107 protein-coding genes, 1 pseudogene and 1 riboswitch (1 of these 109 running past the window's edge) are annotated in these 113,867 nt (G+C 68.4%); of the genes and pseudogenes, 46 read left to right on the forward strand and 62 right to left on the reverse strand.

Translation table 11 applies throughout. From position 1 onward, the window contains the following. Positions 1-467 precede the first annotated feature (467 nt). Positions 468-605, forward strand: coding sequence for a hypothetical protein (locus tag ING98_18770; GenBank protein MCA3103915.1), 138 nt, complete (start codon positions 468-470; stop codon positions 603-605). 16 nt (positions 606-621) lie between these two features. Here ING98_18770 and ING98_18775 read toward each other — a convergent pair whose 3' ends face one another. Continuing rightward, complete coding sequence (locus ING98_18775; GenBank protein MCA3103916.1) at positions 622-1,626, reverse strand: aldo/keto reductase; 1,005 nt, start codon at positions 1,624-1,626, stop codon at positions 622-624. Positions 1,627-1,696: 70 nt separating this feature from the next. Here ING98_18775 and ING98_18780 point away from each other — a divergent pair, with 70 nt between their 5' ends. Further along, positions 1,697-2,140 carry a group II truncated hemoglobin gene (locus ING98_18780; GenBank protein MCA3103917.1) on the forward strand — a complete coding sequence of 148 codons (444 nt, stop codon included), beginning with the start codon at positions 1,697-1,699 and terminating at the stop codon, positions 2,138-2,140. Between the two features lie 108 nt (positions 2,141-2,248). On the opposite strand, the gene ING98_18785 is transcribed toward ING98_18780, so the two are convergent. From ING98_18785 to ING98_18800, 4 genes are all read right to left on the reverse strand, one after another. Beyond that, on the reverse strand, positions 2,249-3,409 hold the full coding sequence (locus tag ING98_18785; protein ID MCA3103918.1) for a hypothetical protein: 1,161 nt from the start codon (positions 3,407-3,409) through the stop codon (positions 2,249-2,251). A gap of 84 nt (positions 3,410-3,493) precedes the next feature. Beyond that, positions 3,494-4,525 (reverse strand): tripartite tricarboxylate transporter substrate binding protein, encoded by a 1,032-nt coding sequence (locus ING98_18790; protein MCA3103919.1) that lies wholly within the window; start codon positions 4,523-4,525, stop codon positions 3,494-3,496. 143 nt (positions 4,526-4,668) lie between these two features. Further along, on the reverse strand, positions 4,669-6,153 hold the full coding sequence (locus ING98_18795; protein ID MCA3103920.1) for a tripartite tricarboxylate transporter permease: 1,485 nt from the start codon (positions 6,151-6,153) through the stop codon (positions 4,669-4,671). Between the two features lie 40 nt (positions 6,154-6,193). Then, positions 6,194-6,730 (reverse strand): tripartite tricarboxylate transporter TctB family protein, encoded by a 537-nt coding sequence (locus tag ING98_18800; protein MCA3103921.1) that lies wholly within the window; start codon positions 6,728-6,730, stop codon positions 6,194-6,196. A gap of 817 nt (positions 6,731-7,547) precedes the next feature. Between ING98_18800 and ING98_18805 the strand changes: the two genes are divergently transcribed. Next, the gene (locus tag ING98_18805; GenBank protein ID MCA3103922.1) at positions 7,548-8,174 is read left to right on the forward strand and encodes a cysteine dioxygenase; all 627 of its coding nucleotides are present in this window, start codon (positions 7,548-7,550) and stop codon (positions 8,172-8,174) included. A gap of 42 nt (positions 8,175-8,216) precedes the next feature. Next, positions 8,217-9,230 (forward strand): NAD(P)H-quinone oxidoreductase, encoded by a 1,014-nt coding sequence (locus ING98_18810; protein MCA3103923.1) that lies wholly within the window; start codon positions 8,217-8,219, stop codon positions 9,228-9,230. A 7-nt stretch (positions 9,231-9,237) separates the two neighbouring features. Here ING98_18810 and ING98_18815 read toward each other — a convergent pair whose 3' ends face one another. Further along, complete coding sequence (locus ING98_18815; protein ID MCA3103924.1) at positions 9,238-10,074, reverse strand: DUF3025 domain-containing protein; 837 nt, start codon at positions 10,072-10,074, stop codon at positions 9,238-9,240. A gap of 55 nt (positions 10,075-10,129) precedes the next feature. Between ING98_18815 and ING98_18820 the strand changes: the two genes are divergently transcribed. After that, positions 10,130-11,272 (forward strand): NAD(P)/FAD-dependent oxidoreductase, encoded by a 1,143-nt coding sequence (locus tag ING98_18820; protein ID MCA3103925.1) that lies wholly within the window; start codon positions 10,130-10,132, stop codon positions 11,270-11,272. 8 nt (positions 11,273-11,280) lie between these two features. Here the strand turns inward: ING98_18820 and ING98_18825 are convergent, their stop codons facing one another. The 6 genes from ING98_18825 to ING98_18850 form a co-directional block, all read right to left on the reverse strand. Beyond that, the gene (locus ING98_18825; GenBank protein MCA3103926.1) at positions 11,281-12,645 is read right to left on the reverse strand and encodes a trypsin-like peptidase domain-containing protein; all 1,365 of its coding nucleotides are present in this window, start codon (positions 12,643-12,645) and stop codon (positions 11,281-11,283) included. 145 nt (positions 12,646-12,790) lie between these two features. Continuing rightward, a complete protein-coding gene (locus ING98_18830; protein MCA3103927.1) occupies positions 12,791-13,945 on the reverse strand; it encodes a hypothetical protein in 1,155 nt (384 codons plus the stop codon). A gap of 66 nt (positions 13,946-14,011) precedes the next feature. Next, positions 14,012-15,361 (reverse strand): MmgE/PrpD family protein, encoded by a 1,350-nt coding sequence (locus tag ING98_18835; protein ID MCA3103928.1) that lies wholly within the window; start codon positions 15,359-15,361, stop codon positions 14,012-14,014. Positions 15,362-15,382: 21 nt separating this feature from the next. Beyond that, positions 15,383-16,291 (reverse strand): DnaJ domain-containing protein, encoded by a 909-nt coding sequence (locus ING98_18840; GenBank protein MCA3103929.1) that lies wholly within the window; start codon positions 16,289-16,291, stop codon positions 15,383-15,385. Positions 16,292-16,354: 63 nt separating this feature from the next. Further along, positions 16,355-17,500 carry an FIST C-terminal domain-containing protein gene (locus ING98_18845; GenBank protein ID MCA3103930.1) on the reverse strand — a complete coding sequence of 382 codons (1,146 nt, stop codon included), beginning with the start codon at positions 17,498-17,500 and terminating at the stop codon, positions 16,355-16,357. A gap of 13 nt (positions 17,501-17,513) precedes the next feature. Further along, positions 17,514-18,107: a glutathione S-transferase family protein gene (locus ING98_18850; GenBank protein MCA3103931.1), complete on the reverse strand. Its 594-nt coding sequence runs from the start codon at positions 18,105-18,107 to the stop codon at positions 17,514-17,516. Between the two features lie 164 nt (positions 18,108-18,271). On the opposite strand from ING98_18850, the gene ING98_18855 reads away from it, so the two are divergent. Further along, positions 18,272-18,889, forward strand: coding sequence for a histidine phosphatase family protein (locus tag ING98_18855; GenBank protein MCA3103932.1), 618 nt, complete (start codon positions 18,272-18,274; stop codon positions 18,887-18,889). 75 nt (positions 18,890-18,964) lie between these two features. Here the strand turns inward: ING98_18855 and htpG are convergent, their stop codons facing one another. Genes htpG through ING98_18870 form a run of 3 tightly spaced genes read right to left on the reverse strand, consistent with a single transcriptional unit; the run spans position 18,965 to position 23,170 of the window. Continuing rightward, the gene (gene htpG / locus ING98_18860) at positions 18,965-20,938 is read right to left on the reverse strand and encodes a molecular chaperone HtpG (protein MCA3103933.1); all 1,974 of its coding nucleotides are present in this window, start codon (positions 20,936-20,938) and stop codon (positions 18,965-18,967) included. A 59-nt stretch (positions 20,939-20,997) separates the two neighbouring features. Continuing rightward, the gene (locus ING98_18865; protein MCA3103934.1) at positions 20,998-22,494 is read right to left on the reverse strand and encodes a sensor histidine kinase N-terminal domain-containing protein; all 1,497 of its coding nucleotides are present in this window, start codon (positions 22,492-22,494) and stop codon (positions 20,998-21,000) included. Further along, positions 22,484-23,170, reverse strand: coding sequence for a response regulator (locus ING98_18870; protein ID MCA3103935.1), 687 nt, complete (start codon positions 23,168-23,170; stop codon positions 22,484-22,486). Before ING98_18870 ends, ING98_18865 begins: the two co-directional genes overlap by 11 nt. 302 nt (positions 23,171-23,472) lie before the next feature. Between ING98_18870 and ING98_18875 the strand changes: the two genes are divergently transcribed. The 6 genes from ING98_18875 (at position 23,473) to ING98_18900 (ending at position 30,924) form a co-directional block, all read left to right on the forward strand. Further along, entirely contained in the window at positions 23,473-24,693 is a 1,221-nt protein-coding gene (locus ING98_18875) for an MFS transporter (GenBank protein MCA3103936.1), read from the forward strand. Then, positions 24,690-25,259, forward strand: coding sequence for a transcription elongation factor GreB (greB, locus tag ING98_18880; protein MCA3103937.1), 570 nt, complete (start codon positions 24,690-24,692; stop codon positions 25,257-25,259). Before ING98_18875 ends, greB begins: the two co-directional genes overlap by 4 nt. A gap of 177 nt (positions 25,260-25,436) precedes the next feature. Further along, a complete protein-coding gene (locus ING98_18885) occupies positions 25,437-26,618 on the forward strand; it encodes an MFS transporter (protein ID MCA3103938.1) in 1,182 nt (393 codons plus the stop codon). 78 nt (positions 26,619-26,696) lie between these two features. Beyond that, on the forward strand, positions 26,697-27,710 hold the full coding sequence (locus ING98_18890) for a tripartite tricarboxylate transporter substrate binding protein (protein ID MCA3103939.1): 1,014 nt from the start codon (positions 26,697-26,699) through the stop codon (positions 27,708-27,710). Next, on the forward strand, positions 27,707-29,254 hold the full coding sequence (locus ING98_18895) for a sulfatase-like hydrolase/transferase (protein MCA3103940.1): 1,548 nt from the start codon (positions 27,707-27,709) through the stop codon (positions 29,252-29,254). Before ING98_18890 ends, ING98_18895 begins: the two co-directional genes overlap by 4 nt. 174 nt (positions 29,255-29,428) lie before the next feature. Beyond that, a riboswitch (glycine riboswitch) is annotated at positions 29,429-29,576 on the forward strand. Positions 29,577-29,625: 49 nt separating this feature from the next. Further along, positions 29,626-30,924 (forward strand): D-amino acid dehydrogenase, encoded by a 1,299-nt coding sequence (locus tag ING98_18900; protein MCA3103941.1) that lies wholly within the window; start codon positions 29,626-29,628, stop codon positions 30,922-30,924. 107 nt (positions 30,925-31,031) lie between these two features. On the opposite strand, the gene ING98_18905 is transcribed toward ING98_18900, so the two are convergent. Beyond that, a complete protein-coding gene (locus ING98_18905) occupies positions 31,032-32,024 on the reverse strand; it encodes a tripartite tricarboxylate transporter substrate binding protein (GenBank protein MCA3103942.1) in 993 nt (330 codons plus the stop codon). A gap of 171 nt (positions 32,025-32,195) precedes the next feature. After that, a complete protein-coding gene (locus ING98_18910) occupies positions 32,196-33,650 on the reverse strand; it encodes a YdiU family protein (GenBank protein ID MCA3103943.1) in 1,455 nt (484 codons plus the stop codon). Between the two features lie 166 nt (positions 33,651-33,816). Here ING98_18910 and katG point away from each other — a divergent pair, with 166 nt between their 5' ends. Further along, positions 33,817-36,012: a catalase/peroxidase HPI gene (katG, locus tag ING98_18915; GenBank protein MCA3103944.1), complete on the forward strand. Its 2,196-nt coding sequence runs from the start codon at positions 33,817-33,819 to the stop codon at positions 36,010-36,012. Positions 36,013-36,067: 55 nt separating this feature from the next. On the opposite strand, the gene ING98_18920 is transcribed toward katG, so the two are convergent. From ING98_18920 to ING98_18930, 3 genes are all read right to left on the reverse strand, one after another. Further along, positions 36,068-36,826, reverse strand: a complete 759-nt coding sequence (locus ING98_18920) for an SDR family oxidoreductase (GenBank protein MCA3103945.1) — start codon at positions 36,824-36,826, stop codon at positions 36,068-36,070. A 10-nt stretch (positions 36,827-36,836) separates the two neighbouring features. Then, a complete protein-coding gene (locus ING98_18925) occupies positions 36,837-37,829 on the reverse strand; it encodes a tripartite tricarboxylate transporter substrate binding protein (protein MCA3103946.1) in 993 nt (330 codons plus the stop codon). A gap of 81 nt (positions 37,830-37,910) precedes the next feature. Beyond that, entirely contained in the window at positions 37,911-38,582 is a 672-nt protein-coding gene (locus ING98_18930) for a gamma-glutamylcyclotransferase (protein MCA3103947.1), read from the reverse strand. Positions 38,583-38,674: 92 nt separating this feature from the next. Here ING98_18930 and ING98_18935 point away from each other — a divergent pair, with 92 nt between their 5' ends. After that, positions 38,675-39,316, forward strand: coding sequence for a glutathione S-transferase N-terminal domain-containing protein (locus ING98_18935; protein ID MCA3103948.1), 642 nt, complete (start codon positions 38,675-38,677; stop codon positions 39,314-39,316). A gap of 62 nt (positions 39,317-39,378) precedes the next feature. On the opposite strand, the gene ING98_18940 is transcribed toward ING98_18935, so the two are convergent. Continuing rightward, positions 39,379-40,635, reverse strand: coding sequence for a Coenzyme F420 hydrogenase/dehydrogenase, beta subunit C-terminal domain (locus ING98_18940; protein ID MCA3103949.1), 1,257 nt, complete (start codon positions 40,633-40,635; stop codon positions 39,379-39,381). A 137-nt stretch (positions 40,636-40,772) separates the two neighbouring features. Between ING98_18940 and ING98_18945 the strand changes: the two genes are divergently transcribed. Further along, a complete protein-coding gene (locus tag ING98_18945; GenBank protein MCA3103950.1) occupies positions 40,773-41,789 on the forward strand; it encodes a tripartite tricarboxylate transporter substrate binding protein in 1,017 nt (338 codons plus the stop codon). A gap of 18 nt (positions 41,790-41,807) precedes the next feature. Here ING98_18945 and ING98_18950 read toward each other — a convergent pair whose 3' ends face one another. The 4 genes from ING98_18950 to ING98_18965 form a co-directional block, all read right to left on the reverse strand. Continuing rightward, positions 41,808-42,587 (reverse strand): SDR family oxidoreductase, encoded by a 780-nt coding sequence (locus tag ING98_18950; protein ID MCA3103951.1) that lies wholly within the window; start codon positions 42,585-42,587, stop codon positions 41,808-41,810. 4 nt (positions 42,588-42,591) lie between these two features. Next, a complete protein-coding gene (locus tag ING98_18955) occupies positions 42,592-43,530 on the reverse strand; it encodes a dihydrodipicolinate synthase family protein (protein MCA3103952.1) in 939 nt (312 codons plus the stop codon). Positions 43,531-43,535: 5 nt separating this feature from the next. Further along, entirely contained in the window at positions 43,536-44,450 is a 915-nt protein-coding gene (locus tag ING98_18960; GenBank protein MCA3103953.1) for a dihydrodipicolinate synthase family protein, read from the reverse strand. 87 nt (positions 44,451-44,537) lie between these two features. Continuing rightward, a complete protein-coding gene (locus ING98_18965) occupies positions 44,538-45,260 on the reverse strand; it encodes a glutathione S-transferase (GenBank protein ID MCA3103954.1) in 723 nt (240 codons plus the stop codon). 71 nt (positions 45,261-45,331) lie between these two features. On the opposite strand from ING98_18965, the gene ING98_18970 reads away from it, so the two are divergent. Beyond that, positions 45,332-45,694: a nucleotide pyrophosphohydrolase gene (locus ING98_18970; GenBank protein ID MCA3103955.1), complete on the forward strand. Its 363-nt coding sequence runs from the start codon at positions 45,332-45,334 to the stop codon at positions 45,692-45,694. A gap of 104 nt (positions 45,695-45,798) precedes the next feature. Here ING98_18970 and ING98_18975 read toward each other — a convergent pair whose 3' ends face one another. After that, positions 45,799-47,142, reverse strand: coding sequence for an amidase (locus ING98_18975; GenBank protein MCA3103956.1), 1,344 nt, complete (start codon positions 47,140-47,142; stop codon positions 45,799-45,801). Between the two features lie 214 nt (positions 47,143-47,356). On the opposite strand from ING98_18975, the gene ING98_18980 reads away from it, so the two are divergent. Then, a complete protein-coding gene (locus tag ING98_18980) occupies positions 47,357-48,469 on the forward strand; it encodes an S-(hydroxymethyl)glutathione dehydrogenase/class III alcohol dehydrogenase (GenBank protein MCA3103957.1) in 1,113 nt (370 codons plus the stop codon). 152 nt (positions 48,470-48,621) lie between these two features. Continuing rightward, positions 48,622-49,083, forward strand: coding sequence for a hypothetical protein (locus ING98_18985; protein MCA3103958.1), 462 nt, complete (start codon positions 48,622-48,624; stop codon positions 49,081-49,083). Positions 49,084-49,102: 19 nt separating this feature from the next. On the opposite strand, the gene ING98_18990 is transcribed toward ING98_18985, so the two are convergent. From ING98_18990 to ING98_19000, 3 genes are all read right to left on the reverse strand, one after another. Beyond that, positions 49,103-49,717, reverse strand: coding sequence for an SCO family protein (locus ING98_18990; GenBank protein MCA3103959.1), 615 nt, complete (start codon positions 49,715-49,717; stop codon positions 49,103-49,105). A gap of 24 nt (positions 49,718-49,741) precedes the next feature. Beyond that, on the reverse strand, positions 49,742-50,260 hold the full coding sequence (locus tag ING98_18995) for a copper chaperone PCu(A)C (protein MCA3103960.1): 519 nt from the start codon (positions 50,258-50,260) through the stop codon (positions 49,742-49,744). A gap of 144 nt (positions 50,261-50,404) precedes the next feature. Further along, the gene (locus ING98_19000) at positions 50,405-50,809 is read right to left on the reverse strand and encodes a hypothetical protein (GenBank protein MCA3103961.1); all 405 of its coding nucleotides are present in this window, start codon (positions 50,807-50,809) and stop codon (positions 50,405-50,407) included. Positions 50,810-50,862: 53 nt separating this feature from the next. Between ING98_19000 and ING98_19005 the strand changes: the two genes are divergently transcribed. The 3 genes from ING98_19005 to ING98_19015 all read left to right on the forward strand — a co-directional run bounded on the left by ING98_19005 (position 50,863) and on the right by ING98_19015 (position 53,619). Beyond that, entirely contained in the window at positions 50,863-51,228 is a 366-nt protein-coding gene (locus ING98_19005) for a CbiX/SirB N-terminal domain-containing protein (GenBank protein ID MCA3103962.1), read from the forward strand. Positions 51,229-51,305: 77 nt separating this feature from the next. Beyond that, entirely contained in the window at positions 51,306-52,373 is a 1,068-nt protein-coding gene (locus tag ING98_19010) for a tartrate dehydrogenase (protein MCA3103963.1), read from the forward strand. A 10-nt stretch (positions 52,374-52,383) separates the two neighbouring features. Next, entirely contained in the window at positions 52,384-53,619 is a 1,236-nt protein-coding gene (locus tag ING98_19015; protein MCA3103964.1) for an MFS transporter, read from the forward strand. A 67-nt stretch (positions 53,620-53,686) separates the two neighbouring features. Here the strand turns inward: ING98_19015 and ING98_19020 are convergent, their stop codons facing one another. The 4 genes from ING98_19020 to ING98_19035 form a co-directional block, all read right to left on the reverse strand. Next, positions 53,687-55,429, reverse strand: a complete 1,743-nt coding sequence (locus tag ING98_19020) for an MBL fold metallo-hydrolase (protein ID MCA3103965.1) — start codon at positions 55,427-55,429, stop codon at positions 53,687-53,689. A gap of 70 nt (positions 55,430-55,499) precedes the next feature. Beyond that, the gene (locus ING98_19025; GenBank protein MCA3103966.1) at positions 55,500-56,474 is read right to left on the reverse strand and encodes a tripartite tricarboxylate transporter substrate binding protein; all 975 of its coding nucleotides are present in this window, start codon (positions 56,472-56,474) and stop codon (positions 55,500-55,502) included. Between the two features lie 11 nt (positions 56,475-56,485). Continuing rightward, positions 56,486-58,135 (reverse strand): acetolactate synthase, encoded by a 1,650-nt coding sequence (locus tag ING98_19030; protein MCA3103967.1) that lies wholly within the window; start codon positions 58,133-58,135, stop codon positions 56,486-56,488. A gap of 40 nt (positions 58,136-58,175) precedes the next feature. Further along, entirely contained in the window at positions 58,176-58,415 is a 240-nt protein-coding gene (locus ING98_19035; GenBank protein ID MCA3103968.1) for a hypothetical protein, read from the reverse strand. Positions 58,416-58,551: 136 nt separating this feature from the next. Between ING98_19035 and ING98_19040 the strand changes: the two genes are divergently transcribed. After that, a complete protein-coding gene (locus ING98_19040; GenBank protein ID MCA3103969.1) occupies positions 58,552-59,286 on the forward strand; it encodes an aldolase in 735 nt (244 codons plus the stop codon). 59 nt (positions 59,287-59,345) lie between these two features. Here ING98_19040 and ING98_19045 read toward each other — a convergent pair whose 3' ends face one another. Together ING98_19045 and ING98_19050 are read right to left on the reverse strand one after the other, a co-directional pair. Beyond that, the gene (locus ING98_19045; GenBank protein ID MCA3103970.1) at positions 59,346-59,555 is read right to left on the reverse strand and encodes a DUF3460 family protein; all 210 of its coding nucleotides are present in this window, start codon (positions 59,553-59,555) and stop codon (positions 59,346-59,348) included. Between the two features lie 95 nt (positions 59,556-59,650). Beyond that, positions 59,651-60,421, reverse strand: a complete 771-nt coding sequence (locus ING98_19050) for a hypothetical protein (GenBank protein ID MCA3103971.1) — start codon at positions 60,419-60,421, stop codon at positions 59,651-59,653. A gap of 175 nt (positions 60,422-60,596) precedes the next feature. On the opposite strand from ING98_19050, the gene ING98_19055 reads away from it, so the two are divergent. Further along, positions 60,597-61,565 (forward strand): isocitrate lyase/PEP mutase family protein, encoded by a 969-nt coding sequence (locus ING98_19055; protein MCA3103972.1) that lies wholly within the window; start codon positions 60,597-60,599, stop codon positions 61,563-61,565. A gap of 13 nt (positions 61,566-61,578) precedes the next feature. On the opposite strand, the gene ING98_19060 is transcribed toward ING98_19055, so the two are convergent. The 3 genes from ING98_19060 to ING98_19070 all read right to left on the reverse strand — a co-directional run bounded on the left by ING98_19060 (position 61,579) and on the right by ING98_19070 (position 64,239). Beyond that, entirely contained in the window at positions 61,579-62,367 is a 789-nt protein-coding gene (locus tag ING98_19060; GenBank protein ID MCA3103973.1) for a hypothetical protein, read from the reverse strand. A gap of 175 nt (positions 62,368-62,542) precedes the next feature. After that, entirely contained in the window at positions 62,543-63,913 is a 1,371-nt protein-coding gene (locus ING98_19065) for an acyclic terpene utilization AtuA family protein (protein ID MCA3103974.1), read from the reverse strand. A 23-nt stretch (positions 63,914-63,936) separates the two neighbouring features. Further along, on the reverse strand, positions 63,937-64,239 hold the full coding sequence (locus tag ING98_19070; protein MCA3103975.1) for a DUF4387 domain-containing protein: 303 nt from the start codon (positions 64,237-64,239) through the stop codon (positions 63,937-63,939). A gap of 177 nt (positions 64,240-64,416) precedes the next feature. On the opposite strand from ING98_19070, the gene ING98_19075 reads away from it, so the two are divergent. The 4 genes from ING98_19075 (at position 64,417) to ING98_19090 (ending at position 68,747) form a co-directional block, all read left to right on the forward strand. Beyond that, entirely contained in the window at positions 64,417-65,109 is a 693-nt protein-coding gene (locus ING98_19075; GenBank protein ID MCA3103976.1) for a glutathione S-transferase N-terminal domain-containing protein, read from the forward strand. 105 nt (positions 65,110-65,214) lie between these two features. Next, positions 65,215-66,078 (forward strand): aldo/keto reductase, encoded by an 864-nt coding sequence (locus ING98_19080; protein ID MCA3103977.1) that lies wholly within the window; start codon positions 65,215-65,217, stop codon positions 66,076-66,078. Then, positions 66,075-67,010 carry a hypothetical protein gene (locus tag ING98_19085; protein MCA3103978.1) on the forward strand — a complete coding sequence of 312 codons (936 nt, stop codon included), beginning with the start codon at positions 66,075-66,077 and terminating at the stop codon, positions 67,008-67,010. Before ING98_19080 ends, ING98_19085 begins: the two co-directional genes overlap by 4 nt. Before the next feature lie 129 nt (positions 67,011-67,139). Beyond that, positions 67,140-68,747 carry a gamma-glutamyltransferase family protein gene (locus ING98_19090; protein MCA3103979.1) on the forward strand — a complete coding sequence of 536 codons (1,608 nt, stop codon included), beginning with the start codon at positions 67,140-67,142 and terminating at the stop codon, positions 68,745-68,747. A 98-nt stretch (positions 68,748-68,845) separates the two neighbouring features. Here ING98_19090 and ING98_19095 read toward each other — a convergent pair. The 14 genes and pseudogenes from ING98_19095 to ING98_19160 all read right to left on the reverse strand — a co-directional run bounded on the left by ING98_19095 (position 68,846) and on the right by ING98_19160 (position 83,430). Continuing rightward, positions 68,846-69,244: pseudogene (locus tag ING98_19095) on the reverse strand (GNAT family N-acetyltransferase). Between the two features lie 23 nt (positions 69,245-69,267). After that, a complete protein-coding gene (locus tag ING98_19100) occupies positions 69,268-70,389 on the reverse strand; it encodes a GTP-binding protein (GenBank protein MCA3103980.1) in 1,122 nt (373 codons plus the stop codon). Between the two features lie 10 nt (positions 70,390-70,399). Then, positions 70,400-71,590: a hypothetical protein gene (locus ING98_19105; protein MCA3103981.1), complete on the reverse strand. Its 1,191-nt coding sequence runs from the start codon at positions 71,588-71,590 to the stop codon at positions 70,400-70,402. 575 nt (positions 71,591-72,165) lie between these two features. After that, the gene (gene ppa, locus ING98_19110; protein ID MCA3103982.1) at positions 72,166-72,714 is read right to left on the reverse strand and encodes an inorganic diphosphatase; all 549 of its coding nucleotides are present in this window, start codon (positions 72,712-72,714) and stop codon (positions 72,166-72,168) included. Positions 72,715-72,718: 4 nt separating this feature from the next. Beyond that, positions 72,719-72,907: a 2-hydroxymuconate tautomerase family protein gene (locus ING98_19115; protein ID MCA3103983.1), complete on the reverse strand. Its 189-nt coding sequence runs from the start codon at positions 72,905-72,907 to the stop codon at positions 72,719-72,721. 64 nt (positions 72,908-72,971) lie between these two features. After that, positions 72,972-74,000, reverse strand: a complete 1,029-nt coding sequence (locus ING98_19120) for a tripartite tricarboxylate transporter substrate binding protein (GenBank protein MCA3103984.1) — start codon at positions 73,998-74,000, stop codon at positions 72,972-72,974. Next, the gene (locus ING98_19125) at positions 73,984-75,741 is read right to left on the reverse strand and encodes a gamma-glutamyltransferase (GenBank protein ID MCA3103985.1); all 1,758 of its coding nucleotides are present in this window, start codon (positions 75,739-75,741) and stop codon (positions 73,984-73,986) included. Before ING98_19125 ends, ING98_19120 begins: the two co-directional genes overlap by 17 nt. Before the next feature lie 37 nt (positions 75,742-75,778). After that, positions 75,779-77,098, reverse strand: coding sequence for an aspartate aminotransferase family protein (locus ING98_19130; GenBank protein ID MCA3103986.1), 1,320 nt, complete (start codon positions 77,096-77,098; stop codon positions 75,779-75,781). Positions 77,099-77,186: 88 nt separating this feature from the next. Further along, a complete protein-coding gene (locus ING98_19135; GenBank protein ID MCA3103987.1) occupies positions 77,187-78,182 on the reverse strand; it encodes a tripartite tricarboxylate transporter substrate binding protein in 996 nt (331 codons plus the stop codon). Positions 78,183-78,211: 29 nt separating this feature from the next. Further along, positions 78,212-79,057 carry a polysaccharide deacetylase gene (locus tag ING98_19140; GenBank protein ID MCA3103988.1) on the reverse strand — a complete coding sequence of 282 codons (846 nt, stop codon included), beginning with the start codon at positions 79,055-79,057 and terminating at the stop codon, positions 78,212-78,214. Positions 79,058-79,152: 95 nt separating this feature from the next. Continuing rightward, positions 79,153-80,145 carry a tripartite tricarboxylate transporter substrate binding protein gene (locus tag ING98_19145; GenBank protein ID MCA3103989.1) on the reverse strand — a complete coding sequence of 331 codons (993 nt, stop codon included), beginning with the start codon at positions 80,143-80,145 and terminating at the stop codon, positions 79,153-79,155. Positions 80,146-80,200: 55 nt separating this feature from the next. Further along, positions 80,201-81,052, reverse strand: a complete 852-nt coding sequence (locus tag ING98_19150) for a tripartite tricarboxylate transporter substrate binding protein (protein MCA3103990.1) — start codon at positions 81,050-81,052, stop codon at positions 80,201-80,203. A gap of 139 nt (positions 81,053-81,191) precedes the next feature. Continuing rightward, positions 81,192-82,370 carry an alpha-hydroxy-acid oxidizing protein gene (locus ING98_19155; protein ID MCA3103991.1) on the reverse strand — a complete coding sequence of 393 codons (1,179 nt, stop codon included), beginning with the start codon at positions 82,368-82,370 and terminating at the stop codon, positions 81,192-81,194. Positions 82,371-82,392: 22 nt separating this feature from the next. Further along, a complete protein-coding gene (locus tag ING98_19160; protein ID MCA3103992.1) occupies positions 82,393-83,430 on the reverse strand; it encodes a tripartite tricarboxylate transporter substrate binding protein in 1,038 nt (345 codons plus the stop codon). Between the two features lie 153 nt (positions 83,431-83,583). Here ING98_19160 and ING98_19165 point away from each other — a divergent pair, with 153 nt between their 5' ends. Further along, positions 83,584-84,645 (forward strand): isocitrate/isopropylmalate dehydrogenase family protein, encoded by a 1,062-nt coding sequence (locus ING98_19165; protein ID MCA3103993.1) that lies wholly within the window; start codon positions 83,584-83,586, stop codon positions 84,643-84,645. Positions 84,646-84,680: 35 nt separating this feature from the next. Here ING98_19165 and ING98_19170 read toward each other — a convergent pair whose 3' ends face one another. From ING98_19170 to ING98_19185, 4 genes are read right to left on the reverse strand one after another with little or no spacing between them, the layout of a single operon-like run. Beyond that, positions 84,681-86,012 carry an aspartate aminotransferase family protein gene (locus ING98_19170; protein MCA3103994.1) on the reverse strand — a complete coding sequence of 444 codons (1,332 nt, stop codon included), beginning with the start codon at positions 86,010-86,012 and terminating at the stop codon, positions 84,681-84,683. 10 nt (positions 86,013-86,022) lie between these two features. Next, complete coding sequence (locus ING98_19175; protein MCA3103995.1) at positions 86,023-87,204, reverse strand: amidohydrolase; 1,182 nt, start codon at positions 87,202-87,204, stop codon at positions 86,023-86,025. Between the two features lie 11 nt (positions 87,205-87,215). Next, on the reverse strand, positions 87,216-88,745 hold the full coding sequence (locus ING98_19180; GenBank protein ID MCA3103996.1) for a methylmalonyl-CoA carboxyltransferase: 1,530 nt from the start codon (positions 88,743-88,745) through the stop codon (positions 87,216-87,218). Positions 88,746-88,747: 2 nt separating this feature from the next. Next, a complete protein-coding gene (locus ING98_19185) occupies positions 88,748-89,899 on the reverse strand; it encodes a mandelate racemase/muconate lactonizing enzyme family protein (GenBank protein ID MCA3103997.1) in 1,152 nt (383 codons plus the stop codon). Between the two features lie 1,055 nt (positions 89,900-90,954). Between ING98_19185 and ING98_19190 the strand changes: the two genes are divergently transcribed. From ING98_19190 to ING98_19210, 5 genes are all read left to right on the forward strand, one after another. After that, positions 90,955-91,959 (forward strand): alpha/beta fold hydrolase, encoded by a 1,005-nt coding sequence (locus ING98_19190; protein MCA3103998.1) that lies wholly within the window; start codon positions 90,955-90,957, stop codon positions 91,957-91,959. Continuing rightward, positions 91,956-92,927, forward strand: coding sequence for a tripartite tricarboxylate transporter substrate binding protein (locus ING98_19195; GenBank protein MCA3103999.1), 972 nt, complete (start codon positions 91,956-91,958; stop codon positions 92,925-92,927). Before ING98_19190 ends, ING98_19195 begins: the two co-directional genes overlap by 4 nt. Before the next feature lie 88 nt (positions 92,928-93,015). After that, positions 93,016-94,299, forward strand: a complete 1,284-nt coding sequence (locus tag ING98_19200) for a 3-isopropylmalate dehydratase (protein ID MCA3104000.1) — start codon at positions 93,016-93,018, stop codon at positions 94,297-94,299. Between the two features lie 55 nt (positions 94,300-94,354). Next, positions 94,355-94,927: a hypothetical protein gene (locus tag ING98_19205; protein MCA3104001.1), complete on the forward strand. Its 573-nt coding sequence runs from the start codon at positions 94,355-94,357 to the stop codon at positions 94,925-94,927. A gap of 28 nt (positions 94,928-94,955) precedes the next feature. After that, positions 94,956-95,327: a hypothetical protein gene (locus tag ING98_19210; protein ID MCA3104002.1), complete on the forward strand. Its 372-nt coding sequence runs from the start codon at positions 94,956-94,958 to the stop codon at positions 95,325-95,327. 42 nt (positions 95,328-95,369) lie between these two features. Here the strand turns inward: ING98_19210 and ING98_19215 are convergent, their stop codons facing one another. Next, a complete protein-coding gene (locus ING98_19215) occupies positions 95,370-96,368 on the reverse strand; it encodes a tripartite tricarboxylate transporter substrate binding protein (protein MCA3104003.1) in 999 nt (332 codons plus the stop codon). Between the two features lie 262 nt (positions 96,369-96,630). Between ING98_19215 and ING98_19220 the strand changes: the two genes are divergently transcribed. After that, entirely contained in the window at positions 96,631-97,860 is a 1,230-nt protein-coding gene (locus ING98_19220) for an FAD-dependent monooxygenase (protein ID MCA3104004.1), read from the forward strand. A gap of 71 nt (positions 97,861-97,931) precedes the next feature. On the opposite strand, the gene ING98_19225 is transcribed toward ING98_19220, so the two are convergent. The 4 genes from ING98_19225 to ING98_19240 all read right to left on the reverse strand — a co-directional run bounded on the left by ING98_19225 (position 97,932) and on the right by ING98_19240 (position 102,284). Then, positions 97,932-98,417, reverse strand: coding sequence for a VOC family protein (locus tag ING98_19225; protein MCA3104005.1), 486 nt, complete (start codon positions 98,415-98,417; stop codon positions 97,932-97,934). A 110-nt stretch (positions 98,418-98,527) separates the two neighbouring features. Further along, positions 98,528-99,004, reverse strand: a complete 477-nt coding sequence (locus tag ING98_19230) for a (2Fe-2S)-binding protein (GenBank protein ID MCA3104006.1) — start codon at positions 99,002-99,004, stop codon at positions 98,528-98,530. Continuing rightward, on the reverse strand, positions 99,004-99,867 hold the full coding sequence (locus ING98_19235; protein MCA3104007.1) for an FAD binding domain-containing protein: 864 nt from the start codon (positions 99,865-99,867) through the stop codon (positions 99,004-99,006). Before ING98_19235 ends, ING98_19230 begins: the two co-directional genes overlap by 1 nt. After that, entirely contained in the window at positions 99,864-102,284 is a 2,421-nt protein-coding gene (locus tag ING98_19240) for a xanthine dehydrogenase family protein (protein MCA3104008.1), read from the reverse strand. Before ING98_19240 ends, ING98_19235 begins: the two co-directional genes overlap by 4 nt. A 45-nt stretch (positions 102,285-102,329) precedes the next feature. Between ING98_19240 and ING98_19245 the strand changes: the two genes are divergently transcribed. Then, entirely contained in the window at positions 102,330-103,595 is a 1,266-nt protein-coding gene (locus ING98_19245) for an amidase (GenBank protein ID MCA3104009.1), read from the forward strand. 119 nt (positions 103,596-103,714) lie between these two features. Here the strand turns inward: ING98_19245 and ING98_19250 are convergent, their stop codons facing one another. Continuing rightward, positions 103,715-104,710 (reverse strand): tripartite tricarboxylate transporter substrate binding protein, encoded by a 996-nt coding sequence (locus tag ING98_19250; GenBank protein MCA3104010.1) that lies wholly within the window; start codon positions 104,708-104,710, stop codon positions 103,715-103,717. A 343-nt stretch (positions 104,711-105,053) separates the two neighbouring features. On the opposite strand from ING98_19250, the gene ING98_19255 reads away from it, so the two are divergent. The 11 genes from ING98_19255 to ING98_19305 all read left to right on the forward strand — a co-directional run. Continuing rightward, the gene (locus ING98_19255; protein MCA3104011.1) at positions 105,054-105,677 is read left to right on the forward strand and encodes a GntR family transcriptional regulator; all 624 of its coding nucleotides are present in this window, start codon (positions 105,054-105,056) and stop codon (positions 105,675-105,677) included. After that, complete coding sequence (locus tag ING98_19260) at positions 105,674-106,183, forward strand: cysteine dioxygenase family protein (protein ID MCA3104012.1); 510 nt, start codon at positions 105,674-105,676, stop codon at positions 106,181-106,183. The genes ING98_19255 and ING98_19260 overlap by 4 nt, the downstream gene beginning before the upstream one ends. Positions 106,184-106,252: 69 nt before the next feature. Beyond that, the gene (locus tag ING98_19265) at positions 106,253-107,257 is read left to right on the forward strand and encodes a zinc-binding dehydrogenase (GenBank protein MCA3104013.1); all 1,005 of its coding nucleotides are present in this window, start codon (positions 106,253-106,255) and stop codon (positions 107,255-107,257) included. 69 nt (positions 107,258-107,326) lie between these two features. Beyond that, a complete protein-coding gene (locus ING98_19270; protein ID MCA3104014.1) occupies positions 107,327-107,758 on the forward strand; it encodes a PaaI family thioesterase in 432 nt (143 codons plus the stop codon). Positions 107,759-107,765: 7 nt separating this feature from the next. Continuing rightward, entirely contained in the window at positions 107,766-109,382 is a 1,617-nt protein-coding gene (locus ING98_19275; protein ID MCA3104015.1) for a UbiD family decarboxylase, read from the forward strand. 94 nt (positions 109,383-109,476) lie between these two features. Further along, positions 109,477-109,944, forward strand: coding sequence for a RidA family protein (locus ING98_19280; protein MCA3104016.1), 468 nt, complete (start codon positions 109,477-109,479; stop codon positions 109,942-109,944). A 22-nt stretch (positions 109,945-109,966) separates the two neighbouring features. Beyond that, positions 109,967-111,226: a Rieske 2Fe-2S domain-containing protein gene (locus ING98_19285; GenBank protein MCA3104017.1), complete on the forward strand. Its 1,260-nt coding sequence runs from the start codon at positions 109,967-109,969 to the stop codon at positions 111,224-111,226. Between the two features lie 2 nt (positions 111,227-111,228). After that, positions 111,229-111,771 (forward strand): aromatic-ring-hydroxylating dioxygenase subunit beta, encoded by a 543-nt coding sequence (locus ING98_19290; GenBank protein MCA3104018.1) that lies wholly within the window; start codon positions 111,229-111,231, stop codon positions 111,769-111,771. A gap of 10 nt (positions 111,772-111,781) precedes the next feature. Further along, complete coding sequence (locus tag ING98_19295) at positions 111,782-112,804, forward strand: D-2-hydroxyacid dehydrogenase (protein ID MCA3104019.1); 1,023 nt, start codon at positions 111,782-111,784, stop codon at positions 112,802-112,804. A gap of 38 nt (positions 112,805-112,842) precedes the next feature. Then, complete coding sequence (locus tag ING98_19300; GenBank protein MCA3104020.1) at positions 112,843-113,238, forward strand: RidA family protein; 396 nt, start codon at positions 112,843-112,845, stop codon at positions 113,236-113,238. After that, on the forward strand, positions 113,238-113,867 hold the 5' portion of the coding sequence (locus ING98_19305) for a VOC family protein (protein MCA3104021.1). 306 nt of this gene lie beyond the right edge of the window; 630 of the gene's 936 nt are visible here — the first part of the coding sequence; it begins with the start codon at positions 113,238-113,240; its stop codon lies off the right edge, out of view. Before ING98_19300 ends, ING98_19305 begins: the two co-directional genes overlap by 1 nt.

Below are 113,867 nucleotides of genomic sequence, written 5' to 3' on the forward strand. Positions count from 1 at the left end.
CCTCCGGGCGCTGCCGCGCCCGGAGGCTCCTCCTTTACCTCGCTCCGCCAGGTAGCCCCTCGCCTCGATCCGCGCAGGTGCTGTGGTGAGAGAGGAACCGCACAACCGCCCGGCGGCACCAGACCGCCGTGTCGTCGCACCAGCCCATCCTCACCTCTCAACAAGGCACGGTGGTGGAGCAGACACGCGCACCGGGCTGCCGGTGGAGCGAGGTAAAGGAGGAGCCGTCGGGCGCACGCGCGCCCGGCGGCGGGGGACACGAGCGGAACCGGCAGCCCGGTGCGTGTGTCCGGGCACCATCGTCGAAGATCCCGGCAGCCCGGTGCATGTATCCGGGCACGTTCCGCGCAAAGTAACGATTCGACATTACCGCGAGGTGATGCAACAATTCGCGAATCTCGACGTCGGCATTGCATCCCATCCGCGCCTGCCGGCCATCCCCACGCGAACCGGGACCGCCTCACGCAATGGCCTTCGCCCTCTTCTACGTCTTCGCGATCATCGTACTGGTACTCCATTTCACCGGATGGCTGGCGCGCAACAACCTCCAGTGGCTGGTACTCGTGCTGGCGGTGGCGGTGTTCCCGGCGGTGCTGTACCTCTGAGCGGCGCCTGCGCCAGTCAACCGAGGCGCCTGCCTCCGACCGGGAATTTCGGATCGGTGAAGCCCGGCGTCGACGGATGGCCTGGTTTCACGTACTGGTCGATCAGCGCCTCGTCCTCGGCCGACCAGCGATAGTCGAGCGCGGCAAGGTAGTCCTCCCAGTGCTCGAGCGTGCGCGGGCCGGCCAGCACCGACGACACGCAGCGGTTGGCGAGTACCCAGTTCACCGCGTACTGCGCTGCATTGATCCCGCGCGACTGCGCATGCGCCACCACCTGCTGAGCGATCTCGACCGATTCCTTCCGGTACTCGGTCTGCATGATCCGCGCATCGTTGCGGCCAACGCGGGAATCGGCGGGCACCGGCTGTCCGGGTGCATAGCGGCCGGACAGCACACCACGTGCGATCGGGCTATACGGCACGACGCCCAGGCCGGCATCGACGCAGGCCGGGATCAGTTCCACCTCGGCCATGCGGTTCATCGCGTTGTAGTACGGCGAACACACCACCGGCCGCGGCACGCCCAGTTTCTCGCAATGGTGGATGAAGCGGAGCATGCGCCATACCGACAGGTTAGAGAGGCCGATGTAGCGCACCTTGCCCGAACGGATCACGTCGCCCAGCGCGAGGATGGTCTCCTCCTGTGGCGTCTCCGGGTCGTCACGGTGCAGGTACCAGACGTCGACATAGTCGGTCTTCAGGCGTCCGAGGCTGTCGTCGATCGCACGAAGGATCCACTTGCGCGACAGCCCACGCCGGTTCGGGTCGTTGCCCCAGGCGTTGCCGAACTTGGTGGCGAGCACGAACTCGTCGCGCCGCGTACCCAGCAGCCGTCCGACCATTCGCTCGGACTCGCCGGCTGCATAGCTGTCGGCGGTGTCGATGAAGTTGACGCCGGCCTCGCGCGCGGATTCGAAGATGCGCGTCGCGGTCGCCATGTCGGTCTGTTCGCCGAAGTTCATCGCGCCCAGGCAGAGGGCGGAGACGCTCAGGCCGCTGCGGCCCAGCCTGCGGTATTCCATCGGGACTCTCCTGCGGGTACGCCAGCGGCGATAATAAGCGTTCCGCAATCCGACCCGCTCATCGACCACCGTGGCCAGCAACGACAGCAACACAAGCGACGCGAAACCGCAGGGCGACGAAGGTACCGACGGGCAGCCGAGCGCCTGGGACCTGCTCGGCGGCGAACCGGTGGTGCGCCGGATCACCGACCGCTTCTACGACCTGATGGACTCGGATCCGGATTTCTTCGCTATCCGCAAGCTTCATCCAGACGATCTGTCCGGCTCGCGCGAGAAGCTGTTCCTGTTCCTCTGCGGCTGGCTCGGCGGTCCGCAGTACTACATCGAGAAGCACGGCCATCCGATGCTGCGCGCGCGTCACCTGCCCTACGCGATCGCCACACCCGAGCGCGACCAGTGGCTGGTCTGCATGGGACGGGCGATGCTCGATTCCGGCCTCGAGGACGCACTGATGGAACGCCTGCTGCAGGCGTTCTTCACCACCGCTGACTGGATGCGCAACCGGGAAGGCTGAGGCGCACCGCCCCACGACCCTGGGGTCTGACCCTGGGGTCTGACCCTGGGGTCAGACCCCAGAGTCGTGGGGCGGACCTCGGTATGTGATCCGCTCGTCTGACTCTGGTCAGGTGCGTTCGAGGATGTGCAGTCCGCGCACCCGGTCGATCAGGAACATCAGCCCGCGTTCGTCGACGTAGATGTCGTTCGAGCTGATGCGGTCGACGCCCGGCGCCGGATCCGGCACGAAGTACGCGACTTCCTTCATTGCGTGCGGGCGCGAGATGTCGATGATGCGCAGGCCGTTGGCGAACCAGGTGCAGGGCACCTCGGTGCCGGTGATCTTCTCGACCGGCTGGTGGCAGCCGGTCATCTGCGGCTGCTCGCCCGGCGGCATGTCGTCGAGCTGGAAGCTCGAGAACTGTACCGGATGCTTCTCGTCGGTGACATCCACCATCCAGAGGAAGGCCGCCGGGTAAGGCGGGCAGCCCGGCATGCGCGAGACGTCCTCGTCGGCGACGACCAGCATGTCGCGGCCGTCGATCTTGAACGGTACCTTCACCGCGCTGTGCGTCGGCCACGGGAACGGCGGGCTCCAGTCGAGGCCGGAGATGAACGTCGGCTTCGACAGGTCGTCCACGTCGAGGATCGCGAAGCCGCCATGCCACAGGCTCGTGTACAGGCGGTTATCGTAGCGAAGCGAATGATGGATGCGGTGCGCCCAGCCGTCCCAGGTCGGGGTCTCGCCGCCCGCGGCCCATTGGCCTGGCACCCACCAGCGCCCTGCTTCCACTGGCTTCGCAGGGTCCGCCAGATCGAGCGCGACCATGATGTTGCCGACATAGCCATCCATCGTCGGCGACAGGTAGGCGTAGCGACCGTCGAAGTCGAAGCGATGCACGCCACTGGCCGGCCCGCCGTCGGGCACGTGGGTGCAATCCCAGTCGAGGATGTGCTTCGGCTTCGCCGGATCACTGATGTCATGGATGCTGACGCCGCCGCGGTAACCCTCAGGCAGCTTCTCGTCGCGCACTGCCCGGTTCGACAGCGTCTCACGGTTGGTGATCATGATGCCGTTGCCGACGCGCACCTTGTGCGAGTGGGTGGCGGGCGGCATCTTCAGTTCGGCCAGCAGCTTCGGATGGCGCGGGTCACGCACGTCGACGATCGAGGTGCCGTGCGGGTTGCGCATATGCCCGATGTAGGCGATGCCGCGTTCGACAACCACCTGCCCGCCGCCGGCGCAGTCATGCCAGGCCACCTGCCGGATACCCTTTGCTCTTGCCACGTGTACTTCCCCTTCGCGCTGTCTTCCTGGTTTCTCGAAGCCGCCCGATGCGGCCGTAGCTGCACGCCGTGTTGCGCGCAGCCGCTAGTCTGCCTTGATGCCGGCCTGCCGGATCACCTTCGCCCACTTTGCCTGTTCGCTCTTCAGGTAGGCGCCGAAGGCCTCAGGCGTGCTGCCGACGAGTTCCGCGCCCTGGTTGCCCAGGCGCTCCTGCAATTCCGGCATACGCACCGACTGCACCACCGCCGCATTGAGTCGCTGCACGACGCTGCGTGGTGTCTTCACCGGGGCCACGAAGCCGAACCAGCCGGTGACCTCGTAGCCCTTGAAGCCGGATTCCGAGATGGTCGGCAGGTCGGGGAACGCCGACAGCCGCTTCAGGCTGGTGACCCCGAGCGGCCGCACCCGCCCGGCCTTGATGATCGGATGCGAGGTGACCGAGATGCTGAAGATCGCCTGGGTCTGACCGCCCATCACGTCGGCCAGCGCAGGACCACCGCCCTTGAACGGGACGTGGATCATCTCAGTGCCCGACAGCTGCTGGAACAGCGCCAGTGCCAGGTGTCCGGAACTGCCGCCGCCGGCCGACGCGACCGCGATCGTCCCCGGCTTCGCCTTCGCCAGCGCGACCAGGTCGGCGACCGTCTTCGCCGCGACGTTCGGATGCACCACCAGGATGTTCGGTACCGAGACCGCGAGCGAGATCGGCGTGAACTCGCGGATGGGGTCGTACGGCACCTTCGTGTAGAGCACGCTGTTGATCACGAAGCCGGCATTGGCCAGCAGGAAGGTGTGGCCATCGGGATCGGATTTCGCGGTGAGCTCGCCGGCGATCATGCCGTTCGCCCCGGAGCGATGGTCGATCACCACCGGCTGGCCAGATGCCTCGGTGAGCTGTGGTCCGACCAGCCGGGCGATGAGGTCAGACGGCCCGCCCGGAGCGGAGGCTACGATCATGCGCAGCGGCCGGGTGGGCCAGGCTGCGCCTTCCCCTGCAGGCTTTGCCGTCGACTGCGCCAGCACCGGCGACACTGGCAGCACCAGCGCCGTGCACAGGCATGCGCGGCCCAGGATCACCGCGCGCGAGGACGAGGCGCGTGGCTTGGATGTGTTCATGGTTGCTCCTCCGGTAAAGCGGGCATTCTTCGAATGCCGCTATTGTCGCCGCAGGCGCGCCGGATCGAAAGACCGCGCGGACGACAGGCAAGAAAAAACCCGGAGGCCTTTCGGGCTCCGGGTTGTTTCCGCCAGGGACGCTGTTACTCGTCGCCCTGGAATGCCTCGTCGCGTTTCTTCCGGACCGCGGGAAGGACGACGATCAGCAGCGATGCGGCGGCCAGCACCAGGAACGCCAGGCTGATCGGACGCGTTAAGAAGACCGTCGGGTCGCCACGCGAGATCAGCAGGGCGCGGCGCAGGTTCTCTTCCATCAGCGGCCCGAGGATGAAGCCCAGCAGCATCGGTGCCGGCTCGCAGCCGAACTTCATGAACGCGTAGCCGACCACCCCGAAGAACGCCATCAGCAGCGGATCCTGGATGCTGTTGTTCAGGCTGTAGGTACCGATGCACATGAACAGCAGGATCGCCGGGAACAGCATGCGGTAAGGCACTTTCAACAGCTGCACCCACATGCCGATCAGCGGCAGGTTCAGGATCACCAGCATCAGGTTGCCGACCCACATCGAGGCGATCAGACCCCAGAACAGGTCAGGACGCGCAGTCATCACCTGCGGACCCGGGGCGATACCCTGGATCATCAGCGCGCCGAGCATCAGTGCCATCGTGCCGGAACCCGGGATACCCAGGGTCAGGGTCGGGATGAACGCGGTCTGGGCGGCGGCGTTGTTCGCCGACTCCGGACCTGCAACCCCACGGATGTCACCATGGCCGAACTGCGAGTTGTCCTTGGCGACCTTCTTCTCGACCGCATAGCTGGCGAACGAAGCCACCACAGGACCGGTGCCGGGCAGCGTGCCGAAGAACGCTCCGATTGCGGTGCCACGCACGATCGCACCCGACGAGTCCTTGATGTCGACCCATCGCGGCATCAGACCACTCACCTTGTCGGTGAACACCTGCCGCTGGTCGTCCGGCGTCTCGAGGTTCTTGATGATCTCGCCCAGGCCGAAGAAGGCCATTGCGATCACCACGAAGCCGATACCGTCGGACAGGCCCGGCAGGCCGAAGGTGAAGCGCGACATGCCCGAGTTCACGTCGGTGCCGATGATGCCGAACAGCAGGCCGACGACGATCATGCCCAGGGCCTTGAGCAGCGAACCGCGCGCAAGCACCGCCGAGGCGATCAGGCCGAACACCATCAGCGAGAAGTACTCGGGCGCCCCGAACTTCAGTGCGATCTCGGCCAGCGGCGGTGCGGCGAACGCGATGATCAGCGTGCAGACCGTGCCAGCGAAGAACGAACCGATCGCCGAGACCGCGAGCGCATGACCCGCACGCCCGTTCTTGGCCATCGCGTGGCCATCGAGACAGGTCACCACGGACGACGACTCGCCAGGCAGGTTGACCAGCACTGCGGTGGTCGAGCCACCGTAGGCCGCGCCGTAGTAGATGCCGGCCAGCATGATCATCGCGCCGACCGGCGGCAGCGAGAACGTGGTGGGCAGCAGCAGCGCGATGGCCGCAACGGGGCCGATACCCGGAAGCACGCCCACCAGCGTGCCCAGCAGGCAGCCGACGAAGCAGTACAGCAGGTTCTCGAGGCTCACGGCAACCCCGAAACCCATGATCAGGTTGCCGAAAATGTCGTTGAAGAATTCCATTCGATCAGCTCCCGAACATGAGGCGAAGCGGGTGAATAATCAGGCTGAACAGTTCGCCGAGTGCCTTGCCCAGACTTTCCTCCCAGAACGTATGGAACGGGACGCCAAGGCCCTTCTGGAACACGAAGATCGCGATGCACAGCAGCACGACGAAGTTGACGGTGAACTCGATCGGGCGGAAGTTCCTGATCGATGCGTTGGCCAGGACCAGCATCGACAGCACCGCGATCACCAGGCCTACCGTGTCGATCAGCAGCGCGAATACGGCTACCGAGGCGGGCATCAGGGCCAGCGGGACGACTGCCCACTTGGTGGTGACGTCTTCGGGGCCGGGATCCTTGAAGAAGGAGCGGCCGCCGACGATCCCACCGATGATGATCATTGCCCAGCCGAGGTAGGTCGGGAAGTAACCCGGTCCCATGCGCATCGCCCGGCCGAGCGGATAGTCCTTCGACAGGTAGACGGCCAGGATACCCAGGCCGAGAAACATGACGCCGGCCCAGAAATCCTGGTGGTTGGACCGGAATTTGAACGCACCCATTTGATCCCTCCGTTACATGATTTGCCGCGAATCGTTCGGAAAGGCGATTGTGACTGCATCGCTCTGATCTTGAATCCTCCACCTTCGGCCATACCTTCTGAACCGTTGGCGTACTCACCTTTCGGCCGTACTGGAACATCCCGCTGCGGAAGCGTCCGGCAGCCGCCGCGCAGGGCACGGCCCGAGCGAAAAGTGCGCAACGTTACCACAGGTGTACCGGCCTCCGGCTAGGGGTCTTCCCACCTTTCGATGCTGCGCCGCAGCGTGCCTGCCGCACCCGGAAAAACCGTCACCCACCAGTATCCCGGTTGCACCTTTCCCCTACCTTACCTCACCTTTCCAGCCCGCCGGATGCACACACGCATGCCAGCATCCGGTCGACGATGAACGGTGCGAGGCCGATGCAGGTCGTCCAGGCTCGAGCGCAGCCGCCTGACGTCGACCACCAGCCCCGCGAGCACGGTCTTCATCTGGTCCAGCATGGCGCCGACGCCCATGCAGATCTCGGGCAACCCCTTCCATTCGACCTTCCAGGTCGCGCCGGAAAAGGGCGCGCGCCTCGCGCAAATGCAGCTCCGTGCCGGTGTCGAGCGTATCCTGCGCCGTCGGCCGGCAACGCAGCCGTTTGCCTTGATCCGGAAGTCACGGATGCTGCAGCGCACGCAGCTCCGGCAAGAGCGGATGCCGTGTCGTCCGGATGCCCTGGGCGACCGCTTCGATGTCGAGCGACTCGACCCTGGCATGCGCCTCGATGTCATCGGCCGCCGCCCGGCGTTACCATTCGGGCCCTTCCGCCCAGACGCATGCGAGTCGATCGATGAAGAATCACCAGCGGTTCCGCACCTTCGTTGCGGACTTCACCCGGCTGTTCGACACCGGCGCCGGTACCGCGATTCCCGATGAAGACCTGCTGCTCGACCGTGGCGCGGTCCTGCTCGCCCGCCTGATCGGCACCGACGACTGGCTGCCCGAAGAAGCGGCACGTCCGCACCCGAAGTACTACCAGCAGTACCTCCTGCACTGCGATGCGCTAGAGCGCTTTTCGGTGGTCAGCTTCGTGTGGGGGCCCGGCCAACGCACGCCGGTCCATGACCACGGGACCTGGGGCATGGTCGGCGTGCTGCGCGGTGCCGAGCATTCGCGCCGCTATGCACGGGCGGGCGCCGGCGAACCGCTGATCGTCGGCGACAGCCAACGGCTGGAGCAGGGACACATAGACCTGCTGTCGCCGCGCGAGGGCGACATCCATGAAGTGAGCAACGCCCTGCCAGACCGTCCGTCGATCAGCATCCATGTGTACGGTGCGAACATCGGCGGCGTGAGACGCCATGTGTACGAACCCGAGACCGGCGTCGAGAAGCCCTTCGTGTCGGGCTACTCCAGCGCGCAGATTCCGAACTTCTGGGACCGGTCGGACGAGGTGCGCGCACACCTGGTCCGGTAGCCTCCCTCCACCTCTCCCCGATCCCCACCGAGCCATACCGCCATGACTGCACAGACACCCTCCCTGCCGGCCGAGTTCGACTGCATCGAGATCACGACGCCGGGCGCCCCCGACGTACTGAAGCCGGCACGCCGCCCGATGCCGGTGCCCGCCTCCGGCGAAGTGCTGATCCAGGTCCATGCCGCCGGGGTCAACCGGCCCGACGTGCTGCAACGGATCGGCCGCTATCCGGTACCACCGGGGGCCAGTGACCTGCCAGGCCTGGAAGTAGCCGGCGTAGTCGCCGCGGTCGCCGCGGACGTCACCCGCTGGAAGGTGGGCGATAGCGTCTGTGCGCTGACAAACGGTGGCGGCTATGCCACCTACTGCCTGGCACCGGCGGGCAGCGTACTGCCAGTGCCGGCCGGGCTGTCGATGGTGGAAGCGGCTGCGATCCCCGAGACCTTCTTCACCGTCTGGAGCAACGTGTTCGACCGGGGCCAGTTGTCGCCGGGCGAGTCGTTCATGGTTCAGGGCGGCTCGAGCGGCATCGGCACCACGGCGATCCAGATCGCCGCGGCGCGCGGCCACCAGGTGTTCGCGACCGCAGGCAGCGCCGAGAAATGCGCGGCCTGCGAGCAGATCGGCGCGTCCCGGGCGATCAACTACCGCACCGAGGACTTCGAGGCGGTGGTCAAGGAGGTCACCGGCGGACGCGGGGTGGATGTCATCCTCGACATGGTCGGCGGCGACTACGTCGGCAAGGAACTGAAGTCGCTCGCAGATGGCGGCAGGCTGGTGTTCATCGCCTTCCTGGGCGGGATGAAGGCGACGGTCGACCTGAACGAACTGATGCGGCGCCGGCTGACGATGACCGGCTCCACGCTGCGCCCGCGCGACAACGCCTTCAAGGCCTCGGTCGCCGCCGCGCTCGAGCGCGAAGTGTGGCCGCTGGTCGCTGCCGGGCGGGTGAAGCCGGTGATCCACGCGACGTTCCCGCTGGCACGCGCCTGCGACGCCCATGCGCTGATGGAAACCAGCGCGCACATCGGCAAGATCGTGCTGGAAGTCGCCTGATACCGCCTCAGGTCCGGCGCCCGGGACGAAAGTACCGGGCGTCGTCGTAGAACGCCGGTGCATCGTTGGCCGGCCACCAGCCCGGAATGCCCAGCACCGGCAGCGGCGCCAGGTCGCGCGGGCTGGCCAGCCCGTCGATAGCGAGTGCAAGCTCGCTATCGAGGGCAGCGGCGATGGCGGGCGTTGGCTGCCCCAGCAGCGCCTCGGGTGCATCCAGCACCCATGCATGCGCGGTCAGCCCGATGAATGGCGATCGTGCCTTGTCGAGCAGACCGTGGCCGAACACCAGGAAGCGCAGCGATCGCCTGACGTCGGCGCGGCGCTCGACGAACAGTTCGCGCCAGCGGAAGCCGCGCAGCAACTCGACCAGCGACGGGTCGGCGCTGGCCACCAGCAGCCCGTTCTCGTCGAACAGCGTCAGGGCATCGCGCCGGGCGTTGCGCAGCGGCGCGGAGGCAGTACCAGCCTCCCCCGCACCGGCGATACCGGCGCCTTCCGCCACATGGCCGGCGTTCAGGCGCGCCTTCGTCGTCGGGAACACGCACCACACCAGCAGGTTCATCAGGTCGTGCCAGTCCTGCGCGCGCAGCCCGAGCACGCCCTCGGCCCAGACCGAACGCTCGTAGGCGAGCGCACCACCGTCCTCAGGTACGCTGCCGGCAACCAGCACCCGTCCGGATGCATTGGCTACGGGCCCTGCCGCCGAGAGGGCTGCGGCCATTGCGTCGCGCGTGGGGAAGGCGGGGTATCCGTGCCAGCGGGCTGCCACCGGCCGATAGGGCTCGAACATCGGCGAACGGGTCGCGAAGCGGTCGTCCCAGGCGGATCCGGGTGCGGAAGTCATCAGCGGATTTTGCCTTACACTCGTTCGATCGCAGGCAGAGCCGGAGACAGGGCGGATGGCGGAGCGGGTCGATTGCGTGGTGGTCGGGGCCGGAGTGGTCGGGTTGGCGATCGCACGCCGGCTGGCGATGGCGGGGCGAGACGTGCTGGTGCTGGAGGCCACCGACGGCATCGGCAACGGCGCGAGTTCGCGCAATTCCGAAGTCATCCACGCGGGCATCTATTACCCGCCGGGCTCGCTGAAGGCGAAGGTCTGCGTGCAGGGGCGCCACAAGCTGTACCGCTATTGCCGTGAGCGCGGGATCCCGCACCAGCGCATCGGCAAGCTGATCGTCGCCACCCACGAAGACCAGGCGCCGCAGCTCGCGAAGTACAAGGCGCAGGCCGAACAGAACGGGGTCGACGACCTGCGCTGGGTGTCGGTCGAGGAAGCGCGCGAGATGGAGCCCGAGGTGATCTTCGCGGCGGCCGTGCACTCGCCGTCCTCCGGCATCATCGACAGCCACTCGCTGATGCTCGCGCTGCAGGGCGACGCCGAGAACGCGGGGGCGACCTGCGTGTTCAACAGCCCGGTCGAGGGCGGCCGGGCGAACGGCGATTTCATCACCCTCGATGTCGGCGGCAGCGAGCCGATGTCGATCGACTGCGGCACGGTGATCAACGCCGCCGGCCTGACCGCACCGCAACTGGCCGCGCGCATCACCGGCGTACCGGCGCACACGGTGCCGCCGACGCACTATGCGATCGGCCACTACTTCGCGCTCTCGGGCAAGGCACCCTTCTCGCGGCTGGTGTATCCGGTCGCGCGCAGCGACTGGCTCGGCGTGCATGTCACCGTCGACCTCAGCGGCCGGGTCAAGTTCGGGCCCGACTTCAACTGGATCGACGGCATCGACTACCGGTTCGACCATTCGCTCGAACCGGCGTTCTACGAGGCGATCCGCCGCTACTATCCGGGGCTGAAGGACGGCGCACTGACGCCAGACTACACCGGCATCCGCGCAAAGATCACCGGGCCGGGTGAGCCGCCCGCCGACTTCGTGGTCCACGGCGTCGAAACCCACGGCATCCCGGGCCTGGTCAACCTGTTCGGCATCGAGTCACCCGGGCTGACCTCGTCGATGGCCCTGGCCGACCATGTTGCAGCGTTGATCGGCATCCAGCAGCCCGACGACATCCCCGCGACCCCTGGGGTCTGACCCCGAGCTCAGTCGTCGCGGGCGAGGTCGACCAGCTGCATGCCGGCCAGCGGCATCGGTCGCTCCAGAAAGCTGAAGTAGGCGCGCTGGCCACCGCCGAGGCGGCGCAGCACCACAGGCGCCACCCGGCGCGTCTTGCCATGCTCGACGAGTGCGCTGGCCAGTTCGTCCAGAGAACGCACAGGCCGACCGGCAACCGCCTCGATCAGGTCACCCGGTCCGATTTCCGCCGACTGGCCGGGCGACCCGGGTTCGACATGGTGCACGACCAGCAGCGGCGCGCCGACATCCGGGCCATCGCGATAGCGCGACTCGGAAATCAGCACGCCGCCGACCAGGATGCCGCGCCGCTCCATCACCCGCGCCGCCGGCGACAGCCGGCCGGCCAGTTCGATCTCCTTGCCGCCGCGCACGACGTTCAGCCGGAAGCCGTCGAGGCGGCCGCGCAGCGCATGCACCAGTTGCGTGTCGTTGTCGATACGCTCCATCACACCGACCACGCCACGCACCACGTCGCCGGGCTCCAGGGCCAGCCCGGCCGGTGCGAAGTTGCGCGCAATGCGCAGCAGCCGCCGCTCGTCCACGTCGCGGAAGGTGACCCAGGTCATCTCGGGCGGGCTCGGGTCGCTCCCCTGCTGCAGCAGGCGCAGGATGCGGCAGGCATACACCGAGGAAATCGCGAAGTTGGTGTTCTGCGCGCCGCGGATCGTCATCGTGTTGATGGCGACGATGCGGCCGTTCTCCATGCTGATCAGCGGACCGCCGGAATTGCCCTGGTTGATCGGCGCATCGGTCTGCAGCACCTCGAACTCGAAACGCGCGGTGATGCCAGAGATGATGCCGCGCGTACCCGTGTAGCGCAGCCCCCACGGGTGGCCGAAGGCGCCGACCGGGTGACCGACCTGCGGCATGCGGTCGCACTCGAGCGCAGGCACCGGGATACCCTTCGTGCGCGCCGGATCGACCTGCACGATGGCAAGGTCGAGGAACGGGTCGACATACACGCGGCGCGCATCCATGAACTCGTTGTCGGCAAAGGCGACCTGTACCAGCGCCTGCGAGCCGGACACCACGTGCGAGTTGGTCATGATCCAGCCACGCTCGGCGTCGACCAGGAAGCCGGCCCCGCGCATCGCGCCCTTGCGGTCGCCTTCGAACGGCAGCGTGACCACCGTGCGCAGTTGAGCGGTGTACTGGAGCGCGCGCTTGAAGTAACCCTCGGACGTCTCCGGCTGCGCGATGGCAGGCGGCGTGCCCAGCGACAGCAGGACAGACAGCGCCGCCAGCATCGGCACGGCTGCACGCCGCACCGGCTTTCCGGGCGCGCGGACCGCGTTCAGGATGCGATCGAGGAGGCTGTTTCGTTCAGGCACGGTACGACTCCGGCAGACTTGCTGCATTGGACACGTGAAGGACGTCGGGTGGAAGTATGCGCGACCAACGCGCCGGATGTGCGCGCGCGGCTTCGTCCGCGATCCTGCCGGGCGTTCCCGCCCGGTGGCAAGACCGCACCGACACTCAGTGACTGCTGGTGCGCGCCTGTGCGGACCCGCCATCGCCGGCATCGAGGTGGGCATGCGTGAGCAGCAGCCGCTCGTGCGGCCGCGCCGGATGACGATCCGGTTGCACCTCGGGCACCAGCACCACGCCGTCGACCCGGCATTCGGCGAGCAGCCCGGTGATCGCCGTGGAGATCGCGCCGATGTCATCGGCAGGACCGAGTGGCCAGCGCCATGCCTCGCACATCGCGTCGTCGAACGGCGAGGAGAATGTCACCCGCACCTCGCCCGTCGCGCCCGCCACGGAATCGTCGGCACGATGGGCGGCCACGATCACCGTCGGCTCGCCGACGCCAGCGCGTGCGCGGCGCAGGGCACCGCCGACGAACAGCTGGAAGGCGATCTCGGCCGCCGCGGCACGCCCGGCCGCCGCTGCCTGTGCGAGCGGCAGCGGCGGCCGGGGGAGCGGCAGCACGGTGACATTCGGTTGTGCCATCTGGGCGGCGACCGCATGGGTGAGCGGCACCGCCCACTTGCCGACAGGATCGCGCGGGCCGATCCATCGCTTCGCCTCGCTGCTAACCCAGGCGACCCCGACCAGGAAACGCAGGTGCACCGATTCGTCCGCCGAGGGCAGCACGATCGGTGCCGGCTCGAAACCCGGTGCGAGCCGGGCCAGCGTGTCGACATCGGCACGCGCCAGTTCGGCCGGTGCAATGGCCTCGATGCGCTCGACCGCGCACAGGGCGTTGCCGAGCGAGTAGCGCTGGACATCGCCCAGCGCCGAATGCTCGGACAGCAGCGCGGTGACCGCATCGATGTCAGGCAGCGCGCCACCGAGGGTCGCGCCCTCTCGGCCGCCGGCCACCACCACCAGCGGCAGCGCGAACAGGCGCGCGCCGATCTCGCCAGTCGTCAGCGGTACCTCGGCCGCCTCGGCCGCGCGCTGCGCCAGGCATGCGTACTCTTCGGCCGAACTGGCCGCCGCCAGTGCGGTGGCCACGACGGCCTCGTCGCCGGCCGCGTGGCAGGCGCGGATCGCCGACAGCAGCACGTCGTTGTGCACCGACCGGGCGATCGGGTCGCCGGTGGCCAGCGAGGACCGGGCAAGCTCCAGCAGACGGTCGGGTGCTCCGCGGGGCGGGTAGCGCCGCGGATCGGGCAGCGTGTTCATTCGTATCGGGCGCCGCGTTGAGGGGACGCGATTATAGGGTCCGCAACGGGTCGCGGCACCGTGCGATCAAATGCCCGGGCTGCCGGCGAAGCCACGCATGTCGGCAGTCTCGTCCACTGCGAGCGCCGCTGCATGGATGCGCCCGGCCATCGCCTCGCCCCAGATCGGCGTACCGATCGCCATGAACTTCGCGTGGAACTCGGCGCGGTCGACCGGGTTCGATGGCTCGCCGCGCATCACCTCGCAATGGCCGGCGAGCCGGCTGCCGTCGTTCATCACCAGCACCACGTCGCACGGCTGCCGCCTCGGCCAGGCCGCGGTGTAGCCGGCGTCTTCGGTGAGGTCGACCCGACGCGCGAGGTCGAGGATCACCGGGTTGGCGGCGGCCGCCTCGTCGAAGCACTCGAGGCCGTGGCTGCCATGGAACAGCACGCTGGCCAGCGCGAATGGCGTCGAGAAGCGCGTCGCGAACGCATTGCGGATGTCGGTGCGGTTGAGGAAGGCCGCGAACTGGAACGCGCGCACCTCGATGCGCGCGACATCGGCAGGCAGCACCGGCCGCGGCGCCCGGGCCAGCGCATCGCGCAGCGCGTCGATCGCGGCATGCACCGGACGCCCGCACGGATAGAGCTTGATGTACCCGTCGCCCAGCAGCCAGCGCCGTCCCAGCCCGGCGACCACGGTGTCGGGCCGGAAATTGTCGAACAGGATCTGGTTGCAGGTCGGTGCCAGGCCATCGTAGGGCGCCGTGAATCCGGCCTCAATCAGGCGCACCGCCATCTGGCCCATCTGCGCACTGTGCGCGGCGTACCAGTTGCGCAGCGTGGCACCGTCCTTCATCGTCATCCGGTTGCCGGCCAGCGGCGACGACCCGGCGAGGCTGATCAGTTCGCGCATCCGCGCGCGCGGCAGCCCGCACAGTTTCGCCACCGCCACCGCCGCGCCGACCACCCCGTAGGTGCCGTGCGGATGCACGATCATGCGCTGGTCGCAGGCGCTGCCGATGCGCCCGGCCACTTCGTAGCCGATCGCGCAGGCTTCGAGGAAGGCCCTGCCCGAGGCGCCGCGCTGCTGCGCCACCGCCAGGGCGGCCGGCAGCACCTGGATGCCGGGGTGGCCGTTCGCCTCGAGGTTGCCTTCGTCGATCTCCAGCCAGCAGCCAGCCGTGGCATTGAGCGCCGCCGCCTCGATCGGACCGCAGCGCTGGCCGGTGCCTACGATCATCGCGTGCCCGCCACCGCTCTCGGCCAGTTGCCGCGCAGCCAGCGCCTTCATCTCGGGCTGCTGCATGCCGGCGGCGAATGCGACCAGCGTGTCAGCGAAGATCGCATGCAGGTGCGCGCGGGCAGCCGCCGGCACGTCGTCGAGGCGGGTGCTGTCGACGAAGTCGACCAGCGCATCGAGGTAATCGCTCATCGGGGCCATCCCTGTACTCGCTCAGCGCACCGCGCGCGGATCGAACGTCGACACACGCGCCAGTTGCTCGTAGGCCTCGCGCTCGGCCTCGGTCAGTTCGACCGGAACCTTGACCAGCACCAGCGCATACAGGTTGCCGGGCTCGCCGCTGGGGTTCGGCAGGCCTCGGCCGGTGAGCCGCAGCCGCTGTCCGCTGCAAGTACCGGGCTTCACCTTCAGCCGCACCGCACCCGCCGGCGTGGGCACCTCGACCGCCGCACCCAGCGCGGCCTCGCTCGGGGTCAGCGCCAGTTCCACCTGCAGGTCCCGGCCATCGATGGTGTAGACCGGATGCGCGGCGATGCGCACCGTGAGCATGATGTCGCCGGCAATGCCCCGGGTCGGCACACGCATGCGAGTGCCCGGTGCCGCGCCCTTCGGGATGCGAACGGTCACCGGATACTGGGTGCCGTCGCCGGCGGAAATCTGGAACGTACGCTCGGTGCCTTCGAGCGCCTCTTCCAGCGTGATGTTCACCTCGGCCTCGATCGGCGCGCGCGGCGGCGCGCTGCGCGCCCGCCCGCGGCCGGGGCCGCCACCAGCGGCCCTGCCGGCACCGAACAGGCCGCCAAAGAGATCACCGAGGTCGAGTCCGTCCGTGTCTCCGCCGCGGAAGCCGCCGCCGCGCCCGTACTGCTGCTCCCAGCCGGGCGGCGGGCGGAAGTCCTGGCCGGGCTGGTAGGTGCCCAGCCGGTCGTAGGCGGCGCGCTTTTCCTTGTCCTTCAGGACTTCATAGGCCTCGCCGACCGCCTTGAACTGCTCCTCGGCGTTCTTCTCCTTCGACACGTCCGGGTGGTACTTGCGCGCGAGCCTGCGATACGCCTTGCGGATGTCGTCGTCGCTGGCGCTGCGTTCCACGCCCAGGGTCTTGTAGTAGTCCTTGAATTGCATGTGCGGCGCGCCGTCCTCGTCAAAGAGCCGTTATGGGGTTTCCAGCGGCTTTACTCAAGCGCATCAGGGGAACAGCAACAGCACGCCGGTGTAGCCGTACAGCCGGTCGTGCGACACCTCGCCGTTGCCGAAGAAGCCGGCGAGCGGGAATTCGCCGAGGTGCCGGGCGATCAGTCGGAGTTCGGCCGACCCCGGTCCGAACAGGCTCTCGCCACGCCCCAGGCAGGAAAAATAGAGCCCGCCGCGGGGAACGCCGCCGATCGCCTCGCGTGCCTCGATCAGTACGCGCTCGAGGTCTTCGGTCGCGCTCTTCGCATCGCGCCGGCAGAACATGAGTTCACTGCCGGGCTCGAGCCAGTCGCCGATCGCGACCCACTGCTGCTGCGGATCGATGCCGACCAGGTTGCGTACCATGTAGTCGCCGGTATCGCTGCCGCGGATGGTGATGGCGGCGAACACTTCGGCTGCAGCCTGCCGGTAGTCGGCCGCGAGCCGCGGCCCGACATCGGCGTCGAACACCGCCAGGGCGGGCTTGCCGTCGAGCGTCATCGCCACGTTGCGGTGGCACTCGGTCACCCGATGGCGCGGGCCGATCGGCACGCATCCCTGGCTCAGCCGGGTCAGCACCGGTACGTTCTCGCCGAACAGCACGCCGGACAGCCCGCCGGCGGACAGGCCTTCGGCGACCTGCCAGACCGCACTGCGCGAACTGGTGAGTCCTCCGATCACGAAGCCGCTCGATACGCGCTGCGCGACCCCGCGGATCAGTTCCAGCAGGTGACGGCTGGACGGATCGCCGTGCAGGACTGCGAGGTTCACATCCTGCCCGCCACAGGCATACAGGCCCTCGGGCAACGCCGACGGCTCGAGCAGCGCCGGCAGCATCCGGAAGCCGTCTTCGGGGAAGGCCCCCGCCAGGGTGACGATGCCCGGCTGGTCGAGGTACTCGATCCCGGTCGAACACACGCCGATGCCGATGGTGCCGACCCAGTGCGCCACGCCGCTGCGCGAGCGCAGCAGGTCGACGATCGCCTGCAGGTTTTCCGCATGGGCATCGGTCACGTAGACAAAGCCCAGGTTCGCCCCGATGCCCGATTCGGCAATGGTGCGCGCACAGGCCTCCGCGCCCTCCTGCCAGCTGGGCGCGGGACTGTGCGCATGCACGAAAACCGGCCCCGGGCCGACGGCAGGCAGCGGCGGCAGGCTCATCGTGCGGCCGCGCTCACTGTACCCGGCTCACCCAGCCCGGCAGGCCTTCGATCCGCTTGAGCCAGGCCTTCGTGTTCGGATAGGCATCCATGTCGATGCCCGCCTCGTGCGCGACACCCACATAGGCCTGGCAGGCGACGTCGGCGACCGTCGGGCGGCCGAGCGCGAGCCAGGGCGAGCCGGCCAGCTGCTGCTCGATCGCATCGAGCGCGACGCGGCCGCGCGCCTGCGCCTCCGCGAGGTTGCCTTCGCGGCCCATGCGCAGCATGCCGCGCGCCGCCTGGATGCCGAACTGGATCTCGTTCGAGGCCACCGCCAGCCATTGCGCGACTTCCGCCATGCCGAGCGGATCGGTCGGCAGCCATGACTCCCCGCCGTACTTGCGCGCGACGTAGATCATGCAGGCGGTGGAATCCCAGAACACCCGGCCCTCGGCCTCGATCACCGGCACCTGCCCGCGCGGGTTGAGCTTCAGAAACGCCGGCGACTTGTGTTCCTTGCCTTCGAAATCGATGAATACCTGTTCGCAGGGCGCACCGACCATCGCGGCGAGCAGGCGCACCTTGTAGCCGTTGCCGGAACTTCTTGTCGTGTAGAGCTTGATCATCGGCCATCCTCCTCGGGTTTCGCGGGTTGCATCAGGCTGGACGCGATGATAGTGCGGCGCAGGTCCGGGTGGGCAATCGATGGACGGGTTCGCAGCGCACGCGCGGCCGCTAGACTGACACGATGCGATCTCTCCTGCGCCGCGCCACGCGGCACGCCCGGCTAATGCCGACCCTGCTGCCGGCCCTGCTGCCAGCCCTGTTGCTGGCCCTGGCCTGGTTGGCGGCCGCGCCCGCCCACGCGCAGGGCAGCGCACCGGCCGATACGGCCTGGGCAGCACTGCGCGCCGGCGGCGCGGTCGTGGTGCTGCGCCATGCGCAGACCGTGCCCGGCATCGGCGATCCGCCCGGGTACCGGCTCGATGACTGCGTGACGCAGCGCAACCTGTCCGACGAAGGCCGGCAGCAGGCACGCCGCCTCGGCGCGACCTTGCGCGGGGCCGGCGTGGCGATCGGCGAGGTGCTGTCGAGCCGGTGGTGCCGCTGCGTCGACACGGCCACCGAAGCCTTCGGCCGGGTCACGCCGTGGCCCACAGCCGATTCGTTCTTCGATCGCCGGGGCACCGACGGCCAGGAAGACCCATCGGCGCGGCAGACGGCCGACCTGCGTCGGCGTATCGCCGCCCATCGGAGCCCGGACACGCTGGTCATCGTGACCCACCAGGTCAACATCACCGCGCTCACCGGCATCGTGCCGGCGATGGGCGAACTCGTGGTGCTGAAGCCCGCCGGCGGACGCGCCACGACCGGCTTCACCATCGCCGGCCGCTTGACCGTGCCCTGAACGCAGACGGAACGGCGGTTGCAGGCGATCACTGCCGCCCGCAGCCACCGTGGTTGTAGCCGTAGCCTCAGCCGATCAGGGCGTGATGATCCGCGAAGGCTCCTTCGCCGCCCCGGCCAGAGCGAGCATCAGCCCGTTCAGCCGGCGCACGAACGAACCCGGATCTTCGAGCTGCCCGCCTTCGGCCAGCATGGCCTGTTCGAACAGCAGGTTCGCCCAGTCGGCGAAGCGCGCCTCGTCCGTCTCGGCACCCAGCCGCTCGACCAGTGCATGGTGCGGGTTCACCTCGAGGATCGGCTTGCTGCCCGGTCCGACGCTCTGGCCGGCCGCCTTGAGCAGGCGCTCGAGGTTCATCCCCATGTCGCCCTCCTCGACCACCAGGCAGGCCGGCGAATCGGTCAGGCGCAGCGTCACGCGCACGTCCTTCGCACGCTCGCCCAGCGCGGCCTTGACGCGCTCGACCAGCGGCTTGAATTCTTCCGCAGTCTTCGTCTGCTCGGCCTTCTCGGCTTCGTCCTCGAGAGCGCCGAGGTCGAGTTGCCCCTTGGCCACCGACACCAGCGCCTTGCCCTCGTACTCGGGCAGGTTCGACACCATCCACTCGTCGACCCGGTCGGCAAGCAGCAGTACCTCGATGCCCTTCTTGCGGAACACCTCGAGGTGCGGACTGTTGCTGGCGGCCGCATGGGTGTCGGCGGTGATGTGATAGATCTTTTCCTGGCCCGGCTTCATCCGGCCGATGTAGTCGTCGAGCGACACGTCCTGCGTCGGGCTTCCGGAATGCGTGGTCGAGAACCGGCACAGCTTCGCGACACGGTCGCGGTTGCCGAAGTCTTCGCCGACGCCTTCCTTCAGCACCTTGCCGAACTCGGTCCAGAAGGTCGTGTACTTCTCCTTCGCGTTATCGGCCAGGTCGTCGAGCATCGACAGCACGCGCTTGGTGCAGCCGGCGCGGATCGCGTCGATGTCGCGGCTCTGCTGCAGGATCTCGCGCGAGACGTTCAGGGGCAGGTCGCTCGAGTCGACCACTCCGCGCACGAAGCGCAGATAGGCCGGCAGCAGCTGTTCGGCGTCGTCCATGATGAACACGCGCCGCACGTACAGCTTGAGCCCGCGCTTGTGCTGCCGGTCGTACAGGTCGAACGGCGCGCGCGACGGCAGGTACAGCAGCTGGGTGTATTCCTGCTTGCCCTCCACCCGCGCATGCGCCCAGGCGAGCGGATCCTGGAAGTCGTGCGCGACATGCTTGTAGAACTCGTTGTACTGCTCGTCGGTGACCTGCGACTTCGGCCGGGACCACAGCGCCGAGGCCTGGTTCACCGTCTCGCGCTCGGACTCGGTCACGTAGGCGGACTTCTCCGCATCCCAGCGTTCCTTGTGCATGCGCACCGGCAGGGTGATGTGGTCGGAGTACTTGCGGATCACGTTGCGCAGGCGCATTGCGTTGAGGAAATCGTCCTCGCCCTCGCGCAGGTGCAGCGTGACCTCGGTGCCGCGCACCGGCCGGTCGATCGCTTCCAGCGTGTATTCGCCATCACCGGTCGATTCCCAGCGCACGCCCTGCGCCGCAGGCACGCCGGCACGGCGCGTGGCCACCGTGACCCGGTCGGCGATGATGAAGGCCGAATAGAAGCCGACGCCGAACTGCCCGATCAGGTTCGCGTCCTTCGCCTGGTCGCCCGAGAGCCGGGACAGGAACTCGCGCGTGCCGGATTTCGCGATCGTGCCCAGGTTGTCGATCACCTCCTGGCGGGTCATGCCGACGCCGTTGTCGGCGATGGTGATGGTGCGCGCTGCCGGGTCGAAGCCGACGTCGATGGCGAGGTCGGAATCGCCCTCGAACAGCGAGCCGTCGCCGAGCGCCTCGAAGCGCAGCTTGTCACAGGCGTCCGACGCATTCGAGATCAGCTCGCGCAGGAAGATTTCCTTGTTGCTGTACAGCGAATGCACCATGAGGTGCAGAAGCTGCTTCACCTCGGCCTGGAAACCCAGGGTCTGGCGGCCGCCCGCGGCGGGTGCGGCATCGGGAGTCGTTGCTGTGTCGGTCATGGCATCGTGCTCTGTCGAAATGGCGGAAAGAGGGGGTTATGGGGACGCCCTGGCGGATTTCAACCCGCCGATGCCGGCAGCACGACCGTGAATCGGGCACCGGCGCCGCCAGCGGCCGGCGCCAGCTCGACCCGCCCGGCATGGGCACGCGCGATCTCGCGCACGATGGCCAGGCCCAGCCCGGCGCCCTCGGTGCCGGTGCCCAGCACGCGGTGGAATCGCTCGAACACGCGTTCGCGCTCCGCTTCCGGGATCCCGGGGCCGTTGTCCTCGACCGACAGCAGGACGGCCGGACGCCCGCCCTCGACCGCGCGGGCGACGCCGACCGTGACCGTACCGCCCGGCTGCGTGTAGCGCAGGGCGTTGTCGATCAGGTTGCCGAGCATCTCGGTGAGCATCAGTGCATCGCCGGACACCGCCGCCGGCCCGTCGGTGCGCTGGCAGCCACCCTCGAAGCCGAGGTCGATCGCGCGCGCGATCGCCTGCGGCACCCAGTGCTCGGTTGCCGCGCGCGCGATGGCGACGACGTCGACCGGGCGCCGGGCCATCGGTTCGGTACGCCCCGGCTCGGCGCGAGCCAGCGACAGCAGCTGGTTGACGAGACGGCCGTTGCGGTCGGCAGCGGCATGGATCTGCGCCAGCCGCTCGCGCGTCTCGACCGGGTCGGTTGCACGCTGCGCCAGTTCGACCTGGGTTTTCAGTGCCGCGGTCGGCGTGCGCAGCTGGTGCGCTGCATCGGCGATGAAGCGCTGCTGCGCCGCCAGCGTCGCCGACATGCGCCCGAGCAGATCGTTCAGCGAACGCACCAGCCGGCGAACCTCTGGCGGCGCGCGGTCTTCCTTGACCGGCGCGAGGTCGCGGATGGAACGGTTCTCGATCTCGCGGCGCAGTGCCTCGAGCGGGGCCACGCCACGCCCGATGCCCACGTAGACGATGCCGGTCATCAGCAGCATCAGCGCGAGCTGCGGCAGCAGCGTCGCGATCAGCACATCTCGCGCCATCTCGCGCCGCTCGACCAGGGTCTCGCCGACCTGCACCAGCGCATGCCCATCGACCCGCCCGGCGGACAGGGACTCCAGCGGCACGCGCATCGCCGCAATGCGCATCGGCTGGCTGCGATACTCGGCCTGGTAGAAGCGCGGCGGCGGCAGTTCGATGTCAGGGCCGGACCCGGCATCGGTGTCCTCGACCGGATCGGGCGGTGCCACGGCACGGCGCACCTGCGGCCAGCCGTCCGGCGGCGGCGGCATGCCGCTGTAACCCATGACGAACTCGCCCTTGGGTCCGGATACGGCGTAGTAGACCCGGTCGCGCAGGTCCGAGACCAGCACCTTCTGCGCGATCTGCGGCAGATCGACCACCACGTGCCCGGCGCGGTCGATCCGCAGTTGCCCCGCCAGCGCCAGCGCCGAGTCGTGCAATGCCCGGTCGTACGCACTGGTCGCAAAGCTGTAGGCGAGCGTGTAGGTAAGCCAGGCGCTCGCAGACCAGAGCACGATGATCGGTGGCAGCAACCAGATCAGCAGTTGCCTGCGCAGCGGGGCTTCAGCCAGCATCGGGTGCTGCCGCCGGTTCCTCGAGCAGATAACCGAGCCCGCGGATGGTACGGATGCCCACGACAGCCGGGGCGAGCTTTTTCCGCAGCCGATGGATGTACACCTCGATCGCGTTCGGCCCGGCCTCCTCGCCGAAGCTGTACAGGCGCTCGGACAGCTGCGATTTGCCCACCACGCGGCCAGCCCTGAGCATCAGGATCTCGAGGACGGCGAACTCGCGCGCCGAGAGTTCCACCGCGGTGCCGGACACCGTCGCGCGCTTGCCGACGGTGTCCAGGCTCAGGCCGCCGACAACGATGTCGGCACTGGCCGAACCCTGGGCGCGCCGGATCAGTGCCCGCACGCGGGCCTCGAGTTCGGGCAGGTCGAACGGCTTGCTCATGTAGTCGTCGGCCCCGAGATCGAGGCCATCGACACGATCGGTCAGGCGGTCGCGAGCGGTGAGAATCAGCACAGGGGTACGCCCGCCGCGCTTGCGCATCCGGGCGAGCACCTGCAAGCCGTCCATCCGCGGCAGGCCGAGATCCAGGATCACGCAGTCGTACTGCTCGGACAGCAGCATCGTATCGGCAGACTGACCGTCGTCGAGACAGTCGACCGCATAGCCCGCCAGTTTCAGCGAGCGCGACAGTCCGTCGGCAAGCAAAGGTTCGTCTTCGACGATCAGGATACGCATGAAGTCAGGAAAAGGAGCGCGCGCACGGCGCAGCAATGCATTCGGACACGGCGTCGGGCACCCGGTACCGACGCGCTCGCGAGCCAGCGCCATAGGCTGCTCACGCGACCACAGGATAGCGCGCCCGGCTCGCGCGCGGGCTCCTGGCAGGCTCGACGGCCGGGCAGGCCTCGCGCACGCACCTTCCGATGAATCGCCGGGGCATTCACTGCTCGGGACTGACATCGACGTCGACGCCGCCCCCCCCCCGAGGCCCGCGGAGCAGCGCGATATACTCGCCCGCCCATGCCCTGCCCAAGCACGTGAGCGTCCAACCCTCCGCCGTCGCGGTCATCGCGCTCGCCTCGGCAACGCAGGCACTGATCGCGATCTGCAGCGCGGCCCTGCCCGCGCTCGCGCCCGCGATCGCCCGTGGTCTGGGTGTGGACGCTTCGCTGATCGGCTACCAGGCCAGCATCGTGTATGGGTGCGCCCTGTGCGCGACCTTCATCACCGGCACGCTGATCCGGCGGCTCGGCGCCGCACGCACGATCCAGTGCACGCTGGGCGCGAGCGCCCTTGGGCTGCTGCTGGCCAGCGCCGGCAGCCTGCCGATGATCATCGCCGGCTCGATCTGCATCGGCACCGCGCTCGGCATCACCACGCCGGCCACCGCGCATGCGCTCGCCCGGTTCACGCCCATCGAGCGCCAGAACGTCGTGTTCTCGCTGAAGCAGGCGGGGGTACCGCTGGGCGGCATGCTCGCGGCGATCATCGGGCCGCTGGTCGCCGTGGTGTTCGGCTGGCAGAGCGCACTGGTGCTGTTCGCCGCCTGCTGCCTGGCGCTGGTCGCCGCGCTGCAGCCCCACCGCGCCCGCTGGGACGACGACCGCGATCCGCGCGCGCGCTGGCTGCAGCATCCGTTCGGCGGCATCCCGGCCGTCTGGTCGGACGTGCCGATCCGCTACCTCGTGCTGGCCGGCGCCTCGTTCAACGTGACGCATGTCGCACTGACCGCCTTCACCGTCAACCTGATGGTGAAGGACATCGGCTACTCGCTGGTGGTGGCAGGCATGATCGCAGGGGCTGCCCAGCTCGGCGGCACACTGGGCCGGGTGTCGCTCGGCTTCCTCGCCGACCGGTTGCGCGACAGCCTGACCATCCTCACCGTGGCTGGCGGGCTGATGACGCTGATGTGCCTCATCACCGGCCTGCTCGATGAACGCTGGCCGCGCTTCGCGGTGGTCGCCGTGTTCCTGCTGTTCGGCTTCATCGGCATCGGCTGGAACGGTGTGTTCCACGGCCAGCTCGCACGGCTGTCGCCGCCGGGGCGCGTCGGGCTCACCTCGAGCGGCGCGGGGTTCTTCCTGTTCGTGACCGCGTTCGCCGGCCCATCGCTGTTCACGACGCTGTACGGCTGGGCCAGCTCCTACACTACGACGTTCGCGCTGCTCGCCTGCACGCCCATGGCAGGCATGCTGCTCGCGCTGCGTGCACAATCGCACATCCGCCGCGCGCGCCGCACCAGCCAGGACATCCATTGAACAAGGCCTTCACCCGCGAATCGGACGGCAGCAACGACGGCGATGGCGACGATGAACTCGAAGCGCCCTCGCCACTGCCCGCAGGCAGCCGCAACTACATCACCCCGGCCGGCTACACGCGGCTGAAGACGGAGCTGAAGCACCTGCTCGACCGGGAACGCCCCGACGTGGTGAAGGCAGTGTCCTGGGCCGCGTCGAACGGCGACCGCTCCGAGAATGCCGACTACATCTACGGCAAGCGGCGGCTGCGCGAGATCGACCGCCGCATCCGTTTCCTCACGCGGCGCCTGGACCTCGCCGAGATCGTCGACCCGGCCGCGCGCGAGTGGACCGACCAGGTGTTCTTCGGCGCGACCGTACGCATTGCCCGCGCGGATGGCGCCGAGCAGGTACTGGCGATCGTCGGCATCGACGAGATCGACACCGAGCGCGGGCGAATCTCGTGGGTGTCGCCGATGGCGCGTGCGCTCACCAAGGCTCGCGAAGGCGACACCGTGACGCTGCACACGCCGGCGGGCGTCGAGGACGTGGACATCCTCGAGGTGAACTACCTGCCGATCGACTGACACAGCGACCGGCCAGGACCGTACCGCCGGCCTTGCGGTCCAGGGGCGCTATGATCGGAATACAGTCGATCACGCAACGGGCGCCCGGGTGCCCGTTTCTTCTTCCTGGAGCGTCACACGATCCAACCGGCCGCGACACCACTGCCCGCCAGCGACGACCCGCGCGCCTCCGCCTGGGTGGCCGTCATCCTCATCACGCTCGTGCAGTCGGTGTCCGCCTGCGCCAACGTGACACTGCCGACGGTCGCACCGAAGATCGCGCAGACGCTGGGCATCGACGCCTCCTGGATCGGCTACCAGGTGAGCCTGCTGTTCGGCTGCGCGGTGCTCAGCGCGACCTTCGGTGGCGGTCTGGTGAGCCGGCTCGGGCCCGCGCGCGCCGGCCAGGTCGCGGCGCTGCTGAGCATGGCCGGCATGGCACTGGCGGCCGTGCCGATGCTGCTGACGATGGCGCTGTCGACGGTGCTGTGCGGCTTCGCGCTCGGGCTGGTCAACCCCGGTGCGGCGCAGGTGATCGTCCGGTTCACGCCGCTCAGGCACCGCAACCTGATCTTCTCGATCAAGCAGAGCGGCGTGCCAGCCGGCGGCGTGGTGGTCGGACTGACCGCGCCATTGATCGCAGTCAGCCTCGGCTGGCAGTGGTCGGTGCTGCCGGCGATCGCCGTGGCGTTCTGCGTGCTGCTTCTGATGCAGTGGGTGCACCCGGTCTGGGACAGCGAACGCAACCGCGGGGCGAAGCTGCTGGGCACGCGCAGCGGCGGCATCGGCATGGTGTGGGCGCGGCCCGCGCTGCGCTGGCTGGCGCTGTCGGGCTTCTGGTTCGCGTTCATCCAGCGCAGCCTGCTCACCTTCCTGGTGTCCTACCTCTACCTGGTGGCCGGCTACTCGCTGATCGAAGCCGGTGCGCTGCTCGCCCTGTACCAGGCCGCGGGCGGCCTGGCGCGGCCGATGTGGGGCATCGTCGCCGACCGGCTGTCGGGGCCGCCGGTGCTGATCGGCCTGTCACTGTGCACGATCACCACCTGCCTGGCGCTGTTCTGGCTCGACGCCACCTGGCCGCCGGCCGTGGTCTCGGCGATCATCGCGGTGCTGGGCGCGACCTCATACGGATGGAACGGCGTCTACCACGCCGAGGCCACGCGCATCTCGCCGCCGCGCGAGATCGCGACGCTGACCGCGGGCACGTCTTCGTTCGCCTACTCGGGCGTGCTCGCCGGGCCCGCGCTGTTCGCGCTCGGCTACCAGGCGTTCGGCAGTTATCCGGCGATGTTCGGATCGCTGGCGGGCGCGGGCGCGCTCGGGCTCGGCTGCCTGCTGCTGGCGATCCGCCATGCGCGGCTCGCACCGCCGGTGGCCTGATCACACGCGTCTGGCGTACGATCGGCAGGACAGGGCCCGGCATGGCAAGGCCGTCCCGGCAACCCAGGGAAGTCGACGATGTCCGAACACGGCAAGTCAAGGGTCTGGTCAGTCGCACCCGCGCTGGCACTGTTGCTGGCGCTGCAGGCCGCGCTGGTATCCGCACAGCCGGCGCCGCAGGGCTGGCGCCCGCAGCGCCCGGTGGAACTGCTGGTCGGCGCCGCCCCGGGGGGCAGCATCGACCTCACTGCGCGCGTACTGCAACGGGCGCTCGATGAGCGAAAGCTCGCCGGCGTGTCGACGCTGGTGGTCAACCGGCCCGGCGCCGGCCAGGGGCTGGCCTGGGCGCAGATGATCGAGCGCTCGAAGGCGGTGCCGGCGATCGCGATGGGCGGGCCGAACCTGGTCTCGAATCCGGTCACCGGGCTGCATCCGATAGATCACACGCAGGTGACCACGCTCGCCGTGCTGTTCGACGACTACATGGCGATCGCGGTGCGCGCCGACTCGCCGATCCGGTCGATGCGGGAGGCCATCGAGCGGCTGCGCAAGGATCCCGGCGCGCTGTCGATCGGCGTCGCGCCATCGCTGGGCGCAGGCGCGCACACCGGCGGCGTAGTGGCCCTGCGCGCGGGTGGCGTCGACGTGAAGAACGCGCGTTTCGTGGTGTACAAATCGGCCGGGGAAGCCATCCTCGCGGTGATCTCGGGCGACCTCGACATGGCGGTCGGCACCGTGGCCAACTTCCCGCCGCACCTGCAGTCCGGACGCATCCGGCTGGTCGCGGTCACCTCGGGCAGGCGCCTGGGCGGCGTGATGGCGAACGTGCCGACCCTGCGCGAACAGGGCATCGACGGCGTCTACACCAACTGGCGCAGCGTCATCGGTCCGAAGTCGATGCCTCGCGAACAGGTCGCCTTCTGGGAAGAGGCGCTCGGGACGATCGTGAAGAGCGACGAATGGCAGCGCGACCTAGAACGCAACTTCTGGACTGGCAACTTCCTCGTCGGCGAGGCGGCTGCCCGCTATGTCGACGAGCAGGCCCGGCAGTTTCGCGATATCTACAGCGTACTCGGAAAGAATGCACCATGACCGCCAAGACGAACCGACCCAACATCCTGTTCATCACGTCCGACCAGCAGCGCGGAGACTGCTACGGCTTCGAGCGGCCGGAAATACTGACGCCCCACCTCGACCGGCTCGCACGCGACGGCACCCGGTTCAAGGCCGCGATCACGCCCAACCTGGTCTGCCAACCCTCGCGCGCCTCGATACTGACCGGCATGCTGCCGCTCACGCACGGCGTCTGGGACAACGGCGTCGACCTCGATCCGGCAGTGGGCGAACAGGGCTTTGCCGGCGCACTCGCCCAGGCCGGCTACTCGACCGCGTTCATCGGCAAGGCACACTTCGCGACCAAGGCCACCTTCGCGCCGACCGGCACGCCCGAGGACCGCTTCAACGGCGAACTGTACGACCGCGGCTGGCTCGGCCCGTACATGGGGTTCGAACATGCGGAACTGATGGTGCTCGGACACATGCATCGAGCGCGCCCGCCGCAGCGTCCGATCGTCGGCCATTACGAGCGCTGGCTGCGCACCCGGGGCCGCGACGAGGAAGCGGCTGCGCTCTGGGCGGCCGAGACCCGTGCAGGCACGGGGGCGGCACAGACCTGGCATTCGGCCCTGCCGGTGGCCTGGCATACCTCCACCTGGTGCGCCGACCGGACGATCGAATGGATCGGGCGCCAGGCGCGCAGCAAGCCGTTCTGCGCCTGGGTGTCGTTCCCCGACCCGCACCATCCGTTCGATGCGCCGGCGCCGTGGTCGGCCCTGTACGACCCGCGTTCGCTCTCGTTGCCACCGCACCGCACGAAAGACCTCGAGCGCCGCCCGTGGTGGCATCGCGCGGTGCTCGAAGGCAAGCCCGACCTGAGCGACCCGGTTATGCTGAAGTTCCGTACCGAAGGGTCGCGCTGCCCGGACCAGACCGACGAGCAGCTCGCCGAGATGACCGCGAACTACTACGCGATGATCTCGCTGATCGACCACAACGTCGGCCGGCTGATGGAGTCGCTCGAGGCCCAGGGCCTCGCGCAGGACACGCTCGTGGTCTACAGCACCGACCACGGCGACATGCTCGGCAACCATGGCCTCTACCTGAAGCATCCGATCCCGTACGAAGACCTGCTGCGCATCGGGATGATCGCGCGCGGGCCAGGCATCCAGGCCGGGCAGGTGGTCGACAAGCCGGTGTCCACGGTCGACCTCGCGGCCACCTTCTGCGAGGCGGGTGGCGCCCGGCTGGCCGAGGGCGCGCAGAGCCGCAGCCTGCTGCCGCTGATGCGCGGCGAGCCCGAGGAGCGGCCGGTCGCGTACAGCGAGTGGCATGTGCATGCCTCCCGCTGCGGCGTGGCGCTCAAGCTGCGCACGGTACGCACCCGCGATGCCAAGTGCACCTTCGAGCTGGACAGCGGCGCGGGCGAACTCTACGACCTGCGCGACGACCCGGGCGAGATGGTGAATCGCTTCGACGACCCGGCATACAAGGGGCTGCGGGACGAACTCGAGCAGATGATGCACGACCGTCCGGGCGAGGTACGCGATCCGCTGGCCGAGCCGATCGGCATGGCCTGAAGCGGCGACGAAGGCCCATCGAAGACCCATCGGTTGACCACGGCCGATCCACGGGCTTAGACTGGACTCGTATTCAGGAGAGTGTCGGTCGTGCAGTTGAAGGCACAGTTGGCCACGACCGGCCGCCGAAGGCGCAACCCGCCCGGGATCGCTCAGGCCCATATACTGGATACGGTTTGGCAGACTGGAGAGCGACCCGGCTGCACTGCGGACGGCAGTTCGAACGCAGGCAGGATGGGGTCCACCGAAGGGGCAACGTGATTGCAGGCGCCTGAGCGCCGGCACCACGCAATCTCTCAGGTAAACGGACAGTCGGGCGGTGTCGGGTTCATCGACGCTGCCTCCCTGTCCGCACAACCCTGGAGAAAGCGATGAGAGTCATCGTGCTCGGTGCCGGCGTCGTCGGCACCACTGCGGCATGGTTCCTGAACAAGTCGGGCCATGAAGTCACCGTGATCGACCGCCAGCCGGTCGCCGGCAACGAAACCAGCTTCGCCAACGGCGGGCAGATCTCGGTCAGCCATGCCGAGCCCTGGGCCAACCCGTCGGCACCGCTGAAGGTGCTGAAGTGGCTCGCCCGCGAAGATGCGCCGCTGCTGTTCCGGCTGCGCATGGACCCGGCGCAGTGGCGCTGGTGCGCGCGCTTCATGCTCGAGTGCCTGCCTTCGCGCACTCGCCACAACATCGCGCAGATCGTGCGCCTCGGCCTCTACAGCCGGGCGACGCTGCAGGCCCTGCGTGCCGAGACCGGCCTCGAATACGACCACCTGACGCGCGGCATCCTCCACTTCTACACCGACCCGAAGGAGTTCGATGCCGCACTCGCACCGGCACAGGTGATGCGCGACCACGGCTGCGAGATCGACATGATCGACGCCGACGCCTGCGTGCGCATCGAGCCGGCGCTCGACTCGGCCCGCCAGCGGCTGGTCGGCGGCAGCTTCACGCCCAGCGACGAATCGGGCGACGCGCACAAGTTCAGCGTCGAACTGGCGAAGCTGGCCGCAGCGCGCGGCGTGACCTTCCTGAACGAAACGCGCATCCTCGGGCTCGACCCGGCGGGCGGCAAGATCGCCTCGGTGCGGGTGGTCGATGCCAACGGCACGCCCTCGACGCTGCGCGCGGACGCGTTCGTGATGGCGATGGGCAGCTACAGCGCGCGGATGCTCGGCAGCGTCGGCGTCGACGTGCCGGTGTATCCGGCCAAGGGCTATTCGGTGACGCTGCCGGTCGGCCCGCAGCATGTCGCACCGCAGGTCAGCCTCACCGACGACGAATACAAGATCGTGTTCTCGCGGCTGGGCGACCGGCTGCGCTGCGCCGGCACGGCCGAGCTGAACGGCTACGACACCGAACTCAACGAGACCCGCTGCCGTGCGATCGTCGAGCGCCTGTTCGAACTGTTCCCGGAGGCCGGCGACCGCTCGCAGGTGCGCTACTGGACCGGGCTGCGGCCGGCCACGCCGTCGAACGTGCCACTGATCGGCCAGAGCCGTATCCCGAACCTGTACCTCGACACCGGCCACGGCACGCTCGGCTGGACCCACGCCTGCGGCTCGGGCCAGGCGATCGCCGACATCGTCAGCGGGCGCGCACCAGAGGTCGATTTCGCGTTCATCGGCGCACCGAAGCCCCGCACGGCGCAGGTACGGGGCCTCGCACGCGCCTGAAAGGCTCCTGACCTCCGGGTCTGACCCCGGGGTCAGACCCCGCAGTCCGGCAGCCGACGTTGGGGTCTGACCCTGGGGTCAGACCCCGATTTGTCTACTTGTCTCGGTTACTCGGCTTTGACGCCTGCCTGCGCGACGATCTTCTTCCACAACTCGATCTCGCGCGCGATGCGGGCTCCGAAGGCTTCCGGCGTGCCACCGGCCGGCTCGACGCCGTCGGCGTTCAGTCGGGTGATCATCTCCTTGTTCGACAGCGCCTTCTGCAGGTCTGCGTTGATGCGGTCGACGATCGGGCGCGGCGTGTTGCGCGGCACGAGGATGCCGTGCCAGTTGGTGACGTCATAGCCGGCAACCGTCTCGCCGATCGACGGGATGTTCGGCTCGGCGCCGATGCGCTTGGCGGTGGTCACCGCGATCGGACGCAGCTTGCCGGAGCGCACGAACGGCAGCGTCGAGGCGATGCTGCCGAAGATCAGCTGGGTATGGCCGCCGATGGTGTCGGTCAGCGCCGGGCCCGTACCCTTGTACGGGATGTGGGTCATCTTGATCCCGGCCATGCTGGCGAAGTGCTCGGTGGCCAGATGCACGATGCTGCCCTGCCCGCTGGTGGCGTAGTTAAGACCACCCGGATTCTTCCTGGCGAGGGCGATCAGGTCCTTCACCGTCTTCGCAGGCAGCGTCGGATGCACCGCCACCAGGAACGGACCCTGGGACATCTGGATCACCGGCTGGATGTCCTTCACCGGATCGAAGTTGAGCTTGTACAGCGCCGGGTTCACCGGATAGCTGGCGGCGATCAGCGTCAGCGTGTAGCCGTCGGGTGCCGCCTTCATGCCAACCTCGACGCCGAGCGATCCGCCGGCACCACCGCGGTTCTCGACGACGACCTGATGGCCGAGCGAGTCGGACAGTTGCTGCGCAGCGATGCGGCCGATGAAGTCGCTGCCGCCACCCGGTGCGAACGGGATGACCATGCGAAGCGGCTTGGTCGGATAGGCCTGAGCCATCGCGGCGGGCGCGAGCGCCACCGAGAAGGCAGCGAGGGAAGCGGCGGCAAGCGCGCGCTGCGGGCGCGGCAGGGTAGCTGCACGAGTGGTCATTGGAAACCTCCGATGGACGGCAAATGAAGCGGGTGATCCCTGCGCTGGGGAGCCGGGCGCTCGGGCAACAGCCCGGCGGCGGATGATACCGCGACCGCACAGGCCCGCCACGGGAAGAAACGCCCGGTTGACAGCAACACGACAAACCAACGCAACGCCTCGTCCCGCAGCTCAGGTCCCGCAGAACGTCTGGTACACCCGCCCGTCCGGCACCGCCGGCTGCGCGTACTCGTCGAGACCGTCGCGCGCTGCATACGGGTCGGCCAGCACCTCGAGCAACCGGTGCATCGGCGCGAGGTCGCCTGCCGAACCGGCGGCCAGCGCCGCCTCGACCTGGTGGTTGCGCGGGATGTAGGCCGGGTTGGCCGCGCGCATCCGTTCGAACACGGCCGGCAGTGCATCGCCCTGCCGCCCGAGCCGGGCCCGCCAGCGCGCATGCCATTGGCCGAACGCCGGGTCGTCGAAGACGGCGCCATAGGGCAGTGCGTCGACCGCCAGCGCGCGGAAGGTGTTGGTATGGTCGGCCCTGGCCAGCGTCATCCACGAAAGCAGATCGTCGCAGAGCGCCCGGTCGTCTGGCTCGCTGCCCGACAGCCCGAGCTTGCGGCCCATCATCGCGAGCCAGCCGGCTTCGAAGATGTCGGCGAGCGCATGCAGCGATGCGGTCGCGAGTTCGACCGCCTTTTCGCCGTCCGCGTCGATCGACGGCAACAGCGACTCCGCGAAACGGGCCAGGTTCCACAGCATGATGCGCGGCTGGTTGCCGAACGCATAGCGGCCCTGGTGGTCGATGGAACTGAACACGGTGGTCGGATCATGGGCGTCCATGAACGCGCACGGCCCGTAGTCGATCGTCTCGCCGGCAATGGTGACGTTGTCGGTGTTCATCACGCCGTGGATGAAGCCCACCCGCAGCCACTCGACCACCAGCGCCAGCTGCCGCTCGCCCACCGCCTGCAGCAGCGCGAGGCCGGGGCTGACTGCATCCTTCAGGTGCGGGTAGTGGCGATCGATCGCGTAGTCGACCAGTTGCGCAACCAGCGCCGGGTCGCCCTGCGCGGCCGCGTACTGGAACGTGCCCACCCGCAGGTGGCTGGCAGCGACCCGGGTCAGCACCGCGCCCGGCAGCGGACGCTCGCGATACACCGGCTGCCCGGTCGCGACCACCGCGAGCGAGCGGGTGGTCGGGATGCCGAGCGCCTGCATCGCCTCGCTGATCACGTACTCGCGCAACATCGGGCCCAGCGCGGCACGGCCGTCGCCACTGCGCGAATAGCGCGTCGGGCCGGAACCCTTGAACTGGATGTCCACGCGTCGGCCATCCGGCGCGACGTGTTCGCCGAGCACCAGCGCGCGGCCGTCCCCAAGCAGCGAGAAGCCGCCGAACTGATGGCCGGCATAGGCCTGGGCGAACGGCTCGGCGCCTTCGGGCAGGACGTTGCCGGAGAACAGGGCCGCGAGTGCGGCGTCGTCCGTGCCGGAGAAATCGAGGCCGAGGTCGCGCGCCAGGGCGTGGTTGAGCAGCACCAGCTTCGGCGCCGGTGCGGCCGTGGCGCCCTGCTTCGAATAGAAGAGGCGGGGCAGGCGGGTGTAGGTGTTGTCGAAACGCCACTGGACGACTGGCATGTTGCACGCATCCTTCCTGGACAAGGCAACACTGTACAGCGACCTCGCGGGAACCGCCTGCATGGCCTGGCGACTATCGTCCCCATTGCAAAATCCAATTTGCCCCGCGCCACCCATGCTCCCATAGTGCGTCGAGCCACCCGCGTGAAACACCAAGGAGAGAACCATGTCCGAACAGAAATGCCCGTTCGCAGGCCATACCCCCGCCAGCCCGGTCGCCGCCCCCAGCAAGAACACAAACTGGTGGCCCGGGCAGCTCGACCTGAAGGTCCTGCACCAGCACTCCGCCCTGTCCGACCCGATGGGCGAGGGTTTCGACTATGCGCAGGCCTTCAGCGGCCTCGACCTCGATGCGGTCGTGCGCGACCTGCATGCGCTGATGACCGACTCGCAGGACTGGTGGCCGGCCGACTACGGTCACTACGGCCCGTTCTTCATCCGCATGGCCTGGCACAGCGCCGGCACCTACCGCATCGCGGACGGCCGCGGCGGCGCGGGCGCCGGCGCGCAGCGCTTCGCGCCGCTGAACAGCTGGCCGGACAACGGCAATCTCGACAAGGCGCGCCGGCTGCTCTGGCCGATCAAGCAGAAGTACGGCCGCGCGCTCTCGTGGGCCGACCTGATGATCCTCGCCGGCAACGTCGCGCTCGAGTCGATGGGGTTCAGGACGTTTGGCTTCGCCGGCGGCCGTGCCGACATCTGGGAGCCGGAGGAAGACATCTACTGGGGCCCCGAGGGCAAGTGGCTGGCCGACGAGCGCTACAGCGGTGAGCGCGAACTGGCCAATCCGCTCGCCGCGGTGCAGATGGGCCTGATCTACGTGAACCCGGAAGGCCCGAACGGCAAGCCCGACCCGGTTGCCTCGGCGCGCGACATCCGCGAGACCTTCGCCCGGATGGCCATGAACGATGAAGAGACGGTGGCGCTGGTGGCCGGTGGCCACACGTTCGGCAAGTGCCATGGTGCCGCGGACCCGTCGATCCATGTCGGCCCCGAGCCGGAAGGGGCGTCCATCGAAGAGCAGGGCCTGGGCTGGAAGAACACCTTCGGCAGCGGCAAGGGCTTGCATGCGATCACCAGCGGCCTCGAGGGCGCATGGACACCCACGCCGACCACCTGGGACAACAGCTACTTCGAGACGCTGTTCGGCTTCGAGTGGGAACTCACGAAGAGCCCGGCCGGTGCGCACCAGTGGACGCCGAAGGGCGGCGCCGGTGCCGGCAGCGTGCCCGATGCGCATGACGCGTCGAAGCGACATGCACCGATGATGTCCACCGCCGACCTCGCGCTGCGCATGGACCCGGCCTACGAACGGATCTCGCGTCGGTTCCTCGCCGATCCGAAGCAGTTCGCCGACGCCTTCGCCCGCGCCTGGTTCAAGCTGACCCATCGCGACATGGGCCCGGCAACGCGCTACCTCGGCGCGCTGGCGCCGAAGGAAGAACTGATCTGGCAAGACCCGGTGCCGGCGGTCGACCATCCGCTGGTCGATGCAGCCGACGTCGCGGCGCTGAAGGCGGCGATCCTCGCATCCGGCCTGTCGATCGCGCGGCTGGTCGCGACCGCCTGGGCGTCGGCCTCAACCTTCCGAGGCAGCGACAAGCGCGGCGGCGCCAACGGCGCGCGTGTCCGGCTCGCGCCGCAGAACGGCTGGGAGGTCAACGAACCCGCGGAACTGGCGAAGGCCCTCGCGGCGCTGGAGGGCGTACAGCGCAACTTCAATGCCGCACAGGCTGGCGGCAAGCGCATCTCGATGGCCGACCTGATCGTGCTCGGAGGCTGCGCGGCGGTCGAGGCGGCGGCGAAGGCGGCTGGCCACGACATCATCGTCCCGTTCACTCCCGGCCGTACCGATGCCTCGCAGGAACGCACCGATGTCGACTCGTTCGCGCCGCTCGAGCCGGTCGCGGACGGCTTCCGCAACTACGTCCGCCAGGGCTTCGAGGCGGTGGTTGCCGAGAAGCTGGTCGACCGTGCGCAGTTGCTCACCCTCACTGCGCCCGAGATGACGGTGCTGATCGGTGGCCTGCGCGTGCTCGGCGCGAACGTCGGACAGTCCGCGCACGGGGTATTCACCCGACGGCCCGGCACGCTGACCAACGACTTCTTCGTCAACCTGCTCGACATGGGCATTGACTGGCAGAAGTCGTCGACCGCGCAGCACGTGTTCGTGGGTCGCGACCGCGCGACAGGCGAGCTGCGCTGGACAGGCACCGTTGTCGACCTGGTGTTCGGCTCGAACTCGCAATTGCGTGCACTGGCCGAGGTGCATGCCTGCAGCGATTCGCAAGCCGCGTTCGTGCGTGCTTTCGTCGCGGCCTGGTCGAAGGTGATGGAACTGGACCGCTTCGACCTCGCCTGACTGCAAAACTCAAGACCTGACCCCAGCCGGTGCAGAGGCTGGGTCAGCCGGTGGCTCAGCCGCGTCCGGCAAACGGCATCTTGGTCGCCATGATGGTCACGGTGAACAGGTTCACGTTCAGCGGCTGGTTGGCCATGTGCAGCACGGTGCGGCCGACGTCCTCGACGTCGATCATCGGCTCGGCCTTGATCTCGCCGTTGGCCTGCTTCACGCCCTTGGACATGCGCGCGGCCAGTTCGGTCATGGCGTTGCCGACATCGATCTGGCAGCAGGCGATGTCGTACTTGCGCCCGTCGAGCGCGGTGGTCCTGGTGAGGCCGGTGATGCCGTGCTTGCTCGCCGTGTAGGGTGCGGAGTCGGGCCGCGGCACGTGTGCCGAGATCGAGCCGTTGTTGATGATGCGCCCACCCATCGGCACCTGGTCCTTCATCATCCGGAACGCCTGCTGGGTGCACAGGAAAGCGCCGGTCAGGTTGGTGTTGACCACCGCCAGCCACTTCTCGACTGGCAGGTCTTCCAGCGGCACCCCGGGTGCGTTCAGGCCGGCGTTGTTGAACACCAGGTCGAGCCGGCCCCAGGCCTGCTTCACCGCGGCGAACAGTGCGGCGACCGATTCCGGCGAGGTGATGTCGGTGGGCACCGCGAGCGCACGCGCGCCGGCACCCGATTCAGCCGCCACGGCCTGCAGCACGTCGGGGCGGCGCCCGGCCAGCGCGACATGCCAGCCGTCGCGCAGCAGCGCGAGCGCCGAGGCGCGGCCGATGCCGCTGCCGGCACCGGTGACGATGGCTACCCGGGTCGATTGTCCAGCCATGTTCTCTCCCTTACTGCGGCTTGATGCCGGCGACCTTCACCAGTTTCGCCCATTTCGCCAGTTCGGCGCGCACGAATTGCTCCGCCTCGGCCTGCGAATTGCCCACCGGTTCGTTGCCGACCTTGGCCAGCGCGGCGCGCAGCTCGGCCGTGGCCAGCGCCTTCACCGTCTCGGCATGCAGCCGGGCGACGGTGTCTTTCGGCGTGGCCGAGGGCACGAACAGCCCCTGCCACAGTTCGACCTCGAAGCCGGCGAAGCCGGCCTCGATCATCGTCGGCAGGTCGGACAGCGCGGCGACGCGCTTCGCGCCGGTGGTCGCCAGCCCGACGAGGCGGCCGTCCTTGAAGAACGGGATGGCGGCTGCGATCGACGAGAACGTCATCTGCACGTTGCCGGCGATCAGGTCGGTCATCGCGGGGCCGCTGCCCTTGTACGGTACGTGGACGATGTCCTGCGCGATGCGCGACTTGAAGAACTCGCCCGCCATGTGCGGCGTGGTACCGATGCCGGCCGAGGCGAACGACAGCGTGCCCGGCTTCGCCTTGGCGATGGCGGTGAGTTCGGCGACGCTGCGTGCGCCGACCTTGGGGTTGATCGCCAGCACCAGCGGCGACGAGGTCGCGATCGTGATGGTGCGGAAATCCTTCAACACGTCGTAGGGTACCTGCGGCTGCAGGCCCTGGTTGATCACGATCGCCGGGTCCATCACCAGCAGCGTGTAGCCGTCGGCGCCGGCGCGCGCGGCGACCTCGACGCCGACGATGCCGCCCGCCCCGCCGCGGTTGTCGATCACCACCGACTGGCCGAGCTGCTCCGACAGCTTCTGCCCGAGGGTGCGGCCGACATAGTCGACCACGCCGCCCGGGGCGTAGGGCACGACGATGCGCAGGCTCTTGGACGGGAACGGCTGGGCGCCGGCCGGCAGTGCCGCCAGCGCGAGGGCCGGCAGCAGCGCCGCGACCATCGGCACGGGGCATCGGAAGGGTCGGATCTCGAACGGCATCGGAGCGCTCCTGAGTCGGGTGTCAGAGGCCGCCGATCGTACGCGAGAAGGGTCTTCCTGTTGCACCGGGGTGGCCGGGGCTCAGGGCGCAAGCGGCGCCCGGAGCCGGGCCACCTGCTTGGCGAGCGCGAACAGCCGCGCATCCTGCACGCCGTTGGTGCGCAGGCAGTCGACCGTCTGGAACAGGTAGTCGGCCGCCGAGCCGAGCCGCCCGCGTGCATGCGCGAGCACCTGCACCACCTCGTCGGCCGGCAGCTTGCCCGCGTACTGCCAGCCCTTGCGGTTGACCACGAACGCGAGCGAGCGCACCGGCTGGCCGCGCACGACCGCATTCACCCAGCGCGCCTGGTAGGCACCCATCACCATCTCGCGCCGCCAGATCAGCGTGAGTTCGGTGCGCAGCAGGTGCGCCGGGATGCGGAACGCGAAGCCGTGGCAGCGGCCGCCGTGTTCGAGCGCGAGCATCAGCCCCGGCCGGTCGGGTGACCCGCGGCCCATCCGCGACCAGAGGCAGAAGCGACGGTGCAACCCGTGCACCAGCGCGGGGTGCCGTTCCTCGAAGTGGAACAGCGGGTTCCAGATCAGGGACCCGTAGGCGAACAGCCACAGGTCTCGGCCTTCGCCGACCGCCTCGAGCACGCAGTCGAGCGAAGCGTCGAACGCCTGCTGCGGCACGATCGGCAGTTCGGGATGGAACTGTTCGTACTGCCTGCGCAGCAGGTCGGCTTCGAGGTCGGCGCGGGAAAGAGCCATGGCAGTCATCCTAACGCGCGCACCCGGCCGGCTGTTGACCGATCGAGGGCCCGTGCGGGTACGATCAACGTCCCGACATGGAGGAGACACCGATGGACCTGACGCTCTGCTACGCCCCGATGGCCTGCTCGCTGGTGGCCTACGTGAACCTGACCGAGGCCGGTGCGCCGTTCACGGTGCGCACGGTCAACACCGGCGCCAGGGAGCAGAAGAGCGCCGAGTACCTCGCGGTGAACCCCAAGGGCAAGGTCCCGGTGCTGCTGGTCGACGGCTACCCGCTGACCGAGAACGTGGCGATCCAGCAGTTCATCGCGCGCAGCTTCCCGGCGGCGAAACTGCTGCCGGCGGGCTTCGACGAGTTCAAGGCAATCTCGCTGATGTCATGGTTCACCTCGACCATCCATCCGCACCTGACGCCGAACGCCCGACCCGAGAACTACTGCGACATGCCGGAGGCCTTCGATGGCGTGAAGCGGGTCGCGCAGAAGCTGCTGTTCGAGGACCTGAAGATCGCCGAAGGCCTGCTCGAGGGGCGCGAATGGTTCTTCGACCACTTCACCGCGGTGGATTCGTATTTCTTCTGGTGCTTTCGCCGCGCAACCCAGTTCAAGCTGGACCTGTCCGCCTTCCCGAACTGCCTGGCGCACATGGCGCGCATGCGCGAGCGGCCCAGCGTGCAGAAGGTCGAGGCCTACGAGAAGGACGTCGTGGCGCAGTTCGCCAGGGCGGCCTGACCGGCACGCTCGCCGATGCTGGCGCCGATGCTGGGGTCTGACCCTGGGGTCAGACCCCAGGGTCAGACCCCAGGGTCGCCTGGCGGACGCGGCGGTGCGCCGGGGCGCTCCTCTTCCCGCGGCAAGAGACCGTAGGGCGCGACCAGCGCCCAGAGGTGGGCCGGCACCATGTGCCGCAGGCGCCTGGGCCGCTCGCGGCGCAGGTGGACCACCGATTCGAGCGCCTTCATCTCGACCCGGGTGCGCGCGAACTCCAGCCCGCGCGGGCCGATCCGCGGCATCAGGAAGTTCACGATCGGACGCAGCCAGCCAGGCATCTGGCGCAGCGGCAGGCCGCCGGCGGCGCGCTCGACGTTGGCCAGGAAGCCCTTCACCGGGCCCTGCCGCTTGCCGGCGGAACCGGGGGCTGCGGTTCGTACGTCGTCGCCGAGCAGCCCGAGCAGTTCCTCGCCGCGCTCGTTGCGCACCAGCAACCACTGCTCGCCCTGCCCGCCCATGTAGCCGACGGTGATGTCGGCCAGCACGTTGGTGTAGTCGACGCAGGTGCGGCAGGTCAGCGGGAAGAAGTCCGGCGGCAGCTTCGAGATCGGCAGGTCGAGGAAAGGGATCAGCTTCGTGCGCCCGTCGGTGAAGCGCAGCTCGACCCGGTAGTCGGCGCGGAACTCGAGGTAGGTGATGGTCGACGGATCGTCGGCCAGAAGGTCGAGAAACGCATGGAAGTTGTCGGTCGTGGTGTTGTCCGAGCACGGCGTGCCGATCACGTAGAGGCGCTCGAAACCCAGTTCCTTCTCGAGCGCACGCAGCGCGTACACCTGGCAGGGAATACCGATCACCGCAAGGCGCCGGTGGCCGGCCGCCAGGGCAGGCTCGAGCAGCGAGAGCAGCGGCGCATAGCCCATCCGCATGCCGCGGCAGGCGGCCATGTCGGCGGCCGAGGTGACCAGCACTGGCACCGGGCGCCAGCGGTCGTCCGGGTCGGGAGCCATGGTAAGCACCGCATCGACCAGCCCGCGCGCGAGCAGCCGCTCGGCGATGCCGGTGGTGATACCGGTCCACTGTGCCCCGGGCGTGGGCTGCTTCATCGATGCGCGCAGCATGCGGCGGAACGGTCCGAAGTACAATTCGTCGACCCGCGCCGGATCGCGGCTGCGCCCGTGCACCTGCGCCTCCAGCGCGGGATAGTCGGGCCGGATGAACTGGCAGGCGCGGCCGCAGCGCTTCGGGTCGGACGAGCGCGAGATGCCGCAGTCGGTGCAGAGGTCGCGTGCGGGTGCGGGCGACGGCCCGGGTACAGCTGCCCGCGCTTCGGGTGAGGGCATCGGCGGTATATCCAAGGTGATCTGGATTCTACCCGCGGGCCGGCACTGCGCTAAGCTTCGTGCACGGAGCGGCTGTCGAACGGCCCGACGCAACCACGCGATCGGCCGCAGGACGCTTCGGGCACGGAGGAGCGAGGATGTCCACAGGTTCCGGTCTGGTCACGGTCAGGGTCCGCCCCCGTTCATGGCATGGCTGCGCAGGATTCGCTGCGGGCGCCGCTGCGCTTGCCGCAGGGCCATGGTCGATGGCGGCGCTGGCCGCCTATCCCGACAAGCCGGTGCGGATCGTGATCCCGTCGCCACCGGGGGGCGGTACCGACACCTCGACCCGCATCCTGGGACCAAGGATGTCCGACCTGCTGGGGCAGCCGTTCGTGCTCGAGAACCGTCCGGGCGCCAGCGGAAACATCGGCGCGGAAGTGGTCGCGCGAGCCACGCCGGACGGCTACACACTGTTGGCCGCGATCGCATCGCACACCAGCAATCCCGCGATGATGAAGACATCGTATGACCTCGCGCGCGATTTCGCACCGGTCTCGATGACAGTGACGCTGCCGAACGTGCTGGTCGCCAATCCGGCCCTGCCCGCTCGCACCGTGAAGGAACTCGTCGCACTGGCCCGCACGCGGCCGGGCCAGCTTCAGTTCGCCACCGGCGGCATCGGTGCCAACCAGCACCTGTCGATGGAACTGTTCCTGCTCACGACGGGCACGAAGATGGTCCATGTTCCGTACAAGGGCGTTGGGCCGGCGCTGGGCGATGTCGTGGGCGGCCATGTGCCGCTCATGATGTCGAACATCCTGGTCGCGCTGCCGCAGATCCGCGCAGGCCGGGTACGCGCCTACGGAGTGACCAGCGCCCGGCGGGTGAGCGGTGCGCCCGACATCCCGACGATCGCGGAGTCCGGTGTCCCGGGCTTCGATGCCGTGCAGTGGTACGGCCTGCTCGCGCCGGCGGCCACGCCCCGCGACGTCGTAGGCATCCTGCATGCCACCGTGGTCAAGGTGCTGCAGGAACCGGCGATCCGCGACCGCTTCCTGCGCGACGGTGCCGAACCGACACCCAGCGCCTCGCCCGAAGAATTCGCGGCGCTGATCAAGGTCGAGCTTGCGCGCTGGATGAAGGTGGTGAAGGAAGCCGGGATCCAGCCGTGACGCACGCCGCGGCCCGGCTCACTGCGCGGTGACGCCCCCGTCCAGCACGAGGGTCTGCCCGGTCATGTAAGCGGCCGCCGGCTGCGCCAGGTAGGCCACCGCGGCAGCCACCTCCTCCGGCAGGCCAAGGCGGCCGAGCGGGATCCGTCCCAGTGCAGACTCGAGGTAGCCCGGCTGCTTGAACGAACCTGCGCGGGCAGCCGTGTCGATGCGCCCTGGCGCGACTGCATTGACGCGGATGCCCAGCGGCGCCCATTCGATGGCGAGCATTCGCGTCATCTGCAGGATGCCGGCCTTCGCGATGCCATACACCGTTCGGTCGGCCATGCCGACGAGCGCATGCGTGGAGGCGATGCTGATGATGCAGCCGGGCCGATGTTCGCGTGCCAGACACGCGCCGAACTTCTGGGTCAGGAAGAAGGTGCCGGTGAGGTTGGTCGCCATCACCGTCTCCCAGGCTTCGGGCGTCACGTCGAGCGCAGGCACCTTGAGCGGGACACCTGCATTGTTCACCAGTACGTCCAGCCGTCCGAAAGCCCCGGCGGCACGCCCGATCGCCGCCTCGAGATCGCCGATCTCGCGCAGGTCGAGCGCGATCGCAACCGCGCGTCGTCCCATTGCCCGGATCGCCGCGCAGACCGGCTCCAGCCTGGAAGGCTGCATCGAGGACACCACGAGGTCGTGCCCGGTGCGGGCCAGTTCAACCGCTATGGCTGCACCGATGCCCTGTGCGGCACCTGTCACCAGGGCCACGGGCACGTCGCGCAGGACCGCTTCCGGTCGCTCGTCGTCCGCCACGACGCTACCAGCCCTGCGGTTCGTCGCCGAGCATGCCGATCTTCGACAGCGCCAGCGAAAGCGCCGTGCCCTGTGCCGCGGACAGCGGGGTCAGCGGTGGTCGGACATCGCCGCAATCGCGCGCCATCGCACGCGACGCAGCCTTGAGGCCGGCGACACCGCCCGGCTTGATCGCCATCCGCAGGGCAGCAACCGCGTTCTGCAGCGGGCGCGCTTCTTCGTAGCGCTCGGCAACGCACAGTTCATGCAGGCGCCGAACCGCCCTGGGCGCAATGCCGGCCAGGGCACAGAAGGACCCGGTGGCACCGATCGCATGCGCCGAAATGAGGTACTCCGATCCGGACAGCAGTGCGAACGACGGACGGACTCGGCGCGCCAGCATGAGCAGCTCGATCATGTACTGCCAGTCGAGGCTGGAATCGACCAGACCGATGAAGTTCGGGGAGCGCTCGACCAGTTCGATGGCCGAGGTTGCGTTGAACTTCACACCGCCCATCTCATCGGGAAAATTGTGGACGAACATCGGCAGGTCGACCACGGCCGCGATCTGAGCGAAGTGTTCGACCAGCATCGACTGCGGTGGCGTCCAGTAGTAGGGCACGTTGGCCACGATGGCCTTCGCGCCGGCGTGCTGCGCATGCTGCGCGAGCGCGGCGGCCATTGCAGTGCCCGACTCGCTGACGTGGGCGATCACCGGCACGCGCCCCGCCACCTTGTCGAGGACGAACTCGAGCACCCGGTGGCGCTCGGCGGTGGGCAGGCTGACCGACTCGCCCGCATGCATCGGCACCGCGATCGAATCGGCACCGTTGCGCAGGTGGAACTCGATGAGCTGCGCATGGCGTGCGCAATCGATCGCGCCGTCGGGCGTGAACGGGGTGAGCGGGGTATGGACGAGCCCGGGCATGAACACCGGGGAGGCGACAGCGGGGGCAGAGGACATGGACTTCACCAGCCGTGGGGTTCGGTGTCGAGGATGCCCAGTTCGCCGAGTTGCTCGGCGATGAAGGCGATCCGCTTCTCGCTTGCGGTGGGCAGCGGCGGACGGGTCGGCCCGACCGGGCGACCCATGATCACCATGCCGCCCTTGAGCGATGACGGGTACTGGTCACGGAACAGCTGCCACAGCTGGGACAACTTGTACTGGCAGTCGCGGGCTTCGTCCCAGCGGCCTTCCACGCATGAGGCGTACAGGCGGGTGCAGAGGTTCGGGCAGATGGCGCCGGCAGACGAATAGGACCCCTTGCCGCCGAGCGGGATCGAGGGCAGGAGGAACTCGACTCCGGCAACGAGCGAGAAATCGGGGCGCACTGCCAGCGCCGCACGGGAGATCTCGAGGAACTTCTCGGAGTCGAAACTGGCCTCCTTCATGGCAACCAGGTTCGGCAGTTTCTCGAGCAGGCTCGTGATCAGTTCGCCGGTGAACTCGACGCCGTCTAGGTAGGACGGTGAGTTGTAGGCGATGATCGGCAGGTCGACCTCGCGACCCAGCCGCATGAACCAGTCGTGGATGGCCGCCGGCGACGGGTTCCAGAAGTACGGCGTGATCGCGATGATCGCGTCTGCCCCGACCGCCTGCGCATGCCGTGCCAGGTCGATCGAATCCTCCACCGCCAGGGCACTGACGTGGATGGACACGGGGACACGGCCCGCTACCGTCTTCACCGCGACCTCGGCGAAGCGCTTGCGCTCGGCGATGGTGAGGTTCAGCGATTCGCCCTTGTGGTGCGGCCAGGAGATCGCGGTGGCACCGGTGCGGACGTGGAAATCGAGCAGGCGCTCGAAGGTCTCTAGATCGGGGCTGAAGTCTGCCTTCAGCGGCGTGACCGGGCTCTGCATCACGCCCTTGAGAATGAGGGGCACGGGGTCCTCTGCGGGTATCGGTCGAAAGTCTGTTCTTCTGGTTGGCCCGACTCTACTCGACCAGGCATCGCCCTGCCAGCGCCCCCCTCAACGATCCAGCTCCGGGTAATGCCGGAAGATCCCGCTCTGATTGAACGGTATGCGCCGCTTCGACTTCAGGTAGCGCGCGACCCGGGGCAGTTTCGCGACACGTGCGTGCAGTGCCACCAGGTTGGGGTGTTCCGGCTCGAGGCGCGACATCGCCTTCGGGAACGCGTAGCGCAGGCCCGCGATCGACTGGAACACCGACAGGTCGACATAGGACAGTTCGCTGCCGACCAGCCAGGACGGCCCCTTGGGGTTGCGCTCGAGCACGGCCTCGAAGTAGCCGAGGAACTTCGGCATGCGCAGCTCGACGAAGGCCTTCGCCCGCTTGCGCGCCGCGGGCTTCTGCTCTTCGTAGTAGAGATGCTTGGCGATCGGATGATGGGTGTCGTGCGCTTCGACGATGAAGTCCGCGACCACCAGCTGCAGCTGGTTCGCCCAGCGGCGCGAAGCGGCATCCTTCGGCACCAGCCCGAGCCGCGGGCCGAGGAAGGCGAGGATGTTGGCCGTCTGCGAGATCCACTCGCCGTCGACCTCGAGGATCGGCGGCGCGAACGGTGCGCGCGGGTCGGTGCCCTGCAGGATCGACAGCACCGCCGCGCGACCGCCGCCCTTCTTCTCGGATTGGCGCACGACGTCGACGTAGTCCGCGCCTGCGGCCTCGAGCGCGAGGCGGATGAATTCGCCGCGGCCCTGGATGTGCGACCAGTAGTAGAGGTTGTACATGCGTGCTCCCTGCCTGAGGTTGGTTGGCTGCGTCAGTGTAGCGCTAGACTCGGCACACCTATCTCCGGAGGATGGCAGCGATGACCGATGACAGCCTTGCCGGGCTCACCGAACGCCTGCGCCACTTCGCGGCCGAGCGCGACTGGGAGCAGTTCCACTCGCCGAAGAACCTCGCCATCGGCGTCGCCGCGGAGGCAGGCGAACTGGCGGCCGAGTTCCAGTGGATCGACGGCGCGGACAGCTACACGCCGGAGGCCGCCCACCTCGACCGCATCCGCCATGAATCGGCCGACGTGCTGCTCTACCTGGTGCGCCTCGCCGACCGGCTGCAGTTCGACCTCCTCGCGGCCGCGAACGAGAAGATCGGCCTGAACGCGCGCAAGTACCCGGTCGAGCAGTTCAAGGGGTCGTCGCGGAAGTACTCCGAGGACTGACGCCGGCACGCCAGCAGCCGAGGCGACCTTCGCGATCGGAATGCTCAGGCCGAGCATCACGCCAGCGCCGATCAGCACCGGCCATACACCGGCCGGGGTGCGGTCTACCGCAACACCTGGTCGATCCACCCCGCCGACTCGAACAGCTCGGCATCGCGGTCCGGGAAGCCGATCGCCTGAATGCCCAGCGGCAAGCCCTGCACGGTCAGCAGCGGCAGGCTCAGTGCCGGCGCGCCCAGGTAGGACGCAGGGATGTTGAACACCGTGTCGCCAGTGGCATCGATGCCCACCGGCGCGGCGCCGGGCGCCGACAGGGTCAGCAGCACGTCGCACTCGCCCAGCAGCATCGCCTGCGCGGCGCGCGCCGCGGCCCGCGTCGCCAGCAGCTTGCGGTAATCGGCCTGGGTCATCTTCTCGGCCTCGACCAGCCGCTCGCGCAGGAAGTCGCTGAGCCTGGACGGATCGCGGTCGCGGTAGGTGTTCAGCGGCCACACCGACTCGTAGTTGACCAGCGCATGCGATATGCGGCCGGCATCCTCGAGTGCGACCTCGAGCAGCGCAACCCGGGCGTCGTCGGCACGCCGGTGCACGCGCACGCCCTGCGCGCTCAGGCGCGCGACGGCGGCCTCGAAGGCAGCCTTCGCATCGGCATCGGCGATCTTCCAGCCGGCGGTCTCGATCACCACGATACGCGCCGGGCGCACCGGCGCCGGCGTCTCCGACGGGCCGTACAGCCCGGGATAGCCGGGATCGCCACCGGCGCGGTCGGAGATCTCGCGCGCGACGATCCAGGCGTCCTGCAGCGTGGCAGCGATCGGGCCATGCACCGACTGCGACAGGCCGTCATGCGAGCCGCCGCGGTTGATCGCGCCGAAGGTGGGCTTGAACGCATAGGCGCCGCAGAAGCTGGCCGGCCGCAGCATCGAGCCGATCACCTGCGTGCCCAGGCCGACGGCGATCATCCCGCAGCCCACGCCCGCGGCCGAGCCGCTGCTCGAGCCGCCGGGCGTGCGCGACGGATCCCACGGATTGCGCGTACCGCGCGGCACGCGCGCGGCGAATTCGGTGGTGACCGTCTTGCCGAGGATGATCGCACCGGCCTGGCGCAGCGCGACCACGCTCGCGGCGTCACGATGCGACTGATAGCCCTCGAACACCGGCGAGCCGCACTGGGTCGGCATGTCCGCGGTCTCGATCAGGTCCTTGATGCCCACCGGCATGCCGTCGATCCGCGACAGCGGTCGGCCCTCGCGCCAGCGCGCAGTCGAGGCGGCCGCCGCGGCCCGTGCCTTCTCGATCTCGATATGGACGAACGCGCCGACGGTCGGCTCGAACGTATCCACATTGGCGAGGCAGCGCTCGAGGAAGGCGGTCGGGCTGTCCTTGCCCGAGGCGAAGTCGGCCAGGTGGACGGTGTAGGGCAGGGGTTTCGGCGTCGGCAAGGGCATCAGGACGTCTCCAGGAAGCAGTGAGCGCAGACAGGGGCACACGGCGCGGCGGCAAGGCCGCGAGTCTATCGCTGTTGTGGCGATCGCCACACCGCTCGATGTCATGAGGCCTGGCGCTTGCATGTTGGAGGTCGGGCGGGCCAGGCCGGACCACAGACCATTCCGCGCCCGCAGCGGTTACAGGATAATCGCCGCTTCTGAACCGGAGGCCGCCATGAAAACGCAAGCAGCCGTCTGCTACGCCGCAGGTCAACCGCTGGTCATCGAGACCGTCGACCTCGAGGGGCCGAAGGCCGGTGAGGTCATGGTCGAGCTCAAGGCCACCGGCGTCTGCCATACCGACGAGTTCACCCGCTCGGGTGGCGACCCGGAAGGACTGTTCCCGGCGATCTTCGGCCACGAGGGCGCGGGCATCGTGGTCGAGGTCGGCCCCGGCGTCACCGGCCTGAAGAAGGGCGACCATGTGATCCCGCTCTACACGCCCGAGTGCCGCCAGTGCAAGTCGTGCCTGTCGCGCAAGACCAACCTGTGCACCGCGATCCGCACCACCCAGGGCAAGGGCGTGATGCCCGACGGTACCAGCCGATTCTCGATCGGCGGGAAGATGGTCCATCACTACATGGGCTGCTCGACGTTCTCCAACTACACCGTGCTGCCCGAGATCGCGTTGGCGAAGATCCGGGAAGACGCGCCGTTCGACAAGGTCTGCTACATCGGCTGCGGCGTCACCACCGGCATCGGTGCAGTGATCAACACCGCGCAGGTCGAGCCGGGCGCGAACGTGGTGGTGTTCGGGCTGGGCGGCATCGGCCTGAACGTGGTGCAGGGCGCACGCCTGGCCGGCGCAAACATGATCATCGGCGTCGACGTCAACCCGGCGCGCGAGGCCCTGGGCCGGCAGTACGGCATGACCCACTTCGTGAACCCGAAGGAAGTCGAGGGCGATCTCGTGCCCTATCTGGTCGCGCTGACCGACGGTGGCGCCGACTACAGCTTCGAGTGCGTCGGCAACGTAGACCTGATGCGCCAGGCGCTCGAGTGCTGCCATCGCGGCTGGGGCGAGTCGATCATCATCGGCGTGGCCGGTGCCGGCCAGGAGATCCGCACCCGGCCGTTCCAGCTGGTCACCGGCCGCGTCTGGAAGGGCACGGCATTCGGTGGCGCGCGCGGCCGCACCGACGTGCCGAAGATCGTCGACTGGTACATGGACGGCAGGATCCGGATCGACGACCTGATCACGCATACGATGCCGCTGTCGGACATAAACCGCGCGATCGACCTTATGCACTCGGGCGAATCGATCCGCAGCGTGGTCGTGTACGACTGACGCGATACCTGCGCGCGGCGAAGTTTGCCGCGCTACAGGCCGCAACCCTCGTTCGCCAACGGGAAGACGCGCGCAGAGACTCGCGTGCAGGGGCAGGACGCGTACCGGTCCGGTACCGCGCCGACCGCCCCGCCACCTTTCCCGGAGAGCACATGGAACGCAGAACGAAGGACATCACCCGCAACACCTCGGGCCAGCCCGCCGCCCACCGTCATCGCCGCGCGCTCGCGGCACTGGCCGCAGCCGTGGTCACCTGCGGGCTCGTCGGCCCTGCACTGGCCCAGGCCACGCCGTCGGGGCAGCCGGCGAAGGGCGAGACCGGCGAGCGACCCCAGGCGCGTACCAATGCCGCCAAGTCGACCACCGCCGCGCCCAAGGGCGACTGGACGCGCCACTTCACACCCGAGGAGCGCGACGCCTGGCAGCAGAAGATCGCGGCCGCCCCGGACGAGGCAGAACGGCGCAAGCTGCGCGGCCAGCGGCTGGCCGAGATCCAGCGCCGCACGCGGGCGCAGAAAGCCGAGGGCGGTGCCGGCAGCGCCGGCCAGCCGGCAGCCCGCCCGGTGCGCCAGGCATCGCCCGAGGCCGCCGGCGCGGCGCAGCGGGCGCGCTGAGACAGGCGCCGCGCGGGGCTCAGCCCTTCAGCAGCGCGCGGATGTCCGCCTCGAGGTCCTTTGCCGGTATCTCGTGGCGCGCCATCAGCCGCAGCCGGCCCTGCGGGTCGTACAGGTAGGTAAAGGTGGAGTGGTCGATGGTGTAGCTGTCGGGCGTCGACCCCTTCACCTTGCTGTAATAGGCCTTGTACGATTTCGCGACCTCGGCGATCTGCTGCGGCGTGCCGTGGAGGCCGGTGAACGACCGATCGAACGCCGGCACATATTCCTTGAGCAAGGCCGGCGTGTCGCGCTCCGGGTCCACCGTGATGAACACCACCTGCAGCCGCGCCGCATCGGGGCCGAGTGCCTTCGCAATGCCGGCAAGCTTCACCATCGCGGTCGGGCAGGCGTCCGGGCACTGCGTGAAGCCGAAGAACAGCGCGACCACCTTGCCCTTGTAGTCGGCGAGCGTGCGTGCATCGCCGTTGAAGTCGGTCAACGCGAAGCCCTGTCCGAAGGTGGCGCCAGTGACATCGATCGCGTGGAATGCGGCCTTCGGTTTCTGCTCGCCGCAGCCGGCGAGCAGCCCGGCCATGGCTGCCGCCAGCACTTGCCGGCGGCCCCGGATGATTGTTGGATCGTGCAAAGGCATGCTGGTTTCCTCGTCCGCCGTCGGCTATTTCGAGTGCATGTGGTGCGCACCCGCCGTACCGGCCTTCGCGCCGGCACTGTCCTTCGCGGGCGCATTGAGGGGCCGTACGTCTGCCTTCACCTGTACCTGCTGGCGCTTGCCGTCGCGGCCTTCGAAGGTCAGCGTGATGGGCACCGAAGCGCCAGGCGCCAGCGGTTTCTCCAGGCCGATCAGCATCACATGGTAGCCGCCGGGCTCGAGCATCACCGACTTTCCCGCGGGCACCGCAATCGCATCGACCGCACGCATGCGCATCACGTTGTCGACGACCGCCATCTCGTGCACCTCGACCGTGCGCGCGACCGGCGAGGCGGCAGCGACCAGCTTGACGTCGGTCTTCGAGGTGATCTGCATGAACGCTCCGGTCGCGCGCATGCCACCGACGGTACCGCGTACCCATGGGTCGGCGATGGTCACCTGCGCACAGGCAAGGCCACTGGTGAAGAGGAGGATGAAGGAGATGGCCCGCGCCGCGAGGCGGCTGGACGAGTTCGAACGAGTCATAGCATGTTTCCTTCCGTTTCGGCACCACCGGCAGATCCGGTCGGCGCAGGAGGGCGGGCCGCGCCAGCCGGGACACCGGGGCGCTGGCCCGCATGGGCGGGTTCGCTGGACGCGCCGCGAGCCGAGGCTGCGCGCGGGCGCCGGTCAGGCCAGCAGGGTGCCGGGCGGTGCGCGACTGCCTGGTCGCAGGTAGGCGGCCGTGCCGTGCAGGGAGCCGGGGTCGACACTGGCCACCGCGATTGCCGCGGGCGACGAATCGGATGCTGCCGGGCGCGCGGGGCCGGCTTGCCCGGCGCTGCCCAGCGTACAGACGGCGCAGGCGGCATGTACCAGTGGATCGTCGATGCCGCGCCCGTCCTCCCGCTCTACGGGCAGCCCAGAAGCCCCCGGCAGGCACAGGCCGGCCGAGGCGCGCGCAGCGGCGATCTGCATGGCGGTGACGCTCGCAGGCAGCGCGAGTTGCGTGGCGCAGACGACGAGCAGCAGGAAACGAACCAGCCGCTGCTGCAGTGGCAGCCGGCGCGGCCCAGGAGCCGACGCTGGCGGCATCCGGCAGGCGCTGGAAGGACGAAGCGGGAACATGCGCCGAGTATAGTGCGAACATGAATCCGATCCCGCTGATCCTGTTCGCCCACGGAGCGCGCGACCCGCGCTGGGCCGAACCGTTCGAGGCGATGCGCGCGGCGCTGCTGGCCCGCGATCCCGGCCGGCGGGTCGAGCTCGCCTACCTGGAGCTAATGTCGCCTTCCCTGGTCGAAGTGGCCACCCGGCTGCATGCCGAGGGCATCCGGCATGCGGTGGTGGTACCGCTGTTCCTTGCCACCGGCGGCCACCTTCGGCGCGACCTGCCGAAGACGGTGGAGACGCTCGCCGCCCACCTGCCCGGCTTCACGCTCGACGTGAAGGCACCTCTGGGCGAATCGCCCGAGATGCGCGAGGCGATCGTGGGCTGGCTTGCCAGGATGTGAGCCCGGGGAAGCGCCGACGGCCTGCGTGCTAACATTTCCGGCTGTCCTGCAGCTTGAACATCTCGGTCGGAGAAACCATGAGCACGCATCGCATCGCAGTCATCCCTGGCGACGGCATCGGCAAGGAAGTGATGCCCGAAGGCATCCGCGTCCTGGAAGTCGCCGCGCGCAAGTTCGGCATCTCGCTCCACTTCGACCATTTCGACTGGGGCTGCGACATGTACGGCAAGTACGGCTCGTGGATGCCGGCCGGCTGGAAAGACCAGATCGGCGGCCATGACTGCCTCTATTTCGGCGCATCTGGCTGGCCCGCTACCGTGCCCGACCATGTGTCGCTATGGGATTCACTGATCAAGTTCCGCCGCGAGTTCGACCAGTACGTGAACCTTCGGCCGTGCCGACTGATGCCCGGCATCAAGAGCCCGCTCGCCGACCGCAAGCCGGGTGACATCGATTTCTGGATCATCCGCGAGAACACCGAGGGCGAGTACTCGTCGATCGGCGGCCGCTCGTTCCCGGGCACCGATCGCGAGGTCGTTTGCCAGCAGTCGACCTTCACCCGCATCGGCACCGACCGCATCCTGAAGTTCGCGTTCGAGCTGGCCAACAAGCGGCCGAAGAAGCACCTGACCTCGGCCACCAAATCGAATGGCATCTCGATCACGATGCCCTACTGGGACGAGCGCGTAGAGGAGATGGCGAAGCACTACCCGGCGGTCAAGTGGGACAAGTACCACATCGACATCCTGTCGGCGAACTTCGTGCTGCATCCCGACTGGTTCGATGTCGTGGTCGCCTCCAACCTGTTCGGCGACATCCTGTCCGACCTCGGGCCGGCCTGCACCGGCACCATCGGCATCGCGCCGTCCGGCAACATCAATGCCGACCGCAAGTTTCCCTCGCTGTTCGAGCCGGTGCACGGCTCGGCGCCGGACATCGCCGGCAAGGGCGTGGCCAACCCGATCGGCGCGATCTGGTCGGGCGCCATGATGCTCGACCACCTCGGCTACCCGCAGGCGGGCGATGCGATCGTCAAGGCGATCGAGAAGGTGCTCGAGCCGGGCAGCGGCGCGCCGCGTACCCGCGACATCGGCGGCACCGCCGGCACCATCGACCTCGGGAAGGCGATCGCCGAAGCGCTCTGAGCCCCTGCGGGTGCAACCGACGCCGAGCCTTCACTGGTCGCTCCGGCCGCTGACCGTCATCGGCATCACCACGCTGGTGCAGGTGGTGACGGTGATGATCGGCAACAGCATGGTGGTGATCGCGCCGGCGATGGCCACGCTGCTGCAGGTCGACCCGGCGCTGATCGGCTTCCAGGTAAGCTTCGTCTACGGCGGCGCGATGCTGGCGGTGATCTACGGCGGGCGCCTCGTGCAGCGCTACGGCGCAGCGCGCACGCAGCAGATCTGCGTCGGCGTGGCGGCCGTCGGCGCGCTGCTGGCCACCGTGCCCAGCCTGTGGCTGCTGCCGATCGCCTCGGTGCTGATGGGGGCCGGGACCGGGCCGTCGACGCCGGCCTCCAGCCACGTGCTCAACCGCTTCACCGACCCGGCCCGGCGCAACCTGATCTTCTCGCTGAAGCAGACCGGCGTGCCGCTGGGCGTGGTGACCGCCGCCTTCCTGATGCCGCCGATCACGCTGGCCTTCGGCGCCTCTTGGGCGTTCCTCACGATCGCGCTGATCGCCTTCACCGTGCTGCTGCTGCTGCAGCCGCTGCGCAGCACCTGGGATGACGACCGCACGCCTGGCATCCGCCTGATCCAGGATCCGCTCGGTGGCGTACCGGTGGTCTGGAACCATCCGATCCTGCGCTGGCTTGCACTGTCGGCCTTCTTCTATGCGTTCTGCCAGCTGTGCGTGACTTCGTTCGCGGTGACGATGCTGGTCACCGAGATCGGTTTCGGGCTGGTGCAGGCGGGTATGCTGCTGTCGCTGATCCAGCTCTCGGGCGTGTGCTCGCGCGTCGTGTTCGGCCTGCTCGCCGACCGCATTGGCAGCGCGCTGAGCACGCTCGCGGTGGTGGGCTGCGTAACCGCCACGATGTGCCTGGTCACCATGTTCCTGTCGCCCGGCTGGCCACGCACCGGACTGTACGTGATGCTGGTCTGCCTCGGTGCATCGGCGGTCGGCTGGACCGGCATGTTCATTGCCGAAGTCGCACGCGTGGCGCCGAAGGGACAGGTAGGGCTGGCAACCAGCGGCGCGATCGCCTTCAACTTCCTCGGCATCCTGTGCGGGCCGGCATTGTTCGCACTTGCCTACAAGGGCATCGGCAGCTACGCGCACACCTTCGGGCTGCTGGTGTTCGTCGCGCTGGCCGGCGTCGCGATGATCCGCAAGGCGCAGCTGCACGAACGACGGATGCTGGCCGATGCTGGCCGGGTCTGACCCCAGGGTCTGACCCCGGGGTCTGACCCCAACGTCTCGTATCTGACTTTGGGGTCTGACCCGGATTTCAGGGGGGCAGCGGGGACCAGCGGCCTTCGTGTTCGACGGCGCGGCGGTCGTGGGCGAGCTTGAGCAGGTGTGCATGCAGGGAACGCCGTGCGACCGGATGCAGCTTCTCGGGCGTATCGGCATACACGCGTGCTACCAGCGCATCCAGCGTCGCGCCGGCGGGCTGCGCCAGCGCCGCCAGGGCATCGATCACCTTGCCCTCGCGGCCGAGCCGGTGCCGTACGAGCGCACGGATGGCCGCATGCGCATCCACCATCAGGAAACCGTGGCCCGGGGCCATCGCCTCGATGTCCAGCGACAGCAGCGCTTCCAGCGACGCGAGGTAGGCAGACATGTCGCCGTCCGGTGGCGAGATCACCACCGTGGAGCCCTGCATGATGTGGTCGCCGGTGAACAGCAGCCGCTCCTCCTCCAGGTACCAGCAGAGATGGTTCGATGCATGGCCGGGCGTGTGCACCGCGCGCAGCGTGGTGCCGCCGACCTGTACCCGGTCGCCGTGTGCGAACACGCGGTCGGGCACGAAGGTCTGGTCCTGGTTCGACTGCGGCGGCGGCGGCCTGCCGATCACCGTCGCGCCGGTGGCGGCCTTGATCGCGGCGACCGCGGGCGAATGATCGAGATGGGTGTGCGTGCACAGGATCCAGCGCAGGCGCTGGCCGACGAGCGCAAGCAGCGCCTCGACGTGGGCGTCGATCGCGGGGCCCGGATCGATTAGCGCGAGGTCGCCGGACTCTGCGTCGCCGACCAGGTAGCTGTTGGTGCCAGGCCCGGTCATCATCCCGGGATTGGGCGCGACCAGCCGCCGCACCCGCCGTGACAGCACGGTCACCACGCCCGGCGTGGTTTCGCTGCAAACCGATTCCGAGCCGGACGGATTCACCCACTGCGCCTCGTCGTAGCCGGGCTCGCCGGGCAGGATGCGCAGCACCTTGTCGCGGCGGCGAATCACCCAGGGCAACTGGGCTCGGATATCGCCGCGGGCACGCACGCCTTCCAGTGTGTCCTCGGTGGTCGCATAGCCGGCGATCATCTCGAGCGTCTTGATGGTCGGGAAGCGCAGCATCAGTTCGCCGCGCGACTGCATCGCCAGCGCGTCGGAGGGCGTGATCCACAGCTGGCTCACGCTCTCGATGTCGTCGTGCAGGCTGGCCTGGTTCTCGGGCACCGCAGCCACGAAGAAACGGGTGTCGTAGCGCTTCTTCTCCGACACCGGGGTTATCCAGTGGCTCAGGTAGGCGATGCGGTCGGTGGCGAGCTGCAGCGACTCGGCCACGCAGACCTCGGCGAGCGTGCGCCTGCGGTCGTGCACCGCATGCCGGTGTTCCGCGAAGCGGGTCTCCTCCAGCGCGGGCTGCAGGTCGAGCAGGTGCCCGGCCGGCTCGTAGCCGAGCAGCAGCCCCGCTTCCTCGAAGGTCTCGCGGATCGCCGCGACGTAATAGGCCAGGCCTCCGCTGGCGAGCGACAGGCGCGCGCTCGCAGTGGCATCGTCGAGGCCGACGCAGCGGGCGGCGATGTCCGGCGCGCGGTCGGTGGCGTCGACACCGCCGCCGGGAAACACGAAGGCGCCGGCCATGAAGTCGAGGTGCGGGCTGCGCTGCAGCAGCAGCACCTCCGGTCCACGCACGCTGTCGCGCAGTACTACGAGCGTCGCCGCCGGACGCGGTACCGCGGGTCCGGCGGGCCGGGGGGCTGTCGAACCGGCGCTGGATGCAGGGGCGGGAACAGGCGCCGGTGTGGTCATTGCAGGTCCATCGATATCGATACGTTCGGGTCGGTCGGTGCGCGCGGCGGGTGCGGCGGGTGCGGCGGCTTCATTCGCCCTTGATCTTCGCCGCCTTCACGATCTTCGCCCACTTCGGTATCTCGCGTGCGATGTACGCGGCGAGCTGCTCGGGCGTGCCGCCGGCGGGCTCCGCTCCGAGCGCGAGCAGGCGCTCGCGCGGGCCGGGCTCGGCCACCAGCCGGCCGAGCTCGGTGTTCAGGCGCTGCACGATGTCCTTCGGCAGCGCGGTCGGGCCCATCATCGCGTAGATCGTCGTCACTTCGAAGCCCGGCACGGCATCGGCGACCGGTGCGTACTCGGGCAGCGCCGCGAGCCGGCGCGTACCCGACACGCCGAGTGCGCGCAGCTTGCCGCTGCGCACGAACGGCAGCGCAGCCGACACGCCGGTGAACATCATGTCGACCTGCCCGCCGACCAGGTCGGCCAGCGCCGGGCCTGCGCCCTTGTAGGGAATGTGCACGATCTGCGTACCGGTCATGACTGCGAAAAGTTCGCTCGCAAGCTGCGCGGTCGAGCCCGATCCGGAGGACGCGAAGTTGATCCTGCCCGGCTGACCGCGCACCAGCGCGACCAGCGCCTTCACGTCCTGCACCGGCACGCGCGGATTGACCACCAGCATCAGCGGGCTGGAGGCGATCAGTCCGACAGGCGCCAGGTCTTTCAGCGGGTTGTAGCCGAGCGCCGGATAGATGCTCGGTGCGATCGACAGCTCGCCGCCGCCGGCGGTGAGCAGCGTGTAGCCGTCGGGTACCGCACGCGCCACCGCTTCGACCGCGATCGTCGCACCGGCGCCCGGCCGGTTCTCGACCAGCACGGCCTGCCCGAGCAGTTCGGACAGCCGCTGCGAGGCGAGGCGGCCGACGATGTCTACAGGCCCGCCGGGTGCATAGCCGACCAGCATGCGTATCGGCTTCGCCGGCCATGCCGGCTGCGCGGTCGCCGTGGAAGGAGCCACCGCAACGACGGCGACCGCGACGGCCACCGCCCTGAATGCATTGCGCATCGAACCCGCCCTCATCTCGGAGCCATCGAATGGAACGCGGACAGCTGCTGCAGGCTGGTGCGTACATGCACGACCGCCGCCCCGTCATGGGCCAGCGCCGCGGCAACCTGGCCTTCGACGTCGCTGGATGCGTCGATCGTGAACGCGGCTGCACCGAACGACGCGCCCCATCTCGCGAAATCGGGGTTGCCCAGCCGGGTGCCCGAAACGCGCCCCGGGTAGCGCTTCTCCTGGTGCAGCCGGATCGTGCCGTAGGACCCGTTGTCGGCGATGAAGACCTTCGGCTTCGCACCGTACTGGACTGCGGTCGCCAGTTCGTTGCCGGTCATCATCACGCAGCCGTCGCCCACCAGCGCGACCACCTGCCGGCCGGGGAAGCGCAGCGACCAGGCGAGCGCGCCGGGCACGCCCATGCCCATCGCACCGGCCATCGTGCCGGACATCCGGCGCTCGCCGCGGAACATGAAGTAGCGCTGCGTCCAGGTGTTGAAGTTGCCGGCATCGACGACCAGCACGCCGTCGTCGTGCATGCGCCGCTCGAGTGCGGCGACCACGTGCCCGAACGACACGCCGTCGGGCGGTGTCGACGGATCGAAGCGACGGATCCTGCGCAGGTAGGCCTGCAGCGATTCGACCCAGCCCTCGCGCGGATCCGGCCGGGCCGGCAGGTACTGCGCCAGCGCCTCGAGGAAGGCGACCGGGTCGGCGATGCAGCGCAGCTGCGGCTGGTACACGCGCGCCGCCACCTCGGCATCCGGATAGACGTGGACCATCGGCTGCCCGGGCACCGGCGCGTGCGGGAAAGTGAAGCCCTGCGTCGGCACGTCGCCCAGGTCGGTGCCGGCTGCGAGCAGGAAGTCGGCCCCCTGCAGCACGGAGATCTGTTCGGCGGGGATCTTGAACCCGAGCTGCGCGGCGAACAGGCGGTCGGCATTCGGGAAGATATCCTGCTGGCGGAACTCGACTACCACCGGCACGCCGAAGCCGCGCGCGACCTTCGCCAGCGCTTCGCGCCCGCGCGGCGTATTCAGCAGGTTGCCGGCGATCAGCAGCGGGCGCTGCGCGGCGGCGAGTTGCGCGGCCACCGCGCGCACGGTCGTATCGTCGACCGCCAGTCCCGCGCGCCCCGCCGCCGTGGTGTCGAACGGCTCTGCCTCGCCCTCGAACACGTCCTCGGGCACCGCGATCACGACCGGACCCGGGCGGCCCGAGGTCGCGATGTCGATCGCGCGCGCGACGGTCTCCAGCAGCTTCGCCGGGTCGTCCACCTGGGTCACCCATTTCGCCAGGTCGCCGAAGGTCTGCCGATAGTCGACTTCCTGGAACGCATGGCGTCCCAGTTCGCCGCGCGACACCTGCCCGCAGATCATCACCAGCGGCAGGGCATCGTGCATCCCCGAGTGGATCGCGATCGAACCGTTGGTCGCACCCGGACCCCGGCTGACCAGGAACAGCCCGGGCCGGCGCGTTGCCTGGGCATCGGCCAGCGCGGCGAAGCCGGCGCCCGCTTCATGGCGGCAGACGACCAGCTCGACCGGTGAATCGATCAGCGCATCGAGCAGCGGCAGGTAGCTTTCGCCCGGCACGCAGAACGCACGGTCGATGCCGCGCGCGGCCAGCAGTTCGACCAGCGCACGGGCGACGGGGAGGGTTGACGGCATCATCGAACGGCTCCGACAGTACTCGGGAACGGACGCCCGATCATGGCATGCCCCGCGAGCCGCAGATCACGATCGACTGCGGCGGCAGCCCCTTCGCGGGCGCGCCATCGGCGCCGGTGTGCGGCTGCCGGTCGGGATCGAGGATATCGAGGCCGTTCTCGCAGACCGTGCGGCAGCCGAAGTCGAAGCCGCAGAAGGGATCAGCCGCAGTCTCGTTGCGCTCGTCCTCGGTCATTGCATAGCCGCGGACGCAGATGACGGGATGACGTGCGACTTCCATCGATTCCTCGTCCGGAAAGAAGGAGGTCGGATGGTGCACCCGGCCTGCCGACCTTGCAATCCGGGGGGCAGCCAAGTCAGCGACGCGCCTGGACGAACTGTGTATCGTAGCGGGGATCGAACCACACGCCCGCACCATGACCGATCCGATCCGGGAAGCAAAGCTCGACATCACCTGCGCGTTGCGCTGGTCCGCCCGTCTGAACCTGCACGAAGGCGTGTGCAACCATTTCAGCATTGCGGTGCCCGGCCGCGACGACCGCTTCCTGATCAATCCGCAGGGCCTGCACTGGCTGGAGGTGACACCCGCCGACATCGTCACCGTCGACGTCGATGGCAACCTGATCGAAGGCCGGCACACGGTCGAACCGACGGCCTTCTACATCCACTCGCGGATCCACCGGGCCAAGCCGTCGGCGCGGGTCGTGCTGCATACCCACATGCCCCATGCGACCACGCTCACCGGCATCCTGCCGGGCCGCCTCGAGTGGGTAAGCCAGCAGTCGACCAAGTTCTACGGCCGCGTCGCCTACGAAGACGCATACAACGGGCTGGCGATGGACCCGGCCGAGGGCGACCGCATGGCAGCCGCGTTCCAGGATGCCGACATCCTGTTCCTGGCCAACCACGGCGTGATCGTGTGCGGGCCCGACATGGCGCTGGCCTTCGACGATCTGTACTACCTCGAGCGTGCCTGCATGCTGCAGGTGCTCGGCCGCGGGACCGGACAGCCACCTCGCATCATCCCGGCCGAGATCGTGAAGCTCACCGCGGCGCAGATGGTGCAGGATCGGCGGCAGGCACCGCTTCACTTCGCTGCGCTGCGCCGGCTGCTCGACCGTGACGATCCGGGCTGGTCGTCGTTCGATTGACGCTGCCCGATCGGCGCTGCGGCTGCGGCAACGGGCGCGTGGCGTGCCGGGCAGGCTGGTCAGCCCTTCGTCTGGTAGACGTAGGCCTGCTGGCGAATCTTCGCCTCGGCGACTTCCTTCTGTTCGGTGGCACCGAGCGACGGGTCGGCCGCGCGGTCCCACCAGCGTGCGCGGGCCTTGCGCTGCTCTTCGGCCAGGTGCGGCTTCTGCGCATGCAGTTCGCGGATGAAGCGCGTCATCTCGGACACGTACTCGATCTGTTTCTTCATGGTGGCGAGGCCCTGCGTTTCGACCGACCCATTGTCCCTTGAACAGCGCCCGGCTGCACGCGCGGCACGCGGTGCCCGTGCGGCGGGCGATCCGCTCAGGGGGCGATCCAGTTGATCTCGCGTGCGGTCAGCCGGCCGATCACCACCTGATGCAAGCCCGCCGGCTGATCGGCGCGCAGCAGACTGATCGGGATGCGCCCGCCCATGATCTCGGCGAACTGCTGCGGCACCCGGGGCATGCGTTCCGGCTCGGCATAGCCATCCGGGAACAGCGGCAGGTTGGTGGCAAGGTCGTACTTGTCCGTCGCCCCGAGCGTGTGCAGCATCTCGTGCGCGATGACGACGTTGTTGGTGCCAGCCATCTCGTCGCTCGCGAACACGTTCACCAGGCCGATGAGCCCCTTCTCCAGCCCGGTCGAGTGCGGCAGCCTGGGCGATCGGCGGTCGTCGTGGTAGAGCAGGAACAGGCGCACGTTCGCCCGCGCGCCGGTGTAGGTGTCGTGGCGCCATGCCCAGAAGCGGAAACTCAGGCTCCATACGATCGCGGATACGACGCCGCCATCTGCGGGCGGCTGCGGCGGCCGCGCATCGATGCGCGGCGCGAGCCGCAGTTCGATCGGATCGTTCACTGCGACGCCGTAGATGGCTGCCTGTTCCCGCATGAACTCTGCCATCGGCTGGAAGCGCTCGAGGTCGATGCCCCGGACATATTGTTCCGTGCGCTCGCTGCCATCGGCATTGATCGGGTACAGCGCGACGATCACCGGATCCTTCCAGCTGGTCGCATCGCGCTGGGCGAGCCAGGCACCCTGCGCGACGGTCGCCAGGATGAACAGCAGCACGATTATCCGAATCGTCTTCCACATCAGTTGTCACCTGTCACGGGCCACCGGTCACCCGCCTGCCCATGTCCACACCCGCGATTGCCCCGGCAGCAGACACCGCCCCGGCCACGTACACTTTCGGTCGTCTTGCCGAACCCTTGAATCAGGGCCGCGCGCAGCGCCCGCGCCACGCCGCCCACACCCGCCGAGGATCCCGATGACCGATGCTGCCGCCCCGTCCGCTGCCCCCGCCCTGCGCGCCACTACCCGCCTGCGCCAGCTGCTCGCTGCCGGACGTACCGTGTTCGTGCCGGGATGCTTCAACGCCGTCAGCGCACGCGTGATCGAGATGACCGGGTTCGAAGCAGTTTACATGACCGGATACGGCACGTCGGTCGCGCAACTGGGCATGCCCGACGTCGGCTTCGCGACGATGACCGAGATGCACACCAATGCCCGGTGGATCGCCAACGCGGTGTCGATCCCGGTCATCGCCGATGCCGACAACGGCTACGGCAACGCGGTGAACGTGACGCGCACGGTGCGCGAGTACATCCAGACCGGCGTGGCAGCGATCCACCTGGAGGACCAGTCGCTGCCCAAGCGCTGCGGCCACGTGGCCGGAAGGCAGGTGATCCCGCTGGCCGAAGCGGTGGGCAAGATCCGCGCGGCCGATGCGGTGCGCCGGCAGGTGGACCCGGACTTCGTACTGATTGCGCGCAGCGATGCGCGCGGCGCCGTCGGCGGGTCGCTCGACGACGCGATCGACCGGGTCAATGCCTACCTCGATGCCGGCGCCGACCTCGGCTTCGTCGAAGGTCCGACCTCCGTGGCGGAGGTCGAGCGCATCTGCCGAGAGGTGCGCGGGCCGGTGTTCTACAACATGACCGGCGTGTCGCCGCGCTTCACGCTGCAGCAGATGAACGACTACGGCATGGCGATGACGATCACCGCGAACACGATGCTGCGTGCGGCGCTCACCTCGATGTACGACGCGGCGGTGGCGATGCGCGACGAAGGCCCGATGGCCGAGGCCGCGCTGATGGAACGCATCGCCAGCCATCCGGTGGGCGACCTGCACCGGTTCTCGGGCCTGGACGCAATCCGCAAGCTTGAAGAGGCCTACATGCCGGCGGAGGAACTGGCGAAGTACGACGGCACCATCGGATACCGTCCGGCTGGTTGACGGTCTGCCGCGTTCAGCGCAGAAACCCGTCGCCGATCAGGCGAACGCCGATCGACCACCAGCTGCGGTCGATGTCATGGCTGCCGATCTGGCGGCCAACCACCGCATCGACCTGCACCTTCTCCTTGACCACCCAGAAACGGAAGCCGCCCTGCCATGACGGGCTGCCGCGGTCGCTGCCGTACACCTCGGCGGCGAGCAGCAGTTCCTGGTCACCGCGGCGGAACAGCCGCGTCTCGCTACCCACGCCCCACAGCGCGATCGTCCGCTGCGTCTCGCGGTCGCGCTTGATGCCGGCCAGCGTCAGCAGCACGAATGCCTCGTCAGCGAAGGCGATGCTGGTCACGTTGTACGCGTAGGCCGAAGACAGCGCCGACGGAGACGAGGCGTTCGAGGGGCCGCCGGTTCGAGCCGTGGCACCTGCGGCAAAGCCGGTGCCGATGCCGGTATCCAGCGAGCGCAGCAGCGTCTTCACCTGCACCAGCGCGTTGCCGTTCCACGGCTGGCCACCTTCGGACGGCAACCGGTTGAGACCCGCGGTGATCTCGAGGTTGCCCCCCGGGTTGCACGCCGGCAACGCCCAGAACTCCGTGCCACCGCCGGCCGGCCGGTGGTGCTGCACCCACGACTCGACCTGGCAGCCACCGCCGGGCGTGATGCGGGCGTCGTCGGTGAAATAAGGGCGGGCTGCCCGCAGCGGCAGCGACGGCAGCAGCAACGCGAGCGCCAGCGTGCCACACAGCGTGCGTGCGGCACGCGTACGGCGCTGGCTCCTGGGCGACCAGACAGTCAGACTTTTCAAGCAGGGCTCCCGGAGACTTCACCGAGCGATACAAACCCGACACCGACCCTCGCAGCGCGCGGCACGGTGGCGGAACGGAGCGCCGACATCATGACCGCAACATGTTGCAGCCCGTCACACGCTGGATGAATCTTCGCCGGAAAGGCCCGGTCGACGTTGCCGGCATGCCGGGCGCTCAGACATCCTCGATCGCCACCGGGAACAGCGGCGCCAGCGCATCGACCTGCATCACGTGATAGGCGCTGAAGCGGTAGGCCGTACCCACCTGCACCTCCGGCGGGGTGATCGGGAAGGCGACATTGCCGGCAGTGGACACCCGCCCCGGAAAGCCGTGGTGCAGCAGGTACTGCTTGAGCACCGTGGTCGCCGCCTTCGCGAGGTCTGCGCTGTCGGCGATGACCTCGCCCAGGATGAAGATCTCGCGCGGAGGCGATGCCGGCGGCAGTGGCCAGTCGACCACGCCGTCGATGCCATAGACGCGGAAGTACATGCGGTAGTCGCCGGCGACGATGCTGCGCACCACCTGCTCGACCTCGGGCAGGATGACCTTGATGCGGGCGATGGCGGCCGGATCGGCGCAACCGGCCAGCAGCAGCGCGCGTTCGCCGACGCGGGTCGCGCCCTCGATCTTCACCGAGGGCCGTGCGGCCGGCACCCAGAGCGCGCCCTCTACCCGGCAGCGATGCTCGTCGAGCGCGGTATAGCGCGCGTCTTCGACATGCAGCGTGCCTTCGGGTTCGCTCACCGTGTACGGATCGGCCTGCTCATACAGGCTGTGCGCAGCCACCGACAGGGGCGTTGCATGGCGCGCCGGGTTCAGGCTCTCCATCGTGAAACCGAGATCGTCCAGCGTGCCGAGTGCCGCATCACGGCCGCCGGGCATGCAGGCGATCGAGCAGCACTCGATGATCTTCGCCATGTGCATCGCCGGGCCGATCGGATAGCCGAGCGCCGCCGGGATGGCGGAGAACACGGCGGTGTCGCAGGCGCGCCCCGCGATCACCACGTCGGCACCCATCGCCAGCGCGCGCTGGAACGCCTCGATGCCCATCTGCCCGACCAGGTGCGAGGCAGCGTCGACATCGGCCTCGGTCAGTGCCCCGATCGCGCCGATCGATGTCACCTCGCCGCGCCGGATCGCCGTCTTCACCACCTCGCGCGGCATGTCGGCGGCGATCGACGCCAGCCGGAAGTGCAGCCCGCGTTCGCGCGCGATCGAGCGCACCAGCTCGAGCGTGTGTTCGAGGTGCGGGCGCGCGCCCGCAGTGCCGGCCGAGCCGACCAGCAGCGGGATGTCGTGCGCGCGCGCGCCTTCGAGCAGCAGCGCCAGGTCCTGGCGCGCGATGGTGTCGGAGGCCGCCATCCGGCCGCTGCCCAGGTAGTTCGGGCCGGGGTCGACCGAGCCCATGTCGGCGCCGATCGAATGCGGGCGCCGCTCGAGACCGGCGCGAAACGCCTTCTCGAGCACGCCGTTGCCGAGCTGGCCGGAGCCGGACAGCGCCAGGAACGGCGCGCGTCGACCACCCTTCACCAGCCGGTCGCGCAGCCGGTCGAGGTGCGTGACGCGGCTCACAATCGCACCCCGAGCAGCGGGCCGTGCTGCTGCGCGCCGTACACGTCGCGGTCGCCCGGATCGCCGGCAATGGTGGTACGCGGCAGCACGATCTTGATCGCGAAGGCGGGCGCATACGCGATCACCTGGACGCTGGCCGCCGGCACGCCATACAGCGGCGCGAGTGCCGCGGGCGTGAGCGCCGGCGAGGCCTGAGCAAGCCGGAACCGGCGGTCGCCCTCGAACATGAGGTCGAGCGTGAGCGTGGTCGGGCCTGCGTTCTTGCTGCGTATCACCCGTGCACAATCGACGAGTTTCATCGTTTCTCCTCCTCCGGTGACCTGAGTGTCCGGAACAGCCTGAGCCGCAGCACCGCGAAGCCGTTACCGAACACGGGCGGCAGCAGCCACCAGCGCGGCTCGCCCTGCTTCATACTTGCGCTAACCTGAGTGCAGTCATCCGCGAGAAGCAGTGTACCCAACCACCGAGGACCCGACATGATCGATCTCTACACCTGGCCTACCCCGAACGGTCACAAGATCCACATCGCGCTCGAAGAGATGGGGCTCGCGTACAACGTGCACCCGGTCAACATCCGGACCGGTGACCAGTTCAAGCCCGCGTTCCTGGCGATCAGCCCGAACAACCGCATCCCGGCGATGGTCGACAGCGACGGCCCCGACGGCCAGCCGATCTCGCTGTTCGAATCCGGCGCGATGCTGATCTACCTGGCCGGCAAGACCGGCAAGCTTATGCCGGCAGCCGACCGCGAGCGATACATCATGCTGCAGTGGCTGATGTGGCAGATGGGCGGCGTCGGCCCGATGTTCGGCCAGGCCAACCACTTCCGCTCGTACGCCAAGGAACCGCAACCGTACCCGATCGAGCGCTACACCAACGAGTCGAACCGGCTGACCCGGGTGCTGGACAAGCGCCTGTCGGAGGTGCCGTACGTCGGCGGCGCCGAGTACACGATCGCCGACATCGCCATCTTCCCGTGGATGCGCGGCTCCGAGAAGCGCGGCGTGAACATCGACGAATACCCGAACGTGAAACGATGGTTCGACGCGATCGACGCCCGTCCGGCGGTCAAGCGTGCGCTGCAGGTGCTGGCCGACGTGCACACCGCCCCGATCGACGACAAGCAGCGCGACATCATGTTCGGTGCCAGCCAGTTCACCAAGCGCTGAGCGCGGGGCAGGACGGACGCATCCGGCTGTTCGCACCGGCCCGGCTCGCCTAGACTCGAGGGTTCCGCAACCCCTGCTCGCGAGCGCGCCTGCATGGCCACGACACTGATCGAACGTACGATCCCGTCCTCGGGCGAGCGCCTGCCGGTACTCGGGCTGGGCACGTTCGGTGCGTTCGACGTGCCGCCGCGGTCTTCCGCAGTCGATGGTCTGCAGGACGTGATCGAACTGTTCGACCGCCGCGGCGGCCGGGTCGTCGATTCGTCGCCCATGTACGGCAACTCGGAATCGGTGGTCGGGCTGCTGAGGACCGCCCGCGCAGGGCAGGCAGCGGTTACTGGTGCCGCCGACCCAGACCCCATGTTCATCGCGACCAAGGTCTGGACCCAGGGCGCGCATGCGGGGATCGCCCAGATGGAACGTTCGATGCAGCGGCTGCGAGCGCCGCGCATCGACCTCATGCAGGTTCACAACCTGGTCGATGTCGATACCCACCTGGCTACGCTCGAGGCCTGGAAACAGGAAGGCCGCATCCGCTACATCGGCATCACGCACTACCACGGCGGTGCGTTTGCGGCGCTTGAGAAGGTGATGCGTACCCGGCCTGTCGATTTCGTGCAGTTCAATTACCACGCGCTCGACCGCGAAGCCGAACAGCGGCTGCTGCCTGCAGCAGTCGACACCGGGACTGCAGTGCTGGTGAACCGGCCACTCGGTCAGGGCGAACTGGTGCGCCGCACGCAAGGCTGCCCGCTGCCGGCGTGGGCGCCCCGTGCAGGCTACCGGAGCTGGGCGCAGCTGGCACTGGCGTTCGTGATCGCGCATCCGGCCGTGACCTGCGTGATCCCCGCAACCGGCGACGCTGCACACCTCGCGGACAACTTCGACGCGGCCTCCATCACCACCGATCGGCCTGCACCGGACGCTGCCCTGGCGCGCCGGATCGCGCAGGCGATCGCCGCGGCATGAGCACCGTCCCGGGCACGTCCCGTGCGGCAGGCCCTGGCCGGTTGCGCGGCCTGCTTTTCGCGCTGCTGGCCCTGCTGCTGGCAGCAGGTTGTTCATCGGGCTTGCGGCTCGGTTACAACCAGGCCGAGCTCCTGGTCAACTGGTCGCTGTCCGACTACGTCGAGTTCGAACCGCACCAGCGCGATCTGTTCGGACGGCGGTTCCGGGAGATGCACGACTGGCACCGACGCGAGCAGTTGCCCGAGTACGCGCGGCTGGCACGCGAGGCACGTACCCGGATCGAGGACGGCCTGACGCGCGCGGATGTCGACTGGATCATCGCGCATAGCCGCGGGCGGCTCGAGGCACTGATCGAACAGGGTGCAGGCGATGCAGCCGACCTGATGCTGTCGCTCACGCCCGAGCAGGTAAAGGGGCTCGAACGCGCGTTCGCCCGCGCGAACCGGAAACTGGCGCAGTCCTGGGGCATCGGGCGGCCGGTTGCGGAACAGCAGAAGCTGCGCGCCGAGCGCCTGGTCTCGCAGGTCGAGCGGTTGACCGGCAAGCTTGGCCGCGACCAGATCGAGCGCGTGACCGAGCTGTCCGATGCACTCCCCCTCACGAACGACCAGCGTTTCGCGGAACGGCAGCGGCGGCAGCGCGAACTGATTGCGGCGCTGCAGTCGGGCCGCAGCCGTGCCGAAATGGCGGCATGGCTGCGGCAGTGGGCACCGAACTGGGAACGCGGTCGCGACCCGCAGACCGCCCGCAGCGCCCAGGCGGCAGCCGAACAGCGCGCGCAGCTCTTTACCGACATCGACCGCCTGCTCACACCGGCACAGCGCCGCAATGCGATGGACCGACTGCAGGCCTACGCCGACGACTTCACCGCGCTCAGCGCAGCGGCGACCCCTCAACGGCAGCCGCAACCGCAACAGCGCGCGGCGAACTAGCCGCAGTCGCAGGAGCGGATCCGGGATCTCACCACCCCGCCCGCTGGGCCTTTCCAGGCCCAGGGAAGCCGGAGGCTGCGGTGTATCATTCGCCTCCCGGCAGGCCTGTCCCGTGCACGCTGCCCTTCCATGCAGGAGCCTTCCATGGGCCATATCGATCCCCACCTCCCGTACGCGTCGCAGCGCAGCCCGGTGTTCGCGCGCAACATCGTGTCCACCTCGCAGCCGCTCGCCGCCCAGGCCGGCCTGCAGATGCTCGCGCGCGGCGGCTCGGCCGTGGACGCGATCATCGCCACCGCGGCGACGCTGACCGTGGTCGAGCCGTGCAGCAACGGCCTCGGGTCCGACGCCTTCGCGCTCGTCTGGGACGGCGACAAACTGCACGGCCTGAACGCCTCGGGGCGCTCGCCGGCTGCATGGACACCGAAGTACTTCGAGAAGTACAACGGCAAGATGCCGGAGCGGGGCGTCGATGCGATCACCGTACCGGGCTGCATCTCGGCCTGGAAGATGCTGCACGACAAGTGGGGCAAGCTGCCGTTCGCCGACATCCTCGAGCCGGCGATCCGCTACGCGCGCGACGGCTACCTGGTCACCCCGACCATCGCGAAGCTGTGGGCGCAGTCGGTCGATGAACTCCAGACCTACCCCGGCTGGAAGGACGGCTTCATGCCGAACGGCCGTGCGCCCAAGGCTGGCGAACTGTTCCGCTACCCGGACCAGGCGCGCACGCTCGAGTTGATCGGCAAGACCGGAGGCGAGGCCTACTACCGCGGCGAACTCGCGGAGAAGATCACCGCCTGGATCAAGCAGAACGGCGGCGTGATGGATGTCTCCGACCTCGCCGCGCACGAGGCGAACTGGGTCGAGCCGATCCACATGGACTACAAGGGCTACCGACTGCACGAGATCCCGCCGAGCGGCCAGGGCATCGGCGCGCTGATCTCGCTGGGTATCCTGGGCTACCTGAACCCCGGGCAGTTCGCCTGCGACTCGGCCGACCATGTACACATGCAGATCGAGGCGATGAAGCTCGCCTTCGCCGACATGTACCAGTATGCGGCCGACCCGGCGGCAATGCGGGTCACGCCCGAGCAGATGCTCGACTCGGTCTACCTGCAGGAGCGCAGCCGCCTGATCGACATGACCCGCGCGAAGGATCCGGGCCATGGCGACCTGCCGCGCGGCGGCACCGTGTACCTGACCGCAGCCGATGCCTCGGGGATGATGGTGTCGTTCATCCAGTCGAACTTCAAGGGCTTCGGCTCGGGCGTGGTGGTACCGGGCACCGGCATCAGCCTGCAGAATCGTGGCTGGGGCTTCAAGCTCGTCAAGGGCCATGCCAACGAAGTCGGGCCGCGCAAGCGCCCTTTCCACACGATCATCCCAGGCTTCATCACGAAGGACGGCAAGCCGGCGATGAGTTTCGGCGTGATGGGCGGCTCGATGCAGGCCCAGGGTCACTCCCAGATGGTGCTGCGCGCTGCCGACTATGGCCAGAACCCGCAGGCGATGGCCGACGGCCCACGCTGGCGCGTCGACGACGGCCTCAAGGTCGCGCTGGAGCATTCCTTCCCGGCCGAAGTCGTTGAAGACCTGCGCAGGCGCGGCCACCAGATCACCGTCACCGACCGCGGCTCGACCGATTACGGGCGTGCGCAGATCATCCAGAAGCTCGACGACGGCTACTGCGCAGGTTCAGAGCCCCGCTGCGACGGCCAGGCCGTCGGCTTCTGACCAGAAACCCGGGTCAGACACGGGCTACCCGACGCCTGCCTGACTTTGGGGTCTGACCCCGGGGTCTGACCCCGGGGTCAGACCCGGATTGTTTTCGCTCAGTTGCCGAGGCAGGTGCCGAGCGGCCGGCACTGCCGTCCGTCTGCGGCGAAGTTGTCCGACGCGAGCCAGCGCAGGTAACCGGCCTTCAGTACCGGCCACTCGTGGTCGAGCATCGCGAAACAGGCGTTGTCCCGGTTCTCGCCCTTGATCGCCATGTGCTGGCGGAACACGCCCTCGGGCTTGAAGCCGAAGTGCAGGGCCGCGCGCTTCGACGGCTCGTTGTGGTTGTCGTATTTCCACTTGTAGCGGCGATAGCCGAGTGCGTCGAACACGTACTGCGCGAACAGAAACTGCGCCTCGGTCGCGAGCGCGTCTCAGTGCACGGCATCGTCGACCGGCTCCAGGCGCACGTAGCGACCGTGGAGCGCGATGCGCTCCGGTGGCGGCCGAGGCAGCGGCTGGTCTCGCGGTGCCGCGCTCACGATGCCAGGGACGCGTCGGCTCCAGCCGGTACGGCGAGTGCCGAGGCCGCCGTCGCAAGGATCGCGCCGACCAGGTTCTCGATCATCGCGCGCGGGATGTTGCGCGTGATGAACACCAGCCGGCTGCGATGGTCGTCGCTCGGCCACGCATCGAGCGTGACCGGCGGATGAAACAGGTGCTGCACACCCTGCACCACCACCGGGCCGGGTTCACCCTCGATGTCGAGCAGGCCCTTCACCCGCAGCAGGTCGGGCCCGCGCAGCGAGGTCAGCACCTCCATCGCGACCGAGAATGTCTTCCACGAGAACGGCTTGTCGTAGTACAGACAGAACGAATCGACGCCCGCCGTATGCTGTCCCTTGGGCAGCTTGCGCGGCGGCGCACCGCCCACCAGCCGGCCACCAGGAATGGCAGAGGCCGCCCCCGCGCCCACGACCGGCGCGAACGATTCGCTGCCCAGCCAGTTCTCGATCGCCTTCTCTGACGCCTCGCGATGGCGCACGCCGACATCGACCAGGAACGAGGGATCGAGGTCGCCCATCACGCAGCGGACGATCGCCGCATGCGGGTTGAGTTCGCGCAGCCGTGCTTCCAGCCGTTCGACCTCGGCCGGGTCGGCCAGGTCGGTCTTGGTGATCACCAGCCGGTCGGCCACGGCGGCCTGCTTGACCGGCTCTTCCAGCGTGTCGAGCTGTTCGTTGCCGTTGACCGCATCGACCAGCGTGATGATCGCGTCGAGCGTATAGGTGTTGCACACCGAGGTGTCGGTGATCATCGTGTGGATCACCGGCGCCGGATCGGCCAGGCCGGTGGTCTCGATCACCACCCGGTTGAAGTCGATCGTCTCGCCGTTACGGCGCTTCATCCACAGATCGACCAGGGTCTCCTGCAGGTCGCCGCGCACCCGGCAGCACAGGCAGCCGTTGTCGAGCACCATCATCTGCTCGCTCGAGGTCTGCACCAGGTCGTGGTCTATCGACTGTTCGCCGAACTCGTTGATGATCACCGCGACCCGGTTCATCCCCGGATGACGCAGCAGCTTGCCCAGCAGCGTGGTCTTGCCGCTGCCGAGGAAACCGGTGATCACCGACACCGGTATCTTCGCCGCTGCGTTCATGCCGCCGCTCCTAGAACGTCGTCTCGAGGATGTAGATGCCACCGGCGAGCCGGTCGACCGTGTAGACCAGCCGGTTCTCGTCGACCCAGATGTCGTTCATCTGCGCGGCACCGGCCGGCGACAGCGCCGGGGCAGCCGGTACGTAGTAGCCGATCTCCTGGGGCTGATACGGGTTCTTCGTGTCGTAGATGCGCACGCCGCCGTTGAACATCGCGCAGTAGATGATCTCTTCGGAGCAGTGCGAGGTCTCTACCGGGACGTTGTCGTGCACGTTGTGCGCGCCGAAGCGGCCGCCGCGCTTGCTGAACGTCTCGACCGGCGGCATCGGCAGCGTGCTGATCGAGGTCGGGTAGCGCTCGTCCTTCACGTCGAGCATGTACACCAGCATCGGCCAGTCCTTTGCGCCGTCCACGGTGCTCTCGTCGCTCATCACCATCAGGTCGCGGCTGAACAGCGGCATCAGCGAGTGGTGGAAGGACGGACGATGCGTCCAGCGCGACACCATCGTAGGCCTGGTGCGGTCGCTGATGTCGAGGATCACCGCGCCGTAGTCGATGTAGCCGAGGTAGGCGCGGTCGGGGCGCTGCGGCCACACGCAGGTGTTGTGCACCCGGTAACCGACGCGGCCAAGTTCCTTGCCGCCCGGCTCGGTACGCCACGTCTCATGGTCGCCCTTCTTCGTGCCTGGCGCCCACCAGCGGCCGACCTCGGTCGGTTTGGACAGGTTGCTCACGTCGATGATGCGGTAGATCTGGTCGTCGCGCGGGTCGTTGGGCTCGAAGTCTTCGGCACCCGAGGAGATGTGTACCGTCTGGCCGTCGACGAACCACACCATGTGCACGCCGCGCGAGTGCGGACCCGAGCAGTCGAAGAAACTGATCGACTTCGGCGCCTCCGGCTTGCTGATGTCGAACAGTTCGAAGCCGGCTGGCTTTGCACCGAGATCGCGGGTCTGGTAGGCCACGCACATCACGTCGCCCACCACGTCGAGCGAGTTCGAACGCACCCGCGAATGCGGGAGCTGGGTCTGGATCACCACCGTCGGCTTGCGCGGGTCGGTGACGTCGATGCCGGTGAAGTTGGTCGGCGCCGATTCGTGCGCGACCCAGAGGATGCGGCGGCCGTCGCGCGTCTTCTGGATGCTGATGCCCTCGCCGACGTTGCCGTTGCCGTTGAGTTCGTGCGCACCGAGCAGCTTCATGTTGAATGCCAGCTCACGGCTCGGTGACGAGCCCCCGCCCAGGTTGCCGCTGATCGCCATTGTCCTTACTCCCCCGGTTGACCTTCGTGAGGCGTGGAGTTTAGTCGATCGCGCCGCGGGGGGCAGGCACCAAAACGACGGGGGGGCCTTTCGGCCCCCCCGGGTTTGCCTGCATCACGTCAATCGCCGCGTCGCTCGCCATCAATCCGTTGTTTTGACTACTGTGACAACTGGGCGCGCTGCGTCTCACATGTTCGGCGCAACTGCGTGCACCTTCTTCTCTCCAACGACCTCCTCCTGCTGACCTTGCCTTCGGGTGCCCTGCCGTTGCGCTGGGAGGACGATGATTGCTGAGTCGCCCTGCACTTCGCCAGCGGTAGCCCCGAAGCGGAATGAATCCTACTCCCGGCATCCTGCGAAAACAATCTGTTTCCGTACGCGGTCACGCACCGGCAAGGGGCGAGAAACGGAATGCTGCGCAGCAGCGTTCAACACGAAACCATATTTCGTCTAGGCACCATCGTGTTCGTCATTGGTGTGCGTACGACTTTTAGTTGCGCCGCAGCAAGCCATACTCAGAATGCAGGCTTGCTCTTCGCCTCGTCGAATCGGCGCACACCGGCCGTGATCTCGGCCTTCGCCGCGTCGGAACCTTCCCAGCCGTCGATGCGCACCCACTTGCCGGGTTCCAGGTCCTTGTAGTGCTCGAAGAAGTGAGCGACCTGCGCAAGCACGAGGGGCGCGACGTCGGCTGGCTCACTGACCCCGGCATAGAGCGTGCAAACCTTGTCGATGGGCACGGCCAGAAGCTTGGTGTCTTCGCCGGCCTCGTCGGTCATCTTCAACATGCCTACCGGACGGCAGCGCACGACCACGCCGCTGATCAGCGGATACGGGCTCAGCACCAGCACATCGACCGGATCGCCATCGCCGCACAGCGTATGGGGTATGTAGCCGTAGTTGCACGGGTAGCGCATCGGCGTCGACATGAAGCGGTCGACGAACATCGCACCGGTCTCCTTGTCTACCTCGTACTTCACCGGATCCGAGTTCATCGGAATCTCGATGATCACGTTGAACTCTTCCGGAAGCTTCCTGCCGTAACCGACTCGATCGAGGTTCATCGGGTCACTTCTTCGCGGCCAGGGTCTGGCCGGCCACGCCCCACTGCGTGCGCGGGACTTCCTGGATGGTGATCCAGACCGAATCGGCGGGCACGCCGACGGTTTCGGTGAAGGCCTGAGTGACGCGCTCGATCAGCTGTGCCTTCTGTTCATCGGTACGGCCAGGGGCCATGTAGATCTGTGCGAGGGGCATATCGGTGGCTCCGCAGGGTTGGACTGCCCCGATTATCCCGCACCGCGACAGACTGCGCCGCAATCTACTCCGGCTTCGCCCCGGATTGCTTGACGATCTGCGACCAGGTAGCCGTCTCGCGCCGCAGCGCGGCGGCGAACTGCTCGGGCGTGCTGGCGATGACGTCGGCACCCTCGGACTCGAGACGGGCGCGCACGTCGGGCATCGCCACCACCTCCCGCAGATCGCGCCCGAGCCGGTCGACGATCGCGCGCGGCGTACCGGCACGAACCACGATACCCTGCAGGGCGTTGAGATCATAGCCCGGGAGCGTCTCTGCCATCGCAGGCACATCGGGCAGCATCCGGTTGCGCTGTGCGCTGGTGACGGCGATCGCGCGTATCTTGCCCGCCTTCATCTGCGGCGCAGCCGACAGCGCGGTGGTGAACAGCATCGTGATGCGCCCCCCGAGCAGGTCGGTGATCGCCGGCGGAATGCCCTTGTAGGGCACGTGGATCATGTCGATCTTCGCCATCGCGCGCAGTTGTTCGGCCGACAGGTGAGGCGCAGAACCTGCGCCGGGCGATGCGAAAGTCAGCTCGCCCGGTTTGGCGCGGGCGGCGGCCAGCAGGTCCTTCACCGTAAGGATCGGCGAGCTGGCGCTGACCACCACGATGTTCGGCTGGGCCGTGAGCTGGATCAGTGGCGTGAAGTCGCGCACCGGATCGTACGGGAGCTTGCCGTACAGGCTGGGGTTGATCGCGAATGTAGTCGTGATCAGCAGCAGCGTGTGGCCGTCGGGCGCTGCCTTGGCCGCGATCTCGGTGGCGACGATGGTCGCGGCACCGGGCCGGTTGTCGACGATGACCGGCTGCCCCCAACGCTCGGACAGGTGCTGGCCCATCTGGCGCGCGGTGAGCTCAATGCCGCCGCCGCCGGAGAACGGATTGATCATCCGCACCGGCCGCACGGGGAACGCCGGCTGGCCCGCGACCGGCTGGGCGGACACCGGCTGGGCAGCCACCGGCGCGGCCTGCCACAGCAGGGCGGCGCTGGCCGGCAGCACACAGGACACGAGGCGGCGGCGCACGGCCACCTTACCAGGCGAGCGCATAACCCTCGCGCCGGGGATCGGCCCCGGCATGCAGTTGCCCGCTCTCGTGGCGCATGATCGCGCAGACGGCCGCGGTCACCGCGGACCACCTGGGCCAGGTCTCGACATCATGGCCACGGCTGCGCATCGCCTCGAACACTTCGGGTGACAGGTCTGTCTCGAGCCCCAGCCGGCCGGGTCGATATTCGTGGGGTGCGAACGAATTGGGGAAGTTGTAGCTCGCGAAGCGTGGCGCCTCGACCGCCTGCTGCATCGTCATCCCGAACTCGACCACGTTCAGAAACACCTGCAGCATGCCCTGCGACTGCACGTCTCCGCCGGGGGTACCAAAGGCCATGAACAGTTCGCCGTCGCGGAAGGCAAGGGACGGATTGGGCGTCAGCCGGGGCCGCTTGCCGGGCCTCACCTCGGCCGCATGCCCCGGCTCGAGCCGCGACTGGCAGCCACGCCCGGAGATCGCCAGTCCGGTACCGGGGATGATCGGCGTATCGTACTGCGGATCGGACAGCGTGGCCGAGTACGCGTTGCCGTGGCGGTCGACGGTGCAGCCGTAGATGGTATCCATCGACATCTGCGCGGGGCTGCGCGTGACCGGATCCTTCGGCCCGGGAGATCCCGCCAGTGCGAACTCGCCCACAGGGCCAGGATCCGGCATCTTCGGGAACGCGTGCGCCGGGTCGATGCGCGCGCGCTGCAGTGCCGCGTAGGCATCGGAGAGCATCGTCGCCGATGGCACCGGTACGAACTTCGGATCGCTGACGTAGGCCTCGCGGTCGGCGAACGCGAGGTTGAGCGCGCCCGCGACGGTATGCACATAGTCGGGCGAATTGTGTCCGATCGCGCGCAGGTCGTAGCCGTCGAGGATCTTCAGCGACTCGAGCAGCACGATGCCCTGGCACCAGGCATCGCAGCTGTGCACCTGGTAGCCGCGGTAATCGACCCGCAGGCTGTCCTCGACCGGCACTTCCCAGGCCGCCATGTCGGAACGGCGCATGAAGCCGCCGTTCTCGACGTGGTACTTCTCGATCGCATCGGCGATCGGGCCGTCGTAGAAGAAGTCTCGCGCCGCACGCAGCTTGCGGTCGCGGTCGCCGCGCGCATGGCGCTCGGCCTCGATCATGCCGCCGATCGACTTCGCGAGATCGGTCTGGCGGATCACCTCGTTGTGCCGGAGCGCGCGATCGCCCGGCGCGTTGAACACCTTGTGGTTGTCCGGCCACCGGGCGTTCTGCTCGTAGACATACTCGAGGTTGCTGGCGAGCAGCGGAAATACCGCGAAGCCGTCGCGCGCCAGTTCCATCGCCGGTGTCGCCGCCTCCTCGAACGTGATGGTGCCCCAGCGCCGCAGCGCCTCGATATGCGTGCCGGGCGCGGCCGGGATCACGGTGCGCAACAGCCCCTCGGGCACGTGCTTGCCGTTGCCTGCCGCGATCAGCTTCCCGACATCGGTGGCGGCTGGCCAGTAGCCGAGCCCGGCCAGGCTCACCACGCGCCCCTCTTCCTTCAGGTAGATCAGCGTCGGCGCCACGCCGGCGAACGACACCATGTCGCACTGCAGGACGGCCAGCGCCATCGAGGCGGTCACGCCGGCATCGATCGCGTTGCCGCCACGGTCGAGCACGCGCATCGCGGCCAGCGAAGCCAGGTAATGACCGGTGGCGACCGCATGGTGGTTGCCGGTCAGGGTCGGCCGGGCGCTGATCGCGCCCACGGCCAGTTTACGTTCACGCTTCTGGGCCATGGACGCTCTGCGGGGAATGGAAATGCGTGCGGCCTGCTCAGTCGATCGTGCGCAGCACGTCGCCGAGGGTGTCGAAGATCTCGTCGAGGTGCGACTGTTCGACGATCAGCGGCGGCGACAGCGCGATGGTGTCGCCGGTGGTGCGCACCAGCACGCCACGCTCGAAGCACTTCACCATCGCCTCGTAGGCGCGTGCCCCCGGCTTGCCCTCGCGCGACTTCAGCTCGATCGCCGCGATCAGGCCGATGTTGCGCACGTCGATCACGTTCGGCAGCTCGCGCATGCCGTGCGCGGCATCGGCGATCGCCGAATGCATCGGCCGCGAGGCTTCGAACAGCCCGGTCTGCTCGTACAGTTCGAGCGTCGCCACCGCCGCCGCAGCGGCCACCGGATGCCCGGAATAGGTGTAGCCGTGGAACAGTTCGATCAGCCCTTCAGGGCCGTTCATCATCGCGTCGAAGATGAAGTCTTTCGCGATCACCGCGCCCATCGGGATGGTCGCATTGGTGATGCCCTTCGCGCAGCAGATCAGGTCGGGCGTCACGTTGAAGTACTGCGCGGCGAACGGCGTGCCGAGCCTGCCGAAGCCGGAGATGACCTCGTCGAAGATCAGCAGGATGCCGTGCTTGTCGCAGATGGCGCGCAGCGTCTCGAGGTAGCCCACCGGCGGCGGCAGCACGCCGGTGGAACCCGCCACCGGCTCGACGATCACCGCCGCGATGTTGGATGCGTCATGCAGCGCGACGAGGCGCTCGAGGTCTTCGGCCAGGTGCGAGCCCCATTTCGGCTGGCCGCGCGAGAACGCCGCCTCGCGCAGGTTGTGCGTGTGCGGCAGGTGGTCGATGCCGGGCAGCAGCTGGCCGCCGAACATCTTGCGGTTGAGCGGGATGCCGCCGACCGAGATGCCACCGAAACCGACACCGTGGTAGCCACGCTCGCGGCCGATGAACTTGGTGCGCGTACCCTCGCCGCGCGAGCGGTGGTAGGCCAGTGCGATCTTGAGCGCACTGTCGACCGATTCGGAGCCGGAGTTGGCGAAGAACACCTTGCTCATGCCGGCCGGGGCCAGCGCGGCGACCTTCTCGGCTGCCTTGAACGCCATCGGATGGCCCATCTGGAACGTCGGCGCGAAGTCGAGCGTGTCGAGCTGGGCCTTGATCGCCGAGACGATTTCGTCGCGATTGTGGCCGGCATTCACGCACCACAGGCCTGCGCATCCGTCGACCACCTTGCGGCCGTCGTCGGACGTGTAGTGCATGTCTTTCGCGGACACCAGCATGCGCGGCTTCGCCTTGAACTGGCGGTTCGCGGTGAAGGGCATCCAGAAATTGTCGAGGTTCAGGTGCGGGTCGTTCATCGTGGCTCCATCGGCGTCACCCTGCGCGGGCTGACATGTTAGCCGAAACAGCCCTTGTCCAAAAGGACAAGGGCGCGGTCAGCGGCACTCAGTTCAGCTTCAGACCGGTGGCCTTGATCAGCTTGCGCAGCGCGACGACATCCTCGGCCATCACGCGGCCGAGGTGCTCGGGCGTGCTGGTCTCGGTATCGACGCCCTGGCTGGACAGCTTCTCGCGCGTATCCGGGTTGTTGAGGATCTTGTTGAGTTCGGTATTCAGACGCATCACCACCGGGCGTGACGCACCGGCCGGCAGCACGAAGCCGAACCACGACTGGTAGCTGAAGCCAGGCACCGTCTCGTTGAACGCCGGGATGTCGGGCGCGGCCGTGGTACGTCTGGCACCGGTCACTCCGATCGCCCGGATGCGGCCCGCCTTCAGGTGCGGCAGGCCTCCGAGCAGCGGCATCACGGCAATGGGCACCTCGCCGGCGATCAGCGCCGGCACGGTGGCGCCGGCGCCCTTGTACGGCACATGGGTCATCTGGAACTTCGCCATCACCTGCAGCAATTCGGCCGCGATATGGTTCGGGCCACCGAAGCCGGACGAACCGTAATTGATCTTGCCCGGGTTCGCCTGCGCGTAGGCGATGAATTCCTTCGGGTTGCTCGCGGGGAACGAAGGAGTAGCGGCAAGCAGGGTCATCGAGATGCCGATCATGCCGACCGGGGCGAACGCCTTGATCGGGTCCCACGGGTACTTGTCGATCGCCGCCGCGATCGACACCACCGGTTGCGCCAGGTAGATCGTGTGCCCGTCGGGCGTGGCCTTGGCGGCAATCTCCATGCTCACCATGCCGCCAGCGCCGGGACGGCCGTCGACCACCACGCGCTCGCCGAGCGCGGTGCTCAGCTGGTCGCCAAGCACGCGGGCGATGGTGTCGGACACGCCCCCAGGCAGGAAGCCGGTGATGATGCGCAGCGGGCGATCCGGAAACTTCTGCGCCTGTGCGATCGTGGCGGCCGGCGCGAGCACCGCGATGCCTGCGATCCATGCGGCGAGCGTTGCGCGCGGCATCGGCCGCATCCGTCTGTTCCAGCCCATCGTCGACTCCTCGTTGCGTGCAGTGTGCATCAGGCGGGCGCGAACGGCGCCCGGTGGTCATAGGCGGCAGCCGCCTCTTCCATGGTCACGAAACGGGCCCCGCCGGCGGCGAGCGCGACCAGCAGCTTCTCGAGCGCAAGCATGCGATGGCCACGGCCGATCACGAACGGATGGAAGGTGTAGGTGAGCACGCCCCAGTCGCTGATCGAGCGCTGCATCCAGGTGAAATCGGCGATCCAGTTGTCGACCACCAGGTTGGCGTTGGAATTGCCCGGCAGCAGCGTCTGCGCGGTACGGATGAATTCGAACACCGGATAGTCGTCGAGAGACCACGAGATCGGCAGCTCGATCAGCCGGGTCGGCTTGCCGAACACCGCCGGCTGCTCGAGCTCGATGATGTCGCCCTGGCGGACGCGGTAGGGCGTGTAGTCGTCACCCATCATCGAGCTGTCGTAGCGGAAGCCATGGGCGAGCAGCAGTTCGACCGAATGCGGGGAAAGGTCCCAGGACGGTGATCGGTAGCCGCGCGCGTACTGCCCGGTCAGGCGCTTGATCGCCTCGTTGGCGCGCGCCAGGCCGGACGCTTCCTGCTCGCGGGTGAGCTGCGCCGGCGGCACGTGCGTCCAGCCGTGGTGCGCGATCTCGTGGCCGGCGTCGAACACCGCCTTGCACTGCACCGGATAGGTCTCGAGCGTGTGGCCGGGGATGCACCAGGTGCTGCGTACCTTGTGCTGGCGCAGCATCTCGAGGATGCGCGGCGCAGCCGCCGGCCCGAACTCGCCGCGCGAGATCGGCGAGGGCGAGGTCATGCCGCGCGAGATGAACCCCGACATGGCGTCGAAGTCGAAGGTAATGCAGACGAGAAGGTCGGCCATGCGTTCCGGGGCGACACGCGGTCGCGCGCTGAGTGGTGACGCTCAATACTTACCACAAAGAAGGGAGCGTGCCGCCCCCCCCTGCAACCGCCCTGCTACTCCACGCGGGCACCGGTGAGGGCGATCAGCTTGCCGTACTGGACGAAGTCGGACTTCAGCCGCGCCCCGAACTCCTCCGGCGTGCCACCCCAGGGGTCGAGCGCCTGCGCCGACAGCGTCGAGGCCACGTCCGGCAGCTTCAGCGCGCGGTTCACCTCCGCGTTGAGGCGGTCGATCACCGGCCGCGGCGCCGCCGCCGGCGCCATCAGTCCGATCCAGGGGCTCAGCTCGTAGCCGGGCACGCCCGATTCGGCGATGGTCGGCACGTCGGGCAGGGTCGGCGAGCGCCGCGCCGAGGCGACCCCGAGCGCGCGCAGGCGGCCGGTCTTGATGTGCGCGATCACCGATGCGATGGTCGCCAGCGAGGCCTGCGCCTCGCCGCCGAGCAGGCCGACCACCTGCGGGCCACCGCCCTTGTACGGCACATGAACCAGCTTCGTGCCGGTCATCGACCCGAACAGGGCCATCGACAGGTGCGGGATGCTGCCGTTGCCGGCGGTCGAATACATCAGCTGGTCAGGACGGGCACGTGCCAGTGCGACGAATTCCTTGACCGATTTCACCGGCAACGAAGGATGCACCACCAGCACGGCCGTCTGCGCAGTGAGCAGCGCAACTGGCGCGAAGTCGCGCAGCGTGTCGTACGGCAGCTTCTGGTAGAGATGGGCGTTGGCGACATGGGTCACCGACTGCACCAGCAGCGTGTAGCCGTCGGGCGCAGACTTGGCGACATGGTCGGTGCCGATGGTGCCGCCGGCGCCGCCCCGGTTGTCGATCACCACCGGCTGGCCGATCGTATCGGCCACGCGCAGCATCACGGTGCGCCCGGCGATGTCGTTGGCGCCGCCGGGCGGCCAGGGAATGACGACACGCAACGGCTTCGATGGAAAGGCCTGTTGTGCGAACGCAGCCGGCTGGCCGCACGTCCATGCGAGCACGCAACCCAGCGTGCCCAGGGCCGCGGGAACCACGGCGGCGATCGGTTTCATCTTGGTTTCTCCTCTGGATGCATCCGGCGCGGTCGATCGCCCCGGCGCCGTTGCTTCAGCGGCGCAGGCCGAGCCGCGTGGCCGTGGCGAGCGCAACTTCGTACTCCTGCTTCAGCGCTTCATGGAAACCGGCGGCGTCGAGCCAGGCGACGGTGGAACCCATCGCTTCGATCTCGCCGACGAATGCCGGGTCCTGCGCGAGGTCGCCGACGGTGGCGACCCACCGATCGACGATGCCGGCATCGAGCCCGGGCGGGCCGACGATACCGGTCCAGCCAAGCAGGTCGAAGCCGTGCAAGCCGCACTCGAGCGCCGTGGGCACGTCTGGCCAGGCAGCCGTGCGCCGATCGCCGCTGACCGCGAGCGCACGAAGCATTCCCGAGCGCAGCAGGTCTCCCATCTCGCCGACGTACTGGGCGGCAAGGTCGGTCCGCCCGTCGATCACTGCCTGCAGGATGGCGGCACCCCCATGGAAGGTGACACGACCGAGGTCGGCCAGCGCGATACCGCCGGAATCGAGCAACCGCGCGAGCGCGAGGATGGAGGCACCGCCAGTGCCCGAGGTGCCGATACGGTGGCTGGCCGGTGCCGCGCGCACCTGTGCCAGCAGGTCGGCGAGCGCCGTGCAAGGCGAATCGCCGCGCACCACCAAGGCAAGCGCGCTCGCGCTGACGCGCACGACCGGCAGCGGATCGTGCCATCGGTAGGGCAAGGTGCTGTCGATCGCCGGGTTCTGGGTCGCCTGTCCGGTCGCGCTCAGCATCATCGTCCGACCGTCGGGCGCTGCGCCCAGCAGTTCCAGCGTGCCGGTCGTGCCACCGCTGCCAGCGACATTGCGTACCTTCACCGGTACCGACCAGCGGCACTCCAGGTGGCGCGCCAGCACGCGCGCGGTGAGGTCCGTCACCCCATCCGCCGGGAACGGCACGATAAGGGAAATGGGGTCAGACCCGGATTTCACGTCGGAGCGCCAGACCCGCGGCCACCCAGCCAGCAAGCGCGAAGACCGTGTCTGACCTTGGTTCGAACACGCGACAGGCGTGGGATCAGGGCCGGGTTTCGCCGTGGCGAAGCGCTGCCTCGTACATCGGATAGGCGCTGGTCACGCTGCCGCTGGAGATCGGTGGCACCGAACGCACCGACCTCGGGGTGAGCTGGGCCAACGAGGTGACGCCCATCAGCCCCATCGCGCTGCGAATCTCGAGCTCGAGCAGTTCCAGCATGCGGATCACGCCCGGCTCGCCGGCCGCGGCCAGCGCCCAGCCGTGCAGCTTGCCGATGCCGACCGCCTTCGCGCCCAGCGCCACTGCCTTGACGATATCGGTGCCGCGCAGGATGCCGCCATCCATCAGCACCTCGGCGCGGCCGTCCACCGCCTCGGCCACCTCCGGCAGCACCTCGATGCTCGCCTGCGCATGGTCGAGCTGGCGTCCGCCATGGTTCGAGACGTAGACCACGTCGACGCCATGCTCGACGGCGAGCTTCGCGTCCTCGCCGGTAGCGATGCCCTTCAGGATCAGGGGCACGCCCATGCGCTCTTTCATCCAGAGCACGTAGTCCCAGGTGAGGCTCGCCTGGTGCGACGCATCGCCGCCACCCTCGCGCACCAGCTGGTGGTTGATCAGGTCGCGTTCGCGACGGCTGTAGTACGCGCGATCGACGGTCACGCACAGCGCGTCGTAGCCGAGTGACTTCGCCCGGTCGAGGATATCCCCTACCCAGACCTTGTCGCCGCGCACATACAGCTGGAAGATCAGCGGCTTGCCCGCTTCCTTCGCGATGACGTCCAGGCCCGGGCGGGCGGCGGTGCTGACGAAGCAGGGTACGTGCTTCTTCACCGCAGCGACGGCCACCGCAGCCGCGCCGCGCGGGTCGGCGTATTGCAGGTAGTTGCCGATCGGGGCGATGAACATCGGCACCGGCATCGGCTTGCCCAGCAGCGAAGTGGTGGTGTCGAGCTGGCGCACGTCGACCAGCACGCGCTGGCGCAATGCGAGGCTGTCCAGTGCCATGCGGTTGCGGCGCAGGGTCGCTTCGGAATCGGAACCGCCGGACAGCATGTCCCAGGTGCCCTGCGACAGATTGCGGCGGGCGGCCGCGACGATCTCCTGCAGCGTCGAGAAGCTCTGGGCGAGCGCATGCTGCGCGGCCAGGCGGGTGGCGTCGGCGACCTGCGCGGGGTCCTGGGCCTGCTTGGGGTCGATCGGCTTGACTGCAGCGCTCATGCTCTACTCCGTGGGGTATGGATTACTCGGGCGCGATGTTCGCTTCGCGCGCGACCTTCTGCCAGCGCGCGATCTCGCTGCGGTTGAACGCTTCGTACTCTTCGGGCGTGCTGCCGACAGGATCGGCACCCTGGTCGGCGAAGACCTTCTTCACGTCGGCCGAGCCGAGCGCGGCGCGGATCGACGCATGCACCCGATCGACGATCGGGCGCGGCGTGCCGGCAGGCCCGAGGATACCGAAGCCGCTCGACACCACGAAGCCCGGCAGGCCCGACTCTTCCATCGTCGGGACATCGGGGGCAGCGGACGAACGCCTGACGCCGGCCTGCCCGATCAGGCGCACCTTGCCGGAGCGCACGAACTGTATGACGGCAGGCAGGCTGGCGAACTGGAACTCGACCTGCCCCCCGATCAGGTCGACCAGCGCCGGACCTGCGCCCTTGTAGGGGACATGGGTGAACCGGACCTTGGCCGCGGAATTGAGCAGTTCGCCCGACAGGTGTCCGACGGTGCCCCGCCCGGCCGTCGAGTAGTTCACCTGGTCGGGCCGCTTGCGCCCGAGTGCGATCAGCTCCTTCACGTTGCGTACCGGCAGCGACGGATGGACGATCAGCGCCGTGGGCACGTCGGCCACCAGCGAGATCGGCTGGAAGTCCTTGACCGCATCGAACGGCAGCTTCTTGACCATCGCCGGGTTGATGACATGCGAGGCCGACACCATCAGCAGCGTGTAGCCGTCGGGCGTGGCCCGGGCGACGATCTCGCTGCCGATCACCCCGCCCGCGCCGCCGCGATTCTCGATCAGCACCTGCTGGCCAAGGGACTCGGCCATGCGCGGAGCGATCACCCGCGCGATGATGTCGGTGTTGCCCCCGGGCGCGAACGGCACGACCATCCGGACGGGCTTCGCCGGCCAGGCCTGACCCAACGCCACGCCCGGCAGCAGGCCGGCGAAGGCCGAGCAGGCGAGCGTCAGTGCAGCCGCGACATGCACGCCAGTGCGCTCGGCCGCTGCATTGCGGGCGGGCATCGGGCAGGACGATTTGGACAGCGTGTTCATGGTTCGGCTCCTCCAGCGGGTCAGGCGATTGCTCCGGCCATGCCGGATGTTGCGCGCCCTGCCGGTGCAGACGGAGGACGCTGTATTTCGCGTTCGATAGTAGCATCGGGCCCCCATCCAGCAGCGCCCGTGCGCACCCACACCGGAGGAATCATGCAGCTCAGGATCGCGATCCTCGAAGGCGACGACATCGGCCTCGAGGTAGTGCCGGAAGCCGTCAAGGTCATGAAGGCCGCCGCCACAAGGGCAGGCCTGGCAGTGGAGTGGCTGCCGCTGCCCATCGGCCGGGCCGGGCACGCATCGCATGGACATTCCATGCCGCAGTTCACGGTCGATTCACTGAAGACCGTCGATGGTTGGCTGCAAGGGCCGATCGGCCATAACGCCTACCCGCGCGGCGACGCCACCTGGATCAACCCGCCGCTGCGCAAGCTCTTCGAACTGTTCGCCAACGTCAAGCCAGTGAAGTCCTACCCGAACATCGCCTCCATCCACAAGGACGTGGACATCGTGTTCCTGCGCGAGGTGACCGAAGGCATGCAGTCGGGCAGCGTCACCTTCGCCGGCACCGGCGAGTTCCGCCCGAACGACGACATCACCATCGGCCATCGGGTGATCACCCGGAAGGGTTCGAACCGGGTCGCACGTGCCGCCTTCGAGATCGCACGTACGCGCAAGCGCAAGCGCGTCACCGCCGTGCACAAGGAGCCGATCTTCAGGCTGGCCTGCGGCATGTTCGCCGAGGAATGCCGCAAGGTCGCGCAGGAGTATCCGGACGTGTCCTTCGACGAGGTGCTGGTCGACGGCTTCGCGATGAAGCTGGTGATGAAGCCGCAGCCCTACGACGTGGTCGTCACCACCAACCAGTTCGGCGACATCCTGACCGACGAAGGCGCCGGCCTGGTCGGCGGCCTCGGCCTTGCCCCCGGACTTTGCATCGGTGCGCAGCAGGCAATGGCACAGGCCACCCACGGCTCCGCGCCGGACATCGCCGGCCAGAACATCGCGAACCCCTACGCGATGATCATGTCGGGAAAGATGCTGTTCGAATGGCTGGGACACCAGCGCGGGCTGCCGGAAGCGGTGGCGGCTGCAGCGGCGATCGACGCGGCGATGGACGCGGTGATCGCCGATGCCCGGGCGCTGACCGGGGACCTCGGCGGCAGCGGCAGCACCAGCGACATGGGCAATGCGGTGGCGGCAGCGATCGGCTGAAGCGAAGGCGCGGCGGCCTGCGTCCGGGGCCTGCGTCAGATGGGTGTCCGCACCGCCGCGTCCACCGCGGCCCGCAGCCGGCGCGCGATCTCGACCACCTCGTCGTCGTCGACGATGAACGGCGGGGCCAGCAGCACATGGTCGCCGTGTTCGCCGTCGATGGTGCCGCCCATCGAATACACGCAAAGCCCCTGGCGCATCGCCTCGGCCTTCACGCGTGCGTGCATGCGCCGCGCAGGCTCGAACGGTGCGTCGTCGGCCCGGTCGGCCACCAGTTCGATCGACCAGAACAGGCCGCGCCCACGCACGTCACCGACGTGCGCATGTTCGCGGAGCTGGTCGAGCAGCGCGGCCTGCAGCTTTTCGCCCTGCGCCCGCACCCGCGGCAGCAGCCTGTCGCGCTGCACGATCGTCTGCACCGCAAGCGCTGCGGCGCAGGCGACCGGATGGCCGATATAGGTGTGCCCGTGCGAGAACGAGCCGGAGCCTTCGAGGATCGGCCGGTAGACCTTCTCGCTCGCCAGCGTGGCGCCGATCGGCTGGTAACCGGCACCCAGCCCCTTGGCCACGACCATGATGTCGGGCACCACGCCCTCCTGCTCGCAGGCGTGCAGCGTGCCGGTGCGGCCCATGCCGCACATCACCTCGTCGAGCATAAGCAGCACGCCGTAGCGGTCGCAGACCGTGCGTACCTTCTCGAAGTAGCCGGGCACCGGCGGCACCGTGCCCGCGGTGGCACCGCCGACGGTCTCGGCAAGGAAGCCGATCACCGAGTCGGCCCCGAGCTTCAGGATCGCCTGCTCGAGTTCATCCGCGAGCCGCTGCCCGTAGGCCTCGTCGGATTCGCCGACGGGCCGGTAACGGTACGGGAAGCAGGGCGACACGTGCGTGACCGGCAGCAGGATCGGTTCGAACAGCCGACGCGCCGATTCGCGCTGCCCGACCGACATCGCGCCGAGCGTATTGCCGTGGTAGCTCTGCCGACGCGCGATGAAGTGCCTGCGTTGCGGCTGGCCGATCTCGACGAAGTACTGGCGCGCCATCTTCAGCGCGGCCTCGACCGCTTCGGATCCCCCGGACACGAAGTAGACGTGCTCGATGCCCGGCGGGGCGTGTTCGACGAGATGGTCGGCCAGCGCTTCTGCCGGCTCGCTGCTGAAGAAACTGGTGTGCGCATAGGCGAGCGCGCCGACCTGCTCGCGGATCGCCTCGACCACTTCGGGATGACCATGGCCCAGGCACGACACGGCAGCCCCGCCCGAGGCATCGAGGTAGCGACGTCCGTCATGGTCGACGATCCAGCAGCCATCGCCGGCCACGGCCACCGGCATCGTGCTGCGGCCGCTGCGCTGGATGATCCGGCTCATCGCAGAACGCTCAGCTGTCGAGCCCGAGCAGCGCGACTGCGTTGCCGCTGCGGATCATGTCCTTCGACGCCTCCGGCATGCCCGGCAGGTCGCGCAGCAGTTGGACGTCCTTCATCTTCATGCGGCCACCCGGATCGTCATGCGGATAGTCGGTCGCGAACAGGAATTGCGAAGCGCCAAGGAATTCAACGGCCTCGGCGAATCCGGGCTCTTCTGTCTCGATCGTGAAGAACAGGTTGGTGCGGAAGTAATGGCTGGCCGGCTTGCGGTTCTTCACCTCGTACACGTCGGCCGCGGTCAGCCGCTTGCCGGCCGAGGAGCGTTCGGTACCCGGCACGATCCGGCGATGGAAGCGCGCGGAGGCATCCTCGTCATCGTAGTTCAGCGGCGGCTTCTCGAGCGCGGCATCGAGCTTCTGCACCAGCGGCTGGATGAACGCGGTGCCGGCTTCCGTGTAGACGAACTTCAGGTCGGGATATTCGTCGAGCAGGCCGCTGGTCACCAGCGACACCAGGCTCAGGTGGCCTTCGGTCGGCGCGAACAGCTCCAGCCCGTCGGACTGGAAGAACATCAGGTTGCTCAGCCGGTGTCCATGCTGGATCGAATGCATCATCAGCGGCATCTTCAGCTGCGCGGCGCGCGCGAAGAACGGCCACAGTTCGCGGTGGCTGCCCAGCGTCTCCGAGAACGGATGCGCGGCCACCGGGAACACCTTGTCGATCGCGATCGCCTTGAAGCCGTTGGCATGCGCCCACTCGATCTCGGCGATGGCACCGTCCACGTCCTGCAGCGCGACCAGCGCGGCACCAATGATCCGGTCCGGCTCGGCACGCATCGCATCGAGGATCGACAGGTTGTACGAATGCGCCATCGCGGTGGCGAGCGGCGCATCGACCAGGTAGGAGAACAGCATTGCCGAGAACTGCGGCAGCACCAGTTCCCGGTCGATGCCCTGCCCGGCGAAGAACTGCGCGCGTTCCGGCCCGGGGTACATGCCGGGATAGCGGCAGCCCGAGCCCGGCGACGGCAGCGGCGTCGCGCCCGGCACTGGTGCCGGGGCCCCGGGGAACACGGTGCCGTTGATGAATCCGTCCGCATCCACCGTGAACCGCGGCGCCAGCGCCGCGAGCGGCCCGTCGATGCGCCCATAGCTGTCGCGCGGCAGGATATGCGTATCGCAGTCGATGATCATCGAAGCTGTCCTCAGTAGCTGGTCGGCCAGTTGGCGAGGCGATGCTGCCCAACGCCGCGCGTGAGCCGCGAACGGTGGACGTCGAGCATCGCCGTCAGCCAGCCACGGGTTTCGCGCGGATCGAGCACGGCATGCGCCTCGTACAACGAAGCCAGTCCCCATGCAGTGGTGTCGCGCACCAGCGAGTCGCTCATCGACTTCGTCGCCTCGGTGCTCTCGCCCTCGCGCGCCAGCACGCTGGCGCCGACCTTCGGGTCCATGAAACCGAGGTCGGCCGTCGGCCAGGCCGCGACCTCGTCGGAGTTGCGGCCGCCACCCATGTTCAGGTAGGCCTGGCCGTAGCTCTTGCGCACGATGATCGAGAGCTTCGGCACGGTGACAAGTGCAAGCGCGTTCATCCAGTTGATGATCTTGCCGGCCGCCCCGCGCTTCTCGCCTTCGAGCCCGATCAGGAAGCCCGGCTGGTCGACCATCAGGATGATCGGCACGTTGAACGAATCGCAGAACACCAGGAAGCTGGTCGCCTTGTTGCAGGCGTCGACGTCGATCGCGCCGCCCTTGAACATCGGGTTGTTGGCGATGATGCCGACGGTGCGTCCGTCGATGCGGGCGAGCGCGGTCATGATCGAGCGGCCGAACTTCGGCTTCATCTCGAACAGGCTGTCCACGTCGACGATCACCTCGGCCAGCTTGCGCGCGTCGTAGACCTTGGTGCGCAGTTCCGGGAGGATCTCGAGCAGGCGGCCCTGGTCATGGGCAGCCACCTTCGAGGCTTCCAGCACCGGTGGCGCCTCGTTGCAGTTCGAGGGCAGGTAGGACAGGAAGCGCTTCACCGTGTCGATCGCCTCGGCGTCGGTGTCGACCGCGACATCGACCAGCCCGGACACACCGGTCAGCAGCTTCCAGCCGCCGAGTTCCTCCGGATCGACCTCCTGGCTGATGGCAGAGGATGTCACCCGGTGGCTTGCCACCGCCATCAGCGCACCCTTGCGCATGACGACGAAATCGGACATGCAGCCATACCAGGTCGACGAGCCGAAGCAGGCGCCGAGTTGCGCCGATACCCACGGCGAGGTGCGGATGCGCTGGTACTCAGTCGGGTCCTGGCCGAGGATCGCGCGCCCGGCCGAGCCCATGCGGTCGGGGATGCGCGCACCCGCCGACTCGCCGAGGAACACCATCGGCAGTCCCTTGGCGTTGGCGATGTCCTTCACGTGCTTGATCTTCTTGCCGTTGATCTGGCTGCTCGAGGCACCCAGCACCGTGAAGTCGTTCGACACCACGCCCACGTCGCGGCCCTCGATGCGGCCGAAGCCCGCGACCTTGCCGTCGGCCGGCGTGCGCTCGCGGTCTTCGGCGCGGAACGAGGTCGCGAACAGGCCCGACTCGACGAAGCTGCCGTCGTCGAGCAGCAGGTCGAGGCGCGAGCGGGCATCGAGCACGCCCTGCGCCTTACGCTTCGCGAGCTTGTCCGGGCCGCCCATGCCAAGCGCCTTCGCGCGGCGGGCGGCCAGTTCCTCGAGCATCTTCTCGTGCGCCATGCTCACGGCCCCTCGTCCGACACCTGCGGCAGCTTGCGCATCTTGTAGACCTGCGCAGGGATTTCCTGCAGCGCCTTCTCGTCCATCTCGATGCCCAGGCCAGGCGCGGTGGACAGCTCGATGTAGCCGTTCTTCGGCTGCGGCGGGTTCAGGCAGATACGGTTGCCGAACTCGACGAACGGCAGGAAGTACTCGGTGATGATGAAGTTGGGCATCGTCGCCGAGGCATGCAGCGTCGAGGCGGTAGCCACCGTGGTCGAGTTGTAATTGTGCGGCGACATCGCCACCAGGAACGACTCGGCCATCGCGGCGATCTCCTTGAGTTCAAGGATGCCGCCGACGCAGGCCACGTCCGGGTTCAGGATGTCGGCCGCACGCTTCTCGAGCAGCGGCCGGAAGCCGGCCTTGGTGTAGGTGGCCTCGCCGATGCACACCGGGATGCCGATGTTGCGGCGGATCTCCGCGAGTTCGTCCGGGTACTCGGCCTGGCAGGACTCTTCCATCCAGTACATGTTGTACTCGGCCAGCCGCTTGTCGAGGCGGATCGCATGCATCGGCGCCAGGCGGCGGTGCTGGTCGATCAGCAGGTCGACATCCGGCCCGACCGCATCGCGGATCGCCTTGGTCACCGCCACCGCACGCTCTTCGTGCTCGCGCGGGATCCAGTTGCGCCAGGGCTTGGGCAGCGGATCGAACTTGAGCGCAGTCCAGCCGGCGGCGACGATCTTCTCGGCTGCGCGCGCATAGTCGGACGGCTGGTCCATGCCGTAGCTCCAGCCGTTGGCATAGACGCGGATCTTCTCGCGCACCCGGCCGCCGAGCAGGTTGTAGACGGGCTGGTTGCAGGCCTTGCCGACGATGTCCCAGAGCGCCTGCTCGATGCCGCTGATCGCGCAGAACACCTCGACCGAGCCGCGCCGGGCCGCGTAATCGTCGAACGCGAACTTCGTGAAGTGCTTGATGTCGAACGGGTTGCGCCCGATCAGGTAGGGCGACAGCGAATCGAGCTGCGCGCACACCGCCTTGTCGCGGTCGTACTGGGAGTAGGCCTCGCCCCAGCCGTGGATGCCTTCGTCGGTCTCGACCTTGACGAAGATGAGGTTCTTGCGCCAGCCCGGGTGGACCGCGTAATGCTTGATGCTGGTGATCTTCATTGCCTGTCCTCGCCAGTTGTGCGCCTCCGCGTGCCGCTGCGCGGCCGACGGGCGCTTGAAGCCCGGCGCCTTGGCGACACGGGACGATGCCGATAGTGCCAGACCAACGCCGAGGTTGCCGCAGCCGGTACATAATCTGACCGCGTCGGTCATGCCGGCGCGTAGACAGGGGATAGACAGATGGATTTCACCGGCATCGCATCGATCACCTACACGGCTGCAGACATGGCGGAGGCGAAACGCCTGTTCACCGACTGGGGATTGGCCAGGGTATCCGCGACGCGAACCCGGCTGGTGTTCGAGACGTCCGCCGGCAACCGCATCGAGGTGCGGGCGGAAGACACGCCCGGCCTGCCGCCCAGGCTCGAGGGCGGCTCTTCGTTCCGAGAGGTGGTGTTCGGCGTGGCGACCGCCGCCCGGCGCGATGCGATCGCCGCCGACCTGGCCCGAGACCGGGAAGTGACGCGCGATGCCGACGGCACCGTCCATTCCATCGACGATCTGGGCATCCACATCGGCATCCGTGTCTGGAAGCCGCGCAAGCCGGCGACCCGGCCGGCCACGGTCTGGAACCGTCCGGAGGGCCGCGCACGGGTGGACCGCGAGGCCACCGCCTGTCGTGACGGCGCGCGCCCGTCGAAGGTCGGCCACATCGTCTTCGCGGTCACCGACGTCAAGTGCGCCGAGGCGTTCTACCGGGATCGGCTCGGCTTCTGGCTGTCCGACCGCTATGTCGGCGGCGCCGGCGTGTTCCTGCGCTGGGCTAAACGCAGCGAGCACCACAACCTGTTCTTCATGAAGAGTCGCACCGGCAAGACCGATCTGCACCATGTCGCATTCGAGGTCGGCGACGTGCACGAGGTGTTCGGCGGCGGCCTGGCGTTCGCGCGGCAGGGCTGGAGCACCGAGATCGGGCCGGGCCGGCATCCGATCTCGTCGGCCTACTTCTGGTACTTCCGCAACCCGCTGGGCGGCGCGATCGAGTACTTCTGCGATCCGGACTACGTGACCGAGCGCTGGAAGCCGCGCAACTTCCGCGTCAATCGCTTCAGCGAATGGCACCTCCCGGCGGGCATCCCGCTCAAGGCCGACGGCCATGTCCGGCCGTCGCTGGCGGCGGTGAAGGCGATCGAAGCTGCCGGCGGTGCCACCGCCAGGCCTGCGGTCCCGGACTGAGGTCGCAGATGCCAGAGCAGTCCATACACTTCGATTCCGGCGGCCTGCGCCTGGCCGGCGTCGTGCGCACGCCCGACGTGCTCGGTTCCGGCGAGCGGCGTCCCGCCTTCCTGGTACTGCACGGCTTCGGCAGCCACAAGGGTGCCGGCAACGTGCTTGGCCCGTGCGCGGTGCTCGAATCGCTCGGCTACGTGACGCTGCGCTTCGACATGCGCGGCTGCGGCGAAAGCGAGGGCGTACGCGGCAACCTGATCTGCCTGGAGCAGGTCGAGGACACGCGCGCCGCGCTGACCTTCCTGGCCGGTCATCCAGGCGTGGACCCGGCGCGCATCGCGGTGGTCGGCTCCAGCTTCGGTGCGGCGGTCGCGGTCTACACCGCCGGCGTCGACGAGCGGGTCGCCGCAGTGATCTCCTCCGGCGGCTGGGGCCATGGCGAGATCAAGTTCCGCGGCCAGCATCCCGGCGACGAGGCCTGGGCGCGCTTCACCGCGATGCTGGCCGAAGGCCGCCGGCACCGCGAGCGCACCGGCGAATCGTTGATGGTGCCGCGGATGGACATCGTGCCGGTCCGCCACGGACTCACGCGCGAGATCCTGCCGGGCTCGCTGCAGTCGTTCACCGCCGAGACGGCACAGAGCATGTTCGATTTCCGCGCGGAAGACGTGGTCGATCGGATCGCGCCACGGCCGCTGCTGCTGCTGCACAGTTCGTTCGACACGGTGACGCCGACCGAACAGTCGCTGCGCATGTTCGCGCGCGCCAAGTCGCCGGTCGACCTGCACCTGTTCGGCGATACCGACCATTTCATGCTGGCCGAAGGCAACCAGCGCGTATGGAACGTCGTGCGCGACTGGCTGGGCCGCTACTTTCCGGTGACCTCATGAAGATTGCAATCCTCGCGGCGACGTGCGCCTGCGTACTGCTGGTCGCGGCCGGCCAATCCACGCCACTGCACGCACAAGACTATCCGGTACGTCCGATCCGGATGATGGTGCCCAACCCGCCGGGCGGCGTCACCGACGTGCTGGTGCGGCTGGTGGCGCCCAGGATGAGCGAGGCGCTCGGCCAGCCGATCGTGATCGAGAACCTGCCCGGCGCCGGCGGCGTTCCAGGCACCAACCTGGCGGCGAAGGCGACGCCGGACGGCCATACGCTGGCGGCGGTGTTCGACAGCTTCGCCACCAACCCGTTCCTGTACAACAACGTCCAGTACGATCCGCTGAAGGATTTCGTGCCGATCTCGCTGATGGCGCGCCAGCCACAGGTGCTGGTGGTGAGTTCGAAGGTGCCGGTGAAGAGCGTGGCCGACCTGGCGCGCTTCGCGAAGGGCACAGGTGGCATGACCTTCGCCGTGCCGGGGCTGGCAACGTCCAGCCGCTTCTCCACCGAACTGCTGAAGACCACCTTCGGCATCGACATCACGATCGTGCCCTACAAGGGCGGCGCCGCGGCCATCACCGACGTCATGGGCGGGCAGGTGCAGGCCATGATCGCGTCCATCGGACTGGTGCTGCCCCAGTTGCAGGGTGGCCGGCTTACCGCCCTCGCGGTGTCGTCATCGAAGCGCACGCCGCAGTTGCCCAACGTGCCGACGATCGCCGAGACCCATCCCGGTTTCGAGGCGCAGTCGTGGAGCGGCATGCTGGCGCCGGCGCGCACGCCGCGCCCGATCATCGAGCGCCTCAACAGCGTGCTGGTGAAGGCGCTGGCTGCGCCCGACGTCCGCGAGAAGATGGAAGCGCTGGGTACCGAACTGGTGGGCAGCACGCCGGCCCAGTTCGGCGACTGGCTGAAGGTCGAGACCACGCGCTGGGGCCGGATCATCCGCGAGCAGAAGATCACGCTGGAGTAGGTCGCCCGCGAACGCGACCGACCCGCGGCGGGCGATAATCGGCGTCCGACAGCGTCCTCTGGCGCAGCAACCTGAGCAGGAACCCAGCATGCCGATGACCGCGGTAGAGAAAGTCCTGGCCTCGTGCAGTGGCCGCAGCGAGCTGCGCGCCGGCGACGTGGTGGAACCGCAGCCCGATTTCGTGATGATCCATGACGGCGTGGTGCTGTCGGCGAAACGCGAGCTCGACCAGCTGGGCATCGACCGGCTGGCGCAGCCGGAGCGCGTGATGATCGTCACCGACCATGAGGTCATCTACCCGAACGCCCGCTCGGCCGAGCGCGGCGCCGCCAACCGCCGGGCCGCGAAGCAGTGGGGCGTAGGCCGCTTCTACGATGTCGGCCAGGGCGGCCACGGCCACATCTTCCCGATGGAATCGGGACTGCTGCTGCCCGGCATGTTCTACTTCGACAACGATCGGCATTCGACCAATGCAGGTGCGATCGGCGCGTTCGGCTTCCGGATGGGGTCCGAGATCAGCCGGGTGCTGGCCACCGGCACCAACTGGGTGATGGTGCCGAAAACCATCCGCCTCGCGCTGACCGGACGCGCACGGCCGGGCGTGTTCGGCCGCGACATCGGCTTCGTGATCGCGAAGCACTTCCGTGAAGGCGGTAGCTGGGGCGTGAACCCGGATTATCGGGTGCTCGAATTCGCCGGCGACCTCGATCAGTTCGACCTCGCCCAGCGCACCGCGCTGTGCAGCTCCCCGACGGAGGTGCGCGCCTACGGCACTTTCTTCCCCCCTTCGGCGGCCATCCTCGAGCGCGCGAAAGCGGTCGCGCAGCGTCCGTTCACCCCGGTGTACCCGGACGACAACGCGAACTACGAGGCCAGGCTGTCGCTCGACATCTCGTCGATCGAGCCGCAGGTCGCGCTGCCCGGCGGCGTGCACCGGGCGGTCGATGTCTCCGAAGTCGCCGGCACCGCGGTCGACCATGCGTTCATCGGCTCCTGTGGCTCGGGCCACTATGAAGACCTGCAGCTCGCCGCGCGTGCGCTCGCGGGCAAGCGTATCGCCCCGGGTGTCCGGATGATGATTGCGCCGGGCAGCACAGGGTCGTCGCGCCGGATGCTCGACGACGGCCTGATGAAGGTCTTCATCGACGCCGGCGCGGTCATGCTGCCCGCGGGTTGCGGCGTGTGCAACGATGGCGTCATCGGCCCCGTCGATGGCGGCGAGGTCTCCATCTCCACGTTCGCCGGCAACAACAACGGCCGCATCGGCCCGAAGGACGCAAAGCTCTTCCTCGGCAATCCGGCGACGGTGGCCGCATCGGCGGTCGCCGGCCGTATAGTCGATCCACGCACGGTGATGGACTTCGTCCAGTGACTTCCCGGCATGCGGCCCGAAGCCTGATCGAACGAACCAACGGAGCGAAGCAGCCATGAATGCCATCGGCAAACCCGACCCGGTGAAACGCCACGACTGGCGGTTGCGAGGACGCGCGTGGGTGCTCGGCCACGACATCCAGCACCAGGGCGGCGTCGTGCCCGGATGGATCGTGACCGGCCGGCACATGGATCCCGTCGAAATCATCCCGCACCTGTTCGAGGAGACGGATCCGGGTTTCCACTCGCGCTGCAGGCCTGGCGACATCGTCGTCGCCGGCCGCAGCTTCGGCATGGGCCCCAAGATGAATGGCTACATCGCGATGCAGGCGCTCGGCCTCGGGCTGGTATGCGAGTCGATGCCCTTCCTCGGCTACCGCGGTGCGATCGGTGCCGGATTGCGCGTGCTCACCGACTGCCAGGGCGCGACCGAGGAATGCGAGACCGGGGACGAGCTCGAGGTCGATTTCGACAGCGGCATGTTCATCAACCACACCCGGAGCACGCGACGAGAGTATCCGCCGCTGGCCGACAGCCTGAAAGAGATCGTCGCACTCGGCGGCAACACCGGCTGGCTGCAGCAGTGGTGGGCCGGGCAGCAGGCGGAACGCAGCGGCCGCGGCGGCTGAGCCGCGAGCGCGCCGGGACCGGACCCAGATGTTCCTGCTGTTCTTCCTGATGGTGGCTGCAGGCATGCTCAGCCTGCTCTGGATCTACTTCCCGATGATGGGGGGGCCCCCTCCCGATCCACGGCCTGCGTATCCCACGGCCGCGGTCGCCACCCGTGCGTCCCCGGAGGCGGCCGCCGTGCCGGACGCGTTGCCGCCGAGCGCGCCCGATGCGCCTGCGGGCGCGGAACCTGGCGCGGCCGCAGTGACGGGCGATCCGGCGCTCCCGCGCCCGGAAGACACGGTACCGCGCGCCGCGCCCGGCGGCGCAGGCAGCGCCTCCCCGGAACGGATCGACTTCGAAGACCTGCGCCGGCAACTCGAGCGCCTGCTGGGCGATACGCAGCCGCCAGGGCGATGACTGCGGGCAGGTCGATGACTCCGGGCTCGAGCGCAGGCCGCTTCAGGCGACGGCAGAGCGCCGCGCCTGCTCGGCCCTGATCCCGCGCAACCGGATCACCGTCGCCCACCGCTGGAACTCGGCCTTCAGGTACGCGGAGAACTGCGCGGACGTGTCGCCGATCGGGTCGAAGCCGCTCGACGACAGGCGCTCGCGGATGGCAGGTTCAGTGACCACCCGCACGACGTCGGCGTTGTAGCGCATCACCAGGTCCTGCGGCACCCCTGCGGGGGCGACCAGCCCGTTCCAGTTCGCCGCCTCGTAGCCGGGCAGCGCCGACTCGGCCACCGTCGGCACCTCGGGCAACAGCGGCGAGCGTCGGCTGCTCGCGATGGCCAGCGGGCGCATGCGCCCGGAGCGAACGTGCTGCAGCACCGACGGCATGTTGCCCATCAGCAGCGAGATCTGCCCCGCGAGGAGATCCTGCACGGCGGGTGGCCCGCCCTTGTACGGCACGTGCACCAGGTCGAGATTCGCCATCGCGTTGAACAGTTCGAACGCGAGGTGGGACGCGCCACCGACACCGCTCGACCCGTAATGCATCTGCCCGGGGCGGCTGCGCACGAGCGCGATCAGTTCCTTGGTTGTCTTCACCGGCAGCGACGGATGCACGACCAGCACGTTGGCGGTTGCCGCCATGTTCACGATCGGCACGAAGTCGCGATCCCAGCGGTAGGGCAGCTTCTCGTGCAACGTCGCGTTGATCACATGCGCAGGCGTGACGGCGAGCAGCGTCGCGCCATCGGGCAGTGCCCGCGCGACGAACTCGGTCCCGATGATCTGCCCGGCGCCGGCGCGGTTCTCGACGATCACAGGCGTGCCCCAGATATCGGTGAGCCGTGAGGCGACGATGCGGGTCACCACGTCAGTGCCGCCGCCGGGCGCAAGCGCGACGATCACGCGGATCTGCTTTGCGGGCAGCGATGGAGCGCCCTGGGCAGACACGTGCGAAGGCAGCATCGGCATTGACAGCAGCGCCAGCGCGATGGGAACGACGGGCATGCGGTGAAACGGCGTGGTCGGTTTGCCGGCATTCATCCTGCACCATGCATCGGGTCGATCGGATCGCCAATGATGCCCGCGCCACGGGAATCCTGCGCGCGACCGGCGCGCACCGGCCCGGTGCATCGATGCACCAGGGCGCACCCGCCGAACGACAGCCGGTGCGGCCCTGCCGTCGCGCGTCATCACTTGGTACGATGGAGGATCGATCTTCGATCGCGAGCGCCGACCGGCGACAGCGCGGCATGTACCGGAGAAGCAGATGTCGAAACCTTCAGGAACGTCCGATCGCATCTACGTCGTGGGGGCCGGCCCGGTCGGAGCGGTGATGACGCTGGCGCTGGCGAAGCGCGGCATTCCGGTGACGCTGATCGAGTCCAACCCCGGGCCGGTGGACGACCAGCGTGCGGCGACCGTGCATCCGCCGACCATCGAGATGCTCGAGGCGCTCGGCATCGAGAAAGACGGCTGGGAAACCGGGCTGAAGTCGCCGCTGTTCCACTTCTGGGACCGCGTGACGGGAGAGCGCATCGCGGAGTTCGACCTGGGGCTGCTGAAGGACGAGGTGAGGTATCCGTTCTGCCTGCAGTGGGAACAGTACAAGCTCGCGCGCTCGGCCCTCGCCCACCTGCCCTCCGACGGCAGTGCCGAAGTGCTGTTCTCACACACGCTGACCGGGCTCGAACAGACGGCCGACGGCGTGACCCTCACGGTGGAAGTCGATGGCGAATCGCGCACGCTGCAGGGCGACTACGTGATCGGCACCGACGGCGGCCGCAGCACGGTACGCAAGCTGGCTGGCATCGCATTCGAGGGCTTCACCTGGGAAGAGCGCTTCCTGAAGATCGGCACTACCTTCGACTTCCTCGGCACCAGTGCCGGCTTCTGCACGCGCAACTACTTCTCCGACCCCGACGAGTGGCTCAACCTGTTCAAGGTGAAGGGCCCGGGCGAACCCGGCATCTGGCGCGGCATCTTCCCGGTGCCGGCCAGCGAGCCGGACGAAGTCGCCTTGAGCGACGAGCGCATCCAGGCGCGCTTCCAGAAGTTCTTCCCGCGCACCGGCGGCTACGACATCGCCTATGTCGGGTTGTACAAGGTCCACCAGCGGGTCGCCGAGACATTCAATCGGGGCCGCGTCCTGCTCGCCGGCGACAGCGCGCACGTGAACAACCCGATCGGCGGCATGGGCATGAACGGCGGCATCCACGACGCGATGAACCTCGCCGACAAGCTGGCCGCCATCCGCTTCGACGGCGCATCGCCCGACCTGCTCGACCGCTACACGCGGCAGCGGCGCAAGGCCCAGGTCGACTTCGTGCAGGCCCAGACCATCCGCAACAAGAAGTCGCTCGAAGAGAGCGACCCGGTCAAGCGCCGGCAGAACCTGGACGAGATGCGGCGCACCTGCGAGGACATCGGACTGCACAAGGCCTTCCTGATGCGCGGCGCCCTGTTCGACAGCCTGAAGAGCGCCAACGCCGTGCAGTAAAGACCGGGGTCTGACCCCACGGTCAGGCGCACGACGTCCGGGTCTGACCCCAGGGTCTGACCCGGATTTTCTCAGCCGACTTTTTCGGCGAGCCCGACGCGATCGGCGACCAGCCCTTCATGGCGCAGCTTCACGTGCACATCCTGGCCGGTGCCGTCCTTCGAAGCGCCACCCCAGCCGTGGGCGGTGGTGTCGATGATCACGCCATGCGGGTCGCGCACCTTCACTTCGTAGAAGATGTTGCTGAGCACCGGCACCTCGCCCATGTAGTACTTGCCACCGGCGGCCTCGACATCCTTGACGGTCTGCTCGACGTCGTCGACCCAGAAGCCGAAGTGGTGGATGCCGACATAGTCCTTGCCGCGCTCTTCACCGGCCGCTTCGTCCGACTTGTAGTTGAGCAGGGCCATGTTGATGAAGCCGTCGGTGAGGTACACGCCGCGCGCCAGCGACGAATCGGTCTCGCCGACCTTCTTCATGCCGAACGCCTGCATGTAGAACTGGGCTGCCTTCCACGGATCGGGAACGCTGAGGGCGATGTGACGGAGGCGGGACATGGCTGTTCTCCTGTTCGTGGAAAGGTCGCGTACAGATCGAAAGACGTTATGGTCGCCCCAACGGCGCGTGGCGGCAAGCCGCGCCCAGGGACGCCGGGGCGCGGCTGCGCTCAGCTGTGCGCACAGGAGCGGATCGCGCGCACGATGCCGACATAGCCGGTGCAGCGGCACAGGTTGCCCGACATGTCGCGCCGGATCTCGTCCTCCCCCGCGCAGGGCTTGCGCTGGAGCAGGTCGACCGCGGACACCAGCATGCCGGGCGTGCAGTAGCCGCACTGCAGTGCATGCTCTGCATGGAAGGCTTCGCGCAGGCGCTCGACCAGCGAGCCGGACAGCCCCTCGACCGTAGTCACTGCGCGTCCGTCGCAGGCCACAGCCAGCGTGATGCAGGCACGCACCGGCTGGCCGTCGAGCAACACGGTGCATGCGCCGCAGACACCGTGCTCGCAGCCGGCGTGCGTGCCGGTGAGGTGCAGCGCGTCGCGCAGCAGGTCGCACAGTGACGTGCGCGCCTCGATACGGACCTGCCGTGCAGTGCCATTGACGGTGAGTTGCAGGTCGATCGCGGCTTCTGCTGGAGCATCCATCATCGGTTCACCAGTATGTCGTTCACGGCTTCGCCGGCCATCTGCGCATGCAGGTGCCGCGCGTAGGCATCGCCCGGGGCGATCGAGTCGGGCAGCGCCGCCGCGATGCGCTCGCGCAGGGCCGCACGCCGCTGCGCTTCGCTGCCGCCGATGCCGGCGAGCGCGGCATGGTCGAGTGCGATCGCGACCGGCGCGCCACCGGTCGCCCCGAGCCAGACCTCGATGTCCTCGCCGCCGCGGTCGATGCAGACGGCCATTGCATGCGCGAACTCGCCGACCTTGCGGCAGTGCTTGCGATGGCCCCAGCGACGGATGGCGGAACCGGGCAGCACGACCGCAGCCACCACCTCGCCCGGCTCGATCGCGGTCTCGAACAGGCCGAGGCAGAACGCACGCGCCGGCACGCTGCGCCAGCCGGCAGGCCCGGCGAGTTCGATCGTCGCACCGAGCGCGGCCAGCGCACTCGGCCAGTCGGCCGCCGGATCGGCATGCGCGAGGCTGCCGCCGATGGTGCCGCGGCAACGTATGGCCCGGTAGGCGATCCCGCCCGCGACATGGCGCAGCACGTCGGCGAGCCCGGGCGGCAACCGATCGCCGGAAGGCAGGTCCTCCAGCATCGCATGCGTCACGCAGGCACCGATGCGCACCCCACCGTCGGGCAGCACGTCGATCGCGCGCAACCCTTCGATGCGATGGATGTCGAGCAGCAGCGTCGGCCGCACCATGCGCAGGTTGAGCATCGGACCCAGGCTCTGGCCGCCGGCGATCACGCGTACATCGTCGTCGGCACCGGCGCCAGCGAGCGCGGCGACCGCCTCCTCGAGCGAGGCTGCAAGCCGGTAACTGAACGGCACCGGCTTCATTGCGGTGGCATCCAGGTGAACGCCGGCCCGGCGTGCTGGTCGCCGGTGCCCGCGCACGCGCGCGCCGCCTGCAGCGCCGTCCAAACATCGCGCGCGGTGACCGGTGCGCGCGTCACCGACACGCCCAGCCCGCGCAGGGCATCGGTCACTGCGTTGCCGATCGCGGCCGGCCCGCCGATGCAGCCGCCCTCGCCAGTGCCCTTCATGCCGTAGGCGGTGAACGGCGACAGCGTGTGCTGGTGCTCGATGCGCACCTCGGGCACTTCGCCGAAGCCCGGCAACAGGTAGTCGGCGAGCGTGACCGTGCCCGGCTGTCCCTGATCGTCGTAGCGGATCTCTTCCAGCAGCGCCTGTCCGATGCCCTGTGCGACACCGCCGTAGACCTGCCCGTCGACGATCATCGGGTTGATGGTCTGTCCGCAGTCCTCGACGACCAGGTAGTCGAGCAGCCGGACGGCCCCGGTCTCGGTGTCGACCGCGACCCGGGCCGCATGTACGCCCGCCGAGAAGGCGCCGGTCTCGACCGGCGGGCGATAGCTCGCGAGGAACTCGAGCCCGGGCTCGATGCCGTCGGGCAGTTCATGTACGTACTGCAGCGCCACCTGGGCAAGCCGCGCGAACGGCAGCGGCGCAGTACCCTCGGGCCCGTGCACGGCCTGCGCACCGACCGAGAGCCCGTCGGGCGCGGCCTGCATCAAGTGCGCGGCGATCGCGCGCAGCCGGTCGACCAGGCGCCCGCAAGCCTGGTGTACCGCGCCGCCCGCGAGCACGACCGAGCGCGACGCGAAGGTGCCGTTGCCGTAGGGCACGACATCGGTATCGCCGGCACGCACGCTGATCCGCTCCATCGGGATCGACGTCACCTCGCTCGCGATCTGGGCGAGCGTCGTCGCATGGCCCTGGCCGTGCGAGCAGACGCTGGTCTCGATGGTGAGCGAACCGGCGATGTCCATCCGGATGCGCGCACTTTCGAACCCATAGAGCACGACAGAGCCGCGCGCGAAGAATTCCTTCGCCGTGTGCGCGGTCTGCTCGACGTACCAAGCGTAGCCGATGCCGATGCGTTCGCGTGCATCCGCCGGTGCGGCCTGCTGCGCCGCGCGCACTTCTGCATGGCCGAGCGCACGCACTGCGGTATCCATCATCGGTGGATAGTTGCCGGTGTCGTAGACCAGCCCGGTCGCGGAGGTATACGGAAACGCATCGGTGGGGATCAGGTTGCGCCGCCGAAGCACGTGCGGCTCGATGCCCAGCACATGGGCCAGTTCGTCCAGCGTGCGTTCCATCGCGAAGCAGGCCGCGGGCCGCCCGACGCCCCGGTACGGGCCGGTCGGCGCCTTGTTGGTGCAGGCACTCATTGCGGTCGCGCGGTAGTTGCGGATGCGGTACGGCCCGGGCATGACGTTGGCCGACATGTTGGCCTCGACTGCGCTGGTCGAAGGCAGCATCGAGTAGGCGCCACCGTCGACCAGGTATTCGGCTTCCAGGGCGAGGATCTCGCCATCGCGGTTCGCGTGGACGGTGACGGTCTCGTCGTTCTCGCGCGCATGACAGGCGGACAGCAGGTGCTCCATCCGGTCTTCGATCCAGCGCACCGCGGTGCCGAGCCTGATCGAGATCGCGGCCACCGCAAGCTCTTCCGGATACAGGTTGGTCTTGACGCCGAACGCACCGCCGACATCGGGCACCACCACCTGGATGCGGTGCTGGTCGATGCCGATCAGCTGCTCGGCCAGGAAATCGCGCTGGATGTGCGGCCGCTGGCAGCAGGTATGGAACAGCAGCCGGCCCTGCGCGCGGTCGAACACCGACAGGCAGCCACGCGTCTCGAGGGGAGACGGCGCCAGCCGTTCCATCCGGTAGCGCCGGGTCAGGTGCACCTCGGCGCGCGCGACCGCGTCATCGAAGTCGCCGAAGGTCCGGGTGAACTTCATGAAGTGGTTGCCCGCCCAGCCCTCATGCATCAGCGGCGCGCCGGGCGCGAACGCGGCGCGCGCGGAGGCGATCGCCGGCAACGGCTCGATGTCGACCTCGACCTGCTCGGCGAGGTCCTCGGCCCGCGCCCGGCTCGATGCGACCACCGCCGCGATCGTCTGACCCGCGAAGCGCACCCGGTCGGTCGCCAGGCACGGATAGGCGGCGGCCTGGAACCCGGGACGATTCAGCTTCGCGACGATCGGCCGCGCGAGATCGTGCAGATCGGCTGCCGTCCAGAACGACTCGCCGGCCCCGAGCGCCGGCGCACGCACCGCACGCACCACGCCGTGCGCGACGGTGCTGCGCACGAATGCGAGGTGCAGCGCACCGGGCCACGGGATGTCCGCGACGAAGCGGCCTGCACCGTGCAGGTGGCGTTCATCCTCCGTGCGCCGCACCGGATGGCCGACGCTCGCGTACGCCGCAGATGCATTGTCCATGCGCCCGAGTTTAGAACGATTCCGGCGCGGTATAGTGCTCGTACGATGACCTCGCCTGCAGCGTCCAGCGAAACCGATGGCAGCACGGCGCCGGCGTCAGGGCCGTTCATCCCCGGGCCGCGGCTGCAGCGCGCAGGCTCGGCGTCGGGCCCGCTCGCCGATCTGCGCTTTGCCGCGAAGGACCTTTACGACGTCGCTGGCGAAACGACGCGCGGCGGCAACGACGACTGGGCCGCCGACGCCCGGCCTGCGCGCGCGACCGCCTGGGCCATCAGTCGGCTGCTCGATTCCGGTGCATCGCTCGACGGCAAGACGATCACCGACGAGCTCGCTTGCGGCCTGCTAGGCAACACCTCCGGCGACGGCATGCCGCTCAATCCGCTCTCGCCCGGGCGCGTGCCCGGCGGATCGTCGTCGGGTTCGGCTTCGGCCGTCGCCGCAGGCCTGGTCGACTTCGCGATCGGCACAGACACCGGCGGCAGCGTACGGGTACCGGCCACCTTCTGCGGCCTGTACGGCATGCGCCCGACACACGGCGCGATACCGCTCTCCGGTTGCCTCGCACTGGCACCGGCCTTCGATACCTGCGGCTGGTTTGCACGCGAGGCCGGCCTGCTGGCACGGGTGGGCGACGTCCTGCTGCCGCCGCCACTGGATAACGGAGACGCCCCGCCGGGACGCCTGATCCACGCGGCAGACCTGTTCGACCTGTGCACACCCACAGTGGCGCAGCGGCTGCACGACGCGGCGGCACGGCTGGGCTCACGACCGGTCACCGCCTGCTCCGGTGCTCCGGCCGACCACGCGGACGCGTTCTGGCCGTTCCAGGGCCGCCAGATGTGGAACACGTTCGGCGAGTGGTATCGCGCACGTCCGCGCCGGATGCAGCCGGGGAACGATGCCCGCTTCGCCGCGGCGGCCGCGATCACCGCAACCGACGTGCAGGCCGCCGAGCCGGTCCGGCGCAGGATCGCCGCCCGCCTCGGCGCATTGCTCGGCACGCACGGCGTGCTGCTCGTTCCGACCACCCACGACATCGCCCCGCGCCGCGACGCGACGCTCGATGAACTGGAGATGTTCCGGCGCAGCGCCCATGTGAACCTCGCGATCGCCGGGCTGTGCGGCCTGCCGCAGGTGACGCTGCCGCTGCTCGGCGTAGACGACGCCGGCCAGCCGGTCGGCATCGGCCTGTCGCTGGTGTCGGCACGAGGCAACGACCGGCTGCTGCTGAGACTGTCCGCGCGCATCGCGGCGGAGTCCGGCCTCGTGGATCCGAGCGCACCGCCGCTCAGCCGCGGCGCGATCCCGTAGCGGTGCGCGTACACGCAAGGATCGACGGCGCGAGGGCAAAAGCCGGGATCGCTGCGCAACAGGCCCGCCCTGCCGCACGGTCGCAGCCAGCGGCAGACGGCCGGGCAATGCCGCCGGCATCACTCGATCTTCGTGCCGGTCGCCTTCACCACCTTTGCCCAGATCTCGGCGTCGGCGCGGATGATCGCGGCGAATTCGGCGGGTGTCGATGTCCGGATTTCGATGCCCTGCGCCGTCAGCCGCTCGCGCACGTCAGGCTGCGCGAGCACCTTCAGGATATCCGCGTTGAGCCGGTTCACCACGGCCCCCGGCGTGCCCGCCGGGGCGAGGAAGCCCTGCCAGGACAGCACCTCGAAGCCGGGGAACCCGGACTCGGCCATCGTCGGGATGTCGGCGGCCGCCGGCGTCCGCTTCGCCTGCGCGACCGCAAGCGCGCGCACCTTGTTCGCGCGCACCTGCGCGATCGCGGTCGGGATGTTGTCGAACATCAGCGAGACCTGCCCCGCGACCAGGTCCATCATCGCCGGCGCGCCACCCTTGTAGGGCACATGGTTCATCTTCACGCCGGCGCGCAGGCTGAACAGTTCGGTAGTGAGGTGCGGCAATGCGCCGGTCCCGGTGGACGCGTAGTTGAGCTGCCCCGGCTGGGCCCGCGCGATCGCGATCAGGTCCTTCACGCTCTTCACCGGCAACGATGGATGCGTGACCAGCAGCACCGGCGTGACCGCGGCGATCGTGATCGGCGCGAAATCGGTGGCCGGGTTGTACGGCAGCTTCGGGTACAGGGACGGCGCGATCGACTGCGTTGCGTTCACGCCGAGGAACAGCGTGTAGCCGTCCGGCGCCGACTTGGCGACGAAGTCCGCGCCGATGGTGCCGCCCGCGCCGGCCCGGTTCTCGACGAGCACTGGCTGCCCGAGCGCATCGCCCAGCCGGGCACCGACCACGCGCGCGAGGATGTCGGAGATGCCGCCCGGCGCGAAGCCTGCCACCAGCCGCACCGGCTTGGCTGGCCAGGCCGGCTGGGCCTGGACCGGCCCTGCCAGCGCCAGCGCGAAAGCGGCCGTGCAGGAAACGGCTGCGAGGAGGGAACGGGCACGATGGAAGACAGGCATGGCGGACCTCGGGCGGGTTGTAGACGCGGACGCTGCGCGGATTATCCGTGCAGCGGTGGAAATGCATTCAGACATGCCAAGAGAAGTTGTTTGACATGTCAGATCAGGTTTTCTAGACTATTCGCATCGTGATTCATGCTTTCGCCCGATCCCAGCCGCAGCCCCGCACGCCGTCCTGTCCGCCAGAGGCCGCGTGAACGACCTGACCGTTCCCGCAGGCGTTGCCGCGATCAACCCGGCGCGCGCGCCGAAAGTGGTTGCCGCCGCGGCCACCGCCGACAGCGCCGGTCCTCTTCTGAATGACCAGGCCTACGACCGGATCAAGCATGACATCATCTCCTGCATGCTGCCGCCCGGATCCGGCATCTCCGAATCCCAGCTGGGCGCGCAGTACGGGTTCGGCAAGGCGCCGATCCGGATGGCCCTTCAGCGGCTTGCCCACGAGGGGCTGGTGCGCGCGATGCCCCGGCGCGGCTACGTGGTCTCGCCGGTCACGCTGCAGGACATCCAGGACATCTTCGAACTGCGGCTCATGCTCGAACCGCAGGCCGCGCGGCTCGCCGCAGGCAAGGTCGATGCCAGCCGGCTGAAGCTGCTCGACGATGTCTGCCGCGCCGGCTATCGGCCAGGCGATATCGCCAGTACGCACCGGTTCCTGGAGGCCAACGCGAGCTTCCACGTGACGATCGCCCAGGCCACCGGCAACCAGCGGCTCGCGCACACGATCGAGGCGCTGCTCGACGAGATGACTCGACTGCTGCACATGGGACTGACCTCGCGCGACCGCACGACTGAAATGCAGCACGAGCATGGCGCGCTGGTGAAGGCGCTGCGGCGGGGCGACGGCATCACCGCGGAACAGATCTGCCGCGAGCAGATCGAGGCCGCGCGCGACATGGTGCTGACCGCCGCCCTGAAGAGCCGCGCCGTGATGACCATGGCAATCCCGACCGGAGACCTCGGATGAAGCCTTCAATGCAGAAGCTGATCGACGGCACCGCCGCCGCCGCGCTGGCCGATGGCGAAGTCCGGCCGCAGGACGTGCTGTCGGCAATCCGCGGCTCACTGGTCGATCTCGACCTGCTGGCGGAAGAACATCGCATCAGCAAGCCCGACACCTACACCCGGCACCTGGTGTACGCCGACCCCAACGGCCTGTTCTCGATACTGGCGATCGTCTGGGGTCCGGGCCAGGGCAGCCCGGTGCACGGCCACCACACCTGGTGCGCAGTGGGCGTGTACGCTGGCGAAATCACGGAGAGTCATTACCGACTGTCACCGGGTGACCTGCACCCGGTCGAGGTACGCACCGTGCGCCGCGCAGCCGGCGACTCGTGCTTCGACAGCGGGCACGAAGGCATCCACCGGATCGTCAACCGGTCGGATTCGATCGCGATCTCGATCCACGTATACGGCGTCGGTGAAGACAAGATCACCACCGGCGTCAACCGCATCTACCCGATGCCAGCCTGAGGCTGCGATCCGGTACCGTCCGGACCGCCAGCCGTCCATACATCATCCACATCGATACGGAGTTCCCATATGCGCGCAGTCGTGCTCAAGTCCCATGGCCCCCTCGACAACCTCGAGTACATCGCCGATTACCGAGATCCGACGATCAAGGAAGGCCACGTCATCCTGCGCACCCGCGCGACCTCCTTCAACTACCACGACGTGTTCACCGTCCGCGGCATGCCCGGCATCAAGGTCCCGCTGCCGGTAATCATCGGCCTGGACCTCGCCGGGGAGATCATCGAAGTCGGTGCCGGCGTCGAAGGCTGGAAGGTCGGCGACCGCGTGCTGGTGAACCCGCTCGACCCGAAGATCGGCCTGATGGGCGAGATGATGGACGGCGGCCTGGCCGAGAAGTGCCTGGTCAACCAGAAGCAGCTGATCCGCATGCCCGACGGCGTGACGTTCGAGGAAGCCTGCGCACTGCCGGTCGCCTATGGCACCGCGCACCGGATGATCGTCACCCACAACACGATCAAGAAGGGCGACAAGGTGCTGGTGCTGGGCGCCTCCGGCGGCGTGGGCACCGGCTGCGTGCTGCTGGCCAAGATGCTGGGCGCCGAAGTCATCGCCTGCGCCTCGAGCGACGACAAGATCCAGCGTCTGAAGGACCTCGGCGCCGACCATGTGATCAACTACAAGACCACCGATTTCTCGAAGTGGGTGAACGAGAAGTTCGGCAAGCCGCAGCGCCGCACCTACGAGGGCGGCGTCGACGTGGTGATCAACTTCACCGGTGGTGACACCTGGGCTCCGTCGCTCAAGTGCACCAAGCGCGGCGGCAGCATCCTCACCTGTGGTGCCACCGCCGGCTTCGACCCGAAGGAAGACCTGCGCTACATCTGGAGCTTCGAACTGAACATCAAGGGTTCGAACAGCTTCTACAACGAGAACCTGAGCGCGCTGATGGAGATGATCCAGAAGGGCGAGATGAAGCCGGTGATCGACGTCGTGCTGCCGCTCGAGCGGGCGAAGGAAGGCCTCGCTCTGATCGAGAACCGCGAGGTTTTCGGCAAGGTCGTCGTCACCCCCTGATGCACCGCGGCGGGGCGCTGCGCACGCGTTCCGCCCCCCCTGCAACCACCCGAACAGAGAGAATCGAGCATGGCAGACAAGCCCACCCCGGAACAACTGAATGCCCGCCTGGCCAAGAGCCCCTTCAACTCATGGCTCGGCCTGACCGTCACCTCGGTCGGCGAAGACACCATCGAGATGGCCGCGAAATGGCGCGAGGAGTGGGTCGTGAACCCCGCTGGCGGCTATACGCACGGCGGCATCCTCGCCGCGCTGGTCGACGTGGTAGCCGACTACGCGATCGCCGTGAAGAACGGCAACCCGGTACCGACCATCGACCTGCGCGTCGACTACCACCGCGCGGCCAAGGGCGACCTGAAGTGCACCGGGAAGATCGTGCGCTTCGGCGGCCAGTTCACCTGTGCCGAAGCCTATGTCTACGACGCGGCGGGCAACCTGTGCGCGAGCGGCCGCGGCACCTACTTCACCGCGCCGCCCGCTCCGGCGCCCGCTAAAGGCTGAGCCCGCCATGGCCTACGAAAAGGAAGACTTCCGCCAGTTCCTCGACCGCCTGCGCGAGGCCGGCGAGCTGGTCGACCTGAAGCAGCCGGTCGACATCCGCCACATCGCGACGCTGGTCGACCAGTCCGACAAGGCGCTCTACTTCCACGATGTGATCGGCTACGACATGCCTGTGGTGTCGGGCATCATCCGCTCGCAGAAGCGCGCGACGCTGTCGATCGGGGTCGATGATTACGCCGAGATCGAGCACAAGCTGCAGCGCGGCATCGTCAAGCCGATCCCGCCGGTCTACATCGAGAAGGCCGCCTGCCAGGAGATCGTGATCAAGGGCGACGACGTCGACCTGTTCAAGCTGCCGGTGCCGATGTCTTCCATCTACGACGGCGGCCCGATGATCACCGCGGGCGTGGTGATGGCGCGCGACCCGGAGCATGGCTTGAACGCCGGCGTCTACCGGTTCATGGTGAAAGAGAAGAACCTCACCGGCATCGACATCGTCACGCCGAACAACATGCGGCTGTTCGCCGCCCGCGCCCTCGAGCGTGGCGAGCCGCTGCCGATCTCGATCTCGATCGGCTGCCATCCGTTCGAGATCATGGGCTCGGGCTTCCGCGCGCCGCTGGGGGTGGACGAGATGGCCATCGCCGGCGGCATCCGCGGCGAGGCAGTGCGCTTCGCCCAGTGCGAGACGATCGACCTGCCCTGCCTGGCCGATTCCGAGATCGTGCTCGAGGCCGAGATCCTGCCCACCGGCTGGACGCATCCGGAAGGCCGCTTCGGCGAGTTCACCCGCCTGATGGGCGGCCTGCACTGGAACCCGCTGGTGCGCGTGAAGGCGATCACCATGCGCCGCAATGCGGTGTACTACGCGCTGCACATGCCCTGGGAGAACACCTGGCTGGCCGCGCCGACCCGCTACACCGCGATCCGCTCGGCGCTGAAGACCGCCGGCATCCAGACGGTCGCGATCAACGTCACGCTGGGCGGCTGTGCGTTCTGGCATGCGGTCATCTCCATCAAGAAGCAGGCCGGCGAAGGCAAGAACGCGCTGCTCGCCGCGCTGTCGGTGATGGACCTGAAGCATGTGGTCATCGTCGATGAGGACATCGACCCGTTCAACGCGATGGACGTCGAATGGGCGATCGCGACGCGGGTACAGGGCGACCGCGACGTGATCATCATCCCCGGCGCGCGCGCCAAGCCGCTCGACTCCAGCCTGGCGGTGATGCCGCACGGCGTGGTGCCCACCGGCGCCAAGGTCGGCATCGATGCGACCATCGGCGAGGGCATTCCGGTCGAGCGTTTCGAGCGTATCGCCTATGCCTACGCCGATCGGGCGAAGGTCGACGACTACGTGTCGGGCAAGGCCGATCCGCTGCCGGCGGCACTGGGTGCCACCGACGCCAAGGTCGAGGCGCTGGCACAGCAAGTGCTTGCGATGATCGAGGTCGAGCCGCGCTACTACCAGGATATCGCCGCGCACTTCTCGGAGTACGATTTCCAGACCGTCGCGCGCGCGCTGGGCCACCTGCATACGACCGAGAAGCTGTGGCAGGACCCGAAGGGCAAGATGTGCGTGCGCGGCTCGAAGTTCGCCGCCGTGCTTCCGCTGCGCGGGAAGTGACGTAACGCAGCCTTGCGGCCGGTTCGCCGATGAATCGCCGTAAGGCTGCATCGACAATGGACGTCGCAGGGCCTGGCTCTGCACTCGAGGAGGCATGATGGGCAAGTACGAAACCAAGCTTGCGGAAATGGGCATCACCCTGGCACCGGTACCGACCCCCGTCGCGAACTACCTGCCGTATGCGATCACCGGGAACCTCGTCTTCCTGGCCGGCCAGGTGTGCCGCGTCGATGGCAAGGTGACCCACCAGGGCAAGCTGGGCGCGGAGATCGACGTGGCGGGCGGCAAGGCAGCCGCCCGGGTCTGTGCGATCAACCTGATCGCCGCGCTCAAGCTGGCGCTGGGCGGCGACCTGGACCGTGCGGTGCGCTGCGTGTCGGTGCGCGGCTTCGTCGCCTCCGACCCGAAGTTCTACGAGCAGCCGGCGGTGATCAACGGCGCCTCCGACCTGTTCGTCGAGGTGTTCGGCGAGGCGGGCAAGCATTCGCGCACCGCGATCGGCGTGGCGGCCCTGCCGTCGGACTGCGCGGTCGAGGTCGATGCCGTGTTCGAGATCAGGTAACCGAGCAGCAAGGAGCAGCGCAATGGCCCAGGCGATCGGGGTGCGTCCCGTCAGCGAACTCATCCGGTGGCCCACGGAAGATCTGTCGCGGATACCGCTGCACATCTACGGCGACCCCGAAATCTACGCCTGGGAGCAGGACCGCATATTCCGCGGTCCCACCTGGAATTTCCTCTCGCTCGAGTGCGAGATCCCGAAGCCGAACGACTACGTTCTGACCAAGGTTGGCGACACCCCGGTGATCGTCGTGCGCACGGCCGAAGGCGGCATCAGCGCGCTGGTCAACCGCTGCACGCACAAGGGCTCGGTACTCTGCTACGACTCGCGCGGCCAGGGCAAGCGCAGCTTCGTCTGCCCGTACCATGCCTGGTCGTTCGACCAGTCGGGCGAACTGCGCGGCATCGCCTTCGAGAAGGGCGTCGGCGGCCTGGGCGGCATGCCGGAGGGCTTCGACAAGTCGAAGCATGCACTGACCCGGCTGCGCGTCGAGGTGATCGAGGGCCTGGTGTTCGGTACCTTCAGCGACGCCACGCCGCCGCTGGAGCAGTACCTGGGCGAGCCGATGGTCGCGCACATCCGACGCACCATCCGTGGCCGGACGATGCAGATCATCGGCCGCTACAACCACATCATGCCGAACAACTGGAAGCTGTACATCGAGAACAGCCGCGACACGCACCACCCGTCGCTGCTGCATGCGTTCTTCGCGACGTTCAAGCTCAACCGGCTGTCGGCCGAGGGCGGCATCCGCCACGACCCGGCGAACTGGCACCACCTCGTGTTCGCCAAGCGGCTGACCGACCAGGGCCACGAGGAATACTCCCCGGGCAAGCTGCGCACGATGAAGTCCGACTTCGGGCTGAACGACCCGTCGCTGATCGCGCAGTGGATGGAGTACGACGACAACATCACCAACGCCCTGCAGAGCATCCTGCCGGGCTTCGTGCTCCAGCAGATCCTGAACTCCGTGGGCACGCGGCAGATCATCACCCGCGGCACGGGCGAATGCGAACTGATCTGGACGGTGGTCGCGTTCGAGGAGGATACGCCCGAGCAGCGTGCGATCCGGATCAAGCAGAGCAACCTGGTCGGCCCGCACGGCTACATCTCGATGGAAGATGGCGCGATCGGCGGCTTCGTGCAACAGGGGATCAAGGGCGACCGCGACAAGCAGGCCGTGGTCGAGATGGGCGGCCTGACCGCCGACGGCCAGCCGACCCGCGCCACCGAGACTTCGGTGCGCGGCTTCTACAAGGCCTACCGCGAACTGATGGGCAGCTGAACATGGCCGCGACGAACACCCCGACGAATGCACCGATGATCACCCCGGAGCGCCGCAGCGCGATCGAACGCCTGATGGTCGACTATGTGCATGCGATCGACGAGGGCGAATACGAACGCTGGCCGCAGTTCTTCACCGAGGACGGCCGCTACCAGGTCACCGGGCGCGAGAACCATGCGCGCGGCTGGGTGGCCGGCATGCTCCTTTGCGACAACCGCGACATGATGATCGACCGCATCTACTCGCTGCGCCAGGTGAACGTCTGGGAGCCGCATACCTACCGCCACGTGATCGGCCCGACCCAGGTACTGGAGGCCGGCATGGATGGCCGCAGTCCGGCCGACTGCTTCACCGTCAAGGCGCAGACCAACTACCTGTGCGTGCGCACCATGCACAACGGCGAGCAGAAGCTGTTCTCCACCGGACGCTACCTGGACGAGATCGTGTTCGAGGGCCCTGCCGGCGGCGATACGCCGATGCTGCGCAGCCGACTCGTGATCGCCGACTCGAACCAGATCGACACCCTGCTGGTCATCCCGCTCTAGGCCCCGCCCGATGCCACGTTCCACCGCCAGCACCCCGCGCAGGTTCCATGTGCACTTCGAGAGCAACAGCAGCAAGCCGCGCCAGTTCCAGGTGCTCGAGAGCGACGTCAAGGCGGCCGTCCGGCGGCATCCGGAACTCGCGCGCCGGCTGAAGATCACCGTCGGCTTCGACCGCAAGATGCTGGCAGAGGCCCTGCAGACGGCGGACTTCCTGCTCAACTCGGACCCGCCGCGCGACAACCTGCGTGCGCTGGCGCCCCGGCTCGAATGGATCCAGACGACCGGAGCCGGCATCGACGGCCTGTTGCCGCTCGACTGGCTGCCCGAAGGCGTGGTGCTGACCAACAACAGCGGCGCACATGCGGCCAAGGCGCAGGATTCCGGCGCGATGGGCCTGCTGATGCTCAATGCACGAATCCCGGAAGTGATGACCGCGCAGCGTGCAAAGCACTGGGCGCATGCGTTCTCCTCGCCGATCGCCGGCAAGACCGCGGTGGTGATCGGCTTCGGCGATGTCGGCGCGGCGGTCGGGCGCGGTGCCCGCAAGCTCGGCGTGAACGTGATCGCGGTCACCCGCAGCGGCGCGCTCACCCGCACCACCGCGAAGGCGGCCGACTCGGTGGTGCCGGTGTCGAAGCTCGCGCGGGTGATCGGCAAGGCCGACTTCGTCGTGGTCGCCACGCCGCTGACCGAGCAGACCCGGGGCCTGGTGGACAGCGCGATGCTGGACCGGATGAAGGATGGCGCGGGGCTGATGAACATCGGCCGCGCGCCGGTGGTCGACTACGACGCCCTCTGTGCGCGCCTGACCAGCGGCAAGCTGTCGGGCGCGATCCTGGACGTGTTCTCGCCCGAGCCGCTGCCGGCCTCCTCGCCGCTGTGGACGGTGCCGAACCTGGTCGTTCTGCCGCACATCACCTGCGATGACCCTCGCTACATCGATTTCCTGCTCGACTTCTGGTTCGAGAACTTCGCGCGCCGGCTTGCCGGCCGCAAGCTGAAGAATATCGTCGAGCCGCTGCGCGGCTACTGATGCCGGTTCCGAATCCCGATCGCCGCGAGGACTCTCCGATGTCGATGCCGCTGTTCCACATGATCGATGGCGCGCCCGACCCGGTCGCACCGTTCAGCCACGCGGTCGAGGCCGACGGCTGGGTGTTCGTCACCGGCCAGATGCCGTTCGAGGGCCTCGCCAACGACTCGGCCTATCCCGAAGGTATCGAAGCACAGACGCACCAGGTGATGAAGAATCTGTCGACCGTGCTGGACGGCGTCGGACTGGGGCTCGAGAACGTGGTGCAGGTGCGCGTGTTCCTGCTGAAGTTCGACGAGCACTACGCGCAGATGAATGCGGCCTATGCGAGCTGGTTCGCGCCGGGCAAGCGGCCGGCACGCACCTGCGTCGGGGTCACCGGTCTCGCGCGCGGCGCGCTGGTCGAGATCGACATGGTCGCGCGGCGCCCCTGATGCTGCCGCGCCTTCCCGTGCATGACGCGCAGGTGCCCGCAGCCGGCACGCTGAACCTCGACCATGTCGCGCACTTCGTGCCCGACCGGGATGCCGCGGCCGTGGCACTGGCGCGACTGGGCTTCGCCGCCACGCCGTTCTCCGAGCAGTTCCACCGGCTGCAGGCCGACGGTCCGCTGGTCCCGGCCGGCACCGGCAACCGCTGCGTGATGCTGCGCGAGGGTTACCTGGAATTCCTCACGCCGTTCATGGACACCCCGGTCGCCAACCAGCTGCGCGAGTCGATCACGCGCTACACCGGGGTGCACTTGATCGCCTATGGTACGGCCGACGCGGAATCTGACCATGCACGACTGTCGGCTGCGGGCTTCGCGCCGCTGCCACCAGTCCGCCTGCAGCGCGAGGCGGACGCACTGTCGGGTACCACCACCGTGCGCTTCGTGGTCACGCGGACACCCCCCGGCACGATGCCCGAGGGCCGTATCCAGTTCTGCGGGCACCAGACACCCGAGGGCGTCTGGCAGCAGCGCTGGCTCGACCATCCGAACAGGGCGACGGGGCTGCGCCGGGTGTTCCTCGTGCTGCCCGACCCAGCCGAGGCGGCCACCCGCTATGCACGCTATGCCGGC

It is taken from the genome of Rhodocyclaceae bacterium (assembly GCA_020248265.1).
Lineage (GTDB): Bacteria > Pseudomonadota > Gammaproteobacteria > Burkholderiales > CAIKXV01 > CAIKXV01.

Bases quoted from the DNA above. Each gene is read 5' to 3' on its own strand.
- ING98_18900 (MCA3103941.1), top strand. From the start codon at position 29,626: ATGAGAGTCATCGTGCTCGGTGCCGGCGTCGTCGGCACCACTGCGGCA.
- ING98_19120 (MCA3103984.1), bottom strand. From the start codon at position 74,000: ATGCGCTCGCCTGGTAAGGTGGCCGTGCGCCGCCGCCTCGTGTCCTGT.
- ING98_18800 (MCA3103921.1), bottom strand. From the start codon at position 6,730: ATGGGTGCGTTCAAATTCCGGTCCAACCACCAGGATTTCTGGGCCGGC.
- ING98_18935 (MCA3103948.1), top strand. From the start codon at position 38,675: ATGGACCTGACGCTCTGCTACGCCCCGATGGCCTGCTCGCTGGTGGCC.
- ING98_19100 (MCA3103980.1), bottom strand. From the start codon at position 70,389: ATGAACGCAGCGGCGAAGATACCGGTGTCGGTGATCACCGGTTTCCTC.
- ING98_19190 (MCA3103998.1), top strand. From the start codon at position 90,955: ATGGCACCTCCCGGCGGGCATCCCGCTCAAGGCCGACGGCCATGTCCG.
- ING98_18910 (MCA3103943.1), bottom strand. From the start codon at position 33,650: ATGCCAGTCGTCCAGTGGCGTTTCGACAACACCTACACCCGCCTGCCC.
- ING98_18940 (MCA3103949.1), bottom strand. From the start codon at position 40,635: ATGCCCTCACCCGAAGCGCGGGCAGCTGTACCCGGGCCGTCGCCCGCA.
- ING98_19245 (MCA3104009.1), top strand. From the start codon at position 102,330: ATGACCTCGCCTGCAGCGTCCAGCGAAACCGATGGCAGCACGGCGCCG.
- ING98_19010 (MCA3103963.1), top strand. From the start codon at position 51,306: ATGAGCACGCATCGCATCGCAGTCATCCCTGGCGACGGCATCGGCAAG.
- ppa (MCA3103982.1), bottom strand. From the start codon at position 72,714: ATGAACCTCGATCGAGTCGGTTACGGCAGGAAGCTTCCGGAAGAGTTC.
- ING98_18810 (MCA3103923.1), top strand. From the start codon at position 8,217: ATGACTGCACAGACACCCTCCCTGCCGGCCGAGTTCGACTGCATCGAG.
- ING98_18775 (MCA3103916.1), bottom strand. From the start codon at position 1,626: ATGGAATACCGCAGGCTGGGCCGCAGCGGCCTGAGCGTCTCCGCCCTC.
- ING98_19005 (MCA3103962.1), top strand. From the start codon at position 50,863: ATGAATCCGATCCCGCTGATCCTGTTCGCCCACGGAGCGCGCGACCCG.
- ING98_19240 (MCA3104008.1), bottom strand. From the start codon at position 102,284: ATGGACAATGCATCTGCGGCGTACGCGAGCGTCGGCCATCCGGTGCGG.
- ING98_19295 (MCA3104019.1), top strand. From the start codon at position 111,782: ATGCCACGTTCCACCGCCAGCACCCCGCGCAGGTTCCATGTGCACTTC.
- ING98_19130 (MCA3103986.1), bottom strand. From the start codon at position 77,098: ATGAACGACCCGCACCTGAACCTCGACAATTTCTGGATGCCCTTCACC.
- ING98_19070 (MCA3103975.1), bottom strand. From the start codon at position 64,239: ATGAAACTCGTCGATTGTGCACGGGTGATACGCAGCAAGAACGCAGGC.
- katG (MCA3103944.1), top strand. From the start codon at position 33,817: ATGTCCGAACAGAAATGCCCGTTCGCAGGCCATACCCCCGCCAGCCCG.
- ING98_19135 (MCA3103987.1), bottom strand. From the start codon at position 78,182: ATGGGCTGGAACAGACGGATGCGGCCGATGCCGCGCGCAACGCTCGCC.
- ING98_19285 (MCA3104017.1), top strand. From the start codon at position 109,967: ATGGCCCAGGCGATCGGGGTGCGTCCCGTCAGCGAACTCATCCGGTGG.
- ING98_19115 (MCA3103983.1), bottom strand. From the start codon at position 72,907: ATGCCCCTCGCACAGATCTACATGGCCCCTGGCCGTACCGATGAACAG.
- ING98_18865 (MCA3103934.1), bottom strand. From the start codon at position 22,494: ATGCTGGCTGAAGCCCCGCTGCGCAGGCAACTGCTGATCTGGTTGCTG.
- htpG (MCA3103933.1), bottom strand. From the start codon at position 20,938: ATGACCGACACAGCAACGACTCCCGATGCCGCACCCGCCGCGGGCGGC.
- ING98_18965 (MCA3103954.1), bottom strand. From the start codon at position 45,260: ATGTACAACCTCTACTACTGGTCGCACATCCAGGGCCGCGGCGAATTC.
- ING98_19265 (MCA3104013.1), top strand. From the start codon at position 106,253: ATGCGCGCAGTCGTGCTCAAGTCCCATGGCCCCCTCGACAACCTCGAG.
- ING98_18995 (MCA3103960.1), bottom strand. From the start codon at position 50,260: ATGACTCGTTCGAACTCGTCCAGCCGCCTCGCGGCGCGGGCCATCTCC.
- ING98_18790 (MCA3103919.1), bottom strand. From the start codon at position 4,525: ATGAACACATCCAAGCCACGCGCCTCGTCCTCGCGCGCGGTGATCCTG.
- ING98_19210 (MCA3104002.1), top strand. From the start codon at position 94,956: ATGTTCCTGCTGTTCTTCCTGATGGTGGCTGCAGGCATGCTCAGCCTG.
- ING98_19195 (MCA3103999.1), top strand. From the start codon at position 91,956: ATGAAGATTGCAATCCTCGCGGCGACGTGCGCCTGCGTACTGCTGGTC.
- ING98_18795 (MCA3103920.1), bottom strand. From the start codon at position 6,153: ATGGGTTTCGGGGTTGCCGTGAGCCTCGAGAACCTGCTGTACTGCTTC.
- ING98_18805 (MCA3103922.1), top strand. From the start codon at position 7,548: ATGAAGAATCACCAGCGGTTCCGCACCTTCGTTGCGGACTTCACCCGG.
- ING98_18955 (MCA3103952.1), bottom strand. From the start codon at position 43,530: ATGTCCTCTGCCCCCGCTGTCGCCTCCCCGGTGTTCATGCCCGGGCTC.
- ING98_19255 (MCA3104011.1), top strand. From the start codon at position 105,054: ATGCTGCCGCCCGGATCCGGCATCTCCGAATCCCAGCTGGGCGCGCAG.
- ING98_19185 (MCA3103997.1), bottom strand. From the start codon at position 89,899: ATGAAGATCACCAGCATCAAGCATTACGCGGTCCACCCGGGCTGGCGC.
- ING98_18845 (MCA3103930.1), bottom strand. From the start codon at position 17,500: ATGAGCCTGCCGCCGCTGCCTGCCGTCGGCCCGGGGCCGGTTTTCGTG.
- ING98_19225 (MCA3104005.1), bottom strand. From the start codon at position 98,417: ATGTCCCGCCTCCGTCACATCGCCCTCAGCGTTCCCGATCCGTGGAAG.
- ING98_19020 (MCA3103965.1), bottom strand. From the start codon at position 55,429: ATGACCACACCGGCGCCTGTTCCCGCCCCTGCATCCAGCGCCGGTTCG.
- ING98_19050 (MCA3103971.1), bottom strand. From the start codon at position 60,421: ATGTGGAAGACGATTCGGATAATCGTGCTGCTGTTCATCCTGGCGACC.
- ING98_19300 (MCA3104020.1), top strand. From the start codon at position 112,843: ATGTCGATGCCGCTGTTCCACATGATCGATGGCGCGCCCGACCCGGTC.
- ING98_19075 (MCA3103976.1), top strand. From the start codon at position 64,417: ATGATCGATCTCTACACCTGGCCTACCCCGAACGGTCACAAGATCCAC.
- ING98_19175 (MCA3103995.1), bottom strand. From the start codon at position 87,204: ATGATCATCGACTGCGATACGCATATCCTGCCGCGCGACAGCTATGGG.
- ING98_19205 (MCA3104001.1), top strand. From the start codon at position 94,355: ATGAATGCCATCGGCAAACCCGACCCGGTGAAACGCCACGACTGGCGG.
- ING98_18905 (MCA3103942.1), bottom strand. From the start codon at position 32,024: ATGACCACTCGTGCAGCTACCCTGCCGCGCCCGCAGCGCGCGCTTGCC.
- ING98_19085 (MCA3103978.1), top strand. From the start codon at position 66,075: ATGAGCACCGTCCCGGGCACGTCCCGTGCGGCAGGCCCTGGCCGGTTG.
- ING98_19235 (MCA3104007.1), bottom strand. From the start codon at position 99,867: ATGAAGCCGGTGCCGTTCAGTTACCGGCTTGCAGCCTCGCTCGAGGAG.
- ING98_19215 (MCA3104003.1), bottom strand. From the start codon at position 96,368: ATGCCCGTCGTTCCCATCGCGCTGGCGCTGCTGTCAATGCCGATGCTG.
- ING98_19180 (MCA3103996.1), bottom strand. From the start codon at position 88,745: ATGGCGCACGAGAAGATGCTCGAGGAACTGGCCGCCCGCCGCGCGAAG.
- ING98_18985 (MCA3103958.1), top strand. From the start codon at position 48,622: ATGGAACGCAGAACGAAGGACATCACCCGCAACACCTCGGGCCAGCCC.
- ING98_19035 (MCA3103968.1), bottom strand. From the start codon at position 58,415: ATGGAAGTCGCACGTCATCCCGTCATCTGCGTCCGCGGCTATGCAATG.
- ING98_19200 (MCA3104000.1), top strand. From the start codon at position 93,016: ATGCCGATGACCGCGGTAGAGAAAGTCCTGGCCTCGTGCAGTGGCCGC.
- ING98_19145 (MCA3103989.1), bottom strand. From the start codon at position 80,145: ATGAAACCGATCGCCGCCGTGGTTCCCGCGGCCCTGGGCACGCTGGGT.
- ING98_18895 (MCA3103940.1), top strand. From the start codon at position 27,707: ATGACCGCCAAGACGAACCGACCCAACATCCTGTTCATCACGTCCGAC.
- ING98_19090 (MCA3103979.1), top strand. From the start codon at position 67,140: ATGCAGGAGCCTTCCATGGGCCATATCGATCCCCACCTCCCGTACGCG.
- ING98_18990 (MCA3103959.1), bottom strand. From the start codon at position 49,717: ATGCCTTTGCACGATCCAACAATCATCCGGGGCCGCCGGCAAGTGCTG.
- ING98_18770 (MCA3103915.1), top strand. From the start codon at position 468: ATGGCCTTCGCCCTCTTCTACGTCTTCGCGATCATCGTACTGGTACTC.
- ING98_19270 (MCA3104014.1), top strand. From the start codon at position 107,327: ATGGCAGACAAGCCCACCCCGGAACAACTGAATGCCCGCCTGGCCAAG.
- ING98_19280 (MCA3104016.1), top strand. From the start codon at position 109,477: ATGATGGGCAAGTACGAAACCAAGCTTGCGGAAATGGGCATCACCCTG.
- ING98_19165 (MCA3103993.1), top strand. From the start codon at position 83,584: ATGCAGCTCAGGATCGCGATCCTCGAAGGCGACGACATCGGCCTCGAG.
- ING98_19000 (MCA3103961.1), bottom strand. From the start codon at position 50,809: ATGCCGCCAGCGTCGGCTCCTGGGCCGCGCCGGCTGCCACTGCAGCAG.
- ING98_18975 (MCA3103956.1), bottom strand. From the start codon at position 47,142: ATGCCCTTGCCGACGCCGAAACCCCTGCCCTACACCGTCCACCTGGCC.
- ING98_19275 (MCA3104015.1), top strand. From the start codon at position 107,766: ATGGCCTACGAAAAGGAAGACTTCCGCCAGTTCCTCGACCGCCTGCGC.
- ING98_19220 (MCA3104004.1), top strand. From the start codon at position 96,631: ATGTCGAAACCTTCAGGAACGTCCGATCGCATCTACGTCGTGGGGGCC.
- ING98_18815 (MCA3103924.1), bottom strand. From the start codon at position 10,074: ATGACTTCCGCACCCGGATCCGCCTGGGACGACCGCTTCGCGACCCGT.
- ING98_19290 (MCA3104018.1), top strand. From the start codon at position 111,229: ATGGCCGCGACGAACACCCCGACGAATGCACCGATGATCACCCCGGAG.
- ING98_19105 (MCA3103981.1), bottom strand. From the start codon at position 71,590: ATGAAGCTGCTCGGTGCGCACGAACTCAACGGCAACGGCAACGTCGGC.
- ING98_18835 (MCA3103928.1), bottom strand. From the start codon at position 15,361: ATGAGCGATTACCTCGATGCGCTGGTCGACTTCGTCGACAGCACCCGC.
- ING98_19055 (MCA3103972.1), top strand. From the start codon at position 60,597: ATGACCGATGCTGCCGCCCCGTCCGCTGCCCCCGCCCTGCGCGCCACT.
- ING98_19140 (MCA3103988.1), bottom strand. From the start codon at position 79,057: ATGGCCGACCTTCTCGTCTGCATTACCTTCGACTTCGACGCCATGTCG.
- ING98_19250 (MCA3104010.1), bottom strand. From the start codon at position 104,710: ATGCCTGTCTTCCATCGTGCCCGTTCCCTCCTCGCAGCCGTTTCCTGC.
- ING98_19160 (MCA3103992.1), bottom strand. From the start codon at position 83,430: ATGAACACGCTGTCCAAATCGTCCTGCCCGATGCCCGCCCGCAATGCA.
- ING98_19030 (MCA3103967.1), bottom strand. From the start codon at position 58,135: ATGCCGTCAACCCTCCCCGTCGCCCGTGCGCTGGTCGAACTGCTGGCC.
- ING98_18840 (MCA3103929.1), bottom strand. From the start codon at position 16,291: ATGCAATTCAAGGACTACTACAAGACCCTGGGCGTGGAACGCAGCGCC.
- ING98_18820 (MCA3103925.1), top strand. From the start codon at position 10,130: ATGGCGGAGCGGGTCGATTGCGTGGTGGTCGGGGCCGGAGTGGTCGGG.
- ING98_18830 (MCA3103927.1), bottom strand. From the start codon at position 13,945: ATGAACACGCTGCCCGATCCGCGGCGCTACCCGCCCCGCGGAGCACCC.
- ING98_19170 (MCA3103994.1), bottom strand. From the start codon at position 86,012: ATGAGCCGGATCATCCAGCGCAGCGGCCGCAGCACGATGCCGGTGGCC.
- ING98_18930 (MCA3103947.1), bottom strand. From the start codon at position 38,582: ATGGCTCTTTCCCGCGCCGACCTCGAAGCCGACCTGCTGCGCAGGCAG.
- ING98_19125 (MCA3103985.1), bottom strand. From the start codon at position 75,741: ATGGCCCAGAAGCGTGAACGTAAACTGGCCGTGGGCGCGATCAGCGCC.
- ING98_19260 (MCA3104012.1), top strand. From the start codon at position 105,674: ATGAAGCCTTCAATGCAGAAGCTGATCGACGGCACCGCCGCCGCCGCG.
- ING98_18925 (MCA3103946.1), bottom strand. From the start codon at position 37,829: ATGCCGTTCGAGATCCGACCCTTCCGATGCCCCGTGCCGATGGTCGCG.
- ING98_19045 (MCA3103970.1), bottom strand. From the start codon at position 59,555: ATGAAGAAACAGATCGAGTACGTGTCCGAGATGACGCGCTTCATCCGC.
- ING98_18945 (MCA3103950.1), top strand. From the start codon at position 40,773: ATGTCCACAGGTTCCGGTCTGGTCACGGTCAGGGTCCGCCCCCGTTCA.
- ING98_18920 (MCA3103945.1), bottom strand. From the start codon at position 36,826: ATGGCTGGACAATCGACCCGGGTAGCCATCGTCACCGGTGCCGGCAGC.
- ING98_18850 (MCA3103931.1), bottom strand. From the start codon at position 18,107: ATGATCAAGCTCTACACGACAAGAAGTTCCGGCAACGGCTACAAGGTG.
- ING98_18890 (MCA3103939.1), top strand. From the start codon at position 26,697: ATGTCCGAACACGGCAAGTCAAGGGTCTGGTCAGTCGCACCCGCGCTG.
- ING98_19025 (MCA3103966.1), bottom strand. From the start codon at position 56,474: ATGCGCAATGCATTCAGGGCGGTGGCCGTCGCGGTCGCCGTCGTTGCG.
- ING98_18980 (MCA3103957.1), top strand. From the start codon at position 47,357: ATGAAAACGCAAGCAGCCGTCTGCTACGCCGCAGGTCAACCGCTGGTC.
- ING98_19230 (MCA3104006.1), bottom strand. From the start codon at position 99,004: ATGGATGCTCCAGCAGAAGCCGCGATCGACCTGCAACTCACCGTCAAT.
- ING98_19155 (MCA3103991.1), bottom strand. From the start codon at position 82,370: ATGAGCGCTGCAGTCAAGCCGATCGACCCCAAGCAGGCCCAGGACCCC.
- ING98_18870 (MCA3103935.1), bottom strand. From the start codon at position 23,170: ATGCGTATCCTGATCGTCGAAGACGAACCTTTGCTTGCCGACGGACTG.
- ING98_19040 (MCA3103969.1), top strand. From the start codon at position 58,552: ATGACCGATCCGATCCGGGAAGCAAAGCTCGACATCACCTGCGCGTTG.
- ING98_18970 (MCA3103955.1), top strand. From the start codon at position 45,332: ATGGCAGCGATGACCGATGACAGCCTTGCCGGGCTCACCGAACGCCTG.
- ING98_18855 (MCA3103932.1), top strand. From the start codon at position 18,272: ATGCCGACCCTGCTGCCGGCCCTGCTGCCAGCCCTGTTGCTGGCCCTG.